Annotated in this window: 111 protein-coding genes and 1 tRNA gene (2 of these 112 running past the window's edge); 40 read left to right on the forward strand and 72 right to left on the reverse strand. The window is 70.3% G+C overall.

What is annotated here, in order from left to right; translation table 11 throughout:
- The 3 genes in view from gcvP to L8M95_RS00560 are tightly spaced (at most 50 nt apart) and all read left to right on the forward strand, a layout consistent with a single transcriptional unit that may run on beyond the window.
- A protein-coding gene (gene gcvP, locus L8M95_RS00550) for an aminomethyl-transferring glycine dehydrogenase (RefSeq protein ID WP_260487414.1) crosses the window boundary here: on the forward strand, positions 1-2,470 show its 3' portion. 404 nt of this gene lie to the left of the window's left edge; only the last 2,470 of its 2,874 coding nucleotides appear in the window; its start codon lies beyond the left edge, outside the window; the stop codon is at positions 2,468-2,470.
- A gap of 50 nt (positions 2,471-2,520) precedes the next feature.
- Positions 2,521-3,348, forward strand: coding sequence for a hypothetical protein (locus tag L8M95_RS00555; protein ID WP_260487415.1), 828 nt, complete (start codon positions 2,521-2,523; stop codon positions 3,346-3,348).
- 26 nt (positions 3,349-3,374) lie between these two features.
- Positions 3,375-4,223 (forward strand): alpha/beta fold hydrolase, encoded by an 849-nt coding sequence (locus L8M95_RS00560; RefSeq protein WP_260487416.1) that lies wholly within the window; start codon positions 3,375-3,377, stop codon positions 4,221-4,223.
- A gap of 15 nt (positions 4,224-4,238) precedes the next feature.
- Here L8M95_RS00560 and L8M95_RS00565 read toward each other — a convergent pair whose 3' ends face one another.
- Both L8M95_RS00565 and L8M95_RS00570 read right to left on the reverse strand, forming a co-directional pair.
- Positions 4,239-5,795, reverse strand: a complete 1,557-nt coding sequence (locus L8M95_RS00565) for a fatty acyl-CoA synthetase (protein WP_260487417.1) — start codon at positions 5,793-5,795, stop codon at positions 4,239-4,241.
- Positions 5,796-5,847: 52 nt separating this feature from the next.
- Positions 5,848-6,096 (reverse strand): hypothetical protein, encoded by a 249-nt coding sequence (locus L8M95_RS00570; protein ID WP_260487418.1) that lies wholly within the window; start codon positions 6,094-6,096, stop codon positions 5,848-5,850.
- A gap of 114 nt (positions 6,097-6,210) precedes the next feature.
- On the opposite strand from L8M95_RS00570, the gene L8M95_RS00575 reads away from it, so the two are divergent.
- Positions 6,211-6,687, forward strand: coding sequence for a YchJ family metal-binding protein (locus L8M95_RS00575; protein ID WP_312027433.1), 477 nt, complete (start codon positions 6,211-6,213; stop codon positions 6,685-6,687).
- On the opposite strand, the gene L8M95_RS00580 is transcribed toward L8M95_RS00575, so the two are convergent.
- The 7 genes from L8M95_RS00580 to L8M95_RS00610 form a co-directional block, all read right to left on the reverse strand.
- Complete coding sequence (locus L8M95_RS00580) at positions 6,684-7,220, reverse strand: hypothetical protein (RefSeq protein ID WP_260487419.1); 537 nt, start codon at positions 7,218-7,220, stop codon at positions 6,684-6,686. The genes L8M95_RS00575 and L8M95_RS00580 overlap by 4 nt on opposite strands.
- Before the next feature lie 66 nt (positions 7,221-7,286).
- Complete coding sequence (locus tag L8M95_RS00585; RefSeq protein WP_260487420.1) at positions 7,287-8,276, reverse strand: TY-Chap domain-containing protein; 990 nt, start codon at positions 8,274-8,276, stop codon at positions 7,287-7,289.
- A gap of 87 nt (positions 8,277-8,363) precedes the next feature.
- Positions 8,364-9,179 carry an NUDIX hydrolase gene (locus L8M95_RS00590; RefSeq protein WP_260487421.1) on the reverse strand — a complete coding sequence of 272 codons (816 nt, stop codon included), beginning with the start codon at positions 9,177-9,179 and terminating at the stop codon, positions 8,364-8,366.
- A gap of 51 nt (positions 9,180-9,230) precedes the next feature.
- On the reverse strand, positions 9,231-9,851 hold the full coding sequence (locus L8M95_RS00595) for a TetR/AcrR family transcriptional regulator (RefSeq protein ID WP_260487422.1): 621 nt from the start codon (positions 9,849-9,851) through the stop codon (positions 9,231-9,233).
- Complete coding sequence (locus tag L8M95_RS00600) at positions 9,848-10,306, reverse strand: DUF3817 domain-containing protein (RefSeq protein WP_260487423.1); 459 nt, start codon at positions 10,304-10,306, stop codon at positions 9,848-9,850. The genes L8M95_RS00595 and L8M95_RS00600 overlap by 4 nt, the downstream gene beginning before the upstream one ends.
- 85 nt (positions 10,307-10,391) lie before the next feature.
- Positions 10,392-12,938, reverse strand: a complete 2,547-nt coding sequence (locus tag L8M95_RS00605; RefSeq protein WP_260487424.1) for an RNA helicase — start codon at positions 12,936-12,938, stop codon at positions 10,392-10,394.
- Positions 12,939-12,965: 27 nt separating this feature from the next.
- Positions 12,966-13,916 carry a proteasome assembly chaperone family protein gene (locus L8M95_RS00610; RefSeq protein ID WP_260487425.1) on the reverse strand — a complete coding sequence of 317 codons (951 nt, stop codon included), beginning with the start codon at positions 13,914-13,916 and terminating at the stop codon, positions 12,966-12,968.
- A 287-nt stretch (positions 13,917-14,203) separates the two neighbouring features.
- Here L8M95_RS00610 and L8M95_RS00615 point away from each other — a divergent pair, with 287 nt between their 5' ends.
- Positions 14,204-15,376: a DUF4192 domain-containing protein gene (locus L8M95_RS00615; RefSeq protein ID WP_260487426.1), complete on the forward strand. Its 1,173-nt coding sequence runs from the start codon at positions 14,204-14,206 to the stop codon at positions 15,374-15,376.
- Between the two features lie 12 nt (positions 15,377-15,388).
- Here L8M95_RS00615 and galE read toward each other — a convergent pair whose 3' ends face one another.
- Complete coding sequence (gene galE, locus L8M95_RS00620) at positions 15,389-16,369, reverse strand: UDP-glucose 4-epimerase GalE (RefSeq protein WP_260487427.1); 981 nt, start codon at positions 16,367-16,369, stop codon at positions 15,389-15,391.
- Entirely contained in the window at positions 16,366-17,055 is a 690-nt protein-coding gene (locus tag L8M95_RS00625) for a metal-dependent transcriptional regulator (protein ID WP_260487428.1), read from the reverse strand. Before L8M95_RS00625 ends, galE begins: the two co-directional genes overlap by 4 nt.
- Positions 17,056-17,284: 229 nt before the next feature.
- Here L8M95_RS00625 and L8M95_RS00630 point away from each other — a divergent pair, with 229 nt between their 5' ends.
- Both L8M95_RS00630 and L8M95_RS00635 read left to right on the forward strand, forming a co-directional pair.
- A complete protein-coding gene (locus L8M95_RS00630; RefSeq protein WP_260487429.1) occupies positions 17,285-18,517 on the forward strand; it encodes an acetoin utilization protein AcuC in 1,233 nt (410 codons plus the stop codon).
- Between the two features lie 71 nt (positions 18,518-18,588).
- Entirely contained in the window at positions 18,589-21,327 is a 2,739-nt protein-coding gene (locus tag L8M95_RS00635; protein WP_260487430.1) for a GNAT family N-acetyltransferase, read from the forward strand.
- A gap of 149 nt (positions 21,328-21,476) precedes the next feature.
- Here the strand turns inward: L8M95_RS00635 and L8M95_RS00640 are convergent, their stop codons facing one another.
- The 4 genes from L8M95_RS00640 to L8M95_RS00655 form a co-directional block, all read right to left on the reverse strand.
- On the reverse strand, positions 21,477-22,445 hold the full coding sequence (locus tag L8M95_RS00640; protein ID WP_260487431.1) for a sigma-70 family RNA polymerase sigma factor: 969 nt from the start codon (positions 22,443-22,445) through the stop codon (positions 21,477-21,479).
- Between the two features lie 162 nt (positions 22,446-22,607).
- Complete coding sequence (gene dtd / locus L8M95_RS00645) at positions 22,608-23,045, reverse strand: D-aminoacyl-tRNA deacylase (protein WP_260487432.1); 438 nt, start codon at positions 23,043-23,045, stop codon at positions 22,608-22,610.
- On the reverse strand, positions 23,042-24,637 hold the full coding sequence (locus L8M95_RS00650) for a methyltransferase (RefSeq protein WP_260487433.1): 1,596 nt from the start codon (positions 24,635-24,637) through the stop codon (positions 23,042-23,044). The genes dtd and L8M95_RS00650 overlap by 4 nt, the downstream gene beginning before the upstream one ends.
- Positions 24,634-25,146: a DUF3099 domain-containing protein gene (locus L8M95_RS00655; protein WP_260487434.1), complete on the reverse strand. Its 513-nt coding sequence runs from the start codon at positions 25,144-25,146 to the stop codon at positions 24,634-24,636. The genes L8M95_RS00650 and L8M95_RS00655 overlap by 4 nt, the downstream gene beginning before the upstream one ends.
- A gap of 58 nt (positions 25,147-25,204) precedes the next feature.
- On the opposite strand from L8M95_RS00655, the gene L8M95_RS00660 reads away from it, so the two are divergent.
- Complete coding sequence (locus L8M95_RS00660) at positions 25,205-25,450, forward strand: DUF3039 domain-containing protein (protein ID WP_007628744.1); 246 nt, start codon at positions 25,205-25,207, stop codon at positions 25,448-25,450.
- Positions 25,443-27,281, forward strand: a complete 1,839-nt coding sequence (locus tag L8M95_RS00665) for a DEAD/DEAH box helicase (protein WP_260487435.1) — start codon at positions 25,443-25,445, stop codon at positions 27,279-27,281. The genes L8M95_RS00660 and L8M95_RS00665 overlap by 8 nt, the downstream gene beginning before the upstream one ends.
- A gap of 97 nt (positions 27,282-27,378) precedes the next feature.
- Here the strand turns inward: L8M95_RS00665 and L8M95_RS00670 are convergent, their stop codons facing one another.
- On the reverse strand, positions 27,379-28,755 hold the full coding sequence (locus L8M95_RS00670) for an RNA polymerase sigma factor (RefSeq protein WP_260487436.1): 1,377 nt from the start codon (positions 28,753-28,755) through the stop codon (positions 27,379-27,381).
- A 178-nt stretch (positions 28,756-28,933) separates the two neighbouring features.
- Complete coding sequence (gene ppgK / locus L8M95_RS00675) at positions 28,934-29,779, reverse strand: polyphosphate--glucose phosphotransferase (protein ID WP_260487437.1); 846 nt, start codon at positions 29,777-29,779, stop codon at positions 28,934-28,936.
- 170 nt (positions 29,780-29,949) lie between these two features.
- On the opposite strand from ppgK, the gene L8M95_RS00680 reads away from it, so the two are divergent.
- Positions 29,950-30,825: an inositol monophosphatase family protein gene (locus L8M95_RS00680; protein ID WP_396119720.1), complete on the forward strand. Its 876-nt coding sequence runs from the start codon at positions 29,950-29,952 to the stop codon at positions 30,823-30,825.
- Here L8M95_RS00680 and cei read toward each other — a convergent pair.
- Positions 30,815-31,453: an envelope integrity protein Cei gene (cei, locus tag L8M95_RS00685; protein WP_260487439.1), complete on the reverse strand. Its 639-nt coding sequence runs from the start codon at positions 31,451-31,453 to the stop codon at positions 30,815-30,817. The genes L8M95_RS00680 and cei overlap by 11 nt on opposite strands.
- Positions 31,454-31,656: 203 nt before the next feature.
- Here cei and L8M95_RS00690 point away from each other — a divergent pair, with 203 nt between their 5' ends.
- On the forward strand, positions 31,657-31,959 hold the full coding sequence (locus tag L8M95_RS00690; protein ID WP_067715850.1) for a DUF4193 domain-containing protein: 303 nt from the start codon (positions 31,657-31,659) through the stop codon (positions 31,957-31,959).
- Positions 31,960-31,993: 34 nt separating this feature from the next.
- Here L8M95_RS00690 and L8M95_RS00695 read toward each other — a convergent pair whose 3' ends face one another.
- Entirely contained in the window at positions 31,994-32,500 is a 507-nt protein-coding gene (locus tag L8M95_RS00695) for a DUF3093 domain-containing protein (RefSeq protein WP_260487440.1), read from the reverse strand.
- A gap of 54 nt (positions 32,501-32,554) precedes the next feature.
- On the opposite strand from L8M95_RS00695, the gene dut reads away from it, so the two are divergent.
- The 4 genes from dut (at position 32,555) to L8M95_RS00715 (ending at position 35,120) form a co-directional block, all read left to right on the forward strand.
- Complete coding sequence (dut, locus tag L8M95_RS00700) at positions 32,555-33,034, forward strand: dUTP diphosphatase (protein ID WP_260487441.1); 480 nt, start codon at positions 32,555-32,557, stop codon at positions 33,032-33,034.
- 80 nt (positions 33,035-33,114) lie between these two features.
- Entirely contained in the window at positions 33,115-33,960 is an 846-nt protein-coding gene (locus L8M95_RS00705; RefSeq protein WP_260487442.1) for a DUF3710 domain-containing protein, read from the forward strand.
- Between the two features lie 31 nt (positions 33,961-33,991).
- Positions 33,992-34,399: a hypothetical protein gene (locus L8M95_RS00710; protein WP_260487443.1), complete on the forward strand. Its 408-nt coding sequence runs from the start codon at positions 33,992-33,994 to the stop codon at positions 34,397-34,399.
- Between the two features lie 79 nt (positions 34,400-34,478).
- Complete coding sequence (locus L8M95_RS00715; RefSeq protein WP_260489112.1) at positions 34,479-35,120, forward strand: DUF3159 domain-containing protein; 642 nt, start codon at positions 34,479-34,481, stop codon at positions 35,118-35,120.
- A 90-nt stretch (positions 35,121-35,210) separates the two neighbouring features.
- On the opposite strand, the gene L8M95_RS00720 is transcribed toward L8M95_RS00715, so the two are convergent.
- The 3 genes from L8M95_RS00720 to L8M95_RS00730 form a co-directional block, all read right to left on the reverse strand.
- Positions 35,211-36,170, reverse strand: a complete 960-nt coding sequence (locus tag L8M95_RS00720) for a hypothetical protein (RefSeq protein ID WP_260487444.1) — start codon at positions 36,168-36,170, stop codon at positions 35,211-35,213.
- A 177-nt stretch (positions 36,171-36,347) separates the two neighbouring features.
- The gene (locus L8M95_RS00725; protein WP_260487445.1) at positions 36,348-36,872 is read right to left on the reverse strand and encodes a carboxymuconolactone decarboxylase family protein; all 525 of its coding nucleotides are present in this window, start codon (positions 36,870-36,872) and stop codon (positions 36,348-36,350) included.
- Positions 36,869-37,465: a peroxiredoxin gene (locus L8M95_RS00730; RefSeq protein WP_260487446.1), complete on the reverse strand. Its 597-nt coding sequence runs from the start codon at positions 37,463-37,465 to the stop codon at positions 36,869-36,871. The genes L8M95_RS00725 and L8M95_RS00730 overlap by 4 nt, the downstream gene beginning before the upstream one ends.
- Before the next feature lie 152 nt (positions 37,466-37,617).
- Between L8M95_RS00730 and L8M95_RS00735 the strand changes: the two genes are divergently transcribed.
- Entirely contained in the window at positions 37,618-38,553 is a 936-nt protein-coding gene (locus L8M95_RS00735; RefSeq protein ID WP_260487447.1) for a hydrogen peroxide-inducible genes activator, read from the forward strand.
- A gap of 7 nt (positions 38,554-38,560) precedes the next feature.
- Here L8M95_RS00735 and L8M95_RS00740 read toward each other — a convergent pair whose 3' ends face one another.
- The 3 genes from L8M95_RS00740 to gndA form a co-directional block, all read right to left on the reverse strand.
- Positions 38,561-39,475, reverse strand: a complete 915-nt coding sequence (locus tag L8M95_RS00740; protein ID WP_260487448.1) for a hypothetical protein — start codon at positions 39,473-39,475, stop codon at positions 38,561-38,563.
- 26 nt (positions 39,476-39,501) lie between these two features.
- A complete protein-coding gene (locus tag L8M95_RS00745) occupies positions 39,502-40,758 on the reverse strand; it encodes a DEAD/DEAH box helicase (RefSeq protein ID WP_260487449.1) in 1,257 nt (418 codons plus the stop codon).
- Positions 40,759-40,829: 71 nt separating this feature from the next.
- A complete protein-coding gene (gene gndA / locus L8M95_RS00750; RefSeq protein WP_260487450.1) occupies positions 40,830-42,302 on the reverse strand; it encodes an NADP-dependent phosphogluconate dehydrogenase in 1,473 nt (490 codons plus the stop codon).
- 300 nt (positions 42,303-42,602) lie between these two features.
- Here gndA and L8M95_RS00755 point away from each other — a divergent pair, with 300 nt between their 5' ends.
- Both L8M95_RS00755 and L8M95_RS00760 read left to right on the forward strand, forming a co-directional pair.
- Positions 42,603-43,367, forward strand: a complete 765-nt coding sequence (locus L8M95_RS00755) for a hypothetical protein (protein WP_260487451.1) — start codon at positions 42,603-42,605, stop codon at positions 43,365-43,367.
- Positions 43,368-43,456: 89 nt separating this feature from the next.
- Positions 43,457-43,873: a PaaI family thioesterase gene (locus L8M95_RS00760; RefSeq protein ID WP_260487452.1), complete on the forward strand. Its 417-nt coding sequence runs from the start codon at positions 43,457-43,459 to the stop codon at positions 43,871-43,873.
- A gap of 98 nt (positions 43,874-43,971) precedes the next feature.
- On the opposite strand, the gene L8M95_RS00765 is transcribed toward L8M95_RS00760, so the two are convergent.
- On the reverse strand, positions 43,972-45,423 hold the full coding sequence (locus L8M95_RS00765; RefSeq protein ID WP_260487453.1) for an NAD(P)/FAD-dependent oxidoreductase: 1,452 nt from the start codon (positions 45,421-45,423) through the stop codon (positions 43,972-43,974).
- 228 nt (positions 45,424-45,651) lie between these two features.
- On the opposite strand from L8M95_RS00765, the gene L8M95_RS00770 reads away from it, so the two are divergent.
- Complete coding sequence (locus tag L8M95_RS00770; protein ID WP_260487454.1) at positions 45,652-46,992, forward strand: class I SAM-dependent methyltransferase; 1,341 nt, start codon at positions 45,652-45,654, stop codon at positions 46,990-46,992.
- A 10-nt stretch (positions 46,993-47,002) separates the two neighbouring features.
- On the forward strand, positions 47,003-47,482 hold the full coding sequence (locus L8M95_RS00775) for a nitroreductase family deazaflavin-dependent oxidoreductase (RefSeq protein WP_260487455.1): 480 nt from the start codon (positions 47,003-47,005) through the stop codon (positions 47,480-47,482).
- Between the two features lie 48 nt (positions 47,483-47,530).
- Here the strand turns inward: L8M95_RS00775 and L8M95_RS00780 are convergent, their stop codons facing one another.
- Positions 47,531-48,010, reverse strand: a complete 480-nt coding sequence (locus L8M95_RS00780) for a MaoC family dehydratase (protein WP_260487456.1) — start codon at positions 48,008-48,010, stop codon at positions 47,531-47,533.
- 65 nt (positions 48,011-48,075) lie between these two features.
- On the opposite strand from L8M95_RS00780, the gene L8M95_RS00785 reads away from it, so the two are divergent.
- On the forward strand, positions 48,076-48,843 hold the full coding sequence (locus L8M95_RS00785) for a thioesterase family protein (protein ID WP_260487457.1): 768 nt from the start codon (positions 48,076-48,078) through the stop codon (positions 48,841-48,843).
- On the opposite strand, the gene L8M95_RS00790 is transcribed toward L8M95_RS00785, so the two are convergent.
- The 3 genes from L8M95_RS00790 to L8M95_RS00805 all read right to left on the reverse strand — a co-directional run bounded on the left by L8M95_RS00790 (position 48,833) and on the right by L8M95_RS00805 (position 51,661).
- A complete protein-coding gene (locus L8M95_RS00790) occupies positions 48,833-49,300 on the reverse strand; it encodes a GNAT family N-acetyltransferase (protein WP_260489113.1) in 468 nt (155 codons plus the stop codon). The genes L8M95_RS00785 and L8M95_RS00790 overlap by 11 nt on opposite strands.
- A gap of 502 nt (positions 49,301-49,802) precedes the next feature.
- Complete coding sequence (locus L8M95_RS00800; protein WP_260487458.1) at positions 49,803-50,156, reverse strand: cupin; 354 nt, start codon at positions 50,154-50,156, stop codon at positions 49,803-49,805.
- A gap of 74 nt (positions 50,157-50,230) precedes the next feature.
- Entirely contained in the window at positions 50,231-51,661 is a 1,431-nt protein-coding gene (locus L8M95_RS00805; RefSeq protein ID WP_260487459.1) for an L-lactate permease, read from the reverse strand.
- Positions 51,662-51,815: 154 nt separating this feature from the next.
- Here L8M95_RS00805 and L8M95_RS00810 point away from each other — a divergent pair, with 154 nt between their 5' ends.
- A complete protein-coding gene (locus L8M95_RS00810; RefSeq protein WP_260487460.1) occupies positions 51,816-52,559 on the forward strand; it encodes an MBL fold metallo-hydrolase in 744 nt (247 codons plus the stop codon).
- Between the two features lie 64 nt (positions 52,560-52,623).
- On the opposite strand, the gene L8M95_RS00815 is transcribed toward L8M95_RS00810, so the two are convergent.
- Positions 52,624-52,920 (reverse strand): hypothetical protein, encoded by a 297-nt coding sequence (locus L8M95_RS00815; protein WP_260487462.1) that lies wholly within the window; start codon positions 52,918-52,920, stop codon positions 52,624-52,626.
- Between the two features lie 395 nt (positions 52,921-53,315).
- Between L8M95_RS00815 and L8M95_RS00820 the strand changes: the two genes are divergently transcribed.
- Complete coding sequence (locus L8M95_RS00820; RefSeq protein ID WP_260487463.1) at positions 53,316-53,804, forward strand: pyridoxamine 5'-phosphate oxidase family protein; 489 nt, start codon at positions 53,316-53,318, stop codon at positions 53,802-53,804.
- A 26-nt stretch (positions 53,805-53,830) separates the two neighbouring features.
- On the opposite strand, the gene L8M95_RS00825 is transcribed toward L8M95_RS00820, so the two are convergent.
- Positions 53,831-54,334 carry a DUF309 domain-containing protein gene (locus L8M95_RS00825; protein WP_260487464.1) on the reverse strand — a complete coding sequence of 168 codons (504 nt, stop codon included), beginning with the start codon at positions 54,332-54,334 and terminating at the stop codon, positions 53,831-53,833.
- Positions 54,335-54,448: 114 nt separating this feature from the next.
- On the opposite strand from L8M95_RS00825, the gene L8M95_RS00830 reads away from it, so the two are divergent.
- Together L8M95_RS00830 and L8M95_RS00835 are read left to right on the forward strand one after the other, a co-directional pair.
- Complete coding sequence (locus L8M95_RS00830) at positions 54,449-55,231, forward strand: alpha/beta fold hydrolase (protein ID WP_260487466.1); 783 nt, start codon at positions 54,449-54,451, stop codon at positions 55,229-55,231.
- A gap of 245 nt (positions 55,232-55,476) precedes the next feature.
- Positions 55,477-55,935, forward strand: coding sequence for an SRPBCC family protein (locus L8M95_RS00835; RefSeq protein ID WP_260487467.1), 459 nt, complete (start codon positions 55,477-55,479; stop codon positions 55,933-55,935).
- A gap of 140 nt (positions 55,936-56,075) precedes the next feature.
- On the opposite strand, the gene L8M95_RS00840 is transcribed toward L8M95_RS00835, so the two are convergent.
- The 6 genes from L8M95_RS00840 to L8M95_RS00865 all read right to left on the reverse strand — a co-directional run bounded on the left by L8M95_RS00840 (position 56,076) and on the right by L8M95_RS00865 (position 62,328).
- Positions 56,076-56,585 carry a hypothetical protein gene (locus tag L8M95_RS00840; protein ID WP_260487468.1) on the reverse strand — a complete coding sequence of 170 codons (510 nt, stop codon included), beginning with the start codon at positions 56,583-56,585 and terminating at the stop codon, positions 56,076-56,078.
- Between the two features lie 137 nt (positions 56,586-56,722).
- Complete coding sequence (locus L8M95_RS00845) at positions 56,723-57,793, reverse strand: hypothetical protein (protein ID WP_260487469.1); 1,071 nt, start codon at positions 57,791-57,793, stop codon at positions 56,723-56,725.
- Between the two features lie 465 nt (positions 57,794-58,258).
- Positions 58,259-58,615, reverse strand: a complete 357-nt coding sequence (locus L8M95_RS00850; RefSeq protein ID WP_260487470.1) for a helix-turn-helix transcriptional regulator — start codon at positions 58,613-58,615, stop codon at positions 58,259-58,261.
- A complete protein-coding gene (locus L8M95_RS00855) occupies positions 58,612-59,724 on the reverse strand; it encodes a site-specific integrase (RefSeq protein ID WP_260487471.1) in 1,113 nt (370 codons plus the stop codon). The genes L8M95_RS00850 and L8M95_RS00855 overlap by 4 nt, the downstream gene beginning before the upstream one ends.
- Before the next feature lie 690 nt (positions 59,725-60,414).
- Positions 60,415-61,905 carry an amidase gene (locus L8M95_RS00860; protein ID WP_260487472.1) on the reverse strand — a complete coding sequence of 497 codons (1,491 nt, stop codon included), beginning with the start codon at positions 61,903-61,905 and terminating at the stop codon, positions 60,415-60,417.
- A gap of 63 nt (positions 61,906-61,968) precedes the next feature.
- Positions 61,969-62,328, reverse strand: a complete 360-nt coding sequence (locus tag L8M95_RS00865) for a peroxiredoxin (RefSeq protein ID WP_154830689.1) — start codon at positions 62,326-62,328, stop codon at positions 61,969-61,971.
- Between the two features lie 127 nt (positions 62,329-62,455).
- Here L8M95_RS00865 and L8M95_RS00870 point away from each other — a divergent pair, with 127 nt between their 5' ends.
- Positions 62,456-63,172, forward strand: a complete 717-nt coding sequence (locus L8M95_RS00870; protein WP_260487473.1) for a helix-turn-helix domain-containing protein — start codon at positions 62,456-62,458, stop codon at positions 63,170-63,172.
- A 17-nt stretch (positions 63,173-63,189) separates the two neighbouring features.
- Here L8M95_RS00870 and L8M95_RS00875 read toward each other — a convergent pair whose 3' ends face one another.
- Positions 63,190-63,666 (reverse strand): hypothetical protein, encoded by a 477-nt coding sequence (locus tag L8M95_RS00875; protein WP_260487474.1) that lies wholly within the window; start codon positions 63,664-63,666, stop codon positions 63,190-63,192.
- A 60-nt stretch (positions 63,667-63,726) separates the two neighbouring features.
- Here L8M95_RS00875 and L8M95_RS00880 point away from each other — a divergent pair, with 60 nt between their 5' ends.
- On the forward strand, positions 63,727-64,173 hold the full coding sequence (locus L8M95_RS00880) for a MarR family winged helix-turn-helix transcriptional regulator (protein ID WP_260487475.1): 447 nt from the start codon (positions 63,727-63,729) through the stop codon (positions 64,171-64,173).
- A gap of 2 nt (positions 64,174-64,175) precedes the next feature.
- Here L8M95_RS00880 and L8M95_RS00885 read toward each other — a convergent pair whose 3' ends face one another.
- Together L8M95_RS00885 and L8M95_RS00890 are read right to left on the reverse strand one after the other, a co-directional pair.
- Positions 64,176-64,805: a GyrI-like domain-containing protein gene (locus tag L8M95_RS00885; RefSeq protein WP_260487476.1), complete on the reverse strand. Its 630-nt coding sequence runs from the start codon at positions 64,803-64,805 to the stop codon at positions 64,176-64,178.
- Between the two features lie 9 nt (positions 64,806-64,814).
- Entirely contained in the window at positions 64,815-65,405 is a 591-nt protein-coding gene (locus tag L8M95_RS00890; protein ID WP_260487477.1) for a pyridoxamine 5'-phosphate oxidase family protein, read from the reverse strand.
- Between the two features lie 64 nt (positions 65,406-65,469).
- Here L8M95_RS00890 and L8M95_RS00895 point away from each other — a divergent pair, with 64 nt between their 5' ends.
- Together L8M95_RS00895 and L8M95_RS00900 are read left to right on the forward strand one after the other, a co-directional pair.
- Positions 65,470-65,673 (forward strand): hypothetical protein, encoded by a 204-nt coding sequence (locus tag L8M95_RS00895; RefSeq protein WP_260487478.1) that lies wholly within the window; start codon positions 65,470-65,472, stop codon positions 65,671-65,673.
- 6 nt (positions 65,674-65,679) lie between these two features.
- The gene (locus tag L8M95_RS00900; RefSeq protein ID WP_260487479.1) at positions 65,680-67,455 is read left to right on the forward strand and encodes an FUSC family protein; all 1,776 of its coding nucleotides are present in this window, start codon (positions 65,680-65,682) and stop codon (positions 67,453-67,455) included.
- A 4-nt stretch (positions 67,456-67,459) separates the two neighbouring features.
- On the opposite strand, the gene L8M95_RS00905 is transcribed toward L8M95_RS00900, so the two are convergent.
- The 4 genes from L8M95_RS00905 to L8M95_RS00920 all read right to left on the reverse strand — a co-directional run bounded on the left by L8M95_RS00905 (position 67,460) and on the right by L8M95_RS00920 (position 72,531).
- A complete protein-coding gene (locus L8M95_RS00905) occupies positions 67,460-67,918 on the reverse strand; it encodes a PaaI family thioesterase (protein ID WP_260487480.1) in 459 nt (152 codons plus the stop codon).
- Positions 67,915-70,302: an excinuclease ABC subunit UvrA gene (locus L8M95_RS00910; RefSeq protein ID WP_260487481.1), complete on the reverse strand. Its 2,388-nt coding sequence runs from the start codon at positions 70,300-70,302 to the stop codon at positions 67,915-67,917. The genes L8M95_RS00905 and L8M95_RS00910 overlap by 4 nt, the downstream gene beginning before the upstream one ends.
- Before the next feature lie 67 nt (positions 70,303-70,369).
- Positions 70,370-72,082 (reverse strand): alpha/beta hydrolase, encoded by a 1,713-nt coding sequence (locus tag L8M95_RS00915; protein ID WP_260487482.1) that lies wholly within the window; start codon positions 72,080-72,082, stop codon positions 70,370-70,372.
- 32 nt (positions 72,083-72,114) lie between these two features.
- On the reverse strand, positions 72,115-72,531 hold the full coding sequence (locus L8M95_RS00920) for a hypothetical protein (protein WP_260487483.1): 417 nt from the start codon (positions 72,529-72,531) through the stop codon (positions 72,115-72,117).
- A gap of 96 nt (positions 72,532-72,627) precedes the next feature.
- Here L8M95_RS00920 and L8M95_RS00925 point away from each other — a divergent pair, with 96 nt between their 5' ends.
- The gene (locus tag L8M95_RS00925; RefSeq protein ID WP_260487484.1) at positions 72,628-72,972 is read left to right on the forward strand and encodes an RNA polymerase-binding protein RbpA; all 345 of its coding nucleotides are present in this window, start codon (positions 72,628-72,630) and stop codon (positions 72,970-72,972) included.
- An 87-nt stretch (positions 72,973-73,059) separates the two neighbouring features.
- On the opposite strand, the gene L8M95_RS00930 is transcribed toward L8M95_RS00925, so the two are convergent.
- The 3 genes from L8M95_RS00930 to L8M95_RS00940 are packed head-to-tail and all read right to left on the reverse strand — an operon-like array spanning position 73,060 to position 76,340.
- A complete protein-coding gene (locus tag L8M95_RS00930) occupies positions 73,060-73,839 on the reverse strand; it encodes a polyprenol monophosphomannose synthase (RefSeq protein WP_260487485.1) in 780 nt (259 codons plus the stop codon).
- Positions 73,840-75,435, reverse strand: coding sequence for an apolipoprotein N-acyltransferase (gene lnt / locus L8M95_RS00935; RefSeq protein WP_260487486.1), 1,596 nt, complete (start codon positions 75,433-75,435; stop codon positions 73,840-73,842).
- Positions 75,435-76,340, reverse strand: coding sequence for an amidohydrolase (locus L8M95_RS00940; RefSeq protein ID WP_260487487.1), 906 nt, complete (start codon positions 76,338-76,340; stop codon positions 75,435-75,437). The genes lnt and L8M95_RS00940 overlap by 1 nt, the downstream gene beginning before the upstream one ends.
- A 68-nt stretch (positions 76,341-76,408) precedes the next feature.
- On the opposite strand from L8M95_RS00940, the gene L8M95_RS00945 reads away from it, so the two are divergent.
- The gene (locus L8M95_RS00945) at positions 76,409-77,353 is read left to right on the forward strand and encodes a precorrin-3B synthase (RefSeq protein WP_260487488.1); all 945 of its coding nucleotides are present in this window, start codon (positions 76,409-76,411) and stop codon (positions 77,351-77,353) included.
- Positions 77,354-77,360: 7 nt separating this feature from the next.
- On the opposite strand, the gene L8M95_RS00950 is transcribed toward L8M95_RS00945, so the two are convergent.
- Both L8M95_RS00950 and L8M95_RS00955 read right to left on the reverse strand, forming a co-directional pair.
- Positions 77,361-78,617: a cobalt-precorrin-6A reductase gene (locus tag L8M95_RS00950; protein ID WP_260487489.1), complete on the reverse strand. Its 1,257-nt coding sequence runs from the start codon at positions 78,615-78,617 to the stop codon at positions 77,361-77,363.
- The gene (locus L8M95_RS00955; protein ID WP_260487490.1) at positions 78,614-79,393 is read right to left on the reverse strand and encodes an SDR family NAD(P)-dependent oxidoreductase; all 780 of its coding nucleotides are present in this window, start codon (positions 79,391-79,393) and stop codon (positions 78,614-78,616) included. Before L8M95_RS00955 ends, L8M95_RS00950 begins: the two co-directional genes overlap by 4 nt.
- A gap of 118 nt (positions 79,394-79,511) precedes the next feature.
- Here L8M95_RS00955 and L8M95_RS00960 point away from each other — a divergent pair, with 118 nt between their 5' ends.
- Positions 79,512-79,919 (forward strand): pyridoxamine 5'-phosphate oxidase family protein, encoded by a 408-nt coding sequence (locus tag L8M95_RS00960; RefSeq protein WP_260487491.1) that lies wholly within the window; start codon positions 79,512-79,514, stop codon positions 79,917-79,919.
- 56 nt (positions 79,920-79,975) lie between these two features.
- Here L8M95_RS00960 and L8M95_RS00965 read toward each other — a convergent pair whose 3' ends face one another.
- Positions 79,976-81,082, reverse strand: a complete 1,107-nt coding sequence (locus L8M95_RS00965; protein WP_260487492.1) for a Xaa-Pro peptidase family protein — start codon at positions 81,080-81,082, stop codon at positions 79,976-79,978.
- 91 nt (positions 81,083-81,173) lie between these two features.
- Between L8M95_RS00965 and L8M95_RS00970 the strand changes: the two genes are divergently transcribed.
- Positions 81,174-82,103 carry a 5'-3' exonuclease gene (locus tag L8M95_RS00970; protein WP_260487493.1) on the forward strand — a complete coding sequence of 310 codons (930 nt, stop codon included), beginning with the start codon at positions 81,174-81,176 and terminating at the stop codon, positions 82,101-82,103.
- A 52-nt stretch (positions 82,104-82,155) separates the two neighbouring features.
- On the opposite strand, the gene L8M95_RS00975 is transcribed toward L8M95_RS00970, so the two are convergent.
- From L8M95_RS00975 to L8M95_RS01020, 10 genes are all read right to left on the reverse strand, one after another.
- On the reverse strand, positions 82,156-84,816 hold the full coding sequence (locus L8M95_RS00975) for an RNA helicase (protein ID WP_260487494.1): 2,661 nt from the start codon (positions 84,814-84,816) through the stop codon (positions 82,156-82,158).
- Positions 84,800-85,867: a twin-arginine translocase subunit TatC gene (gene tatC, locus L8M95_RS00980; RefSeq protein ID WP_260487495.1), complete on the reverse strand. Its 1,068-nt coding sequence runs from the start codon at positions 85,865-85,867 to the stop codon at positions 84,800-84,802. Before tatC ends, L8M95_RS00975 begins: the two co-directional genes overlap by 17 nt.
- Positions 85,868-85,879: 12 nt before the next feature.
- Complete coding sequence (gene tatA / locus L8M95_RS00985) at positions 85,880-86,317, reverse strand: Sec-independent protein translocase subunit TatA (RefSeq protein WP_260487496.1); 438 nt, start codon at positions 86,315-86,317, stop codon at positions 85,880-85,882.
- A gap of 108 nt (positions 86,318-86,425) precedes the next feature.
- Positions 86,426-87,406: a YafY family protein gene (locus L8M95_RS00990; protein WP_260487497.1), complete on the reverse strand. Its 981-nt coding sequence runs from the start codon at positions 87,404-87,406 to the stop codon at positions 86,426-86,428.
- Positions 87,403-88,371 carry a YafY family protein gene (locus L8M95_RS00995; RefSeq protein ID WP_260487498.1) on the reverse strand — a complete coding sequence of 323 codons (969 nt, stop codon included), beginning with the start codon at positions 88,369-88,371 and terminating at the stop codon, positions 87,403-87,405. The genes L8M95_RS00990 and L8M95_RS00995 overlap by 4 nt, the downstream gene beginning before the upstream one ends.
- A gap of 11 nt (positions 88,372-88,382) precedes the next feature.
- Positions 88,383-89,789, reverse strand: a complete 1,407-nt coding sequence (pafA, locus tag L8M95_RS01000; RefSeq protein ID WP_260487499.1) for a Pup--protein ligase — start codon at positions 89,787-89,789, stop codon at positions 88,383-88,385.
- Positions 89,790-89,795: 6 nt separating this feature from the next.
- Entirely contained in the window at positions 89,796-89,972 is a 177-nt protein-coding gene (locus tag L8M95_RS01005) for a ubiquitin-like protein Pup (protein WP_260487500.1), read from the reverse strand.
- Positions 89,973-90,017: 45 nt separating this feature from the next.
- Positions 90,018-91,535 (reverse strand): depupylase/deamidase Dop, encoded by a 1,518-nt coding sequence (dop, locus tag L8M95_RS01010; RefSeq protein ID WP_260487501.1) that lies wholly within the window; start codon positions 91,533-91,535, stop codon positions 90,018-90,020.
- Entirely contained in the window at positions 91,532-93,160 is a 1,629-nt protein-coding gene (gene arc, locus L8M95_RS01015; RefSeq protein ID WP_396119723.1) for a proteasome ATPase, read from the reverse strand. Before arc ends, dop begins: the two co-directional genes overlap by 4 nt.
- Before the next feature lie 248 nt (positions 93,161-93,408).
- Positions 93,409-94,248 carry a tRNA (adenine-N1)-methyltransferase gene (locus L8M95_RS01020; protein ID WP_069390069.1) on the reverse strand — a complete coding sequence of 280 codons (840 nt, stop codon included), beginning with the start codon at positions 94,246-94,248 and terminating at the stop codon, positions 93,409-93,411.
- A 59-nt stretch (positions 94,249-94,307) separates the two neighbouring features.
- Here L8M95_RS01020 and L8M95_RS01025 point away from each other — a divergent pair, with 59 nt between their 5' ends.
- Both L8M95_RS01025 and L8M95_RS01030 read left to right on the forward strand, forming a co-directional pair.
- The gene (locus L8M95_RS01025) at positions 94,308-95,219 is read left to right on the forward strand and encodes a RecB family exonuclease (RefSeq protein ID WP_260487503.1); all 912 of its coding nucleotides are present in this window, start codon (positions 94,308-94,310) and stop codon (positions 95,217-95,219) included.
- Positions 95,219-95,986, forward strand: a complete 768-nt coding sequence (locus L8M95_RS01030; RefSeq protein WP_260487504.1) for a thioesterase family protein — start codon at positions 95,219-95,221, stop codon at positions 95,984-95,986. The genes L8M95_RS01025 and L8M95_RS01030 overlap by 1 nt, the downstream gene beginning before the upstream one ends.
- 102 nt (positions 95,987-96,088) lie before the next feature.
- On the opposite strand, the gene hisG is transcribed toward L8M95_RS01030, so the two are convergent.
- The 5 genes from hisG to metH all read right to left on the reverse strand — a co-directional run bounded on the left by hisG (position 96,089) and on the right by metH (position 102,270).
- Positions 96,089-96,940 carry an ATP phosphoribosyltransferase gene (gene hisG, locus L8M95_RS01035; protein ID WP_154830715.1) on the reverse strand — a complete coding sequence of 284 codons (852 nt, stop codon included), beginning with the start codon at positions 96,938-96,940 and terminating at the stop codon, positions 96,089-96,091.
- A 49-nt stretch (positions 96,941-96,989) separates the two neighbouring features.
- On the reverse strand, positions 96,990-97,253 hold the full coding sequence (locus L8M95_RS01040) for a phosphoribosyl-ATP diphosphatase (protein WP_260487505.1): 264 nt from the start codon (positions 97,251-97,253) through the stop codon (positions 96,990-96,992).
- Complete coding sequence (locus L8M95_RS01045) at positions 97,250-97,984, reverse strand: HAD family phosphatase (RefSeq protein ID WP_260487506.1); 735 nt, start codon at positions 97,982-97,984, stop codon at positions 97,250-97,252. Before L8M95_RS01045 ends, L8M95_RS01040 begins: the two co-directional genes overlap by 4 nt.
- A gap of 76 nt (positions 97,985-98,060) precedes the next feature.
- Positions 98,061-98,585 carry a hypothetical protein gene (locus L8M95_RS01050; protein WP_260487507.1) on the reverse strand — a complete coding sequence of 175 codons (525 nt, stop codon included), beginning with the start codon at positions 98,583-98,585 and terminating at the stop codon, positions 98,061-98,063.
- 124 nt (positions 98,586-98,709) lie between these two features.
- Entirely contained in the window at positions 98,710-102,270 is a 3,561-nt protein-coding gene (metH, locus tag L8M95_RS01055; protein ID WP_260487508.1) for a methionine synthase, read from the reverse strand.
- Between the two features lie 49 nt (positions 102,271-102,319).
- Here metH and L8M95_RS01060 point away from each other — a divergent pair, with 49 nt between their 5' ends.
- A complete protein-coding gene (locus L8M95_RS01060) occupies positions 102,320-103,246 on the forward strand; it encodes a PAC2 family protein (RefSeq protein ID WP_260487509.1) in 927 nt (308 codons plus the stop codon).
- A gap of 40 nt (positions 103,247-103,286) precedes the next feature.
- Here L8M95_RS01060 and mshC read toward each other — a convergent pair whose 3' ends face one another.
- The 5 genes from mshC to L8M95_RS01085 are packed head-to-tail and all read right to left on the reverse strand — an operon-like array spanning position 103,287 to position 107,570.
- The gene (gene mshC / locus L8M95_RS01065) at positions 103,287-104,540 is read right to left on the reverse strand and encodes a cysteine--1-D-myo-inosityl 2-amino-2-deoxy-alpha-D-glucopyranoside ligase (protein ID WP_260487510.1); all 1,254 of its coding nucleotides are present in this window, start codon (positions 104,538-104,540) and stop codon (positions 103,287-103,289) included.
- Between the two features lie 25 nt (positions 104,541-104,565).
- Complete coding sequence (locus L8M95_RS01070; protein WP_260487511.1) at positions 104,566-105,348, reverse strand: SCO1664 family protein; 783 nt, start codon at positions 105,346-105,348, stop codon at positions 104,566-104,568.
- Complete coding sequence (locus tag L8M95_RS01075; RefSeq protein ID WP_260487512.1) at positions 105,345-105,932, reverse strand: DUF3090 domain-containing protein; 588 nt, start codon at positions 105,930-105,932, stop codon at positions 105,345-105,347. The genes L8M95_RS01070 and L8M95_RS01075 overlap by 4 nt, the downstream gene beginning before the upstream one ends.
- Positions 105,933-105,972: 40 nt before the next feature.
- Complete coding sequence (locus L8M95_RS01080) at positions 105,973-106,677, reverse strand: histidine phosphatase family protein (protein ID WP_260487513.1); 705 nt, start codon at positions 106,675-106,677, stop codon at positions 105,973-105,975.
- 47 nt (positions 106,678-106,724) lie between these two features.
- The gene (locus L8M95_RS01085) at positions 106,725-107,570 is read right to left on the reverse strand and encodes an undecaprenyl-diphosphate phosphatase (RefSeq protein ID WP_260489114.1); all 846 of its coding nucleotides are present in this window, start codon (positions 107,568-107,570) and stop codon (positions 106,725-106,727) included.
- A gap of 175 nt (positions 107,571-107,745) precedes the next feature.
- Between L8M95_RS01085 and L8M95_RS01090 the strand changes: the two genes are divergently transcribed.
- Together L8M95_RS01090 and L8M95_RS01095 are read left to right on the forward strand one after the other, a co-directional pair.
- Positions 107,746-108,777, forward strand: coding sequence for a hypothetical protein (locus L8M95_RS01090; RefSeq protein ID WP_260487514.1), 1,032 nt, complete (start codon positions 107,746-107,748; stop codon positions 108,775-108,777).
- 50 nt (positions 108,778-108,827) lie between these two features.
- Entirely contained in the window at positions 108,828-109,895 is a 1,068-nt protein-coding gene (locus L8M95_RS01095; protein ID WP_260487515.1) for a quinone-dependent dihydroorotate dehydrogenase, read from the forward strand.
- A gap of 3 nt (positions 109,896-109,898) precedes the next feature.
- Here the strand turns inward: L8M95_RS01095 and L8M95_RS01100 are convergent, their stop codons facing one another.
- On the reverse strand, positions 109,899-110,441 hold the full coding sequence (locus L8M95_RS01100) for a YbhB/YbcL family Raf kinase inhibitor-like protein (RefSeq protein ID WP_260487516.1): 543 nt from the start codon (positions 110,439-110,441) through the stop codon (positions 109,899-109,901).
- A 189-nt stretch (positions 110,442-110,630) separates the two neighbouring features.
- Here L8M95_RS01100 and L8M95_RS01105 point away from each other — a divergent pair.
- A tRNA-Leu gene (locus tag L8M95_RS01105) sits at positions 110,631-110,716 on the forward strand.
- A gap of 78 nt (positions 110,717-110,794) precedes the next feature.
- A protein-coding gene (locus L8M95_RS01110; protein WP_260487517.1) for a TfoX/Sxy family protein crosses the window boundary here: on the forward strand, positions 110,795-111,063 show its 5' portion. It continues 106 nt past the right edge of the window; 269 of the gene's 375 nt are visible here — the first part of the coding sequence; the start codon lies at positions 110,795-110,797; the stop codon falls past the right edge of the window.

The following is a 111,063-nucleotide window of genomic DNA, read 5'->3' on the forward strand; positions in this document are numbered from 1 at the left end:
CCTGAACTTCCAGACGATGGTCTCCGACCTGACCGGTATGGACATGGCGAACGCCTCCATGCTGGACGAGGGCACGGCCGCGGCCGAGGCCATGACGATGCTGCGACGGGCCAACCGCTCATCCAAGAGCCCCCGCTTCGCCGTCGACGTCGACATCTTCCCCCAGACCGCGGCGATCCTCGCCACCCGCGCCGAGCCCCTGGGCATCGAGATCGTCACCGCGAACCTGGTGGACGACGGCCTGCCCGAGGGAGAGTTCTTCGGGGCGCTCGTGCAGACCCCCGGCGCGTCCGGTCGTGTCGCCGACGTGTCCCGGCTCATCGAGCAGTGCCACGAGCGGGGCGCCATGGTCGCCGCGGGTGTCGACCTGCTGGCGTCGACGGTCCTGACTCCCGCGGGGGAGAAGGGTGCGGACGCGTGTTTCGGCACCACCCAGCGCTTCGGGGTGCCGATGGGCTTCGGCGGGCCGCACGCCGGTTTCCTCGCGTGCCGCAGCGCACACGCCCGCAACCTTCCGGGGCGCCTGGTCGGGGTGTCGACCGACGCCGACGGACGGGTCGCCTACCGGCTCGCCCTCCAGACCCGTGAGCAGCACATCCGCCGGGAGAAGGCGACGTCCAACATCTGCACCGCCCAGGTCCTCCTGGCGGTTCTGGCCGCGATGTACGCCTCCTACCACGGTGCCGAGGGCCTCACGGCCATCGCCCGCCGGGCGCACGCCCACGCTGATGCGTTGGCGGAGGGGCTGCGCGCCGCCGGGATCGACGTCGTCCACGACGAGTTCTTCGACACGGTCCTCACACGCGTCCCGGGACGCGCCGACGAGGTGCTGGCGGCCGCCGCCGCCCGCGGCGTGAATCTGTGGAAGGTCGACGACGACACGGTGTCCGTCTCCTGCGACGAGGCCACCACCGCGGAGCACATCGGGATCGTGCTCGAGGCGTTCGGTGCCGGATCGGCCGCCGAGATCTCGGCGGACCCGGGCTACGGTGACCGGACGAGCGCGTTCCTCCAGCACGAGGCGTTCGTGCGGTACCGCACCGAGACCGCGATGCTGCGCTACCTGCGCGCGCTCTCGGACAAGGACATGGCTCTGGACCGGACCATGATCCCCCTGGGGTCCTGCACCATGAAGCTCAACGCGACCGCCGAGATGGAGCCGATCACGTGGCCGGAGTTCAACCGGCTCCACCCCTTCGCCCCGGCGGACCAGAACGCCGGCATCCGCGAACTCGTCGCGGACGTCGAGCAGTGGCTCGTCGACATCACCGGGTACGCAGCGGTCAGCCTGCAGCCCAACGCCGGGAGCCAGGGCGAGTACGCCGGGCTCCTCGCGATCCGGGCCTACCACCGCTCGCGCGGGGACGAGGACCGGACCGTCTGTCTCATCCCGTCCTCCGCCCACGGCACCAACGCCGCGTCGGCGGTCATGGCCGGAATGAAGGTGGTCGTCGTGGCATGCCGTGAGAACGGCGACGTCGACATCGACGACCTGCGCGCGAAGGTCGACAAGTACGCCGCCCAGCTGTCGGCGATCATGATCACCTACCCGTCTACGCACGGGGTGTACGAGCACGACATCGAGGACATCTGCGCCATCGTCCACGATGCCGGTGGTCAGGTGTACATCGACGGTGCCAACCTCAACGCGCTCGTCGGGGTGGCGCGGCCGGGGCGGTTCGGGGGCGACGTGAGCCACCTCAACCTCCACAAGACCTTCTGCATTCCGCACGGCGGCGGCGGGCCCGGAGTCGGCCCCGTCGCGGTGGCCGAGCACCTGCGCGACTTCCTGCCCGGGCACCCGCACGAGGACGGTCTGGGCTCGGGTGGCGTGGTCTCGTCGGCCGCGTTCGGGTCCGCGTCGATCCTCCCGATCACCTGGGCGTACGTCCGGATGATGGGAGCCGACGGCCTGCGCAGGGCCACGCTCACCGCCATCGCCAGTGCGAACTACCTGGCCCGGCGTATCGGGGAGCACTTCCCGGTGCTGTACTCCGGTGAGGGCGGGTGGGTCGCTCACGAATGCATCCTCGACCTGCGGCCGCTCATCGACTCGGTCGGCATCTCGATCGACGATGTGGCCAAGCGGCTCGCCGACTACGGGTTCCACGCGCCCACCATGAGCTTCCCGGTGCCCAACACCCTCATGGTGGAGCCGACCGAGAGCGAGGACCTGGCCGAGCTGGACGCGTTCTGCGACGCGATGGCCGCCATCCGCGCCGAGATCGACCGGGTCGCCGCCGGGGAGTGGACCGTGGACGACAACCCGCTCAGGGGCGCGCCCCACACGGCCGAGAGCGTGTCCGCCGACGAGTGGACGAACGCCTACCCCCGCAGTGTCGCCGGGTACCCGCTCGGCTCGGGCTGGCGCCCGAAGGTGTGGCCGGCCGTCCGTCGGATCGACGGAGCCTACGGCGACCGGAACCTGGTCTGCTCCTGCCCGCCGCTGGACGCGTTCGCACAGGACTGAACCGGCGCCGGGGTCCGGCGTTGTCGTACCCGCATGACACCGTGCGGTGCATGACGACGACCGGACCCCACCCGATCCCCGCTCTCCCCGCGGCCTGCCGCGAGTGGTGTCGCGCCCAGCCTCCCGCGCTGGTGGTAGCCGACGAGTACGTCGAGATCGATCTGGACCTGTGGAACCTCCGTCTCGCGGAGAAGCGCGTCGACCTCCGTCTGGTCGCCGGGGGCCCGGACGGCGGACGCGTCGAGGTCGGGTCCGGCTACCTCCGTAGGAGCGACCTGTGGGCGGCGGGTCGCCGCGCGCGGGGGAGCCTGGAGGAGTCGGTCGTCGCGCTCTACATGTGCGCCGCGTGGCTCTCGGGTCACCCGACGCGATCGGGGATGCGGCGCGGGCTCCCGGATTTCCGCATCGCCGAGCGCGACCTGCATGCTCGGATCTCGGTCTCCTCCCACGGGTATCCCCTCGTCCTGCACGAGGTGGTGGACTGGCTCGACGCACCCGCGGAGGCCATGAACCTCCTGCGCCACGGCGCCCCTGCGGGCCGAGCAGGTCGCGGCGTACCGGACCTGGGGTACCCCCTGGCGTCGCTCTACCTGTCCTCGCTGGGCATGGCGTGGTCGGCGCCGGGGATCGTGCCGGTGGATCCGGCCGGGATCGGAACCCTGATCCACGCCGGCTGGACCGAGGTCGACTCGGCCTCGCGCCTGACCCCGCGCCGATACCAGCGGTACCTGGATGTGGTCGCGGCATGGGCGCACGAGGCGGGCGTGGACCCGCTGGTGGTCGAGATGTGGCTCGTCACGGACTGGCATGACCGGCGGGCGGCTGCCCACCACCCGGGAGCGTCTGCCCGGGCTCCTCGGGGAACCGGCCCGCGCTGACCACGTGGCGCGCTAGTGTCCGCCCCATGGAACCCCGGAGAACGACCGTGGATGTCTCGGCCGGGACGCTCGACGTCCTCGTATGGGAGTCGGAAGACCGAGGGCCCGATGCCGATCCGGACAGGACGGTTCTGGCCCTGCACGGGTTTCCCGAGTCGGCCTGGGAATGGGGGAGCGTCGCCGAGGTCCTGGTGGGTCAAGGAGTCCGGGTGGTGGCCCCGATGCAGCGCGGGTACTCGTCCGGGGCGCGTCCGGATGATGTCCGAAGCTACGCCATCGAGCACCTGTCGGCCGATGCTCTCGCCGTGGTGGACAGTCTCCGGCTCGACCGGGTCCATGTGCTGGGGCATGACTGGGGGGCGTCCGTGGCCTGGTGGGTGGCCGCCCACCACCCCGACAGGGTCGCCAGCCTCACGGCGGTCTCCATCCCGCACCTCGCGGCGTTCTCCGACGCGATCTACACGGATCCCGATCAGCAGGCTCGATCGGCCTACTTCGGACTGTTCCGTCAGGAGGGCAAGGCCGAGGACGTACTCCTCGAGGACGATGCCCGTCGACTGCGCGGCATGTTCGCCGGGCAGGTTCCGTCCGACCTGGTCGACAGGCACCTCGAGGTGCTCGGGGAGCGCTCCGCCCTGACCGCGGCTCTCCACTGGTACCGCGCGATGCGGCGCTACGACCTCCCCGACGTCGCCGTGCCCACCACATTCCTGTGGGGCGGGCAGGATCCGGCGGTCGCCCGCAGCGGGGCCGAGGCCACGGCGGCGAGGGTGACGGCTGACTACCGCTTCGTCCCACTCGACGACCTGGGCCACTGGCTACCGGAACAGGCCCCCGCGGTGGTGGCCCGCGAGGTCCTGACCCGGATCGGATAGCCGTCGAGCAGTGCCTCAGCCCTGCCGCAACTCCCGCTTGAGGAGTTTGCCGGACTGGTTGCGGGGCAGCTCGTCGACGAACACCACCCGCTTGGGGATCTTGAACGGCGCGAGATGCTCGCGAGTACCCGCGATGATCTCGTCCTCGGTCACGTGGGCCCCCTCCTTGAGGACGACGACCGCCGTCACCGCCTCGATCCACTTGGGATCCGGGGTGCCGATCACCGCGACCTCGGCGACCCGCTCGTCTCGGTACACCGCGTCCTCCACCTCGCGGGAGGCCACGAGGACGCCCCCGGTGTTGATGACGTCCTTGATGCGGTCGACCACCTCGACGAATCCCTCGGGGTCCCGGACCACGAGATCCCCGGAGTGGAACCAACCGTCACGGAACGCCTCCCGGGTGGCCTCGGGCTTGTTCCAGTACCCCCGGCACAGCTGCGGGGAGCGGTAGACGACCTCACCCTGCTCGCCGGCGGCGACCTCGGCGCCGGTCTCGTCCACGACGCGGGCCTCGACGAAGAAGACGGGGCGCCCGGCGCTCGCCGGGCGGGCATCGTGCTCCTCGGGCCGCAGGACACACGCGAGCGGCCCGATCTCGGACTGCCCGAAGCAGTTGTAGAAACCGAGATCGGGGTACTTCTCGCGCAGCCTCTGCAGGACGGTGACCGGCATGATCGAGGCGCCGTACTGGGCCTTGCGCAGGCTCGACAGGTCGCGGGTGTCCAGGTCGGGGTGGGACGCGAGTGGGACCCATACCGTCGGGGCGAGGAAGAGCGACCCGATCCGGTCCTGTTCGACCCGACGGAGGATCTCGGGGATGTCCGGGGCGGCCATGAGGTGCACGGTCGCGCCCAGCGAGAGGTAGGGCATCGCGAACACGTGCATGGCGGCGGAATGGTAGAGCGGCATGGTCACGAGCGGCGCGTCGTCGGCGGTGAGATCGAGCGCGAGGATGCAGCTGACGTACTCGTGCGCGAGGGCCGAATGCGTCATCATGGCGCCCTTGGGTCGGGAGGTCGTGCCCGAGGTGTACAGCAGCTGGGCCAGGTCGCTGCCCGACGCGGGCGAGTCGACGGGCGCGACGTCGCCCCGGTCGAGCGCCGCGCCCAGCAGGGTCCCGTCGGCGGGGTCACCGGCGGCGGGTTGCAGCGCGAGGGTCTGCAGCGACGGCAGGGTCCGGGCCACGGCGTCGAGGGTCCGCGCCTGCGCAGGGTCGACCAGGACGAGTGACGCCCCGGAATCGCTGAGCAGATACTCGAGTTCCCCACCGGTCAACGCGTAGTTCACGGGAACGTGGGTGTACCCCGCACGGGAGGTCGCCATGAAGCCGATGAGGTAGGCGTCCGAGTTGACGCCGTAGGCGGCGATCCGTGCGCCGTCGGCCAGTCCGCGGTCGGCGAGCAGCGTGGCGACGCGGTCGACGGCGGCGTCGAGTTCGGCGTAGGTCCACCGCCGGTCGGCGAAGGTCAGGGCGACCCGGTCGGGGAACCGGGATGCGGAGCGTCGCAGTACGGCGTCGACGGTCCCGGCGGTGGCGGATGAGAGGGAGTGCGGAGGGGGCGTGGTCATGGTCCGACTCTATAGCGGCCGGTGGCGCCGGCCTGCGGGTGGCCGGTCCCGGTCAGTCGTTCGACCGGAGCAGGTCCAGCACGGCCGGGGGGATGTCGCCGGTGGCCTCGCGCGGGGTCCAGGGCTCGCTCGGGACCCATTGCGATCCACATCCGCGGCAGGCGAACAGTGGCTCGCCGCGGCGTTCGACCGGGGTCTCGTTCCAGTTGCACAGGTCGCGGCAGGAACGTACGCGAAGTGGCGCCAGATCCGGGTCGGCACGGCGGCGCGCGAGTGAGCGCAGGGAAGCGAAACCAGTCATGTCACCAGCGAGGATAGTCCTGTCGCGGTGGTCGGGGGTAGCGGCGCGGTGGCCGATGGTCGGGCAGTGCGGTGTCGGTAACCTGATCGGATCGCCGGGGGACGGAGTCGACAGATGAGTGCATGTCCGTGCGGCAGCGGGGACGGATTCGGAACGTGCTGCGGCCCGCTCGTGGAGGACGGGGTGCCCGCGCGGACCGCTGAGGAGCTGATGCGGTCGCGGTACACGGCGTTCGTGCTGGGCCGCACCGACCATCTCTGGCGCACCTGGCATCCGCGGACCAGGCCACAGACGGTCGAGGCATCGGGGGTGGAGTGGACCGGACTCACCGTCGTCGACGTGGTCGCCGGGGGTGAGGACGACGACGACGGGGTGGTCGGGTTCGAGGCCCGGTACACGAGCGCCGAGGGGCCGAACGTGATGCGGGAGCGGTCGCTGTTCGAGCGCAGGGGCGGGCGCTGGACCTACCTGACGGGATCGGACCCCGCGGGCGAGTCGGATCCCGCCGGCGGCGGCGAGCCGAGTGGCCCGGGCCGGGGTGGACAGAGCCGGGGTGGACAGGGCCGAGGTGGGCAGGGCCAAAGCGTCTAGGACCGGGTCGGGTCGTCCGGCTGACGGGTCACGATGAACGAACCGATCGTGCCCGGGGTGGTGAGGTCGATCCGGCCGATCCGGACACCGCGCGGCACCGTCCAGGCCACCATTCCCCGGATCTCCTCCCCGGGTGTCGACAACACCGACGGGACCAACGGGTCGTCGACGGTACCGGCGGGGTTCTCGATCCGCTCGAAGGGCCGCCCCGAGGGATCGAACGCGGAGAAGTCTGCGGGTCCCAACTGGGGCTGGCCGGAGGACTGCACGGCGCGGACGTCCACCACCAGCACCGCGTCCGAGTAGGCGGAGGACGGCACGATCCGGAGGTTCGACACGGTGACGGTGGCGTCCCACAGGTCGCCGGAGACGGGGAACGGACGGTCGAACTGCTGGGAGGAGGGCAGGGGTCCGGTGGGTTCGGCGGTGGGAACGGGGACACCGCGGTCGTCGTCGCCCAGAAGCGACGGAGAGCAGGCACTGGTCAACACGGTCGCGGCCGTGACCACGGCGGCGAGGGCGGCGCGACGCATAAGGCGCTCCTGTGGCGGGATCGTGCACCGGGCCCGTCCCGGCAGTGCCTGATCCTACGTCTCGTCCTAGTCGGAGTCGTCGGAGGCTCGCAGGTCCCGCCAGTGTTTTCCAGCGACCCGGCGGGCCAGGTCCGGGTAGACGTCGTCGAGTTCCGCGGAGATCTCGGCCAACTGGATCTTGAAGTTGACCGGGACGAAGACCCGGTCGACGAACTCCGATTCGGCGGTGATCGACTTGCCGTCGAACACGTACCGGCACCACAGGGAGTCGCGATTGAGGATCGCGACCTCGGTCTCCGCGGCGGCCACGTCCTCCACCGCCGACAGCAGCGGGCTCCGGAACACGATGAGCGGCAGTGACCGGTGGGCACGGACGAAGAGCAGGACACAGCCGGCGGGGACGGTGAACACGTCGTGCTCGTCGGGCCGGAACCGTCGTCGGTAGACCTCGGTGAGGGCCGCTCCCACCGCGCGGGTCGCCTGGTCCGGGTCGGTGATCGGCTGCGGACGGAAGTCGTCCTCGTCGACCAGCGGCCCCCCGGGGCCGGTGATGCCCCCTCCCGAACCCCCGGGCTCCACCGGTCCGGTGTCGCCGACGTCGTCCTCGTCGGTGTCGGTGTCGGCGTCGGTCACATCGTGCAGGAACACCGGGTGCCGTATCCCGAACACCTGCTCCAGGGTTCCCGCAACCAGGTGGGACAGCTCGCGGGCCCGGTCGGTCGGCAGGGAGACACGGGGGCCGGAGGGCGGATCGGATGACGTCTCGGTGTCAGTCGCCTGCCATCCGAGTGCGGCCAGCTGCGCCAACTGCGCGGGGCGCAACGGGGTGGGGACGTCCTCGGTGCCGCCTCCGGAGACCTCCGCGACGACCCGTCCACCGTCACCGGCGGTGAACCGGATGTACGGCGTGTGGGCCGAGGGCGCGCCGAGGACGGGTACCGCCAGATCGAAGGTGGCGCCGGGGACCAGGTCACGCAGGAGGTCGGCCAGGTGGGACGCGAACCGATCCCACCCGGCCGCGATCGACGCGTCCAGGTCGAACTCGAATGCCGGCATGCATGGCAGTCAACCACCGAGCCGCCATCTCCGTCAGCGGTTCGCCGGTGTCCGGCCCGCGGGCGTGGGCCTCCCGGGGCCGGCGGTTCAGTTCCCGGCCGGCGGGTGTCCTGCCTGATAGTCGGCCCAGTACTCGTCGGAGCCGTCGAACCCGACCCTGATGCCGCCGCTGTGCTCGATGATCTCGGGCTGGATCGGCTCGATCGTCCGCTCCGCGGCCAGAGCGGAGGCGACGTCGGCGAACTCGGCGAGGTGACGCAGCTGGGTCCACGTGGGCGGCAGCAGCATCGAGTGACCCCTGCGGAAGTCCTCGAGCAGGTCGACCGGGCGGGCCCACATGGTCAGGTCGACCTCGGTGGTCTGGTCGTCCGGCTCCTGGCCGGCAGGCAGGGCCGCGAGGAAGAACCGGGTGTCGTAGCGGCGCTTCTCGATCACAGGGGTGATCCAGTGGTCGAACGGGCGGAGTCGACCGGCGGCCAGCGAGAGGTCCTCCCGCTCCAGGAAGCCACTGAACGACAGCTCATGGGCCTCGAGCTCGGCCCGGGCGGAGTGATACTTCCCGGCATCGGAGACCGCGGATCCGTCGAGGTGATCCGCGAGCAGGACACCGCACTCCTCGAATGTCTCGCGGGCGGCGGCACAGACCAATCGGCGGGCCCGCGGTTCGTCACATCCGAGTCGTTCGGCCCACCACGTGGGGGCGGGACCGGTCCACGCGAGGTCCGGGTCGTCGTCGGCGGCGTCGACCCCTCCGCCGGGGAACACGGTCATCCCGCCGGCGAACGCCATGCCCTTGACGCGGCGGGCGGCGAACACCTCCGGGCCGTCGGCGGAGTCGCGGATCACCATCACGGTGGAGGCGTCCTTGATCGGGAGGGCGGTGGTCTGGTCAACCTCGGTCATGGTGCCAGTCTCGCGCGACGGGGTGGCGGGCCCGGCACCGGGGTGGGTACGTCAGACGGAACCGCGCGCGGCCGGGGGCAGGACACCGTAGAGCACGTGGCGGACCTGCCCCATGAGTTCCTCGCGGCTGTTGTCGGCGGAGGTCCGCTCGACCCCGCACCGCACGATCGTCATGTAGAGCACGTCGAACACGGTCTGGGCGGGACCGGCGAGGCTGTCCTGGGTCGCGGAGGAGGCCGAATGGCCGGCGAGGACGGCCGCGATGAGGTCGCGCAGCTCCTCGAGGATGCGTTGCGCTTCCGCGCGGTGCGGACCGGGCTCCCCGAAAAGCGTCTCGCGGTGATAGGCCGCGATATTCTCCGGCTGCCTGTCGAGCGCCACCAGGAGGGGCTCGCACAGCGTCACGAGATCATCGACCGGATCGCCGGTGTCGGGGACGGTCTCCACCATCGCGCGGAACTCCTCGTTGGCGACCATGCACAACAGTTCGCCCTTGGACTGCGCATATCGGAACAGCGTCCCCGTCCCGACCTCGGCACGGTCGGCGACCTCCTGGGTGGTGACCGAGGAGTACCCGCGTCGGGAGAACAGGTCCCGGGCGGCCGCATGGATGCGACGCTGCTTGTCGGCCTTGTTCAGCTCTCGCCGGCCGGGTTCGCGGGTGGGGGTCACGAGAACCACTCGGTCGGCGGCCCCGCCAGCAGCAGGAGGGAGAACACGATCGCCACCACCACGAGCGTCACCAGCAGCGCCACGGCGGGGGAGCGGAGAGCGAAGGCCAGGACCCGCTCGGGGAGGGTCCGCGGGGTGTCACCGTCCGGACCGACGCGCCACGGCCCGTCGAGCAACCCGCGGCGTTCCACCGACCGTTCGAACGGGACGGTCGCATAGGGGATCACGGCCGACGCCAGACCGAGGACCCCGGTTCCGGCGCCCCACCGCTTGTCGGTCCACACCGCGACGGTGGCGACGGCGTAGCAGAGGAACACGAACCCGTGGACGCTGCCGCCGACCATGGTGGCCCAGTCGAACCCGAGAGCGTACTTGCCGATCATGCCGAGGATCAGGAGCGTCCAGGTGACCACCTCCGCCAACGCGAGCCTCTTGTACAGGATGCGGGGGGTCACAGCTGTCCTCCATCGGTCGGGTCCGGGTCCGTCGGACATCGTACGGACCCGGGCCCCGAGAGCCGGTTCCAGGGCGTGGGCGGGTTCACCCGTGGAGGGCGAGGGAGGCGAAACGCACCTCGCCCGCCTCGTCACAGGCGGCCAGGTCCACCACGCCCTCGATGGCCCAGCCGTGGTCGCCCTCCGGGTCGTCGAGCACCTGACGGACCCGCCATGTGCCGGTCTCGACACCGGGGCCCGATTCCGTGATGGTGAACAGGGCCGGCCCACGGGCGGCCGGACCGGTGCCGATGGCGTCGTACTCGTCCCAGTAGGCGTCGATCTCCGAGTCCCAGTCGGGATGCTCCGGCACGTCGGTGTCCAGTTCCGCGAGCCGCTCGATGTCGTCGCGGGAGAGCAGTTCGACGCGTCGGAACATCGCGTTTCGCACCATCACCCGGAACGCCCGCCTGTTGGCGGTGACGGGCCGGGTGGACCCCGCGGATTCGCCGAACGCCAGCTCGGCCACCTGGGCGGAGGAGACATCCGGGTCGGTGAGCAGCTCCCACTCGTCGAGCAGGCTCGAGTCCACCTGCCGGACCAGTTCACCGAGCCACTCCACGAGGTCCTCGAACTCCTCCGATCGCCGGTCGGCGGGCACCGTCTGGCGCAGTGCGCGGTAGGCGTCGGTGAGGTATCGCAGTACCGAGCCCTCGGAGCGGCCGAGCCCGTAGGCCGAGACGAGGTCCGAGAACGTCATGCCACGTTCGATCATCTCGCGGATGACCGACTTCGGTGACGGCTCGATCCCGGCGACCCACGGGTGTCCCGTGCGGTAGGCGTCATAGGCATCGGCGATGAGGTCACCGAGCGGCTTGGGCCAGGAGATGTCCTCGACCATCTCCATGCGCTCGGAGTACTCGACCCCATCGGCCTTGAGCGCCCCGATCGCCTCGCCGCGGGCCTGACGCTGCTGGGCGTACAGGACCGGCCGGGGATCGTCGAGAACGGATTCGATCACCGAGACCAGATCCAGCTCGGGGGTCGGGGATTCCGGGTCGAGCACCTCCATCGCGGCGATCGCGAACGGTGCCAGCGGTTGGTTCAGGGCGAAGTCCCGCTGGAGATCGACCGTCAGTCGGACGTGTCGCCCGTCGTCGTCGGGTTCGGCTACCCGTTCCACGATCCCGGCGGCCTCCAGCCCTCGGAACAACTCGATCGCGCGCAGCACGTGTTGGCGGATGCGCGCGCGGGTCTCGTGAGAGGACAGCAGCAGGTGTCGCATGTGCTCGTAGCAACTGCCGGGACGGGAGATGATGTTGAGCAACATCGAGTTGCTCACCTCGAAGCGGCTGGTGAGCTGCTCGGGCTGGGCGCCGACGAGTTTGTCGAAGGTGGACCGGGACCAGTTGACGAACCCCTCGGGGGGCTTCTTCTTGCCGGCCTTGGCCTTCTTCTTGGGGTTGGCGGCGGCCTTCGCCGCGGCCTTGGCGTTCTCGATCTCGTGCTCGGGGGCGAGCACCACCACGAATCCCTCGGTGTCGAAGCCCGCTCGACCCGCACGCCCCGCGATCTGGTGGAACTCGCGGGCCTTGAGGACACGCTGCCGGCGGCCGTCGAACTTGGTCAGGCCGGTGAACAGCACGGTACGGATGGGCACGTTGATCCCCACCCCGAGCGTGTCCGTGCCGCAGATGACCGTGAGCAGTCCGTCCTGCGCCAACCGCTCCACCAGTCGCCGGTACTTGGGGAGCATCCCCGCGTGGTGGACGCCGATCCCGTGGAGCAGGAGTTTGCGGAGGGTGCGCCCGAAGGCGGTGCTGAACCGGAAACCGCCGATCTCCTCGGAGACGGCGGCCTTGCGTTCTCTGGTCGCCACCGAGAGCGAGGTCAGTGCTTGTGCCTGCTCGAGCGCGGCGGCCTGGGTGAAGTGGACGATGTAGACGGGAGCCTTGCCGTCGCGGATCAGCAGTTCGACGGTCTCGTGGACACCACTGAGCTCGTACTCGAACGAGAGCGGGACGGGACGTTCGGTTCCGCCGATGTGCACGCATTCCCGGCCCGTGCGGCGCCGTAGATCGTCGCGCAACCAGTCGACGTCGCCGAGGGTCGCGGACATGAGCAGGAACTGCGTGTCGGGCAGCTCGATGAGCGGCACCTGCCAGGCCCAGCCCCGGTCCGGTTCGGAGTAGTAGTGGAACTCGTCCATCACCACCTGCCCGATGCTGGCGGCCGAGCCCTCGCGCAGCGCGATGTTGGCGACGATCTCGGCCGTGGCGCACACGATGGGAGCGTCGGCGTTCACCGCGGCGTCGCCGGTGACCATGCCCACGTTCTCGGCGCCGAACACCTCGCACAGGGCGAAGAACTTCTCGCTGACGAGGGCCTTGATGGGGGCGGTGTAGTAGCTGCGGACGCCGCGCGCCATGGCGGAGAAGTGGGCACCCAGAGCGACGAGGGATTTACCCGATCCGGTGGGGGTGGCCAGGATGACATGGCTGCCGGCGGCGATCTCGAGGACGGCCTCCTCCTGCGCCGGGTACGGCGTCAGTCCCCGGTCCGCGGCCCACGCCACGAATGCGTCGAACACCGCCTCGTCGTGAAGATCGGCGGGTACGTCGTCGAGGTCGGCCAGGAGATGGGGCAGATGCACCGGTCCGAGCCTAGTCGTCCGTGTCGGTCAGCCGTTCATCTCCGGCCCGCGGCCCGACCCGTCGTCCTCGGCCTGCTGGGCCAGGAACCGTTCGAACTCCGCACCGATCTCGTCGCCGGAGGGCAGCGGCTTGCCGCCCGGGTTGAGGGAGTCGGACCCCAGGCGCGTCTCCATGAACTCGTCGTACTGCTTCTCCATGAGCTCGACCGCGGTGAGCACCTCAGGACTGTTCTGGATCTGTGCGTTGACCTGCGCGGTGAACTCGTCTGCGGCCTTCTCCAGCCCGGCTGTGGGCAACTCGAGGTCCGCGAGCCGCGAGACGTTGTCGACCAGATTGAGCACCGCAGCGGGGTACGCGGTCTGCGACAGGTACTGGGGGACGTGCACGGTGAAACCGGCGGACGGGATCCCGTGCTCGGCCATCCGCAGTTCGAGCAGGGACGTCACGTTGCCGGGGACGGAGAACTCACCGGGCCAGGCGGTGAACCCCTGGATGAGATCCACGTCGCTCGCGTGCGCGCTCGAGTTGGTGGGTCGGGTGTGCGGCACGCCCAGCGGCATGGCCCCGAGCCCGATGGACATGCGGACGCCGAAGGTGGCGGCCAGGTCGATGACGGAGTTGGTGAACCCGTCCCACTTCAGGTCGGGCTCGAGGCCCGAGAGGAGGAGGAAGGACGTGCCGTCGGTGGACTTGACGGCGTGCAGCTGGATCGTCGGTTGGTCGTACTCGGAGAAGCGGTCGAACGAGTACTTCAGGTGGGGGCGGCGTGACCGGTAGTCCACCAGTTCGTCCACGTCGAACTCGACGATCAGCTGCGAGTCGAGGGTGTCGCGGAGGTGTTCGGAGAAGCCCTGGATCGCCTGACCGGCGTCCGAGAACCCCTCGAGGCCGTGCACGAGGACCGGTCCGCGACCGTCCTCCGAACGCAGGTCGGGAACGGGTTCGATCATTCGGTACAGATCGCTGTGCCTGGCCATGTCGACTCCTCTCGTCACCACACCCCGTCCGTCGGGAGTACGGGGTCGCCCGGTCGTCCGTCCGGGACGGGGGTTCACAACTGTGACAACGACGGTTCAGCCGGGTTGATTCCCCGGCGGGGGGCACGCCCCGTTTCCCACAGGCCCGCGCGCCTCCACAGCGGGCCCGGGTGTGGACGTCCGCAGGCTCCCGGCGCCCGTCGGCATACCCGATGGTGGGACCGGTGCACGGCACCTGCGGACCTGGCCCCGGCGCGGGGCTCCAGGGCGCGCGAGAAAAGAGACGGATGGCGACGATGACGGCTGGCGAGTTGATCGATGATGACGGGGCGAGCGGACGCGGGACGGTGGTGATCTCCTCGCCCGAGGAGCTGATCGCCTCGCTACCGGCGATGCTCGGCTTCCCCCCGGGCCCGGGCTCGGTGGTGGTGCTCTGCGGGGAGACTGCCGACGGCGGCCAGGGGCCGGTGGTGCGGATGGACGTCGACGGGCTGCCGGGTGCCGGTCGGGGTGATCCGGACGACGCCGAACTGGTCGACGGTGACGACGGCGCCGAACTGATCGATGGTGACGACGGCGATCTCGCCGGGGCCCCCGACCCGGTCCCGGGTGACCCGGCCGGGGGGCGTTCCCGTCCGTCGATCGACCCGGGACCCGCGCGCGGGCTGGCGCAGTTCTGCGCCAGGGAGGGGATCGCCTCGGTGCATCTGGTGGTGGTGCACGAGGACTGCGCGGACGACCACCTCGCGGGTCTGCGGGCGGAGGACGTGGCGGCGGCGTTCGAGTACTGGCTGGGTGTCGTCGGCACCGAGGTCGCAGCGGCGTACGGAGTCGGCGAGTTCGTCGAGGGCGCGCCGTGGGTCGACCTGTTCGGGATGGTGCGCGGCGTCCAGCTGGACCCCGACTCGACCCAGATAGCGGCGGTCCACGCGTACGGCGGGCGGGTCCGGGCGGACTCGCGGGACGAGATCGACCGGATGTACCTCGCGCGCGACCCGGACGCGTGCGATCTGGATCCCCACGAACCGGGGCCGCCCCGGAAGTACGGGGACCGTGCGGTGGCCGAGGCGGTGGAACGCCACGACGACGCCGCGCGCCGGTGGGAGATGGGGGAGGAGGTCGACGACGACGAACTCGCCGGGATCGGGCGGGACCTGCTGGTGATCGCGGTTCGTGACGAGATCTACCGACGGGTGGCCGTGCGGGGCCTGGGCGACGTCGACGGTCGGAGGCTGCTGTGGTGGGCGGTCGCGCGCCGGAGGCCCGGTCGCGAACGCTCGGTGGCCCTCCTGTTGCTCGGAGCCGCGGCCTACTTCGCGGGCAGCGGGGTGCACGCCTGGTCGGCGCTGTCCGCAGCCCTGGACGCGGACCGGGGCAACTCCCTCGCCCGCCTCCTGATCGACAGTCTGCACGCCGGGCTGTCCCCGGAGCGGCTCAGGCGGGTGGCCGCGGCGGCCTGAACCGCACCCGGGTCAGTGCGGTGCCGAGTGGGCGCGGTCGCCGAGTGCCCCGGTGTACGCCCAGGCGTCCTCCACCACAGTGCGCAGGTCCGTGCGGGTGGGGTGCCACCCGAGCTCGGCGATCGCTCGCGCGCTGGAGGCCACGAGCACCGCCGGGTCGCCGGCCCGGCGCGGGGCGACGACCTCCGGGATGGGGTGACCGGTGACCTCCCGGCACACGTCGATGACCTCGCGGACGGAGAATCCCTCACCGCTACCCAGGTTGAGCACACGGTGAGTGCCGGGCGAGTTCGTCTCGAGGGCGAGCAGGTGGGCGTCGGCCAGATCGGCGACGTGGATGTAGTCGCGGATGCAGGTGCCGTCGCGGGTGGGCCAGTCGTCACCGAAGACCTTGATGTCGGTGCGATGACCGAGGGCCACCTGGAGGACCAGGGGGATGAGATGGGTCTCCACCACCCGGTTCTCGCCGGCGCCGTGGTACGCCCCGGCGACGTTGAAGTAGCGCAGGCTGGTCGCGGCGAGTCCGTGCGCGGTCGCATACGAGGTGATCGCGTGGTCTATCGCGAGTTTGGTGGCCCCGTAGGTGTTGGTCGGCCGCGTGGGCATGTCCTCGGTGATGGGCACCCGCTCGGGCTCGCCGTAGGTCGCCGCGGTGGAGGAGAAGACCAGGTTGTGCACCCCGGCCGCCCGCATCGCGTCGAGCAGCGCCAGGGAGGTGACGACGTTGCCCTGCCAGTACTCCTCGGGCTTGTCGACCGACTCACCGACGATGGAGCGAGCCGCGAAGTGCAGGACGCCGTCGAAGGAGGAGTCGAGGACCTCCGGCGCACGGGCCGCCACGTCCCCCTCGATGAAGGTCGCGCCCTCCGGGATCCCGTCCCGGTTGCCCGTGGACAGGTCGTCGAGCACCACGACCTCGTGCCCACGCTCGATCAGGACGGTGGCGCAGACCCCGCCGACATAACCGGCCCCGCCGGTGACGAGGAGCTTCACGAGATGATCTCGACCTGGATCGCGTGGGCGTGATCGCCGTCGAGTTCGACCGTGCGGCCGCCGCCGGAGTCGAGCTCGACGAGATGCCCGCGGCGGGTGGCGGTGACGGTCTTGAGCGGTTCGACGCCGGCGGCCCGGAACTCGGAGATCAGCTCGGTGTCGATCTGCACGTTCTCGCCGATCGCCCGGATGCGGACCCGGTGGGGGATATCGCTCTCCAGTGCCGAGAGCCTGATCTGGTTGGGATCGTCGAGCGCCGAGGCGGGGTACCCGATCCGCTCCAGCCCGGGGATCGGGTTGCCGTAGGGGGAGGTGCGGGGATCATCGAGCACCTCGATGAGGCGCCGTTCGACGTCGTCGCTCATCACGTGTTCCCAGCGGCACGCCTCGGCGTGGACCTTCTCCAGCTCCAGCCCGATCACGTCGACCAGGAGGCGCTCCGCGAGACGGTGCTTCCGCATGACGTCCACCGCGAGGTCCCGGCCCGTGGCCGTGAGCTGGAGATGCCTGTCAGGGGCCACGAGGACCAGCCCGTCGCGCTCCATGCGGGCGACGGTCTGGCTCACGGTCGGTCCGCTCTGCTCGAGGCGCTCCGCGATCCTCGCCCGCAGCGGGATCACGCCTTCCTCTTCCAGCTCGTAAATGGTGCGGAGGTACATCTCGGTGGTGTCCACCAGGTCCTTCACGCTGCAGTCCTCCACGGTCGGGTCGTCGATCGGTGTCCGTCTCCCGGCAGGCGGGGGCGCCGTCCGGGTTCTGACACCGAGACTACCGTCGGGCCACCGACCGGGGTGGAGAGCGGACGATCAGGGGCCGGAGCGGTGCGGCACGCGTAGATTCGTGGGTGACGTGCCCCACTGATCGCTCGGGGTGCTCGGGCCGGGAACGCCCCGGCCCCACGGGAGGGCGGTGGTCATGGCCGGAATCGGGGACGGCGTCGCGGCGAAGGTCGTGTGGAGTCCGTCATTGCTCGAATACCGGCACTCCGCCGACCACCCGATGAGTCCGCGGCGGTTGGACCTGACCATGTCCCTGGCCACCGAGCTCGGCGTTCTCCAGGGTGTCGAGATGGTGGACCCCGGGACCGCGAGTGACGACGAGCTGCTCCGGGTCCACACCTCCCGCTACATCGACGCCGTCAAAGCCGCCGGGGACCTGCCGCCCGGCGAGCACGCCGGGATGAGCCACGGGCTCGGTACCGCTGACAACCCGACCTTCCCGGCGATGCACGAGGCGAGTGCCGCGGTGGCCGGGGGCACCCTCGCGGCCGCCCGCGCCATCGCCAGTGGTGCCGCCACGCGGGCGGTCTCCGTGGCCGGCGGGATGCACCACGCCATGCCCGCCGCGGCGGCGGGGTTCTGCGTCTACAACGACGCGGCGGTGGCGATCAGCTGGCTGCTCGACAACGGCTACGACCGGATCGCCTACGTGGACATCGACGTCCATCACGGGGACGGTGTACAGACCGCGTTCTACGAGGACCCGCGGGTGCTGACGGTCTCGCTGCACCAACACCCCGCCACGCTGTGGCCGTCCACCGGCTGGGCATCGGAGACGGGGGTCGGCCGCGCCGAGGGCACGGCCGTCAACCTGGCGTTCCTGCCCGCTGTCACCGACAACCTCTGGCTGCGGGGGTTCCACGCCGTGGTCCCGGGTGTGCTGCGGGCCTTCGAACCGCAGATCATCGTCATGCAGGCCGGGTGCGACTCGCATCGCGAGGACCCGCTCGCGGACCTGTCGTTGACCGTCGACGGGCACCGGCGGTCCTATCTGGAGGTCGTGGCGCTGGCCGACGAGCTCTGTGAGGGCCGCCTCATCGCCATCGGTGGGGGCGGTTACGAGTTGGTCCGGGTGGTCCCGCGGTCGTGGACACACCTCATCGCAGCCGTGCTCGGGGTCCCGGTGGATCCGGCGACCGAGGTCCCGGAGGCGTGGCGGTCCGTGGCCGGCCGGTTCACCGTCCCCGACCGGGTACCCCAGGTGATGGGTGACGGCGAGGACCCGACATACACCGCGTGGGAGCCGTCGGGATCGGACCGCGGGGTGGAGATGGACCGCTCCCTCGCCCGGCTCGACCAGTCGATCCTCGACACCCGCCGATCGGTCTACCCCCTGCTGGGACTTGATCCGGACGACCCCCGGGACTGATCCCCGCGGCGCTGCCCCCGCGACGCCGCCCACCCCGTCACCCCCCGACCCACCAGCTCCTGGAGGACCCCATGGCGCACCCCGGCGAGAGCAATCCCGGCGACCGCGTGCCCGGTGATACGGCGACGGTCGAGCCGCCCGAGCACGCCTCGACCGACACCTCGGTCGACGCGTACCCGGAGGGTTATCCCCACGACTGGGCCGCGGACGTCCTCGGTTCCGACGGTCGGGCCGTGCGGGTCCGGCCGATCCTGCCGAGCGATGCCGAGAAGATCTCCGAGTTCCACAGCAGCCTGTCCGAGCGCACCCGCTACCTGCGCTACTTCGGGTCCCACGACGTCCTGTCCGATCGCGAACTGGCGCGCATGACGAACGTCGACTACCGCGACCGGATGGCGTTCGTCGCCGAGCTCGGCGCGGAGGTCATCGGGATGGCGATCTACGAGCGGCTGCCGAACTCGACCTTCGCCGAGGTGGCGTTCACGATCTCCGACCAGCACCAGGGGCGTGGGCTGGGGTCGATCTTCCTGGAGCATCTCGCCGGCGCGGCCGCCGAGTGCGGGATCGACCACTTCGAGGCCGAGGTGCTCTCGGAGAACCGGTCGATGATCCAGGTGTTCCGGCGGGCCGGGTACGAGATCTCCCGGTCGTTCGACGGCTCCACCCTCCATCTGGAGTTCGCGATCGACCCCACCGAGGCCCTGACGAACGTCCGGAACTCCCGGGAGGCGGCGGCGGAGGCGCGGAGTCTCGCGCGGGTCCTCAACCCCGGTTCCGTCGCGGTGATCGGCGCCTCGGATCAGGTGGGCAAGATCGGCCACACCGTGTTGCGCAATCTGATCGGCAACGGGTTCTCCGGACCCGTGTACCCCGTCAATTCGGATGCCAGGTCGGTGCAGTCCGTGCGCGCCTACGCCAGTGTCCGGGACATCCCGGACCCGGTGGACCTCGCGGTCGTGGCGGTCCCGGCGGCATCGATGTCCGAGGTCCTTGACGACTGCCTGTCCAAGGGCGTCTCGACCCTCGTCGTCATCTCCGCGGGGTTCTCGGACGTCGGTAGCGCCGGTGTGGTCTCGGAACGTCGTCTGGTCAGCGAGGCCCGGGCACACGGGATGCGGGTGGTCGGCCCCAACGCGCTCGGGGTGATCAACACCTCCACCGATGTCCAGCTCAACGCGACCCTGGCCGAGGTCGTCCCGGGGCCCGGCCGCACCGGCTTCTTCTGCCAGTCGGGCGCGCTCGGCATCGCGATCCTCGCCGCGGCTGCCCGGCGCGGGCTCGGGTTGTCCACGTTCGTCTCCGCCGGGAACCGCGCCGACGTCTCCGGCAACGACCTGTTGCAGTACTGGGACACCGACACCGCCACCGAGGTCGTGTTGCTCTACCTGGAGAGCTTCGGTAACGCCCGCAAGTTCTCCCGGATCGCACGGCGGGTCGCCCGCAACAAACCGGTCGTGGTGGTCCGACGCGCCGCCGACGACCTGGAGTCGGGAGTCGAGGGGCTGACGGCGAACGCCATCGGGGGATTGTTCCGCGACTCCGGCCTCATCCAGGTGGACTCCATCACCGACATGTTCGACACCGCCACACTGCTGGCCTACCAGCCGCTACCGACGGGAGGGCGTCTGGGCATCGTGGGCAACTCCTCGGCGGTCGGCCGTCTCGGTGCGGACTCCGCGCGGCAACAGGGCTTCACCGTGGCGCATTCGGTGGACCTGGGGGCCGGTGCGTCCCCCGAGGAGTTCCGTGGGGCGATCTCGGACGCACTCGCTCGCGACGAGGTGGACTCCGTTCTCACGGTGTTCGTCCCCCCGGTCGCCACGGAGCCCGACGCGTACGCGGAGGCGATCCGCGCTGCGGCCGGCGAGAGCTCCAAGCCGGTGGTGAGTACGTTCCTCGCCGGGGAGGGGCTGCCGGAGGGCCTGACCGTGACCGACGAGTCCGGGGTCGCCGCCCGGGGTTCGATTCCGTCCTATCCGTATCCGGAACGGGCCGTCTCCGCGCTGGTACGTGCCCGCCGATACGCCGAGTGGCTCGACAAACCGGCGGAGGAACCGGCCGAGTACGAGGACATCGACCGGGCTCGCGCGCGAGAGCTGGTGAACTCCCTGTGCCAGCTCCACGCCGGGACCGAGTCGTTCGAGCTCACCCAGGGCCAGGTCCGCGCACTGTTGGAGTGCTACGGGATCGACATCGTCGACTACCGCGTCGTCACCGATGTAGACCAGGCGGTGATGGCGGCCGATGAGCTCGGCTACCCCGTGGCGGTCAAGGCGATGAGCGAACGATGGCGGACCCGCAGCGACCAGTCCGGTGTGCGGCTCGACCTGGTCGACTCCGCCGCGGTACGCCACGCCTTCTCGTTCCTCCAGTCCACCACCGGTTCGCGTGCCCTCCACGTCCAGAAGATGGCGACGAAGGGGGTCGCCGTCACCATCCGGGTCGCCGACCACCCGATCTTCGGTTCGCTCATCTCGTTCGGGTTGTCCGGGATGTTGTCGGACCTGCTGGCCGATCGGGCCTTCAGCACCTTGCCGATCTCACAGGGGGAGGCCGCGGCCCTGCTCGACCGGCCCCGCGCCGCGGCGATCCTCGACGGGTACGCCGGCGACGCGCCGGTCGACCGGGACGCGTTGGTCGAGCTCATGGGGAGGGTCTCGTGTCTGGTCGAGGACATCCCGGAGATGCGCCGGCTGTCGGTGGACCCGGCCCTCGCCGCACCGGACGGGCTGGCAGTGCTCTACGCCACCGTCCGCCTGGGTCCGCCGCCCAGGTTCAGCGGCGACGAGGGACCCCGCCGACTGCGCTAGCGACTGTCGGACGCACCCACGCCGGGACCGCTCCGATCGGGGCGGATACGGGGCTGTGACGAGCACGGGGCGGAGAAAATGCACGGGGCGGAGACGAACAGGGCCCCGCCTCTCCCGATCGGGGAGGGGCGGGGCCCTGGATTCTCCGGTCAGACGGCGTAGGAGCGGAGCTTGTCCGCGCGACGGCCCTCGCGGAGCTTGGCCATCACCTCACGCTCGATCTGGCGGACGCGCTCGCGGGACAGGCCGAAACGCTTCCCGATCTGGTCGAGAGTACGGGGCTGACCGTCGTCCAGTCCGAAACGCAACGTGATGACCTGCTGCTCGCGCTCCTCGAGGGTCGCCAGGACAGCGCGCACGTCGGAGTGCATCACGTTGGTCACCACGGTGTTCTCGGCGCTGGTGGCCTCGGCGTCCTCGATGAAGTCGCCGAGTGGCGCCTCCTCGTCCGCGCCGACCGGCATGTCGAGGCTCACCGGGTCACGCGAGTGGTCCAGCAGCTCCTCGATCTTGTGCGCGGGGATACCCGACTCCTCGGCCAGCTCGTCGAGGGAGGCCTCGCGGCCGAGCTGCTGGTGCAGTTCGCGCTTGATCCGGGCGAGCTTGTTGACCTGCTCGACGAGGTGGACGGGAAGACGGATAGTGCGGGACTGATCGGCCATTCCCCGCGTGATCGCCTGACGGATCCACCAGGTGGCGTAGGTGGAGAACTTGAAGCCCTTGGCGTAGTCGAACTTCTCCATCGCACGGATCAGGCCCAGATTGCCCTCCTGGATGAGATCCAGCAGCGGCATGCCGCGACCCGTGTAGCGCTTGGCCAACGACACGACCAGACGGAGGTTGGCCTCGAGCAGGTGGGCTCGGGCGGCCTCGCCCTCCGCGACGATCGCCTTGAGGTCAGCCTTGCGCACCGGCCCGAGACGCTTCTTGGTCTCGAGCACATGCTTGGCATAGAGACCGGCCTCGATCCGCTTGGACAGCTCCACCTCGTCCTCGGCGTTGAGCAGTGCCGTCTTGCCGATCCCGTTGAGGTAGACACGGACGAGGTCAGCGCTCGGGCTCTGGCCGTCCGGCTCCGCCTCCGTCCGACGGTCCGATCGGGTGGTGGCTGACGTCATGTCTCCTCCTCCTGCCTGACCTGGTGACGAGGTCGGCGTTCGGTTGCTGGTGGACGGATCAGGCGCGTGTCCGGGTCACGGTCACGTACCTCTACAACGGCGGGGGTGCCGGGAATGTTCCCGCGCCGATGATGTCGGTCACGATCCGTCGTGTGAACCGGGTCAGTGCGAGCCGGGAGTCTCCACCAGGAGAGTGAACGGCCCGTCGTTGACGGAATGGACCCGCATCATCGCGCCGAAGACACCTGTGGCCACCTCGAGTCCGCGCTCACGCAGACCTTGGACGACCGCGTTCACCATCGGTTCGGCGACCGCGCCGGGGGCCGCTCGAGACCACGACGGGCGCCGGCCTTTGGCGGTCGATCCCATGAGGGTGAACTGGCTGACGACCAGGACGGGCGCGCCCACCTCCGCAGCGCTGCGTTCCTCCCGCAGGATCCGCAGTTCCGAGATCTTGCGGACCATCGTGGCCGCGTCGGTCTCGTCGTCGTCGTTCGACACCCCGACCAGTACCAACAACCCGGGGCCCGGCAGTGACCCCACGACCTCGCCGCCCACCGTCACCGACGCCTCGGTGACCCGTGAGACCACCGCCCTCATCCGTCCGCACCCCCGGGCACGGCTGCGGCGACCCCCGGAGCGACGAGACCGGGCACCCCGACGGGGACGACGAACCCGTGGACGAACAGATCGGCCACCACCCGCCGCACGGGGGCGGCGAGGGCGTCCGGATCCTCCCCGGCACCCGCCGCGGCGAGCACCACCAGATCCTCCAGCGGCAGCGCGCCCGTCCGCGCCCCTCGTAGGACGGCCGCGGTGAGCGGGTCGATCTCGTGCCGCCACCGGGCGCCGGTGACGCGCTCCACCACCACGGTCGACGGGCCAGGGTCACCCGCCTCGTCCGGCCCGGTCGGCGCGAGGGACTCAGAGGCGTGCACGTGGACATCCGGCGACACGGTGAACACCGTGGCGTCCAGGGCACGGTCCTGCCCGCCGAGTCGGTCCGCCGCCTCCCGCAACCACGCGGCGCGTGCGAAGTACGCCTCGGCCTCGTCGCCGAGGCCCTCGCCGAACGGGTGCGTGAGGTCCTCGCACAGCACCGAGGACGGCCCCTCGATCCGACGCAGGTAGACGTAGCCGAACCCGACCCCCGCCACCCCCTCGTCGGCGAAGTGGTCCAGCCAGGAGTCCGCCGCCCGCGAGGTGGCCTCGTCGCGCGGGTCCATGCCCTCGTCGGTGAGCCAGGTCCACACGTAGAGCCCGGGGTCGGAGACGTCCCGCCGGACGATCCACGCGTCGACGCCCTCGGACGGGACCCAGGACGCCACGTGCGTCCGCCAGTCGGCGTCCTCCCGCTCCACCCAGGACGCCAGCAGGACCGCGGTGCCGCCGTCGGCCAGATGGCCCGGCGCGCCCGACACGACCGTCCGGCTCGCACCGTCGAGCTTCAGTCCCGACTCCCGGTAGGAGTGTCCGGTCTCGGGCGGACCCACCACGAACGGGGGATTGGCCACGATCCGGTCGAACCGGCGGCCCGCGACGGGCTCGAACCACGGACCGCGCAGGAGTTCCGCACGCCGGCCGTTGATCGCCAGGGTGGCGGCCGCGAGTTCGAGGCACCGCGGTGTGATGTCCGTCCCGGTGACCGAGCGGGCGGTCTCCGACGCGTGGACCATCTGGATCCCACACCCTGTGCCCAGATCGAGGACCGACCCCGCGGGGGAGGTGGGCGTGACCCGCAGCAGTGAGAGCGTCGCCTGCCCGACCCCCAGCACGTGATCCGGTCGTGTCCGGGTGTGGACCATCGACCCGTCGACATCCGCGAACACCCAGCGGGTCCCGTGACCCGTGTCGACCGGGCGTAGGTCGATCGCCGCCCGGAGCGAGGCGCCGTCGTCGGCCTCGGTCCACAATCCGGCCTCGACGCCGTCACGCACCGGGACCCCGGGCAGGATCGCAGCGACATCGGAGCGGGGGAGCGGATCGCCCAGGACGAACAACCGGAGGAGCACGCCGACCGGACCGGCGTCGCGGGCGCGGCGGCGGACCGTCGCGGCGTCCGACCTGGCCAGGGCGGAGACCGCCTCCGGGCCCAACTCCCGCTCCACTCCCTCGACCGTGTAGTCGTGACGGCGGAAGGCCTCGGCCAACGTGGGTGCCAGATCGGCGAGGGTCGGGGTCGCACGGGTCATTGGTGGGGATCGCTCTCGTCGGTGGGGTTGGTGGGGGTGGTGGGGTCCGCGGGGGCGGCGGGGTCGGACGGGGAACCGGGGCCCGCAGGGGTGCCCGGGTCGGTCCCGGTGTCGGTGGTGTCGGTGTGGGTGGTGCGGGGGGACGGCGAATCCACCCCGGTGAGGCCGGGGGGCAGGGCGTACGGGGTGTTCGACGAGAGACGCCCCGCTGTGTAGGTGCGGGCCTGCCCCTTGGGCAGGGGAGGACGGTCATTGGCACCGATGACCGCGATCCACGGGATCGGGATGGACCCCCCCACGATCGCCAGCGCGATCCACGGGTTGTTCCAGATGGCCAGGGATCCCGCCGCCAGGAACAGGGCGGGGATCCGGATGCTCATCAGCAGGAAGTAGCGCTTCTTCCGGGCCGCGAGTTCGTCGTGGTACGACTCCCGCGCGCCCGTGATGAGAACGGGCTTCGACGTGTCGTCCCGTTCCCCGGATCGCTGACGGCGGAAGTCGGGTGCCATGGGGCCCAAGGTACTCCGGCGTTGGCGCTGCGACCGTGGGGTGCGGCATCATGAGGGGGTGAGCACCACCCGGACGAAGACACTCGAGCGTCCCGAGGTCACGACGACCGAGGAGACGCAGGACGACGCACCCAAGTTCTTCCACTATGTGGACAAGAGCAAGATCGCCGAGAGCGCGGTCATGGGTACCTATGTGATCGCCCTGTGCGGTGAGGTCTTCCCGGTCACCCGCTCCGCGAAGCCCGGATCGCCGGTGTGCCCGGAGTGCAAGCGCGTCTACGAGACCCTGAAGCCTGGTGAGTGATCCCGGCGCGGTCCCGGGCCCAGACGAGCAGACCGCAGAGCAGACCGCCCCGCCGGCCGGGGGTGCGTCGCTGCGCGCCTGGCAGCGCACCGCGCTGCGCAAGTACCTCATGGCGAGGCCGAAGGACTTCCTCGCGGTGGCGACACCGGGTGCCGGCAAGACGACGTTCGGACTACGGGTGGCCTCCGAACTGCTCGCCGACCGGACCGTCGACGCGATCACCGTGGTCGCCCCCACCGAGCACCTCAAGTACCAGTGGGCGGCCTCCGCCGCGCGCGCCGGGATCGCCCTGGACCCCGAGTACTCCAACACCTCGGGCGCCCTCGCCCCCGAGTATCACGGCGTGGTCGTGACGTACGCGCAGGTGGCCGCACACCCGTTCAAGCATCGCGAGCGCACCGCGTCCCGACGCACCCTGGTCATCCTCGACGAGATCCACCACGGTGGCGACGCCAAGAGCTGGGGCGATGCGATCCGTGAGGCGTTCGAGGACGCCGAACGCCGCTTGTCGCTGACCGGCACCCCGTTCCGGTCCGACGACAGTCCGATCCCGTTCGTCACCTACGAGCCCGACGGCCAGGGGCACCAGCGCTCCAAGGCCGACCATTCCTACGGCTACGCCGACGCGCTGGCCGACGGCGTGGTCCGCCCGGTGGTGTTCCTCGCCTACTCGGGGGAGGCCAGATGGCGTAGCAACGCGGGCGAGGAGTTCTCGGCCCGCCTGGGAGAGCCGCTCAGTGCCGACCAGATGTCCCGCGCCTGGCGGGTCGCCCTCGACCCCCACGGCGATTGGATGCCAGCGGTGCTCCAGGCCGCGCACACCAGGCTCCGGCAGATCCGCGCCGGTGGTGTACCCGACGCCGGCGGTCTGGTGATCGCCACCGACCAGGAGCGCGCACGTGAGTACGCGGCCCTGCTCACCGAGATCACCGGCACCCCGCCGACCGTCGTCCTCTCCGACGACCCCACCGCCTCGAGCCGGATCGGCACCTTCTCCGACTCCACCGACGAGTGGATGGTCGCGGTCCGGATGGTGTCCGAGGGCGTCGACGTCCCGCGCCTGAGTGTCGGCGTCTACGCCACCAGCGCATCTACCCCTCTCTACTTCGCGCAGGCGATCGGACGGTTCGTCCGCTCGCGGCGACCGGGGGAGACCGCATCCGTGTTCCTCCCGTCCGTTCCCGTGCTGCTCCAGCTGGCCTCGCAGATGGAGGCGCAGCGCGACCACGTCCTGGGCAAGCCCCATCGGGAGGAGGGGCTGGAGGACCAGCTCCTCGCCCAGGCGAACCAGCAGCAGGACGAGAACACCGAGGACGAAGAGGACCGCGGTTACATCTCCCTCGGCGCGGACGCCGAGCTCGACCAGATCGTGTACGAGGGGTCGTCCTACGGCACGGCCACATTCGCCGGCAGCGAGGAGGAGGCCGACTACATCGGGCTCCCGGGTTTGTTGGGCGCCGACGACGTCAAGGCCCTGCTGCGCCAGCGTGAGAAGGAGCAGATCAAGCGCACGTCCGCCCAGTCCGCCTCCGGGGCGGGATCCGTCGCGGTCGTGGGAGCGGACCCGGCGGTGTCCGGGGCGACCATCCCGGGTAACGCCGCCGGCCCCGGCGCGCACGCGGGTGCCGCCGCCGAGCGGGTCGCCTCCGCCGCCGAGCTCAAGGACCTACGGCGCCAGCTCAACACCCTGGTGTCGGTGTACTCCGGCCGGCTCGGCAAGTCCCACGGGGCGATCCATACGCAGCTCCGTAACTCGTGCGGGGGCCCGCCCGTCCCGATGGCCTCCGCGGAGCAGATCCGCGAGAGGATCACCCTGCTGCGCAGCTGGTGACCGCCGGCCGGCCCCGCCGGGCATCCGGGCCACCGCTCGATGACGAGAATGGGCCCCCGCCGAGATCTCGGCGGGGGCCCATTCCTCTGATACCGGGTCAGTCCAGGTAGTCGCGCAGCACCTGGGAGCGCGACGGGTGGCGCAGCTTCGACATCGTCTTGGACTCGATCTGCCGGATCCGCTCGCGTGTGACGCCGTAGACCTGACCGATCTCGTCGAGCGTGCGCGGCAGCCCGTCGGTGAGACCGAAACGCAGCCGGACCACGCCGGCCTCACGCTCGGACAGCGTGTCCAGGACGGAGCGGAGCTGGTCCTGCAGGAGCGTGAAGCTCACCGCGTCCACCGCGACCACGGCCTCGGAGTCCTCGATGAAGTCACCGAGCTGCGAGTCGCCCTCGTCGCCGATGGTCTGGTCGAGCGAGATGGGCTCCCGGGCGTACTGCTGGATCTCCAGCACCTTCTCCGGGGTGATGTCCATCTCCTTGGCGAGCTCCTCCGGGGTGGGCTCGCGGCCCAGATCCTGGAGCAGCTCACGCTGGATGCGCCCGAGTTTGTTGATGACCTCGACCATGTGCACCGGGATACGGATGGTGCGGGCCTGGTCGGCCATGGCGCGGGTGATGGCCTGCCGGATCCACCAGGTGGCGTACGTCGAGAACTTGTAGCCCTTGGTGTAGTCGAACTTCTCGACCGCGCGGATCAGACCGAGGTTGCCCTCCTGGATGAGATCCAGGAACGCCATGCCGCGTCCGGTGTAGCGCTTGGCGAGGGAGACGACGAGTCGCAGGTTGGCCTCGAGCAGGTGGTTCTTGGCGCGGACGCCATCCCGCTCGATCCACTTGTAGTCGCGACGCTGCGCGGTGGTGAGCTTCTCGCCTCGCTCCGTGACCTGCGCCTGGAACCAGGTGGAGTACAGGCCGGCCTCGATGCGCTTGGCCAGCTCGACCTCCTCCTCTGCGTTGAGGAGTGCGACCTTGCCGATCTGCTTGAGGTACGCGCGGACGGAGTCCGCGGAGGCGGTCAGCTCGGCGTCCTTGCGCGCCTGGCGCAGGGCCTCCGACTCGTCCTCATCCCAGACGAAGTCGCCCGACGCCTTGTCCTTGGCGGTGGGCTCCTCCTTGGTCTCCTCGTCGGCCTCGACATCCTCGACGTCGACCTCGACGTCCTCGAGTTCGGCCGTGTCCGGCTCGACCTCGGGGACGTCGGTGGGCTCCTCGTCGACCTGGTCACCGTCGACGCCCTCGGGCTTCGACGGGGAGGCGGTCTTCTTCGCGGCCGTCTTCTTGGCGGCGGTCTTCTTCGCGGCCGTCTTCTTGGCCGGGGCCTTCTTCGCGGCGGTCTTCTTGGCCGCCGTCTTCTTCGCGGGCGCCTTGCGCGCGGCGGTCTTCTTGGCGGGGGCCTCGCCGGTGACCTCGGTGCCCAACGGATCGCCGCTCGCCGCGGAATCCGAACTGGTGGTCTTCGTGGCTGCCACAAACGCCCCTTCACAACCGGTTACTCGATGGGAATCGGGGATCGATGCCGCCTAGTGCAGACACTCGAGCCGTCCGCCTTGCGGTACCGGGCCCGTCCCCGGCCGGCACGTGGTCCCGGCATTGGCCATTGTAACGAGATTACGGCCGGGGGGTCGCATCCGGCGGGGTTGGTCCGGGTCAGACACCGCCGTCTGGTAGGACCCCGCCGAGGTCGAGAACTCCCGAATGGCCGGCGGCGTACAGGGCGGCGCCGATGATCCCGGCGTCGTTGAGCCGGACCGCGGCCCGGACCGGGGTGCGGTTCTCCAGCAGGGGGAACCACTCGTCGGCGGCCTCACTGACGCCGCCGCCCAGGACGAAGGCGCGGGGCCACAGCAGGTCCTCGATCGAGCGAAGGACATTGGACACGTGGGGGGCCCAGTCGGCGAAGCTCAACTCGTCGCGGGCGCGGACCGCGGCGGAGGCCAGGTGCTCGGCCTCGTCGAAGCCGCGTCCGGCGATGTCCTCCACGATGACGTGTCCGAACTCGGAGTTGGGCAGGAGCCGGCCGTCGAGCAAGAGGGCGGAGCCGATGCCGGTACCGAAGGTCAGCAGGATCACCAGGCCGTCGACGCCCCCGCCGGCGCCGTAGTGCACCTCGGTCAGCCCGGCGGCGTCGGCGTCGTTGAGCATGAGCACGGTGCGGCCGGGGAGATGGCGGTCGAAGAGGTCGACCACGTCGCAGCCGATCCACGACCCGTCGATGTTGTGCGCGATCCGCGCCACGCCCTCGTGGATGACGCTCGGCAGCGCGACCCCGACCGGTCCGGTCCAGTCGAACTCCTCGACCATCTCGCGGATGGTCCCGGCGATGGCGTCGGGCGTCGCCGGCTGCGGGGTGGCCCGCGTGAGCCGGTCGCCGATGAGGTCGCCACGAGTGAGGTCGACGAGTCCGACCTTGATTCCGGTACCCCCCACGTCGACACCGAGGCCCGTCGGGGTGTCCGGGGAGAGGTCGGACGCGGAGGGCACGGGGTCGGGCATGGTGGGCTCCAAGGGTGTGGGCCGTGGGCGGGTACGGCGTGGGTCGCCCGTCGTGCCCGGGTCGCCGGGGCACGATGGGTGTGGTGCGCTCGCCAGCGTATCCGTCGGGTGCACCGCCGGGCGGGTTCATCGCCGGAGCGGACGTGGGATACGACGACGAGGAGGCTCACATGACGGGGCGGGGAACAGACGCGGTTGCCGGCCGGACGGGCACGGAGTTCACCGACGAGTTGCGGGCGCTCGCGGAGCGGTTCGCCACGTCCGGCGGCGACGTGGCCCGGCGGATGCTGGCGGAGTTCGGCCCCTCCGGCCCGGGGTCACGCTCCAAGAGCTCTGCGACCGACCCGGTGACCGTCATCGACACCTCGGTGGAGAGCCATCTGCGGGACGAGATCGGGTCCTACCGCCCGGGTGACGGCGTCCTCGGGGAGGAGGGCGGCGAGGATGGCGGTGAGGGTGCCGGTCCGCACGACGGCGACGGGGTTCGTTGGGTGGTCGACCCGGTCGACGGGACCGTGAATCTGCTCTACGGCATCCCGTTCACGGCGGTCTCGGTGGCCGCTGAGGTGGACGGGGTCGTGGTGGCGGGTGCAGTGCACAACATCGTCACCGGTGAGACGTGGTCGGCGGGTCTCGACCGCGGCGCCACCCTGCGGGGGGCCGACGGTACGACGAGAGCGCTCCGGTCCTCGGGGTGTGGCGACCTGTCGCTGGCCCTGGTGGGTACCGGGTTCGCCTACGACGCCGGTATCCGTGCAGAGCAGGGCCGCGTGGTCGCAGGGCTCCTGCCGCGGGTGCGGGACATCCGGAGGTGTGGGTCGGCTGCGCTGGACCTGTGCATGGTGGCCTGCGGCCGGTTGGACGCCTATTACGAGCGGGGTCTGAAGCCGTGGGACCACGCGGCCGGGGCCCTCGTCGCGGCCGAGGCCGGAGCGGTGGTGGCGGTGTCCGACGACATCGAGGTGCCGACGACCGCCGCGGCGGCCGGCGTGGCGGGGGAGTTCCTCGCGGTTCTCGGCGACCTGTCGGGTGCGGTCAGCAGCTGACCGTCCGCGCCGCGTCGAGTTCGGCCGAGATGGGTTGACGCCCGACCTTGAGTTCATCGAGTGCCCCCACAGCCGCCGTCGAGTCGGACAGTCGGGAGAAGATCGTGCCCAGCGCCAGATCGACGGTGTCGTCCTCGCGGCCGTCCGCCACGAGTTGCATGCAGGGCGCCGCGAGCGACAGTGATCGTGCGGCCGCCTGCCCGGCGTCGCCGTAGCGGATCTGACCGTGGCACTCGAGGGCCTGCCCGTACACCGGATCGTTCCCGATGGCGTCGTCGCCGGCGGGCTGGAATCCGCGCTCGGCGAGTTGCGCGGCCACGGCGCCGGCCTGACCGCTCTGTCCGTTCGCGTTGAGCACGCGGACCCGGGTCTCGTTCAGCAGGGCCGGTTCGATGCCGTCGAGCGCATCCGCGGGCTGGTCACTCAGCCCGGCCTCCTCTGCCGCGGGAGGCAGGGGGCAGGCCGCGGCCTGCGTCGCGGCATCGCTTCCCCGGAGGGCGAGGGCCCAGACGAGTGCTCCCGCCGCCAGCACCACCACCACGAACAGGACGTAGGCGGAGCGCAGTCGGTGTAACCCCCGCGCGGGGGTCGGACTCGGCCTCGCCTGGGTGCTGAGGTGGACGACCATGGGGGCCCTTCCTGCAGGTGAACGGGTCGAGAGCCCCGGCGGGCCCTGCACCACCACTGTAAACGTCGACCGCCCGGCGTCCCGGTCGGCGCACTGGCGGTCAGGGCGGATGAAAATGCCGATTAATTCCGTTACTATGCGTGCGCTGGTCGCGACACGACCGGTCCGCGCGCCCCCCACACAGACCCGCAGAAATGAGACTCATGGCAACCGACTACGACGCCCCCCGCCGCACCGAGGCCGACGAGCTCACCGGCGATTCGCTGGAGGAGCTGAAGGCCCGGCGGGCAGAGGGCGCGACCGGCGAGGTCGACGTCGACGAGACGGACACCGCCGAGTCCTACGAACTGCCGGGCGCCGACCTGTCCGGCGAGGAGCTCACGGTGCGTGTCGTGCCGGAGCAGGACAACGAGTTCACCTGTGGTGAGTGCTTCCTGGTGCATCACCGCAGCCGTTTCGCCGAGGAGCGGGACGGGATGCCGATCTGCGTGGACTGCGCCGGCTGATCGACCGCCGGCTACTCCGCCGCGGCTCGGCCGGTCAGCTGTAGTGGTTGTCCGGAAGCGCCGCTGCGAGGCCTTCGGGGTCCCGCGTGCTGATGAGCCAGTACGGGGTGGGATCCATCGGGTCGTCGAGGACGACGATCACCATCGTGGGGATGTATCCCCTGTGGACCACGAAGGCCTCGGGGTCGAGCTGCCGCCCCATCGCGGCCTGCTTGGCGGTGGCGGGCACGACGGCGCTGCGGGCGATGGCGTCGAAGGGCAGGCGGGCGTTGCCCGCATAGAGGGTCCCCCCTCCCTGGCCGTCGGACTCGACCTCGATCTTCACCCGGCCGACGGAGATGAACAGCCAGGCGAGCAGGACGGGGACCACGACGGCCAGCAGCCACAGCCACCACCGCGCTCCGATGACGAGCGCCTGGGCGACCACCACGACGGTGATCACGGCGAGGACGACCCACCACCATGCCGGGACCCGGAGGGTTTCCGAGTGAACCGGGCGCGGAGCGCGATCGGGCGGCGGGCGGAGATCTTCGTCGGTCACGACGTCAAGACTATCGAGCAACCGGGTCGGACCCGGCAGGAGGGCGCGAGCGCCATGAACAATCCGGACGAGTCCAACGGGACCGGTGGAGTACTTCGGGTACGCCGCCTGGACGGGGGTGTGCCCCTGCCGGTCCGGGCCCATGCGACGGATGCCGGTGTCGATCTCCACGCCGCGCACGACTGCGAGCTGGCCCCCGGACGACGGGCATTGATGGGGACCGGGATCGCCGTGGCGATCCCCGCGGGCTATGTCGGCCTGGTCCACCCACGGTCGGGTCTGGCCGCGCGCGCGGGTCTGTCGATCGTCAACGCGCCGGGAACCGTCGACGCCGGGTACCGGGGGGAGATCAAGGTCAACCTCATCAATCTGGATCCCACCGAACCGGTTCGTATCGGGCGAGGTGACCGCATCGCACAGCTCCTGGTCCAGCGTGTGGAACTGTGGGACGTCGTCGAGGTCGACGAACTCGACGAGACAGACCGCGGAGACGGTGGCCACGGCTCGACCGGCGGGCATCACCGCCTGCCCTGACCGGCGTCGACCTCGTTGGGTAGCGTCGACCCGAGACGGTCCCGTTCGGGGCCGGGTCGCACGGGGAGAGGATTTCCACCATGTTCGGACGAAAGAAGCCGGTGACCGGGGCCCGCGACGCCACCACGGCCGCCGAGCAGGAGTCGCAGGCCCCCTCCACGACGGGGCCGCATGACCGCTCGTCCGTCGGTGACGTACCCGGGTACTACACCGCGCTCGGATACGGCCACATCGACCTCGGTTCGCTGGTCATCGGCGTCCCCAAGGGGCGGGACCTGAACGTCGCGTTGGATCCCAACGGTCAGCCCGAGTTCCACGTGGTCACACAGGTCTCTCGGGTCATCCCGCGCGCGTTCGCCGCGCCCAAATCCGCTGGCCAGTGGCGGACGATGGTGACGGGAATGCGTGAGCAGCTCGAGCAGCAGGGCGCGGATGTCTCCGTGGAGGACGGGCCGTGGGGACGCGAACTGGTGGCGGTGATGCCGGGTGCCGTCTTCCGCGCGATCGGCGTGGACGGTAACCGGTGGACCGCCGAGGTGCGGATCATGGCGACCCCCGAACTCGCGGACCAGGCTGCCGACGAGGGGCGTGAAGTGTTCCGGCACCTGCTCATCAACCGCGGGGACGGGCCCATGCCGGTCCGGGAGCAGCTCCCGCTGACCATCCCGGACGAGATCCAGCAGGCGCTGGCGCAGGCGCAGTCACAACTCGCCGCGCAGCAACAGGCACAGGCCTACCAGCAACAGATGGCGGCGGGTCAGCCCGGCCGTACCGGTCAGGCACCGAACCAGCCGCAGCAACCCCAGGCCCCCCAGGCCGCGGAGAACCCCGGGTCGCAGCCCGCGGCGCCGGACAGTGCCCCCAGGGCCCCACGGAGGGACGGTAGCGCGATGGACCGGCTCCGTGGCGGGGACGACGACCTGTGACGACCCCAACGCAGCGAGCAGGAGTCTGACCGTGCCGTTCCCCCGGGGACTCAGAGAATTGACCGCCAGGCTCACCGACCCGGTGGAGATCCTGGACGCGGCGGATCTCGCCGGGCGCGTGCACCGTACCGGGTGTGCGCACGTGTCGACCGTGTCACGGGGAGACCACGCCACCCTGACCGGGCGCGTCCGCACCGTTCTGACGTGCGGGGGAGAGGACTTCCTCGGTCTCACCGCCGAGGTCTTCGACGGCACCGGGGCCGTCGAGGTGTGTTGGCTCGGTCGTCGCACCGTTCCGGGGATCGACACCGGCCGGTTCGTCCGTGTCACCGGCCGGGTCGGCCTCCGACAGGGGCACAAGATCATGTTCAACCCGCGATACGAGCTACTCGAGGGACAACCCCGCAGCACCGTGGAGGAATCGCGTGACCGAGCCTGAGCCGGTGACCTCGCAGACGACGGGCGCGTCCCGTCGCCGGTCTGCATTCGGTGACCCTGATGCGTCCCTCGTCGAGCAGATGGGCGGGATCCGCGGACTGGTCTACTCGTCGATCCCCATCCTGGCGTTCGTTCCCATCAACGGTGTCTGGGGTCTGACCGCGGCCATGTGGGGTGCGATGGGTGTCGCCGTGGCGATGCTCGCGTGGTCGCTGGGGCGTCGTGAGAATCCCCAGCCCGCGATCTCGGGATTCATCGGTGTGGCCATCTGTGTCTTCATCGCGTGGCGGACAGGGGACGCCAAGGGGTACTTCCTCTACGGGATCATCACCCAGGCCGTGTACGGCGCGGCGTTCGCCGTCTCCGCACTCGTCCGCTGGCCACTCGTCGGAGTGATCTGGGGGTTTCTCGACGGCAGGGGGATGGCATGGCGTCATATTCCGGCGGCGCGTCGGTGGTACACGGTCGCGACGTCGTTCTGGGCCGGTTTGTTCGCGATCCGGGCCGTCCTGCAGTACGCGCTCTATCTCAACGACGAGGTCACCTGGTTGGGAGCCGCGCGTATCGGAATGGGGTGGCCGTTGGCGCTCGTCGCGTTCCTTGGGACCGTCTGGGCGGTCCGACGTGCGTCCGTGTACGAGAAGGAGGCCCCGGACCGGGCCGATGCGGCCGGCGGGGCTCCGGCGGCATCCGAGCCCGAGGACGGCACCGCCACGACGTGAGACCCACGCACCGCCTCGACACGGAGCCCCGACGACCAGCAGGTCGTCGGGGCTCCGTTCTCGTGAGCGGTGGCACGGGCGAGCGCCGGGTCAGACCGCGGCGGTCGCCGTCCGGGAGAAGGTGCTCGGCCCGGTGATCGCCCGGTAGGCGTAGACCGAGGCGAGCGTGGTGACGGGGATCGCCACGAACAGACCCACGAACAGGGCCAGCGCACCCACTACGAGGATGAGGACGTTGAGGACGGCGAGCGTGAACAGGTTGCCCCCGTCCGACTTGATCGCGTTGAAACTCGACACGATCGCATCAGTGGCGGTCATGTTGCGATCGACGACGAAGTACTGCGTCCAGTACAGGAAGAACGCCACCACGAACGCGCCGATGATGAAGCCGATGAGTCCGACGACCGTGGCGATCCCGACGAGGATCGCCGCGACGACGAACCATCCGAAGTTGTGGAGCTTGAAGAAGTCGCCGATAGCGGGTTTGTGCCCGTCCACCTCGAGCAGGGCGCCGCGCAGGACGAACGCCTGGAACAGCAGTCCGACGACGAAGGAGATGATCTGGGCCAGGAACATCACCGCAACCGACTCGGAGTTCGCGAGCTGCCCCGCGATACCGCCGACCACCACGCTCGCCAGGGTGATGAGAACCCACGGCAGCGGGTTGTTCTTGAACAACTGCCACCCGGCGCTGACGGCGTCGGTCGCGGACACCTTGCCCGTCATGACCGGGCCGCCGCCCGCACCTCCCTGCCCGTACGCACCGCCGTAGGCGGGGTCGCCGAAGGACTGCTGTCCGTAACCGGGTTGGCCGTAACCCTGCTGACCGTAGCCCTGCTGACCGTAACCCTGTTGCCCGTATCCCTGGTCTCCGTAGCTCTGCCCGGGGTAGGGCTCCTGACCGTAACCCTGCCCGCGGTAGGGCTCCTGACCGTGCGCGGAACCGTAGCCGCGGTCCTCGTAGCCCCGGCCCCGGTCCGGCTGACCTGAGCCGGCGTTGTACGGATCGTTCGGGAAGCCGTCCCCTGTCGGGGTACCACCGGTAGTCATCACATCTCCAGATCGCTAGGTGCGCCGCGGAGGAATTCCCCGGCTCTATGAATGAACCTAGTACCGGGGAGGGGTTTGCGGGAGAGGCAACTCGCCCGGCTGCCTGCATCGGGAGAGACGCGAGGGCCCCGCTGACGGCATGTCAGCGGGGCCCGTGGTCACCGGGGACGGTGGGGGTCAGATGTTGGCGTCGATCTCGACGGCCTGTGCGACGCCGGCGATGGTGCCGGCGATCTTCACCGCCTCCCAGGCCTGCTCCTTGGTGACGCCCTCCTTGCGGATGACGTCATCGTGAGCGGCGGTGCAGTTCTCGCAGCCGTTGATCGTGGACACGGCCATCGACCAGAGCTCGAAGTCGGCCTTCTCCACGCCCGGGTTGGCGATGATGTTCATCCGCAGGCCCATGCGCACCTGGGTGTAGTCATCGCCCAGGAACTCTTTGGCGCGGTAGGCGACGTTGTTCATCGCCATGATCGAGGCGGCGCCGAGCGCGGCGTTGAACGCCTCATCCGACAGGTGCTGGCGAGCCTCGTCCGCGATCTCGGACAGGACCGTGGCCGAGCGGGTGGCAGCGGCGGTGGCTACGAACGTCCCCCAGAGCTGCTGTTCGGACAGCTCGGTCGAACGCGCCAGCGAGCCGAGGTTCAGCTTGAGATCCTTGGCGAACTCGGGGAGTCCGGACTTCAGGTTCTCGATGCTCACTTAATGCCCTCCTGCAGGACGTCCATCTTGTTGATGTTCTTGGTGGGGTCGTTCTTCTGCCAGTTGCAGGCGCAGACCTCGGACGACTGGAGGGCGTCGAGCACGCGGAGGACCTCGTCGACGTTGCGGCCGACCGCGTCCGGGGTGACCGAGACGAACTGGATGACGTTGTCCGGGTCGACGATGAAGGTCGCGCGATCGGCGACACCGTCCGCGTTCTCCACGCCGAGAGCGCGGATGAGCTCGTGCTTGATATCCGACAGCAGCGGGAACGGCACGGTCTTGAGCTCGTCGTTGGTCGCGCGCCAGTTGAAGTGGGCGAACTCGTTGTCGATGGAGCCGCCGAGAATCTGGGTGTCGCGATCCTGGAAGTCCTCGTCGAGCTTGCCGAACGCGGCGATCTCGGTGGGGCACACGAAGGTGAAGTCCTTCGGGTAGAAGAAGATCACGCGCCACTTGCCCTCGTAGGACTGGTTGGTGATGGTCTCGAAGTAGTCCTCCGGCTGCTGGGCGTTGACCTCTTGCAGGTCACCGCCCTTGAGCGCGGTGAGTTCGAAGTCGGGGAACTGATCGCCGATGGTGAGAAGAGCCATGTGATCCTCCTGAGGATGTGCCTGTGTCGGACGGACGAGTCCGACTATGCCGGAGTATTCGTGAGAGGTAAAGCCGATGAGAGGTAGATCACTCATAGGATCGGGCGAATAATCGTCGACTTTCTACTATTACTGCGCCTAAACTATTCGGCATGGCCGATCAGCGGTTCGTTCCGAGTCTCATGCAGCTGCGGGTGTTCCTCGCCGTCGCAGAGCGGCTGCACTTCCGCAGCGCCGCGGAGGAGCTCGGCATGAGCCAGCCATCGCTGTCCCAGGCTCTGGCGACCCTGGAGGACGGGCTCGGTCTCCACCTGGTCGAACGCAGCACCCGTTCGGTCCTCGTCACCGCCGCCGGCCAGCGACTCCTGCCGTATGCCCGCGCCGCCGTGACCGCGATGGACGCGGTGGCGGACGCGGCCGCAGGGAGCGATGGGCCGTTGTTCGGCACGCTGCGGATCGGGGTCATCCCCACGGTGGCTCCCTACCTGTTGCCGGGATTGCTCCCCGCGCTCGGTGAGCGGTTCCCCGACCTGCGGCCGAGGGTCGTGGAGGACCAGACCGCGAGGCTCCTGGACGGACTCCGCAGTGGCGTGATCGATCTGGCGATCATGGCCGTACCCACCGACGCGGTGGGCGTGGCCGCGACACCGCTGTACAGCGAGCCCTTCGCGCTGCTCGTTCCCGCGGATCACGAGTTCGCGGGGCGCGACGGCCTGCCGCTGGAGATCCTCGTCGACCAGCCGTTGTTGCTGCTCGACGAAGGACACTGCCTGCGAGAGCAGACTGTCGAGCTGTGCCGGCGGGTCTCCGCCCCCGTACTGGGCCGTGGGGAGTCCCGCGCGGCTTCGCTGACCACCGCGGTCCGCTGTGTGGCAGGCGGGCTGGGGGTGACGATCGTCCCCGAATCCGCCGTGGGGCCCGAGACCAGGGATCCGGGCATCGCGGTGGCGAGGTTCGCCGAGCCCGTCCCGGGTCGGACGATCGGGTTGGCTCTCCGAACCGCCACGGCGGGTGCGGAGGCCTATGCGGAGTTCGGACGGGTGGTCGCCGAGGTGGCGGCTGACCAGTTCGACGCGTCCCCGGTCTGACGAACGCTCACCTCGCGTCTGTGGTCACGCGATCGTCCACATAAGTGGACAGGTTCTCCACCGTGTCGACAGCGGCGAGGAACCTCGCCCTCAGGCCCTGGGTGCGTTCCATCCACTGCTTCTGGAACGCGACGAACTCGGCCCGACCCTCGCTGGTCTCCACCGGAATCGGCGCCAGGTCCCATGCGGAGAGGTCATAGGGGGATGAACGCATATCGACCTCGCGGGCATCGAAGGCGGCGCACAGGGAATCCAGGAGGAGCTCACCCGGCGCCCCGGCCTCCAGGGCCGCGGTGTGCGCGTAGACGTCCATTCCGGCGTGGAGGCAGGCGGGTTGCTCGAGGCGCAGTTGATCGTCCCGGGTGAGCGGTTCCCGGTTGAGGGGGGCAGCGGCCTCGGTGAAGAAGCGGAATGCGTCGAAGTGCGTGCACTGCAGCCGGGCCCCACGGACGACCTCGTCGATCCGCTCGGGGGGTAGTCGCAGTGGAACCCGGCTGTGTCGGAGGTCCTCCCGGACGGGCCGGTAGAGCATCGCCCACTCGTGCAGCCCGAAGCACCCGGTGGCACCCCGACGGGCCGCGGTGGCGGCGACGACGTCTCGTGCCCGGGTGATCCGGGCCCCGCAGCGTCGCCAGACCGAGGCGGCGTCGACGACGAGCCCGTCCCGGCCGGCCACGCTGTCCCGGCGGTAGTGGCGCCAGTCCCGTCGTTCATCCAGATGGGCGTTCTCCAGGAGGAACCCGGCACCCGGGTGCCACCGCCGGACGGTGGCGACGCTGGTGCGGTAGTAGGTGAAGAGGAAGTCGACGACCGGGTGCGCCTCGCCCCTGCGACGACGCTCGAGATGATCGGTCGTGAGGTGATCCACCCGGTCGTGATGACGTTGCTCGCGCAGCCGCCACAGTTCCTCGGGAACGACCACGGGAGCAGGTCCCCGACGGTCGTGTTTCACGAGCGCTTCTTTCGTTTCGGGCGATGGACGCGGGACTGCGCCGGACGGCGGGGTTGCGACGGTCGGCGCGACCGCTCCGACGGCGCGGGCGCCCGGCGAACCCGGGGCAGGACGATCTCCGGGCCGAACAGTCCGTCGAGGACCTGCTCCGAGTCGGGCCGGGTGGCGTCGACGATCTCGACGGACATACCGACCGAACGCGCCTGGTCCGCGACCCTGTCCACCTCGGAGGGCCTGAGCACGGCGGCGACGACCCCGGCACGGGCGTCACCTCGCCCGGTCCGCCCCGAACGGTGGACGAGATCGTCCATCGAGTGCGGCGGTCCGACGTGGACGACATGCCCGATGCCGTCGATGTCGAGGCCCCGTCCCGCGAGGTCGGTACTCACCAGCACCCTGACCGCACCGGACGCGAGATCGGCGAACGCGCCGGCCCGGCGGGTGGGGGACGCGGACCCCGCGACCCCTGCGGCGCTGACACCGATGTCGGCGACGGCCGCCCGCAGGGGCTCCACGGCGTCTCGCCGTGGGACGAAGAACAGGCCCCGGTTGCACCGGGCGGCCAGGCGCACCGCCAGTCCGTTGGGGTCGGGGCTGGAGAGCACCACGAGTCGACGAGGCGCCCCGGCTCCCGCGGTGTCATCCCGGGTGGTGGCCGACGACGGGACCGGGGAATGCTCCACGCGGTGGACCCGCAGGTCCGGGCAGCGCCGGGCGAGAAGCGCCTCGATGTCCTCGTCGGCGGTGGCGGTGGTCGCCACGAGCCCCGCGTCGGGGCAGTCGGAGAGGAGCGAGCCGGTCTGCTCGGCGAAGGACGGACCGAGGAGTTGATCGGCTTCGTCGAGGACCACCAGGTCGACGTCGTCCAGTGCGAGTGCTGCGGCGCGGACCAGGTCGGCGAGACGCCCGGGGGTGCCGACGGCCACGTCGACCGGGGCGATGAGTGCGCGACGGTCCCTGGTGAGGGGCTGGCCCCCGACGAAGGTGGCGACCTTCAGTCCGGCGCCCGCCCCCACCTCGGCGAGGACCTCGGCATTCTGCTCGGCGAGTTCGCGGGTGGGGGCCACGACCAGGGCTCGGGGACGGCCGGTCCGACTCGGCGATCCGGCGAGGCGGTGGGTGACCGCGACGGCGAACACGAGGGTCTTTCCCGACCCCGTGGGGGCGACGGCCAGTAGATTCCCACCGCCGACGGCATCCGCGAGCGCGGCGGCCTGGATCGGGGTCGGCGCACCCGGGACCAGGGCCGTCACCGCATGGCGGATCGGGACCGCTACTCCCAGTTGCTCGAGTAGGCGGCCCAGCTCGCCGGGCCGCGGGCCGGTCAGGCCCGCACCTCGGAACGGTCGCCGCTCCAGAGCGTGTGGAAACTGCCTTCACGATCGGTCCGCAGGTAGGTGTGCGCGCCGAAGAAGTCGCGCTGACCCTGGATGAGCGCGGCCGGCAGACGCTCGGTCCGGAGCCCGTCGTAGTAGGCGAGGGCAGCGGAGAAGCCGGGAGCGGGGATCCCGGCGGCGACCGCGGTCGTCACGACCCGGCGCCAGCTGTCGACGCAGTCCGCCAGGGCCTCCGCGAAGTACGGGGCGGCGAGGAGCGTGGGCAGATCGCCGTTCTCCGCGTACGCCTCGCGGATGCGGTCGAGGAAGGTGGCGCGGATGATGCAACCGCCCCGCCAGATGGTGGCGAGATCGCCTCGCGCTACGTCCCAACCGTGCTCCGCGTTGGCAGCGGTGATCTGATCGAAACCCTGGGCATAAGCGATGACCTTGGAGGCGTAGAGCGCCCTGCGTACGTCCTCGACGAAGTCCGGGCCGGTCTCGGCGGGGGTCGACACGGCGCCGGAGGGCAGTGCCCGGCCGGCTTCACGCTGGGGCACCGAGCTCGAGAGGGCGCGCGCGAACACGGCCTCGGCGATACCCGTCACCGGCACGCCCAGGTCGAGAGCGGACTTGACCGTCCAGCGGCCGGTGCCCTTCTGCCCCGCGCGGTCCACGATGACGTCCACCAGCGGTGCCCCGGTCTCGGCGTCCACCTGCGCGAGGACCTCGGCGGTGATCTCGATGAGATAGGAGTCGAGCTCACCCGTGTTCCACTCCCGGAACGTCTCGGCCATGGCGGCCGGTTCGATCCCGGCCACGCCGCGCAGCAGGTGGTAGGCCTCGCCGATGAGCTGCATGTCCGAGTATTCGATTCCGTTGTGCACCATCTTGACGAAGTGGCCCGAGCCGTCCTCGCCGACATGGGTGCAGCAGGGGAACCCGTCGACCTTGGCCGAGATGTCTTCGAGCATCGGGCCGACGACCTCGTAGCTGGAAGCCGGGCCGCCCGGCATGATGGAGGGGCCCTCCAGGGCCCCCTCCTCTCCACCGGAGATCCCCGCGCCGATGAACCGGATCCCGCGTGCGGCCATGGCCTTCTCGCGTCTGATGGTGTCGGTGTAGAGGGAGTTGCCACCATCGATGATGATGTCGCCCTCGTCGAAGGCGTCGGCGAGGGCGTCGATCACGGCGTCGGTGGGCGCGCCCGCCTGCACCATCACGAGGGCACGCCGGGGCGATCGGAGCGCGGCTGCGAACTCGGCGATCGACTCGGTCCGGATGAAGTCGCCCTCGGCACCGTGCTCGTCGAGCAGGGCGTCCGTCTTGCCCGCGGACCGGTTGTGTACGGCGACCGTGTAACCGCGGCGGGCGAAATTACGGGCGATGTTCGAGCCCATGACGGCGAGACCGGTCACTCCGATATCGGCGGATCCTGCGGTGTCGGAGGTGGGCGTCGCGCCTTCACGTTCAGTACTCATGGGGTTCAGCGTAGTCGACGGCCCCGGGCTGGTTGGACCTGCGGTGATGGGTGTTTCCGCGCCGGGGAGGGCTGAACGGCTCCTGTGTTTTTGCTGACAGGTCAGGCGTGCACTGAGTGCACCGATTGGGCGAACCGGCCGAAATTTCTTGGTAACGGACAGGCGTGTGTTGTAACACTTAATACCGGCCGGGTGACCTGGTTCACTGCGAGACGGGGGGTCGGATCGCGGTGGTGATCCGCTCCGGGATGGGGACGGGCCGGCCGTGCACGGGGAATCGACTAGGGGGAAAGACCAGACATGACCGGCTCAACGCTGCGCACGCAGATGGTGGGGACACGCACTGTGTTCGACGACACGGTCGAGGTGCTCGGCGGCTTCCGCGCCGGCTATCCGAAGTTCTACTCGATCGCCGATCTGGGGACACAGTCGCGTCGACGGTGGGTGCCGCTCGAGCAGGCCGTCGACAGCGGGCGGGTCGAGCTCATGTTCCGGAACCATTTCGCGGAGTCCGGTGATATCCGGTTCTCGACCTACCTGGTCGCCGAGGCCTTCACCCACGGTGTTCTCGGCAGAGCGGTGGCCAGTTTCGTCACCATCGGCCGGGTGTGGGACACCGGTGCCGAGAACATGTCGGTGAGAACCGACATCGAGGGCGGCCTCGACTGGGCGGGGGTGCGCGACACCACCCTGCGGGTGCTGCCCGAGGACCCCGTCGCGGGTTCGCCGGGAACGATGGTCCTGCCCTGCGAGCAGGCGTTGGCGCAGTGGCTCGCGTGCCGGTCGCGTTCGACGCTGACGTCGGTGTTCGAGGGGCTGGCCGAGGTGAGCAACTGCAGCGTCGAGACGTTGTGGTCGATGGCGGGCGAGTGCGTCCTGGGCGCCGCGACGATCGTCCCCACGTTCGCGGACACCAGCCAGGAGACCGGGTACCGGCGGGGACAGATGGTCCTGCAGGCGCTGCACGACTCGGGACTGGCCGTCCGCCGGCGAAGCCGACTCCCGCGCACCCCCGGCGCCGGTCCGATCCCCGTACGGGACCGGGGTTGGCGGTCGGTGCGCTGAGCGTCCACGGACGTGCCGCGGGCTCTCGTCTCCGCGGGTAACGTTCCGTCCCGGACGCCCGGACACGCCGGGCCGGGGAAAGAGGTCGGATGTCCGACGCGGCTCGCAGTGAATTCATCGACATGATCCGTGCCCATTCCGGGACCGGGTTCGGGGGCGGTGTCGGAATGGAGTACACCGAGGTGACACCCGACAAGGTGGTCGTCACGGTGACGGTGGGTCCGCACCTGCACCAGCCCTACGGGATCGTTCACGGTGGCGTGTACTGCGCGATCGCGGAGGAGGTCGCGAGTGTCGCGGGCGCGGTGTGGCTCGGCGGCGAGGGCAAGGTGGTCGGTGTCAACAACTCGACCGACTTCCTGCGGGCGGTCACGGAGGGCACGCTCACAGCGACGGGCACTCCCGTCCACCGCGGGCGCTCCCAGCAGCTCTGGCGGGTGGAGATCGAGGACGACCGGGGGCGGACCGCAGCAGTCGGACAGGTCCGGCTCGCCAACCTGCAGTAGCCGACCGGCAGAAGTCGTCGACCCGGACGACCAACGCACCGGGCGGGGATGTGGCGGGTTCTAGCGATCCCCGCCGGGTGCGTTGCCGTGTGGTCCGGTCAGTCGGCCGTCGAGGCGGCCCGCGCTGATTCCTGCGGCTCTTCCTGCGGCTCGACCCGGGACTGCTCGGAGGACCGGAGCGCAGCGGCCTCGTCAGCGGCCACCCGCTCGATGGCCTGGCGCGCGTAGACCCATTGCTTGGTGGAGGTCAGCTGCGACCGCTGGTCGCCACCCATGTGCATCCCCCAGGAGAACATGGTGGTGATCCGGTTCTTGAAACCGATCAGGTACGCGAGGTGCACGACCAGCCACATGACCCAGGCGATGAAGCCCGAGATCTCGACCGGGCCCATCTTCACGACCGCGCTGTAGCGCGACACCGTGGCCATGGAGCCCTTGTCGAAGTACTTGAAGGGCTTCCGCTCGGCCGGCGTCCGTCCCTTCTCCACCTCGGCGACGATCTGCTTGGCCGCGTACTTGCCGCCCTGGATGGCGACCTGAGCGACGCCGGGTAGACCGTCGAGACTCATCATGTCGCCCACGACGAAGATCTCGGGGTGGCCGGGCAGGGAGAGATCCTTGTTGACCAGCACGCGTCCGGCCCGGTCGGTCTCCGCATCCGTCTGATCCGCGAGCTGTTTGCCGAGGGGGCTCGCCTGGACGCCGGCGGACCAGATCTTGCACGAGGCGTCGATCCGGCGGACCGAGCCGTCCGGGTCCTTGACCTCGATGCCCTGGTAGTCGACGTTCGTCACCATCGCGTTGAGCTGGATCTCGACGCCCATCTTCTCCAGACGGGCGCGGGCCGCGTTGCCGAGGTTGTTGCCGAAGGGCGGCAGCACCGCCGGGGCGGCATCGAGGAGGATGACCCGCGCGGAGGCCGGATCGATGCGACGGAAGCTGTCCTTCAGAGTGTGCTGGGCCAGCTCTGCGACCTGCCCCGCCATCTCGACGCCGGTGGGTCCGGCACCGACGATGATGAAGGTCAGCAGTCGGCGGCGCTCCTCCTCGTCGTCGATGACCTCGGCCTGTTCGAAGCAGCCGAGGATGCGGCTGCGCAGCTCGAGCGCGTCGTCGACGGTCTTCATCCCCGGCGCCCACCGCTCGAAGTGGTCGTTGCCGAAGTAGGACTGGTTCGCGCCGGCGGCGACGATCAGGCTGTCGTACTCCAGATCGAAGTCGATGTGGCCGGCCGAGGCGTGGATCTTCTTCCCCGCCACGTCGATCTTGTCGACGTCGCCGAGGACGACGGTGGCGTTCTTCTGGTCGCGGAGGATGAGCCGAGTCGGCGGGGCGATCTCGCCCACGGAGAGGATGCCTGTGGCCACCTGGTACAGGAGCGGCTGGAACAGGTGGTGGCCGGTCCTGGCCACCAGGGTCACGTCGACGTCCGCCTTGGCGAGTTGCTGGGCGGCGAACAGCCCGCCGAAGCCGGAGCCGATGATGGCGACGCGGTGCCGGCGGCCGGCCGGTGCGGTGGCTGTGACCTGGTCGGTTGCGGGCTCGGTCATGGCGGCTCCTGATGAGGCTGATCTCGGATGGGGGGCTCGGTGGCCTCGTCGGTCTGGGGCCCGCGCGGGATGACGCCGGGCACGAGTTCCCAGGATAGTGCTCCGCCTGACCCCGTGCACAGGTAGGCGGTCCACACGCGGGTGCGTGGCCCCCCGCCGCGCCTGACCGGGCGGACGCGCGGGCGACGGTACCGTCCACGTGACGTGAGCCCGACAGGGAGGGACAGGGTGGTCAGAGTCGAACCGCAGACCGTCGACCTCGAGCGCTGGCCCGCGCTCGCCCCGCCATCCGGATCGGGGGGACAGCCGGCGGTGCTCATCGCGCAGGCCCTTCGGCGATCGGCGCGCGAGCTCGGGATCCGGATCGATTATCCCGACTCCTCGGCGGCCGGCGAGTACGACGCCCCGGTTCGCGTGGTCCTGCGCGAACCGGAGGCCTTCTGGGCCCGACTGGCGGACGCCGGCGTGCTCGGGCTCGGTGAGTCGTTCATGGCGGGCGACTGGGCGACGCCGGACCTCTGCGCTGCCATCGCGGTGCTGGCCCCGTGGATCGCGGGCAACGCCGACTGCGCGCACCCGGGTGAGCGCGCGTACGGCCGTGACGGACGCGGCCCGGTCGGCGGGGGCAGGCGCCGCGGAGGTGGCGTCGGGGTGGAGCTGGAGGACTCGGTCCCGGGCGCGCTGACCTCCCTGTACACGGACGAGACGATGTCGACTTCGGCGGCGGTGTTCGCGTCCGGTGCGCGGACCCGTGCGCGTCTGGACGACGGCACCGATGTCGTCCACCTGGAGGCGCCCGCGGCGCCCCCGCGCCGCACTGATCTCGGCGATGCCCAGCGTCGGTCGGCGGACACCCTGTTGACCCTCGCCGGGGTCGGGGAGGGGACCCGCGCACTGGTGGCCACACCGGGATGGGGCGAGCTACCGATGCGGGCTGCCGAGCGTGGGGCCCACGTGCGAACGATGACGTCGTCGACGGAGAGACTGTCGGCCCTCGGGTCGCGGTTCGCCGCCGCAGGTCTGGATGACGAGATCTCCCTCTTCCTCGGTGCGCCGTCGGAGGTCTCTGGTGCCGTCGACTCGGTCGTCGCGGTGGACCCTGGTGTCACAGCCGGTCCGGCCGGGCACGCTGCGGTGATCGCCGTCGCCGACAGGCTTCTCGGGCCGAACGGCCGAGTGGCCGTCCAGACGACGGTGTCACCGGGGCGGCCCACCCCCGCCGTCGTGGAGCTGGCCGCGTGGGGATCCCGATACGTGTCCGAGGCCGGGCCCCCCGTGGCGTGGACGGAGCTGGTCGAGATGGTCGACCGCGCGCCCCGGCTGGCTCTCCGGGGACGGGTGGAGCTGACCGCTCATCACGCGGAGACCGTCCGCCTGTGGTCGGAGACGTTCGCCCACCGCGGCCGCGACGCCGCCGCGCTGGGCTTCGACGCGGTCTACCGGCGGATGTGGTCGTTCCATCTCGCGGCGGCGGAGGCGGGCCTCCGGAGTGGGTGGATCGAGTCGGTTCAGGTACTCGCGTCAGCGGGTGAGGCGGTCGGGCGACGCGACCAGGGGCCCACGACATAGGGTTCGTCCCATGGGCAACATCCTCACCCCGATCGCCGTGTGGTTCGGCCGACAGGACGCCACCCGGGAGAACTCCCATCTGGTCGTCACGGTGGACCGGTGGCTCGACCGGGTCACCCGGGGTCGGGTCCCGCTCCTCCGGGTGGCGGGCCTGCCGACGCTCACCCTGCACGTGGCGGGTCGCAGGAGCGGCGCGCTGCGCAGCACACCGCTCCTGTGCGCCTCCTGGGGGAACGGACTGGTCATCGTCGGGTCGAACTGGGGCGGGCAGAAGACCCCGGCGTGGGTCCACAATCTGCGGGCCGCCGGGGAAGGCGAGGTCGCTGTCTCGGTCTACGGGGCGCGCCTGGTCGTGGACGTGCAGGAACTGGCCGGTGACGAACGGGCCTCGGCATGGTCCGCGGCCGCTCGGGTGTGGCCGAACTACGAGATCTACGCCCGCCGCACCACTCGCGAACTGCCCGTCTTCCACCTCACGCCCCGCTTGTAGCCGGCGAGCGCGCCGCGTCGCGGCAGCGCGTCACCGGGCGGCCCGGCCTCAGCGTCGGGCGACCATGTTCATCGCGGTGGCGGTGAGGACCGGGTCCCCGTCCTGATTGATCAGGGTGACGTCGGTCGTGAGGACACCGCGGTCCGGCTTGGTCCGCGAGGGACGCACCCCGGTGGTCTCGCACACCAGGGTGAGGCGATCGCCCGGCCGCAGCGGGCGCACCCACCTCAACTCGTCGATGCCGGGGGAGGCCAGGCTCGCCACGCTCGTGAGGTAATTGTCGGCGAACAGACGCATCATCAGCGCGGCCGTCTGCCAGCCGCTGGCGATGAGCCCGCCGAACGGTCCGGAGGCCGCTGCCTCGGGATCGGTGTGGATGCTTTGCGGGTCGTACCGGCGGGCGAAGTCCATGATCTCCTCGGCGTCGACCGTCTCCTCGCCGAACCGGTATCGCGCGCCCTCGGTGTAGTCCTCGAGGTACCTGTCGTCGATCGGGGCCGTGAACTCGTCGAACGTCTCGTCCTGCATCGTCTCTCCCAGCGCTGGTGTGTACGCTTCTCAGTTAATCACCACTCACCGACTGGAGGACGGAGATGGCGTACTTCGAGCGCCTCGGACCGGGTCGCTTCCGCCCGACCGGGCACGTGAGCGGAGCCTGGGATGAGTCGACCCAGCACATCGGCCCGGCGCTCGGTCTGTTGGTCCACGCCGTGGAGCTCGATCTGGCGGCTCGCCGGGACGATCCCATGGTGGTGTCCCGCCTGTCCTACGAGCTGCTGGGCGTGGTGCCGATGGACGTAGTCGACGTGCGGGTGGAGGTCATCCGACCGGGGCGCACGATCGAGCTGGTGGAGGTCACCTACGGGCACGGGGATCGGGCCGGGATCCGCCTGCGGGCATGGTTGCAGCAGCCCCGCGACACCCGCGCGATCGCCGGCGACGGATTCGATCCGATCCCGCCACCCGACCAGATGGAGCCGTGGGACCCCACCACCATCTGGCGCGGGGGATACCTCGCCTCGGCCGAGGTGCGCCGGATCAGCGACGGCCCCGGCCGGTCGCGGTACTGGGTCCGCACCGGGATCCCGCTTCTCGCCGGCGAGGAGATCGGTGGCCTGGCGCGGATGGCCGGACTGTTCGACATCGCCAACGGTATGGCGATCCGGGCCGATCCCACCGACGTCCACTTCCCCAACATCGATCTCACCGCGCACCTGGTCCGCCCGCCGGCAGGGGAGTGGCTCGGGTTCGACACGCGAGTCACCTTCGGGCCCGGTGGGTTGGGACTGACGTCGAGCGTGATCCACGACGAGGCCGGGCCGGTGGGGACCGTCGCCCAGTCGCTCACCGTCAGACCCTGAGTTGCCGGAGGTAGCACCGCATCCCGGAACCGCTGTCGGGGTCGAGGTCGGAAAAGCCGTGGCGTTCGTAGAACCGCCGGACGTCCACGTCGTCGGCGTCGACGTTGATGAGCAACTCCTCGGAGCCGCGGGAGCGGACCTCGCCGACGGCGCGGGCCAGCAGCGCCGATCCGACGCCGCCCCCGCGGAGGTCCTGACGGACATAGAGCTCCTCGAGCTGCGCGAGCGGCCCGTCCCAGAGCGGCGTCGGGCGCAGGGTGAGGAACGCGAACCCGATGTCCGCACCGGCGTCGGAGTCGACCCGGGCGATGAGCGCGAGGACGTCCTCGCGGGCCAGCAGGTGCTCGAACCGCGCGGCGGCGCCGGGGCCGTCCGGGGTGCGCGCGTCGAACTCGGTGTTGAAGTCGTGGAGCAGCTGGCCTAGTGAACCCGCGTCCGCAGGGGTGGCCACGCGGATCTCCGACGGCTCGGCGCGCCGAGCCGGGGCCTCGGCCTCGGGCGCCGGGTTCCCCTCGACGACCCTCCTGAGGCGCTCGAGGTCCTCGGCCACGGCGGCGGCGTCCTGCTCGAACCCGTCGTCGTCGCCGTCGGTTCCGCGCAGGGTGAACACCACCTCGCTCCCGTGCGGGTGGGGCAGGACCCGCAGTGGATTGAGGGTGACCGTCCCGTCGGGGAGCGTGACCTCGTGGTCCAGGACGCCGAAGCCGTTGGTGGGGGCGAACCGGACGCGGACCACTCCCATGGGGGAGTCGACGACGAGGGTGTCGCCGTCGGATCGCACCTCACCCGCCGCGAGCCCGGCCGCCCACGAGGGCAGGTGGGCCGGGTCGGCGGCGAGGGCGTAGACCTCATCGGGGGAGCGGCGGATGACCACGCCCAGGTGCCGGGTGCGCATGAGACAAGTATCCGCCGCGCCCGCCGTCCGCACCAGAGGCGGCGGGTCGGGGATCCGCGCCGGGTCAGGGGGTGGCGGGCTCGTCGTAGCTGCCCTGGCCGGCGATGCCGGTGACCGTCGTCAGGAGGAAGACGGAGTCGGCGAGCGCGGTGACGGCGTGGCGGTGGTGGGTGAGCGTGTGCAGTTCGCCCGCCGCGATGTCCGTGGACCCGTCGCCCGTGACGCGGACGGCGCCCTGCAGGAGATAGAGGCTCGCGGCCGGGGGGGAGTTGTGCTCCTCGAGTTCGGTGCCCTCCGTCAGCGCGAGGAGGGACTGCCGCAGTGGCCCCTCGCGGACGAGGATCTCGGCGTGGCGACCGTGCGCGGATTCCTTCGCGCGGGTGAGGATGCGGTCGGCCGTCTCGGTCACATGGTTCATGGTGGAACTCACTGTCTCTCGGGTCACGCTGCCTCTCGGTTTGAGCTGCCTCTCGAGTCGCGTTGGTTCGCACCCTACGCCAGGACGGCGACCACCGCGCAGAGCACGACGGTGGCGGACACGACGGCGGCGGCCAGGGTGCGGGTGGCGGCGCGGGGGAGTCGGGTGTGGCCGGCCATGACCACGCCGACGGCCAGGGCGACGCGCGGGGGCGAGACGATGATCGCGAACGACCCGGCGACGTTCTGCCCGGCGAGCGTCACGAGGCTGTCGGCTCCCAGCCCGGCCGCGGCGCCGGAGGTGGCGGCGGAGAACATCGCCGCCGCACCGGTGTTGGTGCCGGTGAGATAGCCGCCGAGTGCCCCGATGGCCGGGATGCCGGCCAGTGACGCCTCTCCGAACCCCGCGGCGAGATCGGCGAGGTGGGCGGCCATCCCGGCGGTGGCCATGACGATGCCGATGGACATGAACACGATGGCGTTGCCCGCGATGGGGACCCATGTCGCCACCGCTGTCCGGACGAGGCGCTTCACGGGCGGGCCCGGTGTGGTGTAGACGCGGAGTGCGACGAGTGCCGCGATGGTCACCCAGAGGGCGGGGGAGGCGAGCCATCCCGCCGCGGCGGGGGAGCCGGACGGGGCGAGTACGGCCGTGGCGCCGAGGATCCCCGCGAGCAGGACCGCGAAAGGGACGAGCGCGCGCTCGAGCTCGGCGGTGACCGCGGGGAGCACGCCGTACCGGATGCGCGCGACCCCCAGCAGGAGGGCGATCACGGTGGCCGAGGCGAGGATGCCGGACGGTGGGACGCCGACCGCGGCGTTGGACGCGACGAGAGCGGCCCACTGGGTCACGACGACGGCGGCGCCGAGCGCCACGTGGCGTGCCGAAGGCCGGGTGGTGACGACGATGAGGACGGTCGTCATGCTCACGACGAGGACCGGCAGGGTCAGAAGGGCCGACCAGTAACCGAGTTCCGCGACGTCCTGACCGCCGAGTTCCGCGGCCACGAGGGTGCCGGGGCCGAGGGAGCCCCACGGGACAAGGACCAACCCGAGCAGTCCCGTCACGACGGCCTTCACCGGCGACAGTCCCATCCGCACGAGGAGAGGGGCGGTGATCACCACGCCGAGCCCGAAACCGGTGACCGACTCCATGAGCGGTGTGAGGCCGAAGACCAGCAGCAGGATCGCGGGCACCCGGTCGCCACCGGAGCCGACCCGTTCGAGCCATCCGGCGATGTGGTCCCTGCTCCCGGTCGCCGACAGGGCCGTGGCCAAGAGGACGCCGCCGAGGAGGATGAGTGCGACCTCGAGGACCGTCGGCCCGAGCTGCGCCAGGGAGGTGAAGACCTCGTCGTCGTCGGGTCGGAAGACGGTGAGTGCACCGACGAGCGCGGCCACGAGGCCGGCGCCTCCCGCGAGCAGAGAGGGGGATCGGAGCGCCAACAGTGCCAGGACCACCACGACCGGCGCGACGGCGGCGCCGGTCTGCTCGAGAGCGCTCACTGCACCGAACCTACCGAGGGTCCCGGGCCAGCGGTTGCGACAGCACCGGGGGCCGAGGACCCTCGTCACACGACTGCGGGCGCAACCGCGGGCGGGCGGGACCTCGATGCGATCCGTGACCGACCGGACCGAGCCACCGCCGGAGAGGAGCACCGTGCACGCCACCGAAGTCGCCGACCGGGTCCATCGCCTGGCGCATGCCCACGTCAACTGCTATCTCATCGACGATGAGGACGGGGTGACCCTCGTCGATGCCGGCCTGCCGAGCATGTGGGACCTCATGACCGACACCCTCGCTCGGCTGGGCCGTGGTCCCGCAGACGTACGGGCGGTCGTGCTGACCCACGGGCACTTCGACCACGTCGGCTTCGCACGGCGCGCCCGGGTCGAGCTGGAGGTGCCGGTTCTGATCCACCCCGCCGACGGGCACTTGGCCGCGCACCCCTACAGCTATGAACCCCAGCGCAACCGCTTCCTGTACCCGTTCACCCATCCCCGGTCGCTACCGGTGCTCGGGAGGATGGCCATGGCCGGCGCCCTCACCATCAAGGGGATCGAGGACACCGGGGAGCTGCCGGTGGGATCCGCTCTGGACGTCCCGGGCCGACCCGTGGCGATGTTCGCCCCCGGCCACACCGGAGGGCACTGCATCCTGCACCTTCCCGACCGGGACACGGTCCTCAGCGGGGACGCCCTGGTGACCCTGGACCCGTACACCGGCGCCACGGGGCCGCAGATCGTCGCCTCGGCGGCCACGGCCGACACCGCCCGCGCGATGGAGTCGCTGGCGCCGATCGCCGCCACCGGGGCCTCCACCGTCCTGCCCGGCCACGGCGAGCCCTGGACCCACGGTGTCGACGCCGCGGTCGGACACGCCCGCGCAGTCGGCGAACACTGAACCGCGCTGCGGGCCGCCGGACCAGGGGATAAGCGCTCGGGGGATAAGCGCTCGGCCGCGGTCGCTAGTGGCTGCGCAGGCCGCGATAGGACGTGAGCGTGGGCCTGATGGCGCGGTCCACGAGTGCCCCGGTGACCGCCGCGAACACCGCCTTGTGGCCGACGTCCACGGCGAGCTCATCGCGGGGCCAGGCTGCCGGCGGCGCGCCCACCCCGGTGGCGTTCTCGACGGTCTGGTCGACACTGAGGCGGACCGCGGTGTGCCAGGCGCTCGCGGATACGCCCCGGATGCCGGTGGCAGCCCAGACGCCCCGTAGTGCGCCAACGACGGCGCGGTGCCGAAGTGCATCAGGTGGTTCCACACCATGGGCTTGTGGCCGTCGTCGGGGGACCGTCCGAGCACGGTGAGCAGGGCGCGGGCAGGCACATAGGAGTCCGGTCGGCGGGTGACCAGCTGCTCTGCCTTCTCGGTGACGATCATTGCCGCGCCGCCCGCGAGCCCGGCGGCGGCACCCTTGCCTGCGGCGCGGAGCAGTACGGCTCGTCTGTTCGCTGGAGTCACGACATCCTCCTCGGTCTGCGGGGTGCGTCTGCGGGGTGGTGGCACCACGGTAGACCCGAGGAGAGGACGCGTCCATCGACGCGCCCCGGCGACGTGCGGCCCGACCGCGCCGGGAGTTCCGCAGCGGACGAAGGCCCGGGATCCGAGGCGTACGTTGGACGGGGACGGAGGCCCCGACGAGGAAAGGTCCGATACATGTCAGAGGACACCAGAACACCCGAACGCATCGTCGCCGACCTGATCGAGAAGTCCCCGATATGCATGATCACCACCGTCGGGGCAGACGGTCGGCTGATGGCGCGGCCCATGACCCGCCAGAACTCCGACTTCGACGGATCGATTCGGTTGCTCGCACCCCGTCACGGCGACCTTCCGTCGGAGATCGAGGCGAACCCGCAGGTCAACGTCTCAGTTCAGTCCTCGGACGGGTTCGTCTCCGTCGCAGGAAGAGCGGTCGTGGACGACGACCGTGACGCGGTGGCCGAGCACTGGAATGCCGCCGTCGGGGCATGGTTTCCCGAGGGGCCGGAGTCCGCCACCTCGGTACTGATCCGTGCCGACACCGCCGAGTACTGGGACTCCAGCGGCTCGCGGATCGCGCACATCGCCTCGTTCGTCAGCGCAGCGGTGTCCCGTGACGAACGCACTCCCGACATGGGAACCAGCGGCACCGTCGAACTCTGAGCTCCAGCCGTTCGGAGCGGCGGAGGTCAGGGGAGAGCCGACGGCACGCGAAGCCGCGGCTTCAACTGATCCGGAGAGGGTTCGTCGCCCCGCTGGACGGTGGCGATGAGTGCGTCGGCGTGGGAGATCAATCCGGTCGTATCGATCCCGTGAGGCGCGGGGCCGCTGCCGTGGCCGATACGTTCGGCGGCACGGGCGAGCAAGGACAACGCACCCCTGGTGTTGCCGCGCTGGATATGGGTGATGCCGACCGCCAGCTGGGCCAGGCCCTGCCAGAGCAGGCGCTCGGCGTCGGGACAGCTCTTCCAGGCTCCCTCGAGAACTTCGTGGGCATTGAACGCGAGGCCGCGGTCCAGCAGATCCTGCGCCCATTCCAGCGACCGGGCCGGGGGCAGATCGAGATCCTCGGGGATGCGCTCGACACCCACGCTGCCGATCGGCAACGGGCGGCCGAGTTCATCGCGAGGGCGTGAGTTGCGCGCGCGGCCGTCCTCGTCGCGATCGCGGTCCATGCCGGGTGAGGTGCGCATGTCGCCATCGTCCCATCCGTCGTCGTCAGCCTGCCACCTCGGACCCGGGCGCCGGGACCCGATCGTGACACGTGGCGGGCGACCTTTCCTCCGAGCCCTCCGTAGGCTTGTCCGATGACGCTGCATCATGTTCGACGCGGGCAGGGTAGCCCTCTACTTCTCGTGCACGGACTCGGCGCGGGGTGGCGATCGTGGGAGCCCATCATCGACGATCTGGCGGGGCGTCGCGAGGTCATCGCGGTCGACCTACCGGGTTTCGGCGAGTCCCCACCGCTGGAAGGCGAGGTGTCCATAGCGACGTTGGCCGACGCGGTCGAGCGGTTCATCGAGGAGGCGGGTCTGGAGGGGGTGTCCACGGCCGGACAGTCGATGGGTGGACGGATCGTGCTCGAGTTGGCCCGGCGCGGCGTCGGTGGTGACACCGTGGCGTTGGACCCCGGCGGATTCTGGAGTGATCGCGAGCTGGCGGTGTTCAGCGCCACCCTGCGGCCGTCGATCGCCCTGGTCAGCGCCTTGCGGGGAGCGTTGCCGCGCCTCCTGGGCAATCCGGTGGGTCGGACCGCCCTGCTGGCGCAACTCTCTGCGCGGCCATGGGCGCTGTCGGCACAAACGGTGCTGCCCGACGTTGCCGGGCTGGCCGACGCACCGGCGACGGGCCCGGCGATGGACGCGCTCACGAAAGGCCCCCCGCAGCAGGGTGCTCCCGCGGGCACGGTCCCGGGACGGGTCACCATCGGGTGGGGGCGTCGCGATCTCGTGACACTCCCGGCCCAGGCCCGGCGAGCCGCCCGCGCGTTCCCCGACGCGACACTGCACTGGTTCGATCGGTGCGGCCACTTCCCCCAATGGGACGCGCCCCGGGAAGCGAGTTGGCTCATCCTGGACCGGACCAGCTGACCCGGCACATGCCGCCATCGTGGCGTAGTGACCACCATGGGCGGTTGCGCCCGCACGATGCTCTGCCACCATGGGTTGATGATCCGTCACGCGCGCGACCGGGGGAGACCGCCATCAACGTGGTGGAGTAGCCCGCCGCGAGGCGAGGGCGGAGAAGCCTGGGAGACGGACAGCCGGGCCGAACGATGAAACACCTCGCGTCCGCCGCTGCACTGAGTTCCGCTGCACTGAGTTCGGTGCTGAGAATGCGCAGTACGTTCCGCCGAGGGATGTGGACGACCGAACTGCGGATGAACGTGGGCCCGGAGACGGTGTGGTCAGTCATCACCGACGTGCAGACCTGGCCGCGATGGGGGCCCACCGTCTCGGACGCCCGGGTCGACGGTGACTCCGGCTTGACGGTCGGCGCGCGAGGGACGGTCACGACCGTGGCGGGGCTGTCCCTGCCCTTCGAGATCACCGATTTCGTGGAACGGCGGTCATGGGCGTGGAAGGTGGCCGGGGTGCGCGCAACGCGGCACGAGGTGATCGAGGTGCCGGGTGGCTGTGTCCTCAGCTTCGGTGCTCCGGTCTGGGCGGCGGGATACCTGCCGGTGCTTGCCATCGCGCTGCCGCGCATCGAACGGATCTCAGTCGAACGAGCTCGCCTGGAGGAGTCGGCGCGGGAGGGGGCGTGGATCGAGAAGCAGGACGGTCGCATGTGACCACCGCCTCGGCGGGGACAGGCTCGCGAGCTTCTTAATGGGAAAGTGCGTTATCCGATTCCTCGGGGATCATGAGCTGCCGAACTCGTCGTTGCGCAGTGCCCGTCGTAGCTCGCGGAGTATCTGTCTGCGTTGTGTAGCTATTTGCCGTGGCCGTTGAGGCTATTGAGGATTTCTTCAGTGGCCGCGTCCGGCGGGAGGGCGACCATCATTTGATCGCCTTGGAGCTCGCCTTGCACTCGCACAGCGGAGACAATCTCATCGCCGACCTTCATCACGAGTCGAGTTTGGTCTCCAGACTGCGAAGCCTCGACCGTCATTGTGCGAGCCACGGCTGCTCCGTCGCTGTCGAATGTCACGTTGATCATGTCGGACGCTCCGGAAGGCGGTGCGCCGCTGGCGGAGTCGACGCCTGCGCGCTCGAACGCGGTGGGGACGACGAGGATGTGTTCGTCATTGATGGGGATGCACTGTGGGTCTGAACCGGGGGCGCATGTCTGGGAGATAGCTAGCTCTAACGCCCCGGAAGTCGCGCTCATCGCTTCGTCCGCGGTCGGTGGTGCAAATGTTGGTTGCTCCTCGCCCGTGCCGTCGGATGAACAGGCGGTTAGCGCCGCTAGGAGCGTGATGGCGAGGGCGAGCTTCTTCATGTGGCGATCCGAGGCAACTTTCTGCTGGTGCGGTACTACTTACGGAGGCTGGCCCCTCCTTGGGCACACCCTACTCATGTGGAGGGTCGAGAGGTGCCGTATACGGCGTTCGCGATCGCCCTCGGTGATTTGGGCCATCAGGGCTGTTGGTGCTTCAGGGTGGTGTAGTCCGACATGGCCGTTCCGGATAGCGCTGCGTGGTGGGAGATAACGGGTCGGGTGTACCCGAGGAGATCGATAAGGCTGCGGGCGTCGACTTCTTGGCATAAGTCGCGGAAGGTAGCATTTCGGGCCCTTTGGGCGTCGATGCCGAGGAGTCTGAGTCGCTTGTACAGCGTCGCCGGATGGAGGTGCTTACCTGCGATCCGGCCGGGGAAGAGCCACGGAGTATCAGAATTGGTGGTGTTCTGGTTCCCGGGGTTACGGAGTTGCTGCCAGAACAACTCGGTGAGTGCTTCGGGAATGATTGCGGGGTAACTGCCGAGGAGGATTCGCATTCCTTCGGGGCTGGCAATGATGCGTTCTCGTCGGAGAGAGACAATTTTGTTCAGCGGCTGGGCCCAGAGCAGGAGGATGAGGCCGACCACACGAGTAGCCGGGATTACGGTGGTGTCCTCTATGCAGTTTCGGACAAGTTGGATCCGTTCTTCCTGCGTGATCATGGGCATTGAATGGGGTGTGCGAAAAGGTACATCTAATGTTCCGTGTTGGTGCCCTTTTTGTCCACTGAGCCATCTGACGAAGTTCCGAATATGTTCGCGGGTGCTGGGCCCGCCACTGAGGTATTCGTCGACGTGGTGCTGGCGTAGCTCAGTTCCTGGCACGTGGTGGTTTTCGTTCAGCCAGAGGAGAAATTTTCCGGCCTCGGTGATGTTCTGTTTCGCCGCCTGGGTGACGGCTACTAGGTCAGAGTCTGGGTCTGCCGCCTGATCGCGGATCCGCCTGAGGTGCTGCCAGGTTGCGTATCGCTCGATCAGTTGGCTGGTGCCGTCGTCGGGTAATTCGGCTATTCGATTGGTAAGCCATTTTTCGAATCGTACGAGCGTCTCGTCTCCGCGGGCGGGCATCATGCGGTGGTGGATGAGCAGGGCGCGGAGATGTTCGACGGATCTAGAGCTAGGTAAGTTGTCGAAGGCCTCGTTGGTCAGTGCAAGCTCGCGGTCACCGATCGCTTCTAGGAGAGTTCTGGCTTTGGTGCCGCGGCGCATGTATATGTAGATGCTCTGGGGTCGTTCGCTGCTGGTCAACAGGGTGACGAGTCGTGCAGACGGAGGTCGTTGCCCGGCTTAAGGACGGATTCGAGCTCATCCTGCAGGGCGCAACGGATGCAAAGCCCAGCGCGGAATCGAGGAGCCTCCCGATGGCAGCGCGTGCAGGTCAGGGCGGTGGTAATGCCGGCGCAGCCACGGCATATAGGCTGCCGTTCAGGGGAGCGGCCGGGGAGCATGCGGTGCTCACCGCAGCTTGAGCAGGTGCCGTACGTGTGTGTGGCTTCGGTGAAGCAGGGCCCGCATATGGCGCCGTCGGGCCACCGGACGCGGATCGTCGAGACCTGGTCGTGGCAGCGGTCGCAGCGGTGCCTCCCAGTCGAGCGGGGCCGTCCGCGCTTTTTGTGGTTGGGTAGCCCGCTCACCGTCGGGGGCCTTGCGGAGCCGTTGCCGCCGGTGGCTGGCCTACCGGCGGGAGTCATTGTCCTCATCCTCGATTATGCGGGCGCGGACTGGTCTGAGGTGGCGCAGATCGGCGACGTCTTCACCGGACGCCACCTGGTGTTGTCGGCGGGTTCGGGCGTCGGCGGCGGTGTAGGTGATCAGGTCGTTTGGCGTGACATTGAGAGCGTCGCAGAGGGCGACAAGCACCTTGAAAGAGATGCGCTCGGGCTCTTGAGCGACGATGCGCCAGACAGCGTTGGGGGTGAGGGTGATGCCGCGTTCATGCAGCAGTTCAGCGAGTTCTTTGGCGGAGTGCACGCCGCGGCGTGCCATGATCTCGCGGACTCGCCAGGTGTAGCTGACCTCTCGTTTACTCATGAATTCGTCTCCGATGTGTGATGTCCGACCGCTGCATTGATGGTGCGGTTGTGTGCACGCTCTAGGGCCAGTCTTTGGTAGTCAGGGGAGGGCAGTGTGTAGATCGAGGTGGTCGCGGCATGTTCGTGTCCTAGTTGGAGCTGGACAAAGGTCACGTCGTAGCCTTCGCCGGTGACCAGATGGGTTGCGTAGGAGCGGCGAAAGGAATGCAGGTCGAGTCCAGGCGGAAGTCCGAGTTCGTCGATCAGGGAACGGAGCCGACCGAGCAGTTGCGACGGGCCGACCAGGGCGCCGGTGCTGGTGGGGAAGCAGTCGTTAATCGGGTGGCCATAGCGCGGTAGACCTTGACGGATCCATTGGTCGATCATTTCCGCTGACCATGGCCACACGGTCAGCACCGAGCGGACCTTCTTCGCTGAGCCGCGATGCGCCTTTCCCCAGCGCACGCGGAGAACTCCGTGGTCGCCGAGGTAGGGGGCCCGGCTGTTGCGGGAGAAGTCCACCACCTGAAGATGACGGAGTTCGTTCGACCTAAGCCCCCAGCTGTAGGCGGTCTTGAACGCGATGGCATCCCGCCAAGCTGCCACGGCGCCTTTACGACCTGACTCAATAATTCGCTCGACCTCGAGGTCTGCCAGGTCGAAAACACTCTGCAGTTCGTGCTGGGTGAACGGTCGTTTGGCCGGGCGTGCCTCGGTGGGCGCGGAGTGAGTAACGCGGTTGAGTTCGGTCACTACTTGAGCAAAGACCTGCCCGAACATTCTTGCGCTGAGTTCGGACCAGTCGTAGCGCGGATCGCAGGCGTAGTCGCAGAACAACTTGATCGCGCCCTGGTAGGAGCGCACAGTGCCATGCGACAAGTTTCGAACCGCGCGGGCGTGCGAGAAATAGTCGTCTGCGTCCGCCAGGGTCCATTCCCACGGATAATGTCCCGAAAAGTCGATCAGGCTCATGATGACCCTGCGGCGGGTATCGATTGTGGCCGTGGCGAAATCTTTCGCCTGCTGCTGTCGGGCCCACCCGTCCAGGACGCCTTCCAGGAAGACGTCCGGATCCGGAGCGCCTTGACCGAAGGTTGCGAATGTGACGTTGTCTTCGTGGTGGGTCATTACGACCGTCCTCGAGCCCCGGAAAGTGATTGCAAGTTTCGCACACTGATTGCGAAAGGCGCAATAGGAGGGTGAGTAACGCACGGTCAGGGGCTATCTGGCTTCGTCCCTTAGGTGGCTGGAACGTACTGCGCACGCCGCTGCGGGCCGGGACGCCGATAAGGGAAAGGTGCAGGTCACGGGGGAGGCTAAGGAAAGATTGGGGCGTTACCCGAATTCTCGTTATGTGCCGGAAGCGCAGATACGGTCGATTCGACTTTACATAATGTAGATTATCGGCACTTTGGAAGCGCTGGCCGGGAGGTGGCTCGAGCCGATTCGAACCATCCACTTCTCGCACGGGTCCGAATAGTCACTGAGGCGGCACCGTGTCGCTCGACAGAGAAAGGTGCGTCATCATGCGCGGATCGGTCGAGAACGCTTTCATGTTCATCCACAACCCTCTCGTGGATCTCTACCAGTGGCTCCTCAGCGTCATCCCGGCGGACATGGCCTGACCGTCTCGGCGGCGCCGTGTCGCCGCGCCGCCGTGAGGCCCCGGGTCGCGGACGCTGTGAGTTCATCTCGCGAACCCGCCCGGGGTCTCACGGCATCGGTCCGCCGCCGCTCCTCCGCAGCGCTGCAGGGCGCCCTTGTTTCGACACTGTGACGTTTCATCCGGGGGTTCCCCGGTGGGCGAAGTCGCTGAGCTCACGCGTCGTTGAGTGCCGGATTCCTGTCGGACCACGGCGACGACTGCTCGAGTTGGCCGGCCAGTCGCAGCAGCGTCGATTCTCCCCCGAGCTGCGCGGTGAAGTGCACTCCCATGGGTACGCCTTCCGGAGTCCAGTGCAGCGGGAGCGACATCGCCGGCCGACCGGTCAGGTTGGCCAATTGCGTATACGGCACCCAGCTGAGGTTGGCATTGATGAGTGACTCCACGAAGCCCGAGTGGCGCAGCAGTGATGCAGTACGCGTCGCGAGCAACGCGGCCGCTCCGCGACGTGCCAGCGGCGGGGTGTCGAGAGCGCCGATGCGAGGCGGTAGGTCGGCCAACGTCGGCGTCATGAGCAGGTCGTAACCGTCGAAGTAGGTGGTCAGTTCGCGGACGTACTGGTCCCGCCGCATCACGGCGTCGAGGTAATCCACGCTGCTCTGCGCCCTGCCGAGTGCCGCGACGATCCGCGTATCCGTCTCGAAGTCCCGGTCGGCGCACCCCGTCCGCCGTTTGGTGTCCTCGACCGACCACGCGAGATACGCGAACCAACTGGTGAGGAAGTCTCGTGCCAACGCGAGGCCGTCGACGGGCTGTGCATCCAGGATCTCGACGTGGTGGCCGAGGTCCTCAAGCGTTCGGGCGGCGTTCTCGACTGCAGCGAGGGCCTCCGGATGGGGTTCCGGGTTGATCGACGACGCGGTACAGACCCCGATCCGCAGCCGGCCCGGGTCCGCTCCGACCTGTGAGAGGAACGACTCGGACGGCGTGGCGGGAACGTACGGGCCGCCCGGCTCCCCGCCCATCAGGACGTCCAGCATCGCAGCGGTGTCGCGGACCGACCGCGAGACGACACCGTTGGTGGCGGCGCCGTGCATCGCCTCCCCGCGCAATGGGCCCATCGGCACCAGTCCACGGCCGGGTTTGAGGCCCACGAGACCGCAGCAGGCGGCTGGGATACGGATGGAGCCGCCGCCGTCGCTCGCCCCCGCGGCCGGGACGATTCCGGCCGCGACCGCGGCGGCGGACCCGCCCGAGGATCCACCGGGGCTGCGGCTGGTGTCCCACGGGTTCCTGGCGGGGCCGAACAGCTCGGGCTCGGTGATTCCCTTGGCCCCGAACTCCGGGGTGTTGGTCTTGCCGAAGACGACCAGGCCCGCGTCCAGCCACCGCTGCACCACCGTCGCGTGTTCGACTGCCGGCACCCCGACCAGCGGGCGGGAACCCCCGCTGGTCGGCGACCCCGCATAATCCTGTCCGAGATCTTTGAGGAGGAACGGCACCCCGGCGAACGGGCCCGTCAGTTCCCCGGCCACCCGGTCACGGGCCGTTCGGTCCATTCGGTGGACGATGGCGTTGAGTCCCGGGTTGACGCTGTCGGCGCGCTGAACTGCTGCGTCGAGGAGCTCGACGGGGGTGGCCTCGCGACGTCTCACCAGGGCGGCGAGTCCGAGGGCGTCGTGACTCCTGAACTCATCGAAGCGCATGGGGTCGGAGTCTACGCAGCGCGATCGCTGACCCGGTCCGGTTCGGGATCGCCGTGGTCCGGGTCAGTAACTGAACGTGGTCGCCCCCTCCCCGATCCACTCCCACATCGGCACGGTCCCGCCTTTGGTCGCCCCGTCGATGAGGGGGCTGTCGGTCAGCTGCTTGGCATCCACGCAGATCGGGCACACCAGATAGGTGCCACCCGCGGCCACGTACCGGGCCATGAGGCTCTCGATCGACGGACAACCCTGGCAGGCGGTTCCGGTCGCGACCCCCCGCACCGCGAGCCGAACGGCCTCCTTGGTGAGGAACATGAGTGTCGGCCGGCCCGATTCGGCGGCCCCGACCGCGACCAGAAAGGCGACGGTCACCTTCTCCGCGTCCTCGAGCCCGGTCGTCAGCGATACGACTGCTCTGTTCATCTCCCCTGCTCCTTCCGTCCACGCACCGGATGCGCGATGAGACCCTGCAAGGGGACCACCGCGGGAGCGGCGCGCACACTTCGCGATGTGTAGTGACGCCGGGCCTCAGCGGGTCTACCGTGGACGGATGAACGGCTACGGGCAGTTCTGCCCCGTCGCGAAGACCGCGGAACTCCTGTGTGAGCGATGGGCTCCGCTGATACTGCGCGAGCTGATGTGCGGTTCCAGTCGATTCGGCGAGATCCAGCGAGGAGTTCCGTTGATCTCACCGAGCCTGCTGTCCAAGAGGCTGCACCAGTTGGTGTCCGCCGGTGTGCTGGAACACCACGGAGCCGGGCGGGACAGCACATACACCCTCACCGCATCGGGCTGGGAGCTGCACCCCGTGATCGAGGCCATGGGCATCTGGGGGCAACGCTGGGCGCGGAGCAGGTACACACCTGACGAGCTCGATCCGTCGTTCCTGATGTGGGACATCCGCCGGATGCTCCGTCCCGCCGGACTGGCCGACCGCCGGATCGTCATAGAGATGTGGATCCGCGACGGGCCACCCCGCAGGACCACCTACTGGATGGTGGTGGACGACGCGATCGACCTGTGTCTGGTCGACCCGGGCCTGGATGTCGACCTGCGGGTGAACTCCGACCTTCGGACCCTGACGAGGATCTGGATGGGCGACGCCGTAATGCACGACGAGATCGGTGACGGCCGGGTCGAACTCTGGGGTCCGCCGGAACTGACGGAACGGTTCCCCGCCTGGTTGGGATGTCATCCGATCCTGGGGGTCGTCCGAGAGGCGGAGTCGTCAGTTCATGGCGACAACGGGCCCCGGGGTCCGGGTTGACGTGCGCGCGCGGATCCTCACGCGTTCCGGTTCCGCCAGGCGCGCCAGGCGCCGGTGGACCACAGGGCCCACGCCACGAGCACCGGCTGGAAGAACAGTCGGACGAGCCGTGCGCGGTCGCTGTCGAGCCCGAATGCATCCGTGCCCGTGACGTACTGCGAGATGTTCCCGGGGAAGATGGCGATGAAGAACGCCGCCGTCACGCCGCCGACCGCCGGACGGAACCGGGTCGGTGCGAAGATGAGCGCCGCGCCGAGGCCGAGTTCCACCACGCCGGAGGCGACCACCACGAAGTCCGGGTCGAGCGGAACCCACGTCGGGACCTGCGCCTGGAACTCCTCGCGCATGGTCGTCAGGTGGCCGGTCCCCGCGCCGAGGAGTGCGGCGCCGAGGGCCCACCGTCCGACATGGCGAACGATCTCCCCCGCGCTGCGCCGTCGGCGCGAGGGCGGACGGGATCCCGGGGTCGTCTGGGTTCGGTCGGATGAGTTCATGGGGGTAGTGTTGCGCACAACTTAGTTGAGCGCAACCCAATCGTGGTCCATAATCGGGCAATGGATGCCGACCTCCGCCTGGAAGAGCAAGTGTGCTTCGCCCTCTACGCCGCCTCTCGCGCCTCGACGTCTGCCTACCGGCACGCCCTGGCATCGGTTGGCCTGACCTATCCGCAGTATCTCGCCCTCCTCGTGCTGTGGGAGGAGGACGGACTGACGGTCCGGCAGCTCGGGGACCGACTCCTCCTCGACTCGGGCACCCTCTCCCCTCTGTTGGCGCGACTGGAGCATGCCGGCCTGGTCGCGCGATCCCGCTCCGCCGGCGATGGCAGGAGTGTCCACGTCCACCTCACCGAGGCCGGCGGGAGGCTGCGCGCTGAAGCCGAGACGATCCAGTGTTCCCTGCTGGACAGGGTGGACATGCCGCAGGAAGATCTCGTCCAGTTGCGGACCCTGGCACAGCGACTCGTGACCTCGCTCGACGGAGCCGATCGCGGCGATCGGTAACGTCAGCCGATGGTGATCGGCTGACGCAGGATCGTCTTGAGTCTGGCGGGATCGGACCTACGGGGGTCCGAGAGATAGATCTCGTGATGGTGCCCGGACGGGACGGCGCCGTGTGCGGGGATGACCTCCTCGTGCATCCGCGCGATGGCCGGGCCCTCGTCGTCGTAGGGGCCCACGTGCAGCGTCTGCACCGCCGTCCCCTCGGCATACTCGTCGAACCGCACCCGCTCGCGGGCGTCCGGCACCTTCGTCGTCGTCACCTTCTCCATGGCGGCGGACAGGATGTCCGGGGTGACCCAGTCCGGCTGCCAGATCATCATCGTCCAACTCCAGGCGGCCTTGTCGCGGGACGTGAACACCTGCGGGTCGTCGGCGTACCAGAGGCCCTCGAGCGGGCCCACCGTGTGGACTCGTCCCAGCACGGTCCGGGCCGCCGCGCGCACGGCGTAGGACGTGGCGTACAGCGCCTCGACGGCGGCCCTGTACTCGGGCGCGGTATCGGGATCTCCCTGCCCGTCGACCATGAGTAAGGTCATCGGTGGGACCTCGACCAGATCGAATCGGCCGGCCTTGGCGTCGTAGAGGTCCCTGCGCTCGCGTTTGATGTCGAAGTTGGGTGGGTCGCCGACCATGGCAGCAGGCTACGCCGATCCGGCCTGCAGCTCCTCGATCCGGCGTCGGTACACCGAGGTCAGCTCGTCGACGTACCGGCGATCCCACCGCGGGGTGATGTGCTTACTGCAGTTGGCGTCAGTGGCCACCACGTCCACCACGATCGCGCGTTCCACGTGGCCGGAGTACTGCTTGTCCCCCATGGCCCGGAGCCGGTCGATCAGCTGGGGGTCGGCGTCCGGCTCGACCGTCCGCGCGTGACCGAAGACCTTCAACCGCCGGCGGGTCGGGTAGTCGACGAAGAGCAGGCAGACGCGTCCGTCGTGGTCCACGTTGCCCGTGGAGACGTACTGGCGGTTGCCCGGGAACTCGGCCCAGGCGAGGGTCGTGTCGTCGACGACGTGCACGAACCCCGCCGGGCCACCGCGGTGCTGCGCGTAGGGCCAGCCCGACTCGGTGACCGTCGAGAGGGAGAAGTGGTCGGCGCTCCGGATCAGCGCGACATCGGTGCCGTCGAGGGAGAAGTCGCCGGTGTCGACGGGGAGGGTGACCCCCACGGCGTCCTGCCGGGCCCGCACCGCCGGTCCGTACGCGATCCCCGGGTAGTGGTTGGCTGCCATGGCCGTCAATGATAGTTGACGCCCGGTGCGTCGTCAATGTAAGTTGACGGTCGAGGTGGTGGCCATGGAAACGACATTCGATTTCTCCGACGACGACTCCCCGATCGACAGGCTCGCCGCGATCGCGCATGCGAAGGCCGACATCGCCCGCCAGGAAGCCGCCGCGGTGCGGCACGCCCGGCTGCAGGGCATGAGCTGGGCGGAGATCGGCATGGTGCTCGGAGTCAGCAAACAAGCGCTGCACAAGAGATTCGGAAGGACGGCCTGACCGCGCATGGCGTCGACCACACCCGGCACCCTGCTGCGGCCCCTCGTCACCCTTGCCCCGAGCCCCCCGCGTCTACCGAACGCGATCAAGGCGGGGCTCACGGTCCTGCTGTGCCTGGCGATCCCGTACCTGTTCGGGCGGCTCGATCTGGGCCTTCTCACGGTGACGGGCACATTCGCGGTGCTCTACGCGCCGGCGGCACCGATCCGTCGCCGCGCGGTCACGGTCGCGGGTATCGGACTGGGGCTGGTGGCGGCGACTGCGCTGGGGGCGTTCACGGCGGGATCCCAGGTGGCCTTCGCGGTGTGCGCCGTGCTCCTGGCGATGGTCACCGCCGGATTGTGCCTGGCATTCCGGGTGGGGCCTCCCGGCTCGTACTTCCTCGTCCTGTGCTCCGGCATCGCCTACCTAGTGGTGGGTGAACACGGCGTCGAGCCCATCGTCGTCCCGGCCATGACTGCCGTCGGGGCGGCCGTGGCCTGGCTGGTGACGATGGCGGAGTTCCTCCGTGACCCGCGCCGGCCGGAACGGCGAGCCGTCCGGCGTGCGCGGGACGCGGTCGCCGCCTACGCCTCCACGGAACCCGGGCCCGACAGTCGCCCACAGCACCGTGCAGCGGCGCACGCCCTGGCCGAGGCACAGGAGGCCGTCGCGGAAGGGATGTGGACGCCGACGGAGGAGATCATCGCCGGACTGGCCGCTGCTCGGCGTGACTACGAGGAGCGCGCCGCGCGGGCCACCGTCCACATCGTGCCCGGGGAAGACCATGCGTGGGACCCCCGCAACCCCGACGCCGGTCGCTGGCTGGGCGAGACGCCCGAGACCTCCGACATCGACCTGCCCACCGCCTCGGCGGCCGAACGAACCGAGCGCGCGCTCGCCGACGACGAACGCGGTCACATCGGTTCGTTGCGGTGGCGGCTGGCCAACGGGCTCCGGTGGCCCGGTGAACCGTGGTCGGTGGCCGCGTCGGTCGGGGTCGCCACGGCCGCGTCCATCGTCCTGCTCACGCTGCTCGCAGGCCCCGACCAGCCGCACCTGTACTGGGCGATCGCGTTCTCGGCTCTCGTACTCCACCAGGGCGGCCCCCGGGCGGCCCGGACCTACCGGGCATTGCACCGCCTGACCGGCACCGTCGCCGGTCTCGGCTTGTTTCTGCTGGTAGCGATTCTGCAGCCCACCGGGTGGTGGCTCATAGGACTGATCGTGGTCCTGCAGTTCACGATCGAGCTGCTCGTCACCCGCAATTACGGACTCGCGGTCACACTCATCACCCCGCTCGCCCTGCTCATCGCTTCCGGTGGCAACGTCCCGGAGCGGCCCCTGTCGCTGGTCGGCGAGCGACTGCTCGACACCGTCGTGGGCGTCCTCGTGGCTCTGGCCGTGCTGTGGGGTCTCGGTCGACGGGCCCACCACCGGGCCGTCCGCGCGGACACCGGACGGGTGCTGCGTGAGCTCGCACAGTTCGCCCGGGGGGAGGAACAGGCGCGCCGAGAACCCACCTTGTCCTCGACGCTGCGCGACCTCAATGCCAGTCATTCCCTCCTCGTGGCGGACGGGCACGCCGACTCCACCGAGGCCAGAACCGCCGAGGCCGTCACCCACGCCGGGTACCTCATGCTGGGGACGCACGGGGTGGACGCGGTCGCCGCGTCGGCGCCCGGGTGGGAGGAGCTCGCGGATCTGGAGCTGCCTTCGGGCCGGCGACCGGTCGGAGCCGATAATCCCGTCGACGCGCGTATCCGTGAACACTGCCGGCGCACGGGGGCGCAGTTCGGCTGAGTGCTCAGCGTCCAGGAGTGGCGGCGGTGTCCGGCCTGGGCACGTTCTGCAGCCGGAGTTGGCCCCGTGCGAGCACGGCTCCGCTCCCGGACTGGCTGATCACGACATCCCACAGTTGCTGGCTGCGGCCCTGGAACAGGGCATGCGCGGTGACCTCGACCCGCCCGCCGGTGGACGGACGGAGGAAGTCGGTGCCGTTGTGGACGCCGACCGCGATCTGCCCCCGGTCGGCGACCGCGAATCCGGCTCCCGCTCCGCCTGCGGACTCCACGATGCTCGCGTAGACGCCGCCGTGGACCGTCCCCCACGCGGTGAGGTGCTCCTCCCCCAGGTCCGCGTGCCCGCGCAGCGAGGTGGTCGTCACCTCGTCGACGACGAGCCCGGAGGCGCGGACGAAGGCGCTGGCGTCGGAGGAGCTGGCGTCGGAGGAGCTGGCATCGGGGAACCCGCCGGAATCGATCATGGGGTCTTTCTACCCGCCACCGGCACCGGCAAGGTCGCCGCAGCCACGTACTCCGCCAGATGCTCCCCGGTGAGAGTGGAGGCGGCGGCGACGAGATCGGCCGGGATGCCCTCGAACACGACCCGACCCCCGTCGTGCCCGGCCCCGGGGCCGAGGTCGATGATCCAGTCCGCGTGGGCCATCACCGCCTGGTGGTGCTCGATCACGATCACCGACTTCCCGGCGTCGACCAGCCGGTCGAGCATCGCCAGCAGGGTCGCCACGTCGGCCAGGTGCAGGCCGGTGGTCGGTTCGTCCAGGACGTAGACCTCGGCCTTGTCGGCCATCTGCGCCGCGAGCTTGAGTCGTTGCCGCTCGCCACCGGACAGCGTGGTCAGGGGTTGGCCGAGACGGATGTAGCCCAGGCCGACGTCGCGGAGCCGGACGAGAATCTTGTGCGCGGCGGGGATCCGCGCCTCTCCCCCGGCGAAGAACTCCTCGGCCTGTGCGACGGACATCCCCAGCACCTCGCCGATGTTCCGGCCGCCGAACCGGTACTCGAGCACCTCGGCCTGGAAGCGCCTGCCCTCGCAGTCGTCGCACGTCGTGGCGACGCCGGCCATCATCGCGAGGTCGCTGTAGATCACGCCGGCGCCCTTGCAGGTGGGGCACGCGCCCTCGGAGTTCGGGCTGAACAGCGCCGGCTTGACGCCGTTGGCCTTGGCGAACGCCTTGCGGATGGGCTCGAGCAGTCCGGTGTAGGTGGCCGGGTTGCTGCGTCGGGACCCACGGATGGCGGCCTGGTCGATCGCGACCACCCCGTCGCGAGGGGACACCGAACCGTGGATGAGTGAGCTCTTGCCCGACCCGGCCACCCCGGTCACCGCGCACAGCACCCCGAGCGGGATGTCCACGTCCACGTCCCGGACGTTGTGCGCGGTCGCGCCACGCACCTCCAGCACCCCGGTGGCCGATCGCACGGACTGCTTGAGGGCCGCCTTGTCGTCCAGGTGACGACCTGTAACGGTGTCGCTCGCGCGGAGCCCGCTGACCGATCCCTCGAAGCAGATCTGACCGCCCTCGGAGCCGGCGCCGGGCCCGAGGTCGACGACGTGGTCGGCGATCGCGATGGTCTCCGGTTTGTGCTCGACCACCAGGACCGTGTTGCCCTTGTCGCGCAGCCGCAGGAGCAGCCCGTTCATGCGTCGGATGTCGTGGGGGTGCAGGCCGATCGACGGCTCGTCGAACACGTAGGTGACGTCGGTCAGTGCGGAACCGAGGTGCCGGATCATCTTGACCCGCTGCGACTCGCCGCCGGACAGGGTCCCGGCGGGGCGGTCGAGGGACAGGTATCCCAGGCCGATCTCCACGAACGAGTCGAGCGTGTGCTGCAGGGAGTCGAGCAGCGGCGCCACCGACGGGTCGGCGATACCCCGGAGCCATTCGGCGAGATCGGTGATCTGCATGGCCGAGACGTCCGCGATGTTCCTGTCCCCGATGCGGGACGATCGGGCCCCCTCGTTGAGCCGGGTGCCGTCGCACTCGGGGCAGGTGGTGAAGACCACGGCCCGCTCCACGAATGCACGGATGTGGGGCTGCATCGCCTCGACGTCCTTGGACAGCATCGACTTCTGGATCTTGGGGATCAGGCCCTCGAATGTGACGTTGATGCCGTCGGCCTTGACCTTGACCGGCTCCTTGCGCAGCAGGTCATGCATCTCCCGGTCGGTGAACTCCCCCACCGGCTTGTCCATGTCGAAGAACCCGGAGCCGGAGTAGATGCGCCCGTACCAGCCGTCCATCGAGTACCCGGGGACGGTGATGGCGCCCTCCGACAGGGACCTGGAACGGTCCACCAGCGCATCGATGTCGAAGTCGGACACCGACCCACGACCCTCGCAGCGGACGCACATTCCGCCGGTGATGGAGAACTCGGCCTTTTGCCGGGTACCGTCTGCCTTCTTCAGCGTCCCCACCCCGGACGCCGATGCGACGTTGAAGGAGTACGCCTTGGGGCCGCCGATCCTCGGCTGCGCGAGACGGCTGAACAGGATCCGCAGCATCGCCCCGGTATCGGTGGCGGTGCCGACCGTGGAGCGGGGGTCGGAGCCCATCCGCTCCTGGTCCACGACGATCGCCGTGGTCAACCCCTCCAACACGTCGACGTCCGGCCGCGCGAGGGTCGGCATGAAACCCTGCACAAACGCGCTGTAGGTCTCGTTGATCATCCGCTGCGACTCCGCGGCGATGGTGGAGAACACCAGGGAACTCTTGCCCGAGCCGGAGACCCCGGTGAACACGGTGAGCCGCCGCTTCGGCAGTTCCACGTCGATCGACCTGAGGTTGTTCTCGCGCGCGCCGAGGACGCGGATGATGTCGTGCGTGTCAGCGGCGTGGGCGCTCATCCCGGGTCTCCTCATCTGCCGAGTACAGCGGCAACGTTAGACCGCGGCCCCCTGGCGTGAAAGTGCATCAGCCGCGCTCCTGCCGCTCCATCGCGACCGCGTGCAGTCGGGCGAACCGCCGGAACTCGTCGTCGTCCCATCCCTCGCGTCCCGTCGCGGCCGCCCACCCGTCGAGAATCTGATGATCGTAGAGGTGGCCGTAGCCCTGCGACCCGCCGATGGCGTTCCCGAGGTCGGCGGTCACCTGGAAGAGGGTCAGCACGGGCATGTAGAACATCCCGGGGTGCCGACCCTTCCCCGGCGGCTCGGCCAGCCACGCGGGGCGGTCGAACAGCAGATCCGGGGTCCACCACACCACCGGATCCGTCGCGTGCTGGACGTACAGGACGTGCGGCGGGATCCACGGGGTGGCGTCGTCGCGGAACTCCGCGGGATCCTCGGAGAACCGCACGAGCAGGCCGTCCGCGTACACCGGCTCGGTGACCGGGGTGCCGGGGTCGCGGCGCTGGACGAGCGCGTGCCAGATGTGGTTGGAATTGGGTGGACCGACCCAGAGCACCCCGTCCACCGTCGCCCGGATGTCCCGGATTCCGGAGAACGCCGCCTCGCCGGCCTGGGTACCCAGGCTCTCGCCGTAGACGTACAGCTTCGGCCGCGGCCGGTCGGGTGGGAGCGCGTCGCGCCACGCCACCACCGCCTCGATGAGTGACCGACCCGCCGCCTCGGCCTTCTCCCGGTCGGCGAGGAATGAGATCCAACTGGGCAGATACGAGTACTGGGTACCCACGATCGCGACGTCGCCCCCGGAGAGCAGCTCGATGGCCTGGGCGGCGTGGGGGTTGATCCACCCGGTGCCGGTGGTCGGGGCGATCACCACGGACTCGCGCTCCCCCGCCCGGGTCCGCTCCAGCTCCGCGACCACCAGTGCGGAGCGCTCGTCGTCGGTCGGGGCGGACTCCAGTCCGGCGTACGCCCGGATCGGCTCGGGCGCGGTCCTGCCCAGCAGGTCGCCCAACCGCTCCCCGTCGAGACCGCCGGTGACGAACCGCCGCCCCTGGAGGCCCAGGTCCTCGAAATCCACGACCGAGCCCGGGGACCCGGACCGTTCGGGCGTCATCGGGGGCCGCGCGCCGGGGAGGTCCTCGTTGTTCTGTCCGCTGAAGATCCGGTTCGCGCCCTCGAAGAACAGGCGCGGCACCACGCCCTGCACCACGCCGAGCGCGAGGACGGCCACGACCACGACGCCCGCGAGCCGGGCGGTGTACACCCCGATGCCGAACCTGCGGCCCACCACGCGGGTCAGCCACCGGTACCCCGCGCGGATCCCCCGGACCGCGACGAGGAGTCCGACGAAGATCGCCAGGGCGACCCACGGGATCTTCATGTAGTCCGCCCACGGCGGACGGGGTGAGCTCACCAGGTCCGAGACCTGGTCCTGCCACCGGATCGCCGTGGCGGTGGCGGTGACGAGGTAGACGACCAGAACGTACGGGGCGGACAGCCGAGCGAAGGTCAGGAGGCGATCACCCAACGCGAGGAGGTCGGGATGAAGGATGACGCGCGGCGCCACGACCCGTCTCCAGACGGTCCTGAGCGCCACGCCGACCCCGTAACCCACCAGCATCGACACGCCGGTGACCAGCCCCTGGTAGTACCAGGCGCGCGGCAGCAGGGACGGCATGAGCGAGACCCACGCCGCCAGTGCGGCCACGACGAGGCCGGTCACGGAGGGGCGCCACCGGCCCCACCACGCCCGGAGCGTCGCGACGAGCGGGTTCATCGCTGCCGTCCGCCGCGCCCCACCGCCCTGGCTCATCGCAGCCGCTCGGCCCGTCTCGCTGCTGAGACCAGGTCCTCGGACATGCGCGTCAGTTCCGCGGCGTCCTCCCCCTCGGCGATCGCGGTCCGCAGGTCCTCGCAGGCGCAGCGCAACTGGAACATGCGGTCCATGAGGTCGGTCGACTCCGCTTCGGTGAGCACGACCGTGCCCTCGGGCAGGTCCTGCATCCGCAGGGACCGGCGCTGCTCGTAGGCCCGTTGCCGGCAGGACCTCCGGCAGTAGCGGCGCCGGCGGCCGGTCCCGCCCTCGTCCACGGGACGGCCGCACCAGGCGCACGAGGCCTCACCCCTGCGGGGCGCGGCAGGCTCGGGTCGGGGGTCGGGTTCCACGGGTGTGAGGCTACCCAGCCCGCCCCCGGGGTGGCCCGCAGCATCGGGACGTGGGAACATTTGGGGGTTCCCCTGGCGTTGACACAAGCAGGAACCACGCAGCGTCGTGTCGATCCGCATGAATTGACGCAGACGAACACGGCAGAAGGAGTTCGCATGGCAGATCGAGTCCTCAGGGGCAGCCGCCTCGGTGCGGTGAGCTACGAGACCGACCGGGACACCGACCTCGCGCCGCGCCGCATGGCCCGGTACCAGACCCCCAACGGCGAGGTCTACGAGGTCCCGTTCGCCGATGACGCCGAGATCCCCGGCACCTGGATGTGCAAGAACGGCCAGGAAGGCCAGCTCATCGACGGCCCGGCGGTCGAGGTCAAGAAGGGCAAGCCGCCGCGTACCCACTGGGACATGCTGCTCGAGCGTCGCTCCCTGGAGGAGCTCGAGGAGCTGCTCAAGGAGCGGATGGACCTGCTCAAGAAGCGGCGCCGCGCCGGAGCGCGGTAGGACGAAACCCCGGCCCCCGGGATACCACCCGGCGGCAGACGAACGCCCCGGCCCCTGGAGGGCCGGGGCGTTCGTCTCTGTCCGGAGTCAGCGGCCGACCAGGGCCTTGAGCTGGGCGCGTCGCTTCTCCCAGCCCCAGCGGGCCACATTGACCGCGGCCTCACGGAAGATCGACTCGCTCATCTTGGACTGACCGACGGTGCGTTCGGTGAAGGTGATGGGCACCTCCACGACCCGGCGCCCGTTGCCCAGCAGGCGCCACGTCATGTCGATCTGGAAGCAGTAGCCCTTCGACTCGATGGCGTCGAGGTCCAGCTCGGCCAGGGCGTCGGCGCGGTAGGCGCGATAGCCGGCGGTGATGTCCTTGATTCCCACACCCAGCATGACCCGGGAGTAGACGTTGCCGCCGCGCGAGATGACGTGGCGCTGCCACGGCCAGTTGACCACGGCGCCCCCGGGGACGTACCGGGAGCCGATCGCCAGGTCGGCGCCGCCGTCGACGGCGGCGAGCATCGCGGGCAGTCGCTCGGGCGGGTGGCTGCCGTCGGCATCCATCTCCACGAGCACGGTGTAGCCGCGTTCCAGGCCCCATCGGAACCCGGCGATGTACGCGGCGCCCAGCCCCTGCTTCCCCTCGCGGTGCATCACGGTGATGCGGCCGCGCGGGTCCGCGGCGGCCAACTCGTCGGCGACCTCGCCGGTGCCGTCGGGGCTGTTGTCGTCGGCGATGAGGACCGACACCTCAGGGGCCGAGGCGAGCAACCGCTCCACGACGCCGGGCAGGTTGTCCCGCTCGTCATAGGTCGGGATGATCACCAGCGTGCGCGCGGAGGGCACGCTCTCGCCCGGCGTCGTCGGATCGGTCACTTACTTCTCCTCGGTTCGGGTCGCGGGTCGTTGCCGGGTGCGGACCAGCGCCCATGCCAGTGCGACGAGCCCGATGAGGCAACACACCGCCTGCGGGGTGCCACCCAGTCGGCTTGCCATCGTACCGGCCCCTCCGACCTCGACCTGAGTCGCCAGCACGGCGGGCTCGAATATGCCGGTCTCGGCGCGGACGGCGCCGTCGGGGCCGATCACGGCACTGACCCCGCTGGTGGCGGCGATGAGCACGGGCACGTTGTGCTCGACGGCCCGAACCCGGGACATGGCGAGTTGCTGGTACGTCATGGGTGAGCGGCCGAAGGTGGCGTTGTTGGTGGGGACGGTGAGGATCTGCGCGCCGCGGGAGACGGGTTCGCGGGCGGCGGCGTCGAAGGCCACCTCGAAGCAGATGGCCACGCCCAGGTCCACACCGCCCGCGGTGACGAGGCCGTCGCCGTCGCCGGGGATGAAGTGGCCGGCGGTCCGGGCGATCGGGAACAGCGCCTCGAGCGGTGCGCGCAGCGGGAGCCACTCGCCGAACGGTTGGATGTACTTCTTGTCGTGGCGGTCGGTGACCGGGCCCCCGGCGGCGTCGGAGGTCCGACCGTCCCACACGAGGTAGGAGTTGTGGGCTTCGCGGCCCTCGACGGTGGGCAGGACGGTGCCCACGAGGATCGGCGCCTCCAGGCGGCGGGACAGGGCGGTGATCTGGGCGCCGGCGAGCCGATCCGACAGGGGTGAGATGTCGGAGGCGTTCTCCGGCCACAGGACGAGGTCCGGGCGGGGTTCGGTGCCGTCCTCGACGTCCTCGGCGTACTCGGCGGTGACGCGCAGGTGGTTCTCGAGCACCGCGCGGCGTTGGGCGTTGAAGTCCAGGCCGAGGCGCGGGACGTTGCCCTGGATCACGGCGACCTCGACGGTGTCGGTGGGCTCGCCGCCGGTCGGGGCGAGGGCCGCGACGGCGACCAGACCCGCGGTCACCAGGGGCACCGTGAGCAGGCCGGTGGCGGCGCGGACGGGTCGGTCACGGCCGGCGACGAGCAGGACGGCGACGCCGATCGCCGCGCCGACCGACGCCACCGCGAACCCGACCAGCGGGGCGCCGCCCAGTGACGCCAGTGGTAGCAGCGGACCGTCGGCCTGGCCGAACGCCAGCCGCCCCCACGGGAAGCCGCCCCAGGGCCAGGACGAGCGGACCCATTCCCACAGCGACCACCAGCCGGCCACCCCGAGCACGGCGCCGACCGCACGTGGGCCGCGGCGGGTGCCGGGGTCGAGGCCTGCCCGGAGGATGGCCGCGGCGCCGGCGCCGAACGCGGCGAGGTACAGAGCCTCGACCACCGAGAGGCCCCAGGAGGCGTAGGCGCCCACGTACAGGCCCACCCACGGGACGAGGAGGAGGAAGAAGACGAGGCCGGAGGTGAACCCGAGGAGCGCCCCGGTACGTATCCGGATGGTGGTGCCGCCGGACGGGGACAGGACGACGACGAGGACGGCGATCGCGAGAAGCGCGGTCCACCACAGGCCGATCGGAGGGAACGAGGCCGCCAGCAGCGCACCGGCGACGGCTGCGAGGGCCACCCTGACCAGCAGGGGCATCAGGCTGTGGTGCCGGCGGGCAGGCCGTCCACCAGGAGCGCTCGCAGAACGGGGTCGGGCCCGGTGAGATCCGGCATCGGGGGCACTCCCGACCGGGGATCGGTGGACCACCGCTGGACGGCGTCGTCGGCGGCGACCACGGCCAACTCTCCGGTCTGCCACCGGGCGAAGGTCGCCGGGGTGCCGGGTGTGAGGGTGCCGGCCGTGCCGTCCCGGGCTCCTGCGGCTCGACGTGCACCCCGTGTGGTGGCGGTGAACGCCGCCCTGGGGGACAGGCCCCGGCCACCCTCGACCGAGGTCAGGGCCCGCAGAGCGTCCCACGGCCGGACCTCGTCGCCCACCCGGGTCGAGGCGGCGAGCGCCACCCCGGAGGCGGCGATGCGCACGATGTCGGTGCCGGCGAGGTCGTCGACGAGCGGGCGCAGCAGGATCACGGTGCCCACGGCGGCCAGGGCGGCGAGCGTGGTGTCGTCTGTGTTCCGGGTCGCGGTCCCGCCGACGAGCACGGGGATGCACCGTGCGACGGCGGGACCGCCCACCTCCCCGGCGAGCCTGGTGAGCTCGGCGGCGAGCTGCGCCGGGTCGACGTCGGCGTCGAGCACCACCCGTTCCCCCGCGCGCACCCGGTCCTCGATGCCGTCGAGTCCGTGTGCGGATGGCAGGGCGGCGGGCACCACGCCGCGGGCGGCCGCGGCGGCGAGGCCCAGGCCCTCGGGGAGGCACTCGGCGAACGCCGGAGCCACCCAGTCCCCCTCCAGGTCGACCCTCTCGGCACCCGGGAAGAGGGCGGGACCCGGGGCGTCGGAGCCGGCCCACACGATGAGTCCGTTCTCGTGGGCCAGGGCGGTTGCGTCTCGTGAGGCGGGCGTGAGCACACGGCCCCCGGTAGCCAGGAAAGCGGTCATGCGGGCGATTATCCCCGAGCGCCGACCGGCGGCCCGGGCCCCCACCCCCCGGGCCTACGCTGGGGCCCGTGAACGACTCCCCCCACACGGCCGGTTCCTCCCGAACCGGGGACACGCTCCGCTTCCCCGGTGGCCGCCTGCGTCACGACCACTGGACCGCCCTGGCGTCACTCGCCGCCGGCCACCGCGGTGGCGTCCAGCTCACGGCCAGGGGTGGGGCCCGGATCGTGGGTGCGGACCGCGATCCGGTCGAGGTCGCGACTCGGGACCTCGAGGCCGCGGGCCTGCCGGCGGGCCTCGCCCACCCCAGGGCCCGCGACATCATCGCCTCCCCCATGGCCGGGCGGCTGGGCGGGCACCATGACGTCGGCGATCTGCCGCGTCGGCTCGAGGCCGCTCTGCTCGCCCGCGACGAGGCCGACGCCCTGCACGGACAGATGCTGTTCGGGGTCGACGACGGCTCGGGCGATGTCCTGGCTCATTCCCCCGACCTGGCGGTCGTCGTGGACGGGACGGACGGCAGCGCGCGGGTCCACGTCGCCGGCCGTGCCGTCCCGTACCGGGTCGCGGTGTCCGATGCCGCGACCGTCCTCATCGACGCAGCAGTTCGGTTGACCGGTTCGGCCGGGCCGACGCGGGTGCCCGGGTCCGGCTCACTGCACCGACTCGTCGTCGATGCCCTGGGCACCCACCCCGCCGCCGTCACCGCCCCGGGCCCGGCCGCGGACGCCGCGACGACCGGTAGCACTACGGGCGTAGTGACGCCGCGGGTGGGGTGGATCGACACCGCCGACGGGCTGGTAAGCCTGCTCGCCGTGGTGCCCGACGGCGTCGTTCCCGCCCGTCTCGCCGAGTTCCTCGGTGCGGTGGAGCGGCCGACCACCATCTCGGCGGACCGGGTCATCGGCCTGCACGAGCTCACCGAACCGATGGCCGAGCAGGTCGTGCGGGTGCTGGCGCCGATGGGGATGATCTTCGACGCCGAGTCGCCATGGGCGGCCGGCGCGCCGTGAGCTTGGCTCAGCGCGAACCGAACCGCTCGACCAGCCAGCGGGCGGCGTCATCGACCGAGTGGACGGTCTCCGGTGCCGTCGGTGCCTCGGGTCGGCCCACCATCACCACGGGGATGTGCAGGTCGCGGGCGGCTGCGAGCTTGGCCTCCGAGGTGGCCCCGCCGCTGTTGCGGGTGACCAGGACATCGATCCGGTGTCGGGACATCAGCGTCCGTTCGGAGTCCACACCGAACGGTCCCCGGTCCAACACCAGCAGGTAGCGGTGCGGGAGCGCACCGGGGGGTGGCTCCGAACACCGGATGAGATACGACCCCCGGGTGTCCCCGGCGAACGCGGACGCGCCCTGCTTGCCCACCGTGAGCATCGGTCGACGGAACCGCTCCCGCACCACGTGTGCCGCGGTCTGCACGTCCGGGACCCGGATCCATTCGTCGCCGGGCTGCTCGCTCCACGGCGGGCGGTGCAGGCGCAGCAGGGGCGTGCCGGTCTCTCGCGCGGCCCGCACCGCTGCCTCCGAGATCTGATCGGAGAACGGATCGGTCGCGTCGATCACCGCACTGACACCGTTCTCGCGCAACCAGCGCGCCAATCCCTCGGCGCCTCCGAAACCACCGATCCGCACCTCCCCGCGCGGCAGCCTCGGCCGCGTGACCTTGCCCGCCAGGGACGTCACCACGTCGAGCCCGGCGGTGACCATGAGATCAGCGAGCCGGCGGGCCTCCCCCGTTCCGCCGAGGACAAGGATCAGCCCGGGCGACCCTCCGGGCATCGCGGTCGCGGGCGACACCTCAGCTGCCGGGACCGCTGCTGGGACCGCCGCGGGCTGCAGCGGGGCGGGGGTGGGCTGCTGGGCCGGGGCGGGATGTGGGGCCGGGGTGGGGACCCCCGGGGCGTCGGCGGGGATCCCCGGCACGAGCTCCCAGCAGATCCCCTCGTCGTCGAGGGCCCGGGTGTGGGCCGGTAGATCGGGGTGGTGCGTGGGATCACCCTGGTAGAGCCGCACGACCCGGTCGCCGCGGTCGACGGCCTCCCGGACCGTCGCGGCCGCGGCCGCCGGCGTCAACTCGGAGGAGTCGACGACCAGAGCCGTCGGCGGGCACAGTCCCAGCGCGCCCGGACCGACCGGGTCCGGGTCCACCAGAACGGTGCCGCTCATGGCGATGAGGCGGGAGGCGCGGACGGTGAGGAGGTCGACCGGGCCCGGGCCGATTCCCACGAGGTGTACATCCACCGGGTCCGTGCCCGGCGGGGGCGGGGCGCTCACCGCGGCATCCGCCTCCAGATCGGCTGCGGGACGAGCCGTGCGACGGCGAACATGACGCGCAGCTGCCACGGGATCCACACCACGCCCGCCGTGCGCGACTCGACGCGGTCGACCACCGCGTCCGCCACCTGGTCCGGCGTGGACGAGAACGGTGCGGGGTCCATGCCCGCGGTCATCCGGCCGATCACGAAACCCGGGCGCGGGATCACCAGGGTGACGCCCGTGCCGTGCAGGGCGTCGGCCATGCCGGAGGCGAACCCGTCGAGCCCGGCCTTGGCCGAGCCGTACACGTAGTTGGCGCGCCTGACCCGCTGTCCGGCGACGGAGGAGAACGCGACGAGCACCCCGCGTCGGCGGGGCTTCATCCGCTCGGCCAGAACCGTGAGAAGAGCTGCCTGGGCCACGAAGTCGGTGTGCAGGATGCGGGCCGCGGCGCGCGAGTCGCGCTCGGCCACCTCCTGGTCCCCCAGGATGCCGAAGGCCAGGACGGCGATATCGATCTCCCCGACCCGGTCCTCGATGTCCGCCACGACCGTCGCGTGGGAGTCGAGGTCGTCGGCGTCGAAGTCGACGAGTTCCACCGCCGTGGCACCAGCAGTCCGCAGCGGGGCCGCGAGCTCGGAAACGTCGCCTCCGGGCCGGCTCGCCAGGACGACGGTGCGGCCGGGTGCGAGGCGGTGGGCGACGGCCAGACCGATCTCGCTGCGGCCACCGAAGACCACCACGACCTCACCGCCGGACTCGGACCGGGACGACGGGGTTGCGGGTGTGGGCATGTGGCCAGTCTCCCATGCAGCGTGTCGCGCTCTGCGTTGACTCACTGCGTCGACTCACTGCGGCCGACTCACTGCGGCCGGCTCACCGCCGTCGACCCACTGTGGCAGTCTCGGCGTCATGGCCCACTCGATGGCGGATCTCTCCGACGACGCCCACCGCTTCCTGTCCGAGTACCACCTCGGCAGCCTGACCACGCTCCGGCGTGACGGTTCGCCGCACGTGGTCGCCGTGGGATTCACGATCGATGCGGAGGGCGGGCTGGCGCGTGTCATCACCCGGCGGGGATCACAGAAGGCGGCCAATGCCCGGCGCGGCGGCCGCGCGGCGGTCTCGCATGTCGACCGCGGGCGGTGGCTCACCTTCGAGGGGACCATCCGCCTACTCGAGGATCCCGACTCGGTCCGCGAGGGCGAGCGCCGCTATGCGATGCGGTACCGCGAGCCGAGCCCGAACCCCGAGCGGGTGGTGTTGGCGATCGAGGTGGATCGTGTCCTGGGCTCCAAGCAGATGTTCACCGGCGCCTGACTCCGCGATTCGATGCGCGGACGGGTGCGCGGCCGCCCTCGATCCATTTCGGCTGCTCAGAGGACGCGCAGGCCGCGGTCGCCGTTGTTCAGGTCGCGGCGGCCATCGGCGGTGACGGCCACGATGTCCTCCAGCCGCGCGCCCCACACCCCGGCCGTGTAGACGCCGGGCTCCACCGAGAACGTCATCCCCTCGGCGAGCACCGTGTCCGCGCCGGGCGCGACGAACGGCGGCTCGTGCAGTCCCAGGCCGATCCCGTGCCCGGTGCGGTGGATGAACAACTCCCCGAGCCCGGCGGCGGCGAGGTGCTCGCGGGCGGCGGCGTCGACCTCGCCGATCGCGATCCCCGGGCGGACGGCCTCACGTGCCAGGCGCTGCGCTTCCTCCAGCGCTGCGTAGGCCTCGGCGACCTCGGCGGTGGGCTGGCCCATCGAGTAGGTCCGGGTGCAGTCGGAGTGGTAGCCGCTGGGCAGCGGCCCGCCGATGTCCACCACCACGATGTCCCCGGTCTCGACCACCCGGTCGGACACCCCGTGGTGCGGGTCGGCGCCGTTGGGCCCCGAGCCGACGATCACGAACTCGGCGTGCGTGAGCCCCTCGGACTCGATGGCGGCGGTGATGAGCTCGCCGACCTGCGCCTCGGTCCGGCCCACCTGCAGGAACTCCCCCATCCGGGCATGTACTGCATCGATGCGCCGGGCGGCCTCGGCGAGCTCGCCCACCTCGTGCCCGGTCTTCACGGCCCGCACGTGATCGATCACCTCCGAGGCGAGGACCACCTCGCCGTCGACACCGTCCTGGAGCGGAACCAGGTGCAGAGCCGGCAGGGCGGTGGAGACCGCCACCCGCCCGGCGACCGACCCGGTGACGAGCGCGATGGCGTCGGTCCCGTCCGACCACGGGTGGATCCTCGCCCCCACGCGGTCGGCCGCGCGCCGGGTGACGCCGGTGAGTTCGAGCGCCGGCAGCACCAGTAGCGGCTGGTCCCCGTCGACCGGGACGACCAGCGCGGTGAGCCGCTCGTGCGAGTCCATGCGCTCCCCGGTGAGATACGACATGTCCTCGCCGGAGTACACCACCACGTGGTCGATCCCGAGCTCCCGCGCGCGATCGCGGACGGCGGCCAGACGGTACGAGTGGGTCTGTGCGGTGGGGTTGTCCATGCCCTCCAGAGTAGGCCCGGGGCGACTAGCCTGACTTCCAGCTACTCACTCCACATGCTCACTCCACACCCCACGATCCCGAGGAGGCGCGGTGTCCCAGGGCCCGCTCATGGTTCTCGACAGCGCCGGCCTGTGGTTCCGCGCGTTCCACTCAGTGCCGGAGAAGATCACCGGCCCGGACGGCTCGCCCGCCAACGCCGTGCGCGGCTTCTGCGACATGGTGGCCGTGCTCGTGGACGAGTACTCCCCGTCCGGCCTGGTGGCCGCGCTGGACCGTGCGTGGCGTCCGGACTGGCGGGTGGAGCTGTTGCCCTCGTACAAGGCCCACCGGGTGGGTGACGACGGCGAGGAGGACGCCCCCGCGTCGCTGGCCCCGCAGGTCGAGGTGATCCGCGGAATCCTCGGGGCGGCGGGCATCACCCAGGCGTGGGCGCAGGACGCGGAGGCCGACGACGTGCTGGCCGCGCTGGCCACCCGGGGTCGTGAGGTACTGGTCGTGACGGGCGACCGCGACCTGTTCCAGCTGGCGTCGGTGAGCACGACCGTCGTGTACGTGGGAGCGGGGATGAAGAAGCGTCTCGCGTACACCCCGGAGGTCGTCGCGGAGCGCTTCGACCTGCCCGCGGGTGACGATGCGCGCGTGTATGCGGACTATGCGGTGCTGGTCGGCGACGCCTCGGACGGCTTGCCCGGGGTGGCGGGGGTCGGCGCGAAGACCGCCGCGACCCTGCTGCGCGAGTACGGCGACCTCGACGGCATCGTCGCCGCCGCCGACGATCCGGGATCGGCGCTGACCGCACGCCAGCGCAAGGCGATCACCGAGGGGGCCGACTACCTCGCCGCGGCCCGCGGGGTCGTCCGCCTGGGTGGCCGCGAGTTCGACGTGCAGTTCGAGGGCGACGTCGACGGCCGCCGAGGGGAGGTGGACTCCGGGCGACTCGAGACGCTGGGCGAGTCGACCGGGCAGGCCCGCGCGATCAGCCGACTCGTCGAGGCGACGGAGGGACTCGACGCGGTCTGAGCCGACGGGGACCCAGGTCGTCGCAGCCGTGCACGCCCCCACGGGGACGGGCTCAGGCCATGTGGTCGAGCACCACGCCGCGGCGCAGGGACCCCACCGCGGACCGGGCGGTGCGAGCCACCTCCGGTTCGGCGACCTGACCGAGCTGGGCGAGGACGTCCACCACGAGGCGGGCGGACCGCACGAAGTCACCGGCGGTGAGCTCGACGCCCTCCTGCCACGAGGCCGCGAGGATCGAGGCGAGCGCGCCGCCGGAGACCCAGTGGTGCATCACGGGCGCGAGCCCCGCGTCCAGGTCCGGTGTGGTGGGCAGGCGGTGCGAGCGTTCGATCTCGGCAACGTCGCCGGCAACCCGCTCCGTCTCGGCGAGGGCGTCGCGCAGGATGTCGTCGGAGGGGGCGCGGACCGCCGAGTCCGTCCGCGGGTGGGCCACGACGGTGGTGACGACCGCCGCGAGGCCCGCGGCATCGAGACCGCGCCACACTCCCCGCCGCAGGCACTCGGCGACGAACAGGTCCTGCTCGGTGTGCACCCCCGCCAGGAGTCGCCCGGCGTCGGTGGCGCGGAGGACACCACCCACCTCCTCCAGATAACCGAGGTGGCGGAGCAGGTCGACGATGCGGCGGAAGCGGCGGGCCAGCGAATCGGCGTCGGCGTCGACCTCCGCGGTGAGTGCGGCGACGTCCGCGTCGGCGCGGGCCCAGCGCTCGTGGAGTCGGGCGAGCTTGTCGACCCGCGGGTCCTCGTGCAGCAGGTGCTGGCGCAGCGCCCGGCGGGCCGCAGCGATCCGCGGGTCCTTGCGGACGGGCTTGCCCCCGGCGCTCTTCATCCGGCCTTTCGCCTTGCCCCGCAGGTGCTCCATGCGCTGCACCAGTGCGCGCTTGGCGCGCCCGTCGAGCTTCCGGCGACCCCTGGGCAGGTCGACCCGGCCCACCGGGACAGGGGGTGAGGCGAAGTCGTTCTGGCGTAGCCAGCCTGTCCACCCGGTGTCGGTGAGGCAGAGCAGCGCGGGGTCGGACTGGATGTCGGTACGCACCTGCAGGACGGTCGCGACCATGCCGAACCGTTTGCGGCCCACGGTGATCACCGAGCCGGCGGTCTGCTTGAGCATCGCCGCCCGGACCGACGCGAGTCGGTCGTCCCGGCTCGACTTCTCGGCCTTGCGCTCCAGTCGGCTGAGCTCGGCCCGCAATCCCATGTACTCGTCGAGGTCCGCGTCTCCCCCTGCCTCCTCGAGCGAGGCACGCATCCGGTCCCGTTCGTCGGAGCGCCGCTCGATGGCACGGGACCGGGACACCAGGGTGCGGTCGGTCTGGAACTGGGCGAACGACCGGCCGATCAGCGTGGTGGCCTCCTCGACGCCGAGCTGTTCGACGAGGTTGACCGCCATCGAATAGTCGGGCGCGAAGGCGCTGTGCAGTGGGAATCGCGGGGTGTCGACGAGGGCGGAGAGGGCGTCCAGGTCGAGGTCCGGCTGGTCGAGCACCACCGCGGTGCCCTTGGTGTCGATTCCCCGCCGGCCGGCCCTGCCCGTGATCTGCGAATACTCCGCGGAGGTGAGCATCGCGTGCGTGTCACCGTTGAACTTGGTCGTCTTCTCCAGCACTACGGCACGGGCCGGCATGTGGATGCCCAGGGCCAGTGTCTCGGTCGCGAACACGACCTTGATCAGCCCCGCGGAGAACAGTTCCTCGACGATGGTCCGGAAGAGCGGGAGCATCCCGGCGTGGTGGGCGGCGAGCCCGTCGACCAGGCCGGCGCGGAACGAGGCGAAGTCGAGAGCGTCGAGGTCGTGCTGTGGGACCCGAGCGCAGGCGGCGTCCACGTGGGAGGCGATGCGGCGGGCCTCCTCGCCGGTGGTGAGCCGGAGGCGGGCCCGCCGCATCTGGGCGACGGCGCCGTCACAACCCGCGCGGGAGAACACGAAGTAGATGGCCGGTAGTAGCCGCTCGTCGTCGAGTTTCTCGATGACGTCCTGTCGGCGCGCCCACTGCGCGCGGGGTCGGGCCGCGACCCGCTCGTCGTGGTATCCGCTCCTCGACCGTCTGCGCTGGTCGGCGGCTGCCCGGATGGGGATCAGATCGCCATCGGTGTACAGCATGTGGGCCAGCGGTACAGGGCGGTGTTCGGACAGCACCACGGCGGTGTCACCGCGGATCTCGGTGATCCACCCGCCCAGCTCGTCGGTGTTGCTCAGGGTGGCGGACAATCCGACCAGCCGGACGGCCGGATCGAGGGTGAGGATGATCTCCTCCCACACCACGCCCCTCGAACGGTCGCCGAGGTAGTGGATCTCGTCCATCACCGCGCAGTCCAGATCGTGGAGGGCCGACGACCCGCTGTAGATCATGTTCCGGAGGACCTCGGTGGTCATCACCACGATGGGCGCATCCGCGTCGATCGAGTGGTCGCCGGTGAGCAGCCCCACGTTCTCGGCGCCGAAGCGGGTGCGGAACTGCCGGAACTTCTGGTTGCTCAGTGCCTTGATCGGGGTGGTGTAGAAGCAGCGCCCGCCCCCGGCGAGCGACCGGTGCGCGGCGTATTCGCCGACGAGGGTCTTCCCGGACCCGGTGGGCGCTGAGACGAGGAGGTTGCGCCCGGCGTCCAGGGCGGAGAACGCCTCGAGTTGGAAGGGATCCGGTGAGAAGCCCTCCCCCGTGAGGAAGTCCTCGAGGACCTGGTCGGTATGGGGGTCGTCAGGTGATGTCGTCATAGAGTGAGCCGCCACCGGCCGGGGCCGGGGCCTGGAGCGGGCGGGTGTCGCCGGGCGTCCGGGTGCAGGTGTCGGGGGCGGGGGTCGTCAGCGGCGCGGGACGCTCGAGGGGGCCGGATCCCCCGACACCGTCTGCGGGGCCCAGCGGCGAGGCCGATTCGTCGTCCACCTCGAGCCAGTCGGCGCGGGACTTGTTCTTGCGCTTGTCGTGGAGGCGCGCGAACTGGATGGCGCCCTCGACGAGGATGGTCACCGCCACCGCGAGGGCGAGCATCGAGAACGGGTCCTGGCCGGGCGAGGCCACGGCCGCGAACACGAAGATGCCCATGATGATCCCGCGACGCGACTTGGCCAGCACCTCGTAGCTCACCACCCCGGCGACGTTGAGCATCGCGAGCAGGAGTGGGATCTCGAAACTCACCCCGAAGATGAGGATGAGCTGGATGAGGAACGTGAAGTACTGCGTGCCCGACAGCGCCGTGGTCTGGACGTTGTCGCCGATCGAGAGCAGGAACTCCAACGCGTGGACGATCACGACGTAGGCCAGGACCGCGCCACCGATGAACAGCACGGCCGCGAGGAAGGTGAAGACGACGCCGTAGCGCTTCTCGTTCTTGTGCAGGCCCGGTGTGATGAACGCCCACAACTGGTAGAGCCAGACCGGGCTGGCCAGCACGATACCGGCGGTGGCGGACACCTTGAGTCGGAGCATGAACTGCTCGAACGGCCCGGTGGCCAGGAGGCGGCACTCATCGCCGTTGTCGCCGAGCTGCAGGCGCGCCCCCGGCGGGATGTCGCAGTAGGGACCGGTGAGGATGCCACCCAGGGACGGGACGCCGAGGAAACCGCTCCCGTACCACCAGAACCCGAAGCCGAGCGTGACGATGATCGCCGCCATCGCGATGAGCACACGATTGCGCAACTCATAGACGTGCTCGATGAGCGGCATCGTGCCGTCGGGGTTGCGTGGCCGGCGGCGGCGTCTGGACAGCAGGCGACCGGCGCCGCCCTTGCGGGTGGCGCCGGTGTCAGCGGTCTCGGTCTGCGTCATGGAGAGGCTGGCCTACTGCCCCTGCTGACCCTGGCCACCCTGGTACGGGGCGGTGGGGTCGGTGAACTGCTGCTGGCCCTGCTGCTGCTGGTACGGCTGCGGGGTCGGCTGCTGGCCCTGCTGCTGCTGCTGGTACGGCTGCTGCGGCGCCTGCGGAAATCCCGGGCCCTGCGGCTGGAACTGCTGGGGTGCCTGCTGCTGCTGCGGCTGGGCGAACTGCTGCCCCTGCGGCTGCGCATACTGGGCGGCGTTCGGCTGGGCCTGGGTGAGTGCCTGCGGCTCCGGGTTCTCGACCGGCTTGTCGTCGTTCTGCATCTCCTTGATCTCCGACTTGAAGATGCGCATCGACCGTCCGAGGCCGCGGGCGGCGTCCGGGAGCTTCTTCGAACCGAACAGCAGGAGCACCACCGCGAGGACGATGAGCCAGTGCCAGATGCTCAACGCACCCATGTCAACCTCCGTTTGTCTGACAACACACCCATGCTAGCGCACCGGCATCGGGAATCGTCACCCCAGCGCCCCCGGAAACCGGCTGCGAGCTGGATGTTCTCCAGATATTCACACACCCGTTTCCGTAGCGTCTCCGGGCGTCGCCGAATAGACCTCGAGCCCGCCCGCGGCGCGGCGCGCGACCTCGGCTGCCAGTCCGGGCTCGACGGCCCGCACGACGTCCGCGTGTCCGAGGAGGAAGCGGAGCAGCCACGCGCGGTCGTGGTAGGCGATCTCGACGTCCAGATCGCCGTCCGGGCGGCGGATCACGCTGTGGAACCGGAACTCGTCGAGGAACCATGCCGCGGCGGCGGGGACACGGGCGGACTCCAGGCGGATGTCGCCCTCGCCGTCGTCCTGTGGCTCGGGTCCCAGCGCGCGGCGCGGTCCCACCTCCTCGACCCCGCTCATCCGGTCGGTGCGGAAGGTCCGCCACTGCCCGGACTCACGGTCCACCCCGTGGACGTAGGAGTGACCGTCGGCGACGGACAGGCGCGCGGGGTCCACGACCCGGGTCGTGGAGGTGTCGGAGCTGGCCGAGTGGTAGACGAAGCGCAGCGCACGGCCGTCGTGGACGGCGGTGCGGACGACGTCGGCGTCCGCGTCCGGGTCCGAGTCCGGGGTCTCGCGCCGGGCGGCAACCTCTGCGCCACGGTCATCGGCCCCGGTCGCGGTGCGGAGTGTCGCCAGCAGGTCGCGTAGTGCGGACTGGTCGATGACCTCGGGTTGGTCGAGGAACACCGCCAGGCCGGTCTCGAGCGTCACCGCCTCGGCGGCCGTCAACCGGACCGGCCGGTCGATCCCGGCGGTGAAGGTGACCTCGACCAGGTCGGCGTCATCGAGATCCTCGGAGGAGAAGGCGAGGTCGATCAGGTCACCGGGGCCGTACCCGGGCAGACCGCAGGACCACAGTTGCCACAGCGCGGCCCGGAGCTGTGTCTCCGTCAGTCCGAGGTCGCGGGCGGCGTCGGCCACGGGGACCGCACCCCGGGTGTGGAAGTACGGGACCACGCTGAGCAGCGTGGCCAGCGGGACGGAGCGGGCGCTCATCGGGCGGCCTCCTCGGCGGCGGTGAGGATCGACACGACCCGGACACGGAGCTCGGCCGGACGCAGGGCCACGGCGTCCGGGCCCTGGGCGGCCACCAGCGCGGACAGCTCACCGAGCGGCGCGGCGACCTCGAGGTCGACCCCGTCCCTGCCGAACCGCCGGGCGGGGGTCTCGGACCGGGCCATGGCCCGCAGCTCGGCGGCCCTGCCGTCGGCGACCCAGACCGCGGCCTCGAGCAGGGGGTTGAGCCGGGAGACGGCGTCGTCCAGCAACGCGAGGACCCGCTCTGTGGAGGGGACGGGGACGGTCCGTGCGGCGCGCCCGAGTCGCACATCGGAGATGCGGACGAGGCGGAACGTGCGGGGCTCGCCACGGTCGAGATCGTGGCCCACGAGGTACCAGTGCCCGTGGCGGGATCCGGTCCACCACGGTTCGACACGGCGGGCGGTGGGCTCGGCGGCCCCGGCGGGGGTGTGCGAGAAGGTGACGGTCGACCCCTCGGCGATCGCTTCCGCGACCAGGGCGGCGGTGGCGAGCTCGGCCGGGTCCGTCACCGAGACGGTCGCGCCGGCGTCGTGCACGGGGTCGATGCCCGCGGCGGTGAGTTTGGCCAGCGCCCCGTCGGCGCGGGCGGCCCGCTCCCCCTCGCGCCACACCTCGGCCGCGACGGCGAGCACACCGGCCTGCTGGGGCGTGAGGGTGATGTCGGGCAGCTCGTACCCGTGGGCGGGGATCCGGTACCCCGCCGGCGAGCCGGGAGCCAGTGAGGCACCCTGCTCGAGCGGGACTCCGGCATCGCGCAGTTCCCGCTTGTCCCGCTCGAACATCCGGAGGTAGGCGGCGTCGTTCTCGGCGTCGTCGTAGCCCTGGACCATCCTGCGGATCTCCCCCGCCGACAGGAACGCGTTGGTCGACCGGAGGCAGATCACGAGGTTGACCAGACGTTGGGACTTCGAGGTGGGCACGCCTGGAGACGCTATCGTCCGAGCGCGGCGACGAGATCGTCGACACGCGGGTCCTCGTGGGCGAACGGGTCCGTCAGGGCGACCGTGGGCAGGGTGCCGTCGGCGACCTTGAGGTGGACCCAGTCCACGGTGAAGTCGCGCTCGGCGTCCCGGGCGGCCGTGATGAACCTGCCCCGCAGCGCCGCGCGGGTGCTCCCGGGGGCGATGGTGCGGGCCCGCTCCACCTCGGCGTCGTCCACGACGCGGGAGACGAGCCCCCGGCGCTCGAGGACGGAGTGCAGACCGCGGCCGGGGCGCACGTCGTGGTAGGTCAGGTCGATCTGGGACAGCCGGGGGTGATCGAGGTCGACGCCCGTCCTGGACTGGACCTGCCGGATGAGCCGCAGCTTGGCGGCCCAGTCGATGTCGGCGGCGATGGAGTCGTGGTCCCCGGACTCGACGGCGTCGAGCACCCGTTCCCACAGCGCCACGCACCGCTCGATGTCCGGGCGGTCGTCGCGCTCCCATCCCCCGCCCCGGAGGTAGCGGTGGACCGCGGCGAGGAACTCCCGCTGGATCTCCAGCGCCGTCATGGTGGTGCCGTCGGTCATCGCGACGGGCCGGGTGCCGGTGAGGTCGCGGCTGATCTCACGGATCGCCCTGACCGGATGGGCCACGGCCATCGGCCGCAGTTCGACGCCCGCCTCGAGCATCTCCAGCACGAGCCGGGTGCTGGCGATCTTGAGCATCGTGGTGGTCTCGATCATGTTGGAGTCGCCCACGATCACGTGCATGCGCCGGAACCGGGTCGAGTCGGCGTGCGGCTCGTCGCGGGTGTTGATGAGCGGCCGCGAGCGGGTGGTGGCCGACGAGACGCCGTCCCACATGTGCTCGGCGCGCTGGGAGAAGCAGAACGTCGGCTCGTCCGTCTCGCCGAGCCCGACGCCCGAGGGGGTGCCCGGCAGGATCTTCCCGGCGCCGCAGATGAGCTGCCGACTCACCAGGAACGGCAGCAGGGTGGTGGCGATGCTGCGGACCTGGGTGGCACGGTCGAGGAGGTAGTTCTCGTGGCACCCGTAGGAGTTGCCCACCGAGTCGGTGTTGTTCTTGAACAGGTAGACCTTGACGTCGATCCCCTCGGCCGCGAGCGCCTGCTCGGCCTGCAGCGCCAGGTCGTCGACGATCCGCTCCCCCGCCCTGTCGTGTGCGACGAGCTGGCGCAACCCGTCGCATTCGGCGGTCGCGTACTCGGGGTGGGAGCCCACGTCGAGGTAGAGGCGGGAGCCGTTCTCCAGGAAGACGTTGGAGCTGCGCCACCGCTGCACCACGGGCCGGAAGAAGTAGCGGGCGATCTCGTCGGCACCGAGGGAACGCGCGCCGTCACCGCCGACGCTGGTGATCCCGAACTCCGTCTCTATCCCGACGATGCGACGGATCATGGCGGTCTACTGCCCGCCCTTCTGGACGTAGGACTTCACGAACTCCTCGGCGTTGGTCTCGAGGATGTCGTCGATCTCGTCGAGCAGCGAGTCGGCGGAGGTGGTGTCGGCGGCCTTGACGACCTGGCCCGCCTCGTCGTCGCCGTCGGCCGGGCCGCCGGCGTTCTTCTGGATCTGGGACATGGACTGCTCCTTAGCGGTGGGAGGTGGTGGTGTTGGCCCGCGCGGTCACCACGGTGACGGCCCGTCGGGACTGAGGAAATCCGGGTGGGCCTCGCAGAACTCCCGGGTCCCCGTGTAGGGGTCGGTGAGGTCGACGTGGCGCTGGTGGCCGCGGGAGTCGACGACGACGACGAGGTCCCACCCGGCGGAGTGGATGCGGTCTCCGAGTTCGGCGAGGAAGCGTCCCCTCGCCCAGGCCCGCGTTCCGGCGGGCGGGGTCGTGACCGCCGCCTCGACCTCGTCGGCCGTGGTGAGTCGACGCATCGCACCCTTCGCCACGAGACGGTTGTAGAGGCCGCGCTCCGGGTCGATGTCGTGGTACTGGACGTCGATGAGTGCGAGCCGGGCGTGGTCCCAGCCCAGCCCGTCGCGCGCGCGGAACCCCTCGAGCAGACGCAGCTTGGCCGGCCAGTCCAGGCGGTCGGCGCACGACATGGGGTCCTGCTCGAGGGCGTCGAGGATGTCCCGCCACTCGTCGAGGACCTCGGTGGCCCAGCCCGGCCGGCCGGCGCCGTCTCCGACGAGGTCGGCGACGCGGCCCAGGATCTCGCGCTGGAGTCCGATGCCGGTCTGGGCGCGGCCGTCGGGCAGCGGCACCGTGGCGGTCAGGGTCGTGTCGTGGCTGATGACGTGCACCGCCTCGACGGGGTCGACGGGCAGGAGGTCGGAGAAGTCCACGCCCGCCTCGATCGCGTCCAGCACGAGACAGGTCGTGCCGATCTTGAGGTAGGTCGCCAGTTCGGACATGGTCGCGTCGCCGATGATGACGTGCAGGCGTCGCCACGTGTCGTCGGACGCGTGGGGCTCGTCACGGGTGTTGATGATGCCGCGGCGCAGGGTGGTCTCGAGCCCGGTGAGCACTTCGATGTAGTCGGCGCGCTGGGAGAGCTGGAATCCCGCCTTCTCCCCGGACTGTCCGATGCCCACGCGGCCCGCGCCGCAGAACACCTGCCGGGACAGCAGGTGTGGCGCCAGGCTCAGGGTGAGGGCGTCGAAGTCGACGTCCCGGCGGACCAGGTAGTTCTCGTGCGCCCCGTACGAGGCACCCTTGCCGTCGACGTTGTTCTTGTACAGCTTGAGCTCGGCGTTGCCCTCGGTGGCCGAGGACTCGACGCCGGCGCGGTGCATGATCAGCTCCCCCGCCTTGTCCCAGACCACCGCGTCGTGGGGCGAGTCGACCTCGGGTGCGGAGTACTCGGGGTGGGCGTGGTCGACGTAGAACCGTGCGCCGTTGGTCAGCACCCGGTTCGTCACCCCGAACTCGCTCGGGTCGTACGCCCGCGCCGCTCCGAGGTCGAAGCCGCGGGCGTCCCGGAGCGGTGACTCCGAGTCGTAGTCCCAGCGGGTCCCGTCGGCGCCGCCGGCGGACTCGCCGGGGTCCGTGTACGCCTTGATCACCTGGGTGGAGCTGACCACCGAGCTGAGCAGGGGCTGGCCCACCGCGACGATGCCGAACTCGATTTCGGTGCCGATGATCCGGCCGCGCACGACCTCACCCGACGCGTTCTGAACGGGCGGGGTCACTGGTCCGCTCCCCTGGTGGGGATGGAGACGTCGACGACCCGCTCACCGCGCACGCCGGTCAGGCGAGCCCATTCCTGGGGGTTGGAGGTGTTGGGCAGGTCGGCGCTCTCGGCGAACTCCGCGTCGACGGCATCGAGGAAATCGTCGGTGGTCAGGCCCCGGCCGGTGCCGTGGACGATGTCCTTGATCGCCAGCTTCTTCGCGCGGTCCACGATGTTGCGCAGCATCGCACCCGAGGTGAGGTCCGCAAGATACAGCGAGGACCTGCGCCCGGAGGCGTACACGAGGTGCACGTACGTGGTGGACGCGTCGCGGGTGTAGAGCCTGTCGACGATCCGGTCGATGAGGGCCGCCACGTGCCTCTGCACGTCCGCGGCGCCGACCTCGTCCGGGTCGAATCGCAGGTCGGGGGTGATGTACTTGGCCAGGATGTCGGATGCGGCGTCACGGTCGGGCCGGTCGATGCGGATCTTGAGGTCGAGACGACCGGGACGCAGGATGGCCGGGTCGATCATGTCCTCGCGGTTGGAGGCGCCGATCACGATGACGTTGCGCAGATCCTCCACGCCGTCGATCTCCGCCAGCAGCTGGGGCACGATCGTGGTCTCCATGTCCGAGGACACCCCGGAACCGCGGGTACGGAAAATCGAGTCCATCTCGTCGAAGAACACGATGACCGGGTTGCCCTCGGTCGCCTTCTCCCGTGCCCGCTCGAAGATGGAGCGGATGTGCCGCTCGGTCTCGCCGACGTACTTGTTGAGCAGTTCCGGCCCCTTGATGGACAGGAAGTACGAGTTCGGATACCGACCGTCGGACACGTCATCGCCGCGGGAGACCGCCGACGCGCGAGCCAGCGAGTGCGCGACGGCCTTGGCGATGAGGGTCTTACCGCACCCGGGCGGACCGTAGAGCAGGACGCCCTTGGGCGGGGCCAGGTGGAACTCGCGGTAGAGGTCGTGGTGGATGAAGGGCAGCTCGATCGCGTCCCGGATCTGCTCGATCTGCGGGCCGAGACCGCCGATGTCGGAGTACTCGACCATCGGGATCTCCTCCAGGAGGAGCTCGTCGACCTCGGCCTTCGGCACGACCTCGTAGGCCACGCCCGCCTTGGGATCGACCAACACGGCGTCCCCGGGGCGCACCGGGGCCGGGTGCTCGGCCGTGCGCCCGCCCCGCAGCGCGGTGGCGAGCACGACGATGTGCTCCTCGTCGTTGCCCATCACCACGCGGGCGCGGACGCCGTCGGCGAGCACGTCACGGAACACCGCGGTGACCCCGGTGACGGGGAGCTCGCCGGAGACCTCCAGCACGGTCATGGACTCGTTGAGACGCACCGTGGTTCCCGCCGTCAGTTCGGTGGCGTCCACCCCGGGGGCGATCGCGAGACGCATCCGCCTACCCGCGGCCATGACCTCCACGGAGTCCGGGCCGGCGGGACGGGCGAGGACCACGCCGTAGGTGCTGGGCGGGGTACCGAGACGTTCGACCTCGCCCTTGAGGGCCTCGACCTGGTCGCGCGAGTCCTTGAGCAGTTCCGCGAGCCGGACGTTGCGCGCGCCGAGGGCGTCGATCTTGATCGCCTTCTCGCGGTCCGAGCGGGCCCCCTCGTCCACGGCCTTCCGCAGCCGTGCGAGCTCGGCGCGGTCGACGGAGACCCGGTCCTGACCCTGGCCGGCCGGGGAACGTCCCTCGGTCACGCGATCACCTGCCCTCTCGGTCGTCGACGAGTCCCTCGTCGTCGTCGCCTCCACCCTATCGGCCACGCACCGGTGCGGGTTTCCGCGGACCGGGGCGCCGATGATCGGGCGCAGGCGACCCGGGCGAGGGTGATCGGGGCGAAGGTGATCGGGGTGCAGGGTTCGCGGCCGGGCGGTCAGCCCTTGCCGCTGCGTCGTTTGGGCTTGAGGGTGGTCACGCCCTCGGCGAGCCGCCGTGCGGTCACGAGGAACGCCGTGTGGCCCTGCATGCGGTGCTCCGGACGCACGGCCAGACCGACCACGTGCCAGCCGCGGTTGATCGACTCCCACGCCCGGGGCTCGGTCCAGCACTGCTGACGCCGCAGGGCCTCCACGACGTCCGACAACTGGGTCGTGGTGGCCACGTAGGCGACCAGCACACCGCCGGGGACCAACACGTCGCTCACCGTGGGCAGGCATTCCCACGGCGCGAGCATGTCCAGCACAACGCGGTCGACCTGGCCCCCGAGTGCCTCCACGGAGGTCTCGGCCAGGTCCGCGACGCGCAGATCCCAGTTCTCCGGATGCTCGCCGTAGAACGTGCGGACGTTCCGCTCGGCGTGCTCGGCGTGGTCCTCGCGGATCTCGTAGGAGAACACACGCCCCTCGGGGCCCACGGCCCGGAGCAGCGAACAGGTCAGCGCGCCGGACCCAGCGCCGGCCTCCAGCACGCGGGCGCCGGGGAACACGTCGCCCTCGTGCACGATCTGCGCCGCGTCCTTGGGGTAGATCACCTGGGCACCCCGCGGCATGGACAACACGTAGTCCGTGAGCAGAGGACGCAGCGCGAGGTAGTGGGAGTCCTTGGTCGAGGTCACGATCGACCCCTCCGGCGCACCGATGAGGTCGTCGTGGCGGACCGCCCCGTGGTGGGTGAAGAACTCGGCGCCCTCGACGAGGACGACCGTGTACTTGCGTCCCTTGGTGTCGGTGAGTTGGACGCGGTCGCCCACGACGAACGGACCGGATCGCTGCACGGGACCTCCAGGGGGGACATGAGGGCCGGTTGTCCGACCGGTTGTCTACCCTGCCAGGTGTGACGGATCCCCTCGAAATCGGCGGCATCCCGGCGACGGGCGACGTACCCCTGCCGGAACGCAAGCCGCTCGCACTCTCGGCCTCGCGTGCGGCGGACTTCCGCCAGTGCCCGCTGCTGTACCGACTGAGGACCATCGACCGCCTCCCCGAGCCCAAGACCCGGGCGCAGGTCCTCGGCACGGTCGTCCACTCGGTGCTCGAGGAGCTGTACGGACTCGAGCAGTCCGACCGCGCGCCGCAGCGCGCCGCGGATCTGGTCCCCACCGCCGTCGAGCACTTCTACGCGGCGGAGGACGGGGCCGACGTGGTACCCGTGGCCGACCGCCCCGGGTTCGAGGCCGAGGTCGCGGGCCTGGTCTCGGCCCTCTACGGCGTCGAGGACCCGCAGCGCTTCTCCCCCGCTTCGTGCGAGCAGTACCTGCTCACGGCCACTCAGTCGGGCACCCCGCTCCACGGCTACCTCGACCGGGTCGACGTGGCGCCGACCGGCGAGGTCAGGGTCGTCGACTACAAGACCGGCAAGCCCCCGAATCCGCGGTACCAGCACCAGGCGATGTTCCAGATGCGCTTCTACGCCCTGATGTACCACCGCGTCCACGGGGTGCTGCCCGCCCAGCTCAAACTCATCTACCTCAAGAACGGCAGCTGGCTCACCTTCACCCCGGATCACGCATCCCTCGGCGAGACCGAGGCGTCCCTCGACTCGTTGTGGTCGGAGATCGAGCGGGCGGGTGAGACCGGGGACTTCCGCCCCCGGACATCCCGCCTCTGCGACTGGTGCAATCATCGGGCGTTGTGTCCGGCGTTCGGCGGTACCCCGCCGGAGTACCCGGGCTGGCCCGGGACGCGTGTGGTGCCGGCCGGAACGGACACTCTGCTGTCAGGTCAGGGAGAACCGAGGAGAACATGATGACGGAGGCCTACTTCGAGCCGCTGGGAACCGACGACGGCTGGGAGGTCTTCCGAGCAACCCCACACACCGTGAGCGCGTGGGGCCCCGACCTGCAGCACGGGGCCCCGCCGTCCGCCATCCTCACCCGGGCGATGGATCGGCTGGACCCGTCCGACGAGACGCGCATCGCGCGGGTGGCGGTCGATCTGCTGGGTCCGGTGCCACTGGGCGAGCTGCGGACGCGGGCGCGCGTGACCCGACCGGGTCGGCGGATCCAGCTGCTCGAGTCCGAGCTCGAGGCGCAGGGACGGATCGTCGCCCGGGCGAGCGCGTGGCGGATGCTCGTCAGCGACACCGCCGATGTCGAACAGGCGTCCCAGCAGCCCCGCAAGCTGCCGGTCTCGGATCACAACAGTGAGTTCTTCAACCGCTGGACCAGCGGATACATCGACTCCCTCGAGATCCGTGGCGCTTCGGACGGGACGGTGTGGGCCCGCCCCACCCTGCCGCTGGTGGCCGGCGAGGAGACGAGCCCCGCCGAGCACGTGATGTGCGTCGCGGACATCGCCAACGGGGTCGGGGCGGTCCTCGAGCCCGAGCAGTGGCGTTTCCTCAACACCGACGTGGTGACGCACCTGCACCGCCGGCCCGTCGGTCAGTGGATCGGCGTGTCGGCGCAGGCCTCGATCGGCCCCGACGGGGTGGGCGCGACCTCCGGGACGCTCTTCGACGAGGTCGGCGCGATCGGTCACACCCTGCAGGCACTGCTCGTCGAGCGGGTCTGATCGGGCCCGGTCAGAGCGCTGGAATCCGCTACTGCGACTTCGGATCCGCTGCCCCTGTGCGGGTAGCGGATCCGAAAAAGGAGTAGCGGATTTTCTCGGTTGTCAGCCCATCCGGCAGGAACGGATATCGGTCGCGATGACCGACTTCGCCCCGGCCGCGGCGAGCTCGTCCATGATCGAGTTGACCCGCTTGCGCGGAACCATCGACCGGACCGCGATCCACGCAGGGTCGGCCATCGGCGAGACCGTGGGCGACTCGATGCCCGGCGTGATCGCGGAGACGTCGGCGAGGAGATCCTTGGGGCAGTTGTAGTCGAGCATCATGTACTGCTGGGCGAACACCACACCCTGTAGACGTGCCCTGAGCTGCGCCATGGCCGCGGACACCTCGGCGTCCGAACGGGAGATCAGGACGCCGGACGAGTCGCACAGGATGTCGCCGAACGCCTCGAGGCCGTGGACCTTGAGCGTCCGTCCGGACCCCACGACGTCGGCGATGCAGTCCGCCACTCCCAGTTGGATGGAGATCTCCACGGCGCCGTCCAGGCGGATGACCTCCGCCTCGATCCCCCGCTCCTGGAGGTCCCGACGGACGATATTGGGGTACGAGGTCGCGATCCGGGCGCCGGCGAGCCGATCCGTGGACCATCCCGCCCCTGCGGGACCGGCATAACGGAACGTGGAGTGACCGAAGCCCAGATCGAGGAGCTCGTCGACCTCGGCCATGGAGTCGGCGGCCAGATCCCGGCCGGTGATCCCCATCTCGAGGCGGCCGGATCCGACGTAGACGGCGATGTCCTTGGGGCGCAGGAAGAAGAACTCGACGTCGTTGTCCGGGTCGATCAGCGTGAGATCCTTGCTCCCCTCGTGGCGACGCCGGTAGCCCGCCTCGGCGAGCATCTCGGAAGCGGACTCGGACAGTGCGCCCTTGTTGGGCAGTGCGACGCGCAGCATGACGGGGGCTCCGGGATCTGTGAGCGTGGGGGTGGACGGGAGGCGGGGACTAGAGATGTCGGTAGACGTCCTCGAGGCTCAGTCCGCGCTTGAGCATCATGACCTGGGTCCAGTACATGAGCTGGGAGATCTCCTCCGCCAGTTCCTCGTCGGACTGGTACTCGGCGGCGATCCAGACCTCACCCGCCTCCTCGATGACCTTCTTGCCCAGATGGTGCACACCCTTGTCGAACGCGGCGACGGTGCCGGACCCCTCGGGGCGCGCGACGATGCGCTCGGACAGCTCGGTGAACAGCGAGTCGAAGGTCTTCACGTGCTCGATTGTCCCACAGCCGTACGCGCGGGTGTGCCGGAGGTGAGGGCGTGGAGCGCGGCGGTGTCGACCCCGTCCAGCGTCGTGTGGGTGTGCGCGCCGGGGACGTCGGGCTGCCCGTCGGTCGACGGGATGTAGAGCACGCGGCACCCGGCGGCGACCGCAGCGGTCGCACCGGTGACGGAATCCTCCACCGCCACCGCCTCACCGGGATCCACCCCGAGGCGGGCACAGGCCAGCAGGTACGGGTCCGGTGCGGGCTTGGCGTCGGCGACCATGCAGCCCGTGACGACCACGTCGAAGCGGGAGCGGTCGATGAACTCCAGGGGCACCACCGCGACATCGGCGGTGGTGTTGGTGACCAACGCGACCCGTGTCCCCGTCGAGGCGATGTCGGCGAGGAGGTCCTCGGCGCCCGGACGCCACCTCATATCGGTACGCATCAGCTCGGTGACACGGGAGTTGAGGCGGTGGGCCAGGCGATCGAACTCCTCGCCCTCGATCCGGCGTCCCGTGTATTCGCCGAGGATCTCGAAGAACCCGTGGAGAGAGTTACCGAGGGTCCGCTCGCGGGTCGTCTCGTCGAGGGGGCGTCCCATGTACTCGGCGAGCTCGTACACGGCGATGTCCCACAACCGTTCGGTGTCGACAAGGGTGCCGTCCATGTCGAGACACACGGCGGCCGGAACACGGTCAGGGGACGGAATACGGTCAGGGGAAATGCTGGTCACGGCACCTGTCTACCCGAGCCGGGTGAACCGGGGGTGACGCGAGGGACCCTGCGGGGATCCGTCCGCCGGAGTCGCGTCAGCAGTCCCGTGGGGGAACGATGAACCGTTCGGTATGGGTGAAGGACGCGAACGGTACGACCGAGCCCGGCGCGAACGTGGGGAGAGCGGACTTGCTGGCGGTGATGGTGACCGCCACCCACCCGCGCCCGGTGTGCGTGGCCCCGACGCCCACCTCCGGACCGGTCGACTGGACCGTCTGCGTCCCCCGGGCGTCGGTGTCGATGTTGTGCCACGAGACCGTCGCCGAGTTGAAGGGGAACATCGCGGCCGAGAAGTCGAAGGATCCGATCGGCTGGTCGAGGTCCCGGGCGTTCGCCGCGATGGACTGGTGGAACGCGTCGTCACCACCCCGCAGGCAGCTGCTCAGGACACCGAACCGGATGGTGTGTTCGCCGCCGAGGGGATACGGCAGACGCACGTCCCACGCGGGCGACTCGCGCCACACCTGGGCGACGGCCGCCGGAGCGGTCGCCACAGCCGCTCCACCTGCGAGCAGGGTCGCCATACAGGCGAGAGCGGCAGATCTACGGACGGTGGTCATGATGACTCCTTCTCCGGACTGGATGTGATCGTACTCACATCATTGTGTCGAAGAAAGCTCCCGCAGTATCAAGGACTGTTATCGCCTGGTGCCGGCCGCGGGCCGGGGTTCCGGCCCGCGGCGATCAGACGTTGAAGTACTTCGCCTCCGGGTGGTAGAGCACGAACGCGTCGGTCGACTGCTCGGGATGCAGCTGCAGTTCCTCGGAGAGTTCGACGCCGATGCGCTCGGGCTCGAGCAGGTCCACGACGACCTTGCGTGACTCCAGGTCCGGGCAGGCGCCGTAGCCGAAGCTGTAGCGGGCGCCCCGGTACTTGAGGTTGAAGTACTCCTCGATGCTGTCCGGGTCCTCGTCGGAGACCGAGCCCTCTGGCAGTCGGAGTTCGTCGCGGACGCGCCGGTGCCAGAACTCGGCGAGGGCCTCGGTGAGCTGGACGGACAGGCCGTGCACCTCGAGGTAGTCACGGTAGTTGTCGGCGGCGAAGAGTTCGTTGGCGAAGTCGGCGATGGGCTTGCCCATCGTGACCAACTGGAACGGCAGGACGTCCACCACTCCCTCGGCCTCGCACCGCTCCTTGGAGGCCACGAAGTCGGGGATGGCCAGGAAGCGCGAACGCTGTTGGCGCGGGAACGCGATCCTGTGGAGCACCTCGGCGTCCGGGCGCGGCTCGGCGAGGATCCAGATCTCGTCACCGACCGAGTAGGCCGGGAAGTAGCCGTACACGACGGCGGAGTGGGACAGGATGTTCTCCGTGGTCAGACGGTCGATCCACGCACGCATGCGGGGTCGACCCTCGGTGGCCACGAGTTCCTCGTAGTCCGGCCCCTCCCCGCTGCGGGTGCCGCGCAGGCCCCACTGACCGAAGTACAGGGCACGTTCGTCCAGGTGACCGGCGTAGTCGGCCACCGGGATCCCCTTGGCGATCCGGGTCCCCCAGAAGGGAGGAGTCGCGATCGGCTGGTCAGCCGCGACATCCGACCGCTCGGGGACCACGACGGGCTCGGCCTCGGCCGCGCGCTTGGCGGCGATCCGCTCGCTGCGCTCACGGCGTTCACGACGCTCCGCCGCCTTGGCCGCGGACTCCGACGACTGCGACATCGGGACCCCGGTGCGCTTGGACGTCATCACCTCGTCCATGAGCCGCAGGCCCTCGAACGCGTCCCGCGCGTAGAACACCTCGCCCTGGTACATCCCCGCCAGGTCGACCTCGACGTAGGACCGGGTCAGCGCGGCCCCGCCGAGCAGGACCGGGAACTCGGTGGCGATGCCCTCCGAGTTGAGCTCGGCGAGGTTGTCCTTCATCACCACGGTCGATTTCACCAGCAGGCCGGACATGCCGATCACGTCGGCCTTGTGCTCGCGGGCCGCCGAGATGATCTCCGAGATCGGCTGCTTGATGCCGATGTTGACCACGTCGTACCCGTTGTTGGACAGGATAATGTCCACGAGGTTCTTGCCGATGTCGTGCACGTCGCCCTTGACCGTGGCCAGGACGATGCGGCCCTTGCCGTCCTCGTCGCTGGCCTCCATGTGGGGTTCCAGATGCGCGACAGCGGCCTTCATGGTCTCCGCCGACTGCAGCACGAACGGCAGCTGCATCTGGCCGGAACCGAAGAGCTCACCGACGGTCTTCATCCCACCGAGCAGGTGGGTGTTGATGATCTCCAGCGGGGGCATCTCGGCCATCGCGGCGTCGAGGTCGGCCTCGAGACCCTTGCGCTCGCCGTCGACGATCCGCGCCGCCAGGCGCTCCATGAGCGGCATCGCGGCGAGCTCCGCCGCCCGTGCATCCTTCGCCCCGGCCGCGGAGACGCCCTCGAACAGCTCCATGAACACTTGGAGCGGGTCGTATCCCTCACGGCGGCGGTCGTACACCAGGTCCAGGGCGACCTCACGTTGCCGCTCGTCGATCTTGTTCATCGGCAGGATCTTGGAGCTGTGCGCGATCGCGGTGTCCAGGCCCGCCTGGATGCACTCGTGCAGGAACACGGAGTTGAGCACCTGGCGGGCGGCCGGGTTGAGGCCGAACGAGATGTTCGACAACCCCAGCGTGGTGTGGATCCTCGGGTGCGAGCCGGTGAGCCGACGGATGGCCTCGATCGTCTCGATGCCGTCCTTGCGGACCTCCTCCTGACCGGTCGAGATGGGGAAGGTCAGACAGTCGATGATGATGTCGTCCTCCGCCACCCCCCAGTTGCCGGTGAGGTCGGCGATGAGCCGCTCGGCGATCTCGACCTTGCGGTCAGCGGTGCGCGCCTGGCCCTCCTCGTCGATGGTGAGCCCGACGACGGCGGCACCGTGCCGGGAGACGAGCTGCATGATCCGCTGGAAGCGGGACTCCGGCCCGTCTCCGTCCTCGTAGTTCACCGAGTTGACCGCGCAGCGGCCCCCCAGCTTCTCCAGGCCGGCCTCGATGACGCCGGGCTCGGTCGAGTCCAGCATGATCGGCAGGGTCGAGGAGGTGGCCAGCCGTCCGGCCAGCTCCCTCATGTCGTCGGAGCCGTCCCGGCCGACGTAGTCGACACACAGGTCGACCATCTGCGCACCGTCGCGCATCTGTTCCTTGGCGATGTCCATGCAGGTGTCCCAGTCACCGGCGAGCATGGCCTCGCGGAACCGCTTGGAACCGTTGGCGTTGGTGCGCTCACCGATCATGAGGATCCCGGCGTCGGCGCGCAGCGGGGTCGAGGTGTACAGCGAGGCGACCGCGTTGACGGGCTCCACCTGACGCTCGGCCTTCTCGCGGCCCAGGACCTCTTCCCGGAGGCGGGTGATGTGCTCGGGCGTGGTTCCGCAGCAACCACCGACCATCGACAGCCCGAACTCGGAGACGAAGTCGGCGACCTGCGGCGCGAACGCCTCCGCGCCCAGCGGGTAGACGGCGCCGTGCTCGCCGAGCTCCGGCAGACCCGCGTTGGGCATGACGGACACCGGGATCCCGGCGTGCCGGGACAGGAACCGGAGGTGTTCGATCATCTCGGCCGGGCCCGTGGCGCAGTTGAGGCCGATCATGTCGATCCCCAGCGGCTCCAGCGCGGTGAGGGCCGCGCCGATGTCGGACCCGAGGAGCATCGTGCCGGTGGTCTCGATCGTGACGTGGGAGATGATCGGCAGCCGACGTCCGGCGGCGGCCATCCCGTCCTGACACCCCAGCACCGCGGCCTTCACCTGGAGCAGGTCCTGGCTCGTCTCGATGAGGTACGCATCGGCGCCCCCGCGGGCCAGTCCCTCGGCGGCCCGGGCGTAGGCGTCCCGCATCTCATCGAAGGTGGTCTGCCCAAGTGAGGGCAGCTTGGTGCCCGGCCCGAGGGAGCCCAGCACCATCCGGGGGGTCCCGTCCTCGGACGGACCCATCTCGTCCGCGACCTTGCGGGCGATCGCCGCACCCTTCTCGGCGAGCTCGCCGATCCGGTCGACGATGTCGTAGTCCCCCAGGTTGGACAGGTTGCACCCGAAGGTGTTGGTCTCGACCAGGTCGGCGCCGGCGGTGAAAAACGCCCGGTGGATGTCCTCCACCACGTCCGGACGGGTGGCGTTGAGGATCTCGTTACATCCCTCCAGGCCCAGGAAGTCCGCATCCACATCCAGGTCGACGGCCTGCAGCATCGTGCCCATCGCCCCGTCACCGATCAGTACTCGCCGACGGGCGGCATCCAATAAGGGCGAATCGAAATCGACAGACATGGGCCCAGTGTATGGGTGACGTACAACCGGACGAACGTAGGCTGTACTAATGACTGTCCAATGGAGTCCCGACGGGCATCTCGATCTGGAGAGCCCGGTAATGATCGTGGCCTTCGAGGGCTGGAACGACGCGGCGGACGTGGCGACGGGCACCGTCGAACACCTCGCACTGAACTGGGAGGCCCGCCAGATCGCCGAGGTGGGGGGTGACGAGTTCTTCGACTACCTCGACCAGCGGCCGGTCGTCCGGATCTCGGGCGGGGTGTCCCGTTCGGTGGAGTGGCCCCGGGTCGTGGTGTCGGCATGCCGACCGGACGGGGTGGCCAACGACGTGTTGCTGGTCCGCGGGCCCGAGCCGGCCCTGAAGTGGCGCAGGTTCGCCTCCGAGTTCGTCGACCTGGTCGACACCCTCGGCGTCACCCAGGTGGTCCTGTTGGGGGCCTATCTCGCGGATGTGCCGCACACCCGACCGGTCCCCCTCACCGGCGCGGCGTTCAGCCGGCAGCGGATGGCGACCATGGGCGTCGAGCCGTCGGACTACGAGGGGCCCACCGGGATGTCCGGAGTGCTGCAGCAACTGCTCACCGAGGCGGGCGTTCCCACCCTGAGCCTGTTCGCGGGCGTCCCCCACTACGTGGCCTCGCCACCGAACCCGCGGGGCACCGAGGCGATGCTGTCCTGGCTCGCCGAAAACCTGGGCATGGCCGTGCCGATGGACGCCCTGCGCGTGCAGGCCCGGACGTGGGCCGACCGGGTGGACGCCGCGGCGGGCGAGGACGAGGACCTGCGCGACTACATCCAGTCCCTCGAGGACCGGGTGGACGAGGAGTCCGGGGTGACCCCGGGGATCGACCCCGAGCCCGACCGTGGCCGGGCGTCGGGCGGGGACGCGATGCCCCTGGTCGACGGCGAGGCGATCGCCGCCGAGTTCGAACGCTTTCTCCGGGGTGACCGGGACGAGCCCGACGCCGGGTGACCCCGCGGCCGGGCGGGGCGCGTCGTGCGCGTCCCGCCGGTCAGGCGGTGGCCGGCGGGATGCCGAGCAGGCCGTCCAGGGCGGTGGCGACCGCGCCGCCGGCGGACGGGTCCGTCCGGTCGCCGTCCAGGGTCGCCCGGGCCCACTCGTCGACCGCGGCGAGCGCACCGGGGGTGTCGAGGTCGTCCGCCAGGCGCTCACGGAGGGTCGAGATCACAGCCGCGGAATCCGCGCCGGCACCCTGGGCGATGGCCCGGTTCCAGGTGTCGTACCGGACGCGGGCGGCCTCGAGGAGACCGTCGGACCAGGACCTGTCGACGCGGTAGTGCCCGGCGAACAGGCCGAGCCTGATGAGGGCCGGATCGACGCCCTCCTCCCGCAGCGCCTGGACGCGTACGAGGTTGCCGAGGGACTTGCTCATCTTGACGCCGTCGAGACCGATCATGGCGGCGTGCACGTAGAACCGGGCGAAGGGCCGCTCCCCCGTCGCCGCCTCGGCGTGCGCCGCCGAGAACTCGTGGTGGGGGAACGCCAGGTCGCTTCCGCCGCCCTGGATGTCGAACTCCATCCCCAGTCGGTTGCGGGCGATCGCCGAGCACTCGATGTGCCAACCGGGTCGGCCCGCGCCCCAGGGCGAGGGCCACGACGGCTCGCCGGGCCGCCTCACGCGCCACAGCAGCGCATCCAGCGGGTGTTCCTTGCCGGTTCGGCCCGGGTCGCCACCGCGCTCGGCGAAGGCGGCTGCCATCTCGTCGTCGTCGTACCCGGACTCGTAGCCGAAGTCCTCCGTGGCGCGATGGCGGTAGTAGACGTCCGAGTACCCGTCGACGGCGGGATCGATGCAGTAGGCGTGGCCTCGCTCGAGGAGTTCGGCCACCATGTCGATCACCTCGTCGATGGTCTCGGTCGCCGCGACGTAGTCGCGCGGCGGGAGGACCCGCAGCGCCTCCATGTCCGTCCGGAACAGCTCGGTCTCACGGTCGCCGAGCTCCCGCCAGTCGACACCGTCGCGCTCGGCGCGCTCGAACAGCGGGTCGTCGACGTCGGTGGTGTTCTGGACGTAGTGGACCTCGTGGCCGGCGTCGAGCAGCAGCCGGTAGACGAGATCGAAGGTGAGGTAGGTGGCCGCATGACCCAGGTGGGTGGTGTCGTACGGGGTGATCCCACAGACGTACATCCCCGCGACCGGCCCCGGCGCCACCTCGCGGGCCTCGCCGCCCGCCGTGTCGAACAACCTCAGGGGGACTCCGTCGCCGGGGACCGGGGGGACGACAGGCGAGGACCACGAGTGCATGCGGCCGAGTCTAGAGACAGCGCGGTCAGAACAGCGGCCAGGGTAAGGGGTAACGCGTCCCCGGGACGGGGAACACCCGGCTCGCGATGAGAGCGTCGACACGCGCGGTGAGGGCCTCGATCTCGGCGGAGGACAGCAGGTCGGACAGGGCTGCTGTGAGTTTACCGCCCGCCGCGAGGCCGCGGCGGAGCCGTTCCAGACCCGTCACCTCGTCGGCGGTGAGGGGTTGTCCCGCCCACCCCCACAGGACGGTGCGCAGCTTCGGCTCGGCGTGGAACGACAGTCCGTGATCGATCGCCCACACCACACCCGCGGCGTCGACGAGGACGTGCCCACCCTTGCGGTCCGCGTTGTTGACCACGTGGTCGAACACCGCGATGCGACGCATCCGGTCGTCGACGTCGTGCGCGACCACCACGTCCTCCCCCCGCGCGCCCTCCCCGCGCAGCACGACCGCGCGGCCATCCGGGACGGCGTCGGCGGGGTGGACGTCGATCGGGTCGTGCCCGGGGCGCTGCTCCCTGTCGAGCTCCTCGATCCACCGCTGCGCCATGCCCGGTCCACCCGGGCCGTGCGCCGCGACGGTCTGGGGCACGAGCCCCCAGCCCAGCGCCTCGGAGACCGCGTGCGCGGCGATCTCCCGCGCGGCGAGACTGCCGTCGGGGAAGTCCATCAGGGGTCGCTCCCCCGCCGACGGCTTGTAGACCCAGCTGTCCCCGTGGGCGTCCACACAGTGGTAGACGGCGTTGCTGCCGGACGGGATCCGGTACAGCACGGTGAGCTCGGGGCTGACCGGGCCGGAGGTCACGGGTCGATGAGGTCGGTGAGCGCCTCACCGGACCGAGGGAGGTAACCGTTGAGACGGACGCACAGGTGGCCCGTGGTGTCGATCGGCTCGCCGCACAGTGGGCACGGGGCACGGCCGGCGGAGACGACCCGCTCGCTGCGCAGCACGAACTGGCGGGCCCGCTGCGGCGTGAGGAAGACGCGCAGGGCGTCCGGGGCGTCCTCGGCGTCCGACAGCACCACGGACTCGTCGGTGGCGGACGGGTCCATCGCCAGCAGTTCCACCACGATCTTGCTGTGTTCCCCGTCCCAGCCGAGCCCCATGGTGCCGACCTGGAACTCGGCGTCGACCGGCATCTCGAGCGGGTCGAGATCGTCCACGACGCCGCCGGCCGGTGGCACCGGCACGTCGGACTTGGCGGCGATCTCGTCGAGCAGGTCGCCCATCCGCTCGGACAGGATCTGTGCCTGCTGCTTCTCGCACCGCACGGAGATGGTGCGGCCCGCCTCGGTGGCCTGGACGAAGAAGACACGTTCGCCGGGCTGACCGACCGTGCCCACCACGAACCGGGCCGGGTCGCGGAACTCGTGCACTGCCCTGCTCATGCCGGTGGTCTCCTCGTGGGGTGGGTGGTGGTGCGGATCATCAGGCTACGTTCCCGCCGGGGACGGCGTCCGAGCTGGCGTGCCTCGCGGTGGCGTCGCTGACCCTGCCGGCGGGGTCTCCCCGGAGACCGGCCAGGTCGCCGCCGGTGTCGTTGACCCGGAGGACGAACGGGCGATGCGGTGTATAGCGCACCACGGACACTGACGCCGGTTCCACCACGATCCGCTGGAACTGGTCGAGGTGCATCCCGTAGGCGTCCGCGATGACCGCCTTGATGACGTCGCCGTGACTGCAGGCGACCCACAGCACGTCGCGCTTCGCCTCCTCGGCCAGCCGCTGGTCGTGACGGCGGATGGCGGTCACCGCCCGGCCGGCCATCCCGGCCAGGGACTCCCCCTCGGGGAAGACCGCAGACGAGGGATGCTGCTGGACAACAGACCACAGGTTCTCCGAGGCGAGGTCGGAGAGGGGCCGTCCCGTCCAGGTGCCGTAGTCCACCTCCACCAGCCCCTCGTCGACGAGCGGCTCCACGCCCAGCGCCTCGGCCAGGGGCTCGACCGTCTGACGGCACCGCATGAGCGGCGAACGGACGACCGCCTCGACGGGCAGTTCCGCGAGCCTTCGGCCCAGGTCCGCGGCCTGGGCGTGGCCGGTGTCGTCGAGGCTGACCCCCGGGGTACGTCCGGCCAGCGTGAGGGCGGTGTTGGCGGTGGAACGGCCGTGCCGGAGCAGGATGACGGTCATACGGGAAGGTTACCGACGACGCGGCGACGGACGTGCGGTGCGCGAGGTCAGGTCGCGGGGATCGTGCCCGTGCCCAGCAGGATCATCACCAGTGCGCCGAGCAGGATGCGGTATCCGGCGAACCAGGCGAGCGAGTGGTTCTGCACGAACTTCAGGAGCCAGGCGATGGCGGCGTACCCGATGACGAACGCGATCGCCGAGCCGACGAGGAGCTGGATCCCGCTGGCGGACTGCCCCACTGACGGTTCGAACGCGTCGGGGAGGCTGAACAGGCCCGAGGCCAGGACCGCGGGGATCGCCAGCAGGAAGGAGAACCGCGCCGCGGCCTCCCGCGACATGTTGAGGAACAGTCCGGCGGAGATCGTGCCGCCGGAGCGGCTCACGCCCGGGATGAGGGCCAGACACTGCGCCAGACCCATGACGATCGCGTCCTTCATCGTCAGACCGTCGAGCGATTTGGCGTCGACGGGGCGGTCCTGCCGACCGAACCTCTCGGCGATGAGGAAGACGAAGGAGAAGACGATGAGCACGATGGCGGTGATCCACAGGTTCCGCGCGGCGTCACGGATGAAGTCCTTGGCGACGAAACCGATGATCGCGATGGGGACCGAGCCCACGATGACGAACCACCCCAGGCGGTAGTCCGGGTCGGCGCGGTGCCCGGAGTTGAACACACCCCGGAACCAGGCGACGAGGATGCGCACGATGTCCTTGAAGAAGAACACCAGCACCGCGGCCTCGGTGCCCAACTGGACCACTGCCGTGAACGACGCCCCGGCGTCCTCTCCGAAGAACCACGTGGAGAAGATCCGCAGGTGCCCGGACGAGGAGACGGGGAGGAACTCGGTGAGTCCCTGGATCGCGGACAGGACGACGACCTGCAGCCAGGACATCCCTTCCGCGCCCTGGGCGGCGAGGACCGAAGTGTTCACGTGCGTTGTTTCCTCTCGGGTCGCGGCGGATCGGACGCGGATCGCGTCACCGCACGCCGCGAGAGTAGTCGCACGGACCTGGGCGGTGCCCGAGCACCCGCGTCGTGGACAATGGCGGGCAGTCGAAAGGAACACCGTGCACCGACGTGTCCTCCGCCGTTCCGGCGTGCCCGCCGCACTGCTCGCCCTGGCGGTCGGTCTGACCGCCTGCTCCTCGCCCACCGCCGAGCTCGAGGAGCAGAACCAGGTCGCCCAGGGCAACGCCTCCCCTGCCGAGTCGCCGCAGGTCTCCGACCCGACCGGGGGTGAGGTGATCCCGGTGCCGGGCTCGGTCCGCACCCTGGTCGCGGTGGGCGACCGGGTCGTCGCCCAGGTCGACGCCCCGCCGTCGCTGGAGATCGGTCGCGTCGACGGCACCCGATGGGTGGCGGAGGACTCCGTGCCCCTGCCGCCGGACGCCGGCGACGCCACGGCCGCGCACGACGGAACCGTCGTCGTCCCCCATCCGGACGGGGTCGTCCTCGTGTCGGACACCGGGCGGACCCGGGACGTCACGGGTCTGGGTCCGGTCACCGCCGCCGCGTTGACCACTGACGGCCGACTGCTCACCGGAACCACGGAGGGCGAGATCGTCGTCCGTGGGGCCGACGGCGCCGAACAGCGCCGTATCGGCGGGCTGACCTCGGTCGACCGGATCAGCGTCGCCGGGGACGGTTCGGTGACGGCCCTGAGCCGACCCGACACCGTCATCGCCAGCATCGATCTCGAGAGCGACAACGCCGGTCCCCTCCTGCGAGCGGGAAAGGGGGCGGGGCTGCTCGACGAGTTCGGCGAGGCGTCCGTGGTCGCCAGTGACACCATCGGCGGGACCCTGTTGGTGTACTCGACCTCCCCCGTCCGGCTGCATCAGCAGTTCCCCGTGGCCGCGGCCCCGTGGGCGGTGGCAGAGGACACCTCCAGGGGACTCGTCTGGGTCACGTCCACGGGAACCAACACCGTCCAGGCGTACGATCTCGGCGATGGCGTCGGTATCCGGCGCGCGGACATCCCGACGGTGCGCCAGCCGGACTCGCTCGCGGTCACCGACTCGGGCACCGTGGTGGTCGGCTCCGCGGACGGGGCGGGCATGCACCTCATCCGACCGACCCTCACCGAGCCGGCGAGCTGATCGCCCAGACGACCCACCGTCCCCGCCGGGGACGTCCACCGAGGAGGACCGTGTACGCACTGCTCAAGAAGGTGCTGTTCCGCTTTCCCGCGGAGCGGATCCACCACCTGGTGTTCGGCCTGCTCAAGCTCCTGACCCTGGTGCCCCCGCTCGGCGCCGTGGTGCGCCGGGTACTCGGGGTGCGGGACCCCGTGCTCGCCCAGGAGGTGCTCGGGCGGACGTTCCCCGGCCCGCTGGGGCTGGCGGCCGGTTTCGACAAGAACGCGGCCGCCGTGGACTCGTGGGGCGCGATCGGCTTCGGGTTCAGCGAGGTCGGCACCGTGACCGCCTCTCCCCAACCGGGCAATCCCACCCCGCGACTGTTCCGGCTGATCGAGGACAGGGCGATCCTCAACCGGATGGGATTCAACAACCACGGGGCCGGCAACGCCGCCAACAACCTGCGTCGGCGCCGCAGCAGTGACCCGGTGGGGATCAACATCGGCAAGACCAAGGTGGTTCCCGCGGAGGACGCGGTCCGCGACTATGTCGCCTCGGCGACGATGCTCACGGGTCTCGCCGACTACCTCGTCGTCAACGTCAGCTCCCCCAACACCCCGGGCCTGCGGGATCTCCAGGCCGTCGAGTCGCTCCGTCCCATCCTCACGGCGGTGCGGGACGTCGCCACGATCCCTGTCCTGGTGAAGATCGCGCCCGACCTGGACGACGCGGACATCGACGCGGTGACGGACCTCGTCCTGGAACTGGGTCTGGCGGGCATCGTCGCCACCAACACCACCATCTCCCGGGACGGACTGCGGACACCCGCCACGTCGGTCGAGGCGCTGGGGGCCGGGGGCATCTCCGGCGCGCCGGTCGCCGCCCGGTCACGGGAGGTCCTCGCGCGGATCCACGGCCGCGCAGGCGGCCGCATCGTCATCATCTCCGTCGGTGGCATCGAGACGCCCGAGGACGTCTGGGACCGCATCACCCACGGCGCGAACCTCGTCCAGACCTACACCGGGTTCATCTTCACCGGTCCCACCCTTCTGAGCGGCACGAACCGCCTGGTGGCCAAGCGCCTCCGCCAGGGCGGGTTCGGGTCCCTGGCGGAGGCGGTCGGCTCGGCGGTGCGCTGAACCCTACTGCTCGAAGATCCCCGTCACGGTGCCGCGGGCCAGGCCCTGGCCGAACAGGTTGAACCCGACGAAGGCGCACGAGGCATCGTCACCGAGCTCGATCTCGTCCCCCACCGCGTGGACCGCGAGGATGTAGCGGTGCGGACCGTGGCCCGCCGGCGGGGCGGCGCCCACGAAGCCCTTGAATCCCGCATCGTTGCGCACCACGACGGCCCCCGACGGCAGGCCCGAGGTGTCATCACCGATGCAGGCGCCCTCGGGCAGAGAGGTGACGTCCGCCGGGATGTTGGCCACCGACCAGTGCCAGAAGCCCGACGCTGTGGGAGCGTCCGGGTCGAAGACCGTGACCACGTAGGTCCTGGTGCCCTCCGGGCCCTCGCTCCAGCTCACCTGCGGGGACTTGTCCTCGCCGCCCTCGACGCCCATCTTCCCACCGAGCTGCGCGGCGGTCAGGGTCGCGCCCTCGGCGAACGACTCGCTGCTCACCTCTAGTGCGGGCAGCTCCGGGAGCGCGGCGTAGGGGTCGGGCACACGGAAGTCGGTCATCGTCATCCTCCTGCGATCGTGGCGGTGTGGAGTGATCCTCCAGCCGGTCACGTCCCTGTCTACCAGCGATGACCGCGCGGCGTGGCCCACGGGAGGGCCCCGATTTGGCCCACGGTTCGGGCATCGGCTAATGTCATTCCTCGCACGACCAAGCCGGGCACGAAGCCGGTGAAGGTCACCAGTGTGCGAGCGCGAGTGGCGGAATGGCAGACGCGCTAGCTTGAGGTGCTAGTGTCCTATTAACGGACGTGGGGGTTCAAGTCCCCCCTCGCGCACACTGTGTCGAGACAGTAGAAGTGGCCCCGGATCCGTGAGGATCCGGGGCCCACTTGTTTTTCCGGGGAGGTCTCCGAATGGCACGCACGCCCCCACCCCCCGCCCAGCAGCAGCTCATCGACCGCCTCCGCCGGCATCTCGCGGACGAGCCGGTGACCCGGGAGGTCTCGATGTTCGGCGGCCGGTGCGTCATGGTCGCCGGGAAGATCCTCGTGAGTGTCGGCGAGGACGGCGGGATGCTGCTCCGGGTGGCCGACGGAGACGACGACGAGCTCCTCCGCCGCCCCGGCGCCGCCCGGGCCGAGATGGGCGCCGGGCGCGACATGGGTCCCGGCTGGATCAGGGT

The sequence above is a fragment of the Dietzia sp. B32 genome, assembly GCF_024732245.1.
In the GTDB taxonomy this organism is placed as follows: Bacteria; Actinomycetota; Actinomycetes; order Mycobacteriales; family Mycobacteriaceae; genus Dietzia.

What these genes read in the sequence shown, in the direction of transcription:
- L8M95_RS00555 (WP_260487415.1), top strand. Translation starts at nt 2,521, where the DNA reads ATGACGACGACCGGACCCCACCCGATCCCCGCTCTCCCCGCGGCCTGC.
- L8M95_RS00560 (WP_260487416.1), top strand. Translation starts at nt 3,375, where the DNA reads ATGGAACCCCGGAGAACGACCGTGGATGTCTCGGCCGGGACGCTCGAC.
- L8M95_RS00565 (WP_260487417.1), bottom strand. Translation starts at nt 5,795, where the DNA reads ATGACCACGCCCCCTCCGCACTCCCTCTCATCCGCCACCGCCGGGACC.
- L8M95_RS00570 (WP_260487418.1), bottom strand. Translation starts at nt 6,096, where the DNA reads ATGACTGGTTTCGCTTCCCTGCGCTCACTCGCGCGCCGCCGTGCCGAC.
- L8M95_RS00575 (WP_312027433.1), top strand. Translation starts at nt 6,211, where the DNA reads ATGAGTGCATGTCCGTGCGGCAGCGGGGACGGATTCGGAACGTGCTGC.
- L8M95_RS00580 (WP_260487419.1), bottom strand. Translation starts at nt 7,220, where the DNA reads ATGCGTCGCGCCGCCCTCGCCGCCGTGGTCACGGCCGCGACCGTGTTG.
- L8M95_RS00585 (WP_260487420.1), bottom strand. Translation starts at nt 8,276, where the DNA reads ATGCCGGCATTCGAGTTCGACCTGGACGCGTCGATCGCGGCCGGGTGG.
- L8M95_RS00590 (WP_260487421.1), bottom strand. Translation starts at nt 9,179, where the DNA reads ATGACCGAGGTTGACCAGACCACCGCCCTCCCGATCAAGGACGCCTCC.
- L8M95_RS00610 (WP_260487425.1), bottom strand. Translation starts at nt 13,916, where the DNA reads ATGGCCAGGCACAGCGATCTGTACCGAATGATCGAACCCGTTCCCGAC.
- L8M95_RS00615 (WP_260487426.1), top strand. Translation starts at nt 14,204, where the DNA reads ATGGCGACGATGACGGCTGGCGAGTTGATCGATGATGACGGGGCGAGC.
- L8M95_RS00630 (WP_260487429.1), top strand. Translation starts at nt 17,285, where the DNA reads ATGGCCGGAATCGGGGACGGCGTCGCGGCGAAGGTCGTGTGGAGTCCG.
- L8M95_RS00635 (WP_260487430.1), top strand. Translation starts at nt 18,589, where the DNA reads ATGGCGCACCCCGGCGAGAGCAATCCCGGCGACCGCGTGCCCGGTGAT.
- L8M95_RS00640 (WP_260487431.1), bottom strand. Translation starts at nt 22,445, where the DNA reads ATGACGTCAGCCACCACCCGATCGGACCGTCGGACGGAGGCGGAGCCG.
- dtd (WP_260487432.1), bottom strand. Translation starts at nt 23,045, where the DNA reads ATGAGGGCGGTGGTCTCACGGGTCACCGAGGCGTCGGTGACGGTGGGC.
- L8M95_RS00650 (WP_260487433.1), bottom strand. Translation starts at nt 24,637, where the DNA reads ATGACCCGTGCGACCCCGACCCTCGCCGATCTGGCACCCACGTTGGCC.
- L8M95_RS00655 (WP_260487434.1), bottom strand. Translation starts at nt 25,146, where the DNA reads ATGGCACCCGACTTCCGCCGTCAGCGATCCGGGGAACGGGACGACACG.
- ppgK (WP_260487437.1), bottom strand. Translation starts at nt 29,779, where the DNA reads ATGCCCGACCCCGTGCCCTCCGCGTCCGACCTCTCCCCGGACACCCCG.
- L8M95_RS00680 (WP_396119720.1), top strand. Translation starts at nt 29,950, where the DNA reads ATGACGGGGCGGGGAACAGACGCGGTTGCCGGCCGGACGGGCACGGAG.
- cei (WP_260487439.1), bottom strand. Translation starts at nt 31,453, where the DNA reads ATGGTCGTCCACCTCAGCACCCAGGCGAGGCCGAGTCCGACCCCCGCG.
- L8M95_RS00690 (WP_067715850.1), top strand. Translation starts at nt 31,657, where the DNA reads ATGGCAACCGACTACGACGCCCCCCGCCGCACCGAGGCCGACGAGCTC.
- dut (WP_260487441.1), top strand. Translation starts at nt 32,555, where the DNA reads ATGAACAATCCGGACGAGTCCAACGGGACCGGTGGAGTACTTCGGGTA.
- L8M95_RS00705 (WP_260487442.1), top strand. Translation starts at nt 33,115, where the DNA reads ATGTTCGGACGAAAGAAGCCGGTGACCGGGGCCCGCGACGCCACCACG.
- L8M95_RS00715 (WP_260489112.1), top strand. Translation starts at nt 34,479, where the DNA reads ATGGGCGGGATCCGCGGACTGGTCTACTCGTCGATCCCCATCCTGGCG.
- L8M95_RS00720 (WP_260487444.1), bottom strand. Translation starts at nt 36,170, where the DNA reads ATGACTACCGGTGGTACCCCGACAGGGGACGGCTTCCCGAACGATCCG.
- L8M95_RS00730 (WP_260487446.1), bottom strand. Translation starts at nt 37,465, where the DNA reads ATGGCTCTTCTCACCATCGGCGATCAGTTCCCCGACTTCGAACTCACC.
- L8M95_RS00735 (WP_260487447.1), top strand. Translation starts at nt 37,618, where the DNA reads ATGGCCGATCAGCGGTTCGTTCCGAGTCTCATGCAGCTGCGGGTGTTC.
- gndA (WP_260487450.1), bottom strand. Translation starts at nt 42,302, where the DNA reads ATGAGTACTGAACGTGAAGGCGCGACGCCCACCTCCGACACCGCAGGA.
- L8M95_RS00755 (WP_260487451.1), top strand. Translation starts at nt 42,603, where the DNA reads ATGACCGGCTCAACGCTGCGCACGCAGATGGTGGGGACACGCACTGTG.
- L8M95_RS00760 (WP_260487452.1), top strand. Translation starts at nt 43,457, where the DNA reads ATGTCCGACGCGGCTCGCAGTGAATTCATCGACATGATCCGTGCCCAT.
- L8M95_RS00765 (WP_260487453.1), bottom strand. Translation starts at nt 45,423, where the DNA reads ATGACCGAGCCCGCAACCGACCAGGTCACAGCCACCGCACCGGCCGGC.
- L8M95_RS00775 (WP_260487455.1), top strand. Translation starts at nt 47,003, where the DNA reads ATGGGCAACATCCTCACCCCGATCGCCGTGTGGTTCGGCCGACAGGAC.
- L8M95_RS00780 (WP_260487456.1), bottom strand. Translation starts at nt 48,010, where the DNA reads ATGCAGGACGAGACGTTCGACGAGTTCACGGCCCCGATCGACGACAGG.
- L8M95_RS00785 (WP_260487457.1), top strand. Translation starts at nt 48,076, where the DNA reads ATGGCGTACTTCGAGCGCCTCGGACCGGGTCGCTTCCGCCCGACCGGG.
- L8M95_RS00800 (WP_260487458.1), bottom strand. Translation starts at nt 50,156, where the DNA reads ATGAACCATGTGACCGAGACGGCCGACCGCATCCTCACCCGCGCGAAG.
- L8M95_RS00820 (WP_260487463.1), top strand. Translation starts at nt 53,316, where the DNA reads ATGTCAGAGGACACCAGAACACCCGAACGCATCGTCGCCGACCTGATC.
- L8M95_RS00825 (WP_260487464.1), bottom strand. Translation starts at nt 54,334, where the DNA reads ATGCGCACCTCACCCGGCATGGACCGCGATCGCGACGAGGACGGCCGC.
- L8M95_RS00830 (WP_260487466.1), top strand. Translation starts at nt 54,449, where the DNA reads ATGACGCTGCATCATGTTCGACGCGGGCAGGGTAGCCCTCTACTTCTC.
- L8M95_RS00835 (WP_260487467.1), top strand. Translation starts at nt 55,477, where the DNA reads ATGCGCAGTACGTTCCGCCGAGGGATGTGGACGACCGAACTGCGGATG.
- L8M95_RS00840 (WP_260487468.1), bottom strand. Translation starts at nt 56,585, where the DNA reads ATGAAGAAGCTCGCCCTCGCCATCACGCTCCTAGCGGCGCTAACCGCC.
- L8M95_RS00845 (WP_260487469.1), bottom strand. Translation starts at nt 57,793, where the DNA reads ATGCGCCGCGGCACCAAAGCCAGAACTCTCCTAGAAGCGATCGGTGAC.
- L8M95_RS00850 (WP_260487470.1), bottom strand. Translation starts at nt 58,615, where the DNA reads ATGAGTAAACGAGAGGTCAGCTACACCTGGCGAGTCCGCGAGATCATG.
- L8M95_RS00855 (WP_260487471.1), bottom strand. Translation starts at nt 59,724, where the DNA reads ATGACCCACCACGAAGACAACGTCACATTCGCAACCTTCGGTCAAGGC.
- L8M95_RS00860 (WP_260487472.1), bottom strand. Translation starts at nt 61,905, where the DNA reads ATGCGCTTCGATGAGTTCAGGAGTCACGACGCCCTCGGACTCGCCGCC.
- L8M95_RS00865 (WP_154830689.1), bottom strand. Translation starts at nt 62,328, where the DNA reads ATGAACAGAGCAGTCGTATCGCTGACGACCGGGCTCGAGGACGCGGAG.
- L8M95_RS00870 (WP_260487473.1), top strand. Translation starts at nt 62,456, where the DNA reads ATGAACGGCTACGGGCAGTTCTGCCCCGTCGCGAAGACCGCGGAACTC.
- L8M95_RS00875 (WP_260487474.1), bottom strand. Translation starts at nt 63,666, where the DNA reads ATGAACTCATCCGACCGAACCCAGACGACCCCGGGATCCCGTCCGCCC.
- L8M95_RS00880 (WP_260487475.1), top strand. Translation starts at nt 63,727, where the DNA reads ATGGATGCCGACCTCCGCCTGGAAGAGCAAGTGTGCTTCGCCCTCTAC.
- L8M95_RS00885 (WP_260487476.1), bottom strand. Translation starts at nt 64,805, where the DNA reads ATGGTCGGCGACCCACCCAACTTCGACATCAAACGCGAGCGCAGGGAC.
- L8M95_RS00890 (WP_260487477.1), bottom strand. Translation starts at nt 65,405, where the DNA reads ATGGCAGCCAACCACTACCCGGGGATCGCGTACGGACCGGCGGTGCGG.
- L8M95_RS00895 (WP_260487478.1), top strand. Translation starts at nt 65,470, where the DNA reads ATGGAAACGACATTCGATTTCTCCGACGACGACTCCCCGATCGACAGG.
- L8M95_RS00900 (WP_260487479.1), top strand. Translation starts at nt 65,680, where the DNA reads ATGGCGTCGACCACACCCGGCACCCTGCTGCGGCCCCTCGTCACCCTT.
- L8M95_RS00905 (WP_260487480.1), bottom strand. Translation starts at nt 67,918, where the DNA reads ATGATCGATTCCGGCGGGTTCCCCGATGCCAGCTCCTCCGACGCCAGC.
- L8M95_RS00910 (WP_260487481.1), bottom strand. Translation starts at nt 70,302, where the DNA reads ATGAGCGCCCACGCCGCTGACACGCACGACATCATCCGCGTCCTCGGC.
- L8M95_RS00915 (WP_260487482.1), bottom strand. Translation starts at nt 72,082, where the DNA reads ATGAACCCGCTCGTCGCGACGCTCCGGGCGTGGTGGGGCCGGTGGCGC.
- L8M95_RS00920 (WP_260487483.1), bottom strand. Translation starts at nt 72,531, where the DNA reads ATGTTCCCACGTCCCGATGCTGCGGGCCACCCCGGGGGCGGGCTGGGT.
- L8M95_RS00925 (WP_260487484.1), top strand. Translation starts at nt 72,628, where the DNA reads ATGGCAGATCGAGTCCTCAGGGGCAGCCGCCTCGGTGCGGTGAGCTAC.
- lnt (WP_260487486.1), bottom strand. Translation starts at nt 75,435, where the DNA reads ATGCCCCTGCTGGTCAGGGTGGCCCTCGCAGCCGTCGCCGGTGCGCTG.
- L8M95_RS00940 (WP_260487487.1), bottom strand. Translation starts at nt 76,340, where the DNA reads ATGACCGCTTTCCTGGCTACCGGGGGCCGTGTGCTCACGCCCGCCTCA.
- L8M95_RS00955 (WP_260487490.1), bottom strand. Translation starts at nt 79,393, where the DNA reads ATGCCCACACCCGCAACCCCGTCGTCCCGGTCCGAGTCCGGCGGTGAG.
- L8M95_RS00960 (WP_260487491.1), top strand. Translation starts at nt 79,512, where the DNA reads ATGGCCCACTCGATGGCGGATCTCTCCGACGACGCCCACCGCTTCCTG.
- L8M95_RS00965 (WP_260487492.1), bottom strand. Translation starts at nt 81,082, where the DNA reads ATGGACAACCCCACCGCACAGACCCACTCGTACCGTCTGGCCGCCGTC.
- L8M95_RS00975 (WP_260487494.1), bottom strand. Translation starts at nt 84,816, where the DNA reads ATGACGACATCACCTGACGACCCCCATACCGACCAGGTCCTCGAGGAC.
- tatC (WP_260487495.1), bottom strand. Translation starts at nt 85,867, where the DNA reads ATGACGCAGACCGAGACCGCTGACACCGGCGCCACCCGCAAGGGCGGC.
- tatA (WP_260487496.1), bottom strand. Translation starts at nt 86,317, where the DNA reads ATGGGTGCGTTGAGCATCTGGCACTGGCTCATCGTCCTCGCGGTGGTG.
- L8M95_RS00990 (WP_260487497.1), bottom strand. Translation starts at nt 87,406, where the DNA reads ATGAGCGCCCGCTCCGTCCCGCTGGCCACGCTGCTCAGCGTGGTCCCG.
- pafA (WP_260487499.1), bottom strand. Translation starts at nt 89,789, where the DNA reads ATGATCCGTCGCATCGTCGGGATAGAGACGGAGTTCGGGATCACCAGC.
- L8M95_RS01005 (WP_260487500.1), bottom strand. Translation starts at nt 89,972, where the DNA reads ATGTCCCAGATCCAGAAGAACGCCGGCGGCCCGGCCGACGGCGACGAC.
- L8M95_RS01030 (WP_260487504.1), top strand. Translation starts at nt 95,219, where the DNA reads ATGACGGAGGCCTACTTCGAGCCGCTGGGAACCGACGACGGCTGGGAG.
- hisG (WP_154830715.1), bottom strand. Translation starts at nt 96,940, where the DNA reads ATGCTGCGCGTCGCACTGCCCAACAAGGGCGCACTGTCCGAGTCCGCT.
- L8M95_RS01050 (WP_260487507.1), bottom strand. Translation starts at nt 98,585, where the DNA reads ATGACCACCGTCCGTAGATCTGCCGCTCTCGCCTGTATGGCGACCCTG.
- metH (WP_260487508.1), bottom strand. Translation starts at nt 102,270, where the DNA reads ATGTCTGTCGATTTCGATTCGCCCTTATTGGATGCCGCCCGTCGGCGA.
- L8M95_RS01060 (WP_260487509.1), top strand. Translation starts at nt 102,320, where the DNA reads ATGACTGTCCAATGGAGTCCCGACGGGCATCTCGATCTGGAGAGCCCG.
- mshC (WP_260487510.1), bottom strand. Translation starts at nt 104,540, where the DNA reads ATGCACTCGTGGTCCTCGCCTGTCGTCCCCCCGGTCCCCGGCGACGGA.
- L8M95_RS01075 (WP_260487512.1), bottom strand. Translation starts at nt 105,932, where the DNA reads ATGAGCAGGGCAGTGCACGAGTTCCGCGACCCGGCCCGGTTCGTGGTG.
- L8M95_RS01080 (WP_260487513.1), bottom strand. Translation starts at nt 106,677, where the DNA reads ATGACCGTCATCCTGCTCCGGCACGGCCGTTCCACCGCCAACACCGCC.
- L8M95_RS01085 (WP_260489114.1), bottom strand. Translation starts at nt 107,570, where the DNA reads ATGTCCTGGCTGCAGGTCGTCGTCCTGTCCGCGATCCAGGGACTCACC.
- L8M95_RS01100 (WP_260487516.1), bottom strand. Translation starts at nt 110,441, where the DNA reads ATGACCGACTTCCGTGTGCCCGACCCCTACGCCGCGCTCCCGGAGCTG.